93 protein-coding genes (1 of these 93 running past the window's edge) are annotated in these 115,343 nt (G+C 65.6%); 56 read left to right on the top strand and 37 right to left on the bottom strand.

The genetic code is table 11. From position 1 onward, the window contains the following. A protein-coding gene (locus CAL18_RS06830; RefSeq protein WP_026638526.1) for a TerC family protein crosses the window boundary here: on the bottom strand, positions 1-615 show its 5' portion. Its footprint begins 114 nt before the window's first position; only the first 615 of its 729 coding nucleotides appear in the window; its start codon is at positions 613-615; the stop codon falls past the left edge of the window. A 270-nt stretch (positions 616-885) separates the two neighbouring features. Here CAL18_RS06830 and CAL18_RS06825 point away from each other — a divergent pair, with 270 nt between their 5' ends. Genes CAL18_RS06825 through CAL18_RS06810 form a run of 4 tightly spaced genes read left to right on the top strand, consistent with a single transcriptional unit; the run spans position 886 to position 3,548 of the window. After that, entirely contained in the window at positions 886-2,028 is a 1,143-nt protein-coding gene (locus CAL18_RS06825; protein ID WP_094817573.1) for a DUF3182 family protein, read from the top strand. Next, complete coding sequence (locus tag CAL18_RS06820; RefSeq protein ID WP_026638524.1) at positions 2,015-2,776, top strand: alpha/beta hydrolase family protein; 762 nt, start codon at positions 2,015-2,017, stop codon at positions 2,774-2,776. Before CAL18_RS06825 ends, CAL18_RS06820 begins: the two co-directional genes overlap by 14 nt. A 53-nt stretch (positions 2,777-2,829) precedes the next feature. Further along, positions 2,830-3,366 (top strand): CinA family protein, encoded by a 537-nt coding sequence (locus CAL18_RS06815; RefSeq protein ID WP_051423642.1) that lies wholly within the window; start codon positions 2,830-2,832, stop codon positions 3,364-3,366. Then, entirely contained in the window at positions 3,363-3,548 is a 186-nt protein-coding gene (locus CAL18_RS06810; RefSeq protein WP_081745624.1) for a hypothetical protein, read from the top strand. Before CAL18_RS06815 ends, CAL18_RS06810 begins: the two co-directional genes overlap by 4 nt. A 20-nt stretch (positions 3,549-3,568) precedes the next feature. On the opposite strand, the gene CAL18_RS06805 is transcribed toward CAL18_RS06810, so the two are convergent. Beyond that, positions 3,569-4,114, bottom strand: a complete 546-nt coding sequence (locus CAL18_RS06805; protein ID WP_026638523.1) for a type 1 glutamine amidotransferase domain-containing protein — start codon at positions 4,112-4,114, stop codon at positions 3,569-3,571. A gap of 46 nt (positions 4,115-4,160) precedes the next feature. On the opposite strand from CAL18_RS06805, the gene CAL18_RS06800 reads away from it, so the two are divergent. Then, the gene (locus CAL18_RS06800; RefSeq protein WP_432759133.1) at positions 4,161-5,189 is read left to right on the top strand and encodes a DNA topoisomerase IB; all 1,029 of its coding nucleotides are present in this window, start codon (positions 4,161-4,163) and stop codon (positions 5,187-5,189) included. 21 nt (positions 5,190-5,210) lie between these two features. Here CAL18_RS06800 and CAL18_RS06795 read toward each other — a convergent pair whose 3' ends face one another. From CAL18_RS06795 to CAL18_RS06700, 20 genes are all read right to left on the bottom strand, one after another. Continuing rightward, complete coding sequence (locus CAL18_RS06795; protein ID WP_026638521.1) at positions 5,211-5,492, bottom strand: hypothetical protein; 282 nt, start codon at positions 5,490-5,492, stop codon at positions 5,211-5,213. Between the two features lie 16 nt (positions 5,493-5,508). After that, positions 5,509-6,117 carry a hypothetical protein gene (locus tag CAL18_RS06790; RefSeq protein WP_094817572.1) on the bottom strand — a complete coding sequence of 203 codons (609 nt, stop codon included), beginning with the start codon at positions 6,115-6,117 and terminating at the stop codon, positions 5,509-5,511. A gap of 12 nt (positions 6,118-6,129) precedes the next feature. Continuing rightward, positions 6,130-6,996, bottom strand: a complete 867-nt coding sequence (locus CAL18_RS06785) for a glycosyltransferase family 2 protein (RefSeq protein ID WP_026638520.1) — start codon at positions 6,994-6,996, stop codon at positions 6,130-6,132. Beyond that, positions 6,993-7,682: a PIG-L deacetylase family protein gene (locus CAL18_RS06780; RefSeq protein ID WP_231494526.1), complete on the bottom strand. Its 690-nt coding sequence runs from the start codon at positions 7,680-7,682 to the stop codon at positions 6,993-6,995. Before CAL18_RS06780 ends, CAL18_RS06785 begins: the two co-directional genes overlap by 4 nt. Before the next feature lie 19 nt (positions 7,683-7,701). Then, positions 7,702-8,697, bottom strand: coding sequence for a UDP-glucuronic acid decarboxylase family protein (locus tag CAL18_RS06775; protein WP_051423641.1), 996 nt, complete (start codon positions 8,695-8,697; stop codon positions 7,702-7,704). Then, a complete protein-coding gene (locus CAL18_RS06770) occupies positions 8,694-9,665 on the bottom strand; it encodes a glycosyltransferase (protein ID WP_026638518.1) in 972 nt (323 codons plus the stop codon). Before CAL18_RS06770 ends, CAL18_RS06775 begins: the two co-directional genes overlap by 4 nt. Continuing rightward, positions 9,652-10,722 carry a glycosyltransferase family 9 protein gene (locus CAL18_RS06765; protein WP_026638517.1) on the bottom strand — a complete coding sequence of 357 codons (1,071 nt, stop codon included), beginning with the start codon at positions 10,720-10,722 and terminating at the stop codon, positions 9,652-9,654. The genes CAL18_RS06770 and CAL18_RS06765 overlap by 14 nt, the downstream gene beginning before the upstream one ends. Continuing rightward, positions 10,719-11,681, bottom strand: coding sequence for a glycosyltransferase family 2 protein (locus CAL18_RS06760; RefSeq protein WP_231494525.1), 963 nt, complete (start codon positions 11,679-11,681; stop codon positions 10,719-10,721). The genes CAL18_RS06765 and CAL18_RS06760 overlap by 4 nt, the downstream gene beginning before the upstream one ends. A 23-nt stretch (positions 11,682-11,704) precedes the next feature. Beyond that, positions 11,705-13,441, bottom strand: a complete 1,737-nt coding sequence (locus CAL18_RS06755) for a carbamoyltransferase family protein (protein WP_094817571.1) — start codon at positions 13,439-13,441, stop codon at positions 11,705-11,707. A gap of 27 nt (positions 13,442-13,468) precedes the next feature. Further along, on the bottom strand, positions 13,469-14,572 hold the full coding sequence (locus CAL18_RS06750) for a glycosyltransferase family 9 protein (RefSeq protein WP_026638515.1): 1,104 nt from the start codon (positions 14,570-14,572) through the stop codon (positions 13,469-13,471). Further along, positions 14,569-15,156: a D-glycero-alpha-D-manno-heptose-1,7-bisphosphate 7-phosphatase gene (locus CAL18_RS06745; protein ID WP_038851994.1), complete on the bottom strand. Its 588-nt coding sequence runs from the start codon at positions 15,154-15,156 to the stop codon at positions 14,569-14,571. Before CAL18_RS06745 ends, CAL18_RS06750 begins: the two co-directional genes overlap by 4 nt. After that, on the bottom strand, positions 15,147-15,875 hold the full coding sequence (locus tag CAL18_RS06740; protein ID WP_094796529.1) for an SDR family oxidoreductase: 729 nt from the start codon (positions 15,873-15,875) through the stop codon (positions 15,147-15,149). The genes CAL18_RS06745 and CAL18_RS06740 overlap by 10 nt, the downstream gene beginning before the upstream one ends. A gap of 86 nt (positions 15,876-15,961) precedes the next feature. After that, on the bottom strand, positions 15,962-16,372 hold the full coding sequence (locus CAL18_RS06735; RefSeq protein WP_026638513.1) for a PRC-barrel domain-containing protein: 411 nt from the start codon (positions 16,370-16,372) through the stop codon (positions 15,962-15,964). Between the two features lie 30 nt (positions 16,373-16,402). Then, positions 16,403-17,131 carry a BON domain-containing protein gene (locus tag CAL18_RS06730; RefSeq protein ID WP_094817570.1) on the bottom strand — a complete coding sequence of 243 codons (729 nt, stop codon included), beginning with the start codon at positions 17,129-17,131 and terminating at the stop codon, positions 16,403-16,405. Positions 17,132-17,271: 140 nt separating this feature from the next. Continuing rightward, on the bottom strand, positions 17,272-19,974 hold the full coding sequence (locus CAL18_RS06725; protein ID WP_094817569.1) for an ATP-binding cassette domain-containing protein: 2,703 nt from the start codon (positions 19,972-19,974) through the stop codon (positions 17,272-17,274). A 74-nt stretch (positions 19,975-20,048) separates the two neighbouring features. Then, complete coding sequence (locus CAL18_RS06720) at positions 20,049-20,381, bottom strand: DUF883 family protein (RefSeq protein WP_026638511.1); 333 nt, start codon at positions 20,379-20,381, stop codon at positions 20,049-20,051. Between the two features lie 86 nt (positions 20,382-20,467). Further along, entirely contained in the window at positions 20,468-20,917 is a 450-nt protein-coding gene (locus CAL18_RS06715; RefSeq protein ID WP_432759132.1) for a hypothetical protein, read from the bottom strand. A 26-nt stretch (positions 20,918-20,943) separates the two neighbouring features. Continuing rightward, positions 20,944-21,192 (bottom strand): hypothetical protein, encoded by a 249-nt coding sequence (locus CAL18_RS19575; protein ID WP_038851991.1) that lies wholly within the window; start codon positions 21,190-21,192, stop codon positions 20,944-20,946. Positions 21,193-21,234: 42 nt separating this feature from the next. Then, positions 21,235-23,001 (bottom strand): thiamine pyrophosphate-requiring protein, encoded by a 1,767-nt coding sequence (locus tag CAL18_RS06705; protein ID WP_094817567.1) that lies wholly within the window; start codon positions 22,999-23,001, stop codon positions 21,235-21,237. Between the two features lie 68 nt (positions 23,002-23,069). Beyond that, a complete protein-coding gene (locus tag CAL18_RS06700) occupies positions 23,070-24,440 on the bottom strand; it encodes a sigma-54-dependent transcriptional regulator (RefSeq protein WP_038851989.1) in 1,371 nt (456 codons plus the stop codon). 309 nt (positions 24,441-24,749) lie between these two features. On the opposite strand from CAL18_RS06700, the gene CAL18_RS06695 reads away from it, so the two are divergent. The 10 genes from CAL18_RS06695 (at position 24,750) to treY (ending at position 46,027) form a co-directional block, all read left to right on the top strand. Continuing rightward, positions 24,750-25,673, top strand: coding sequence for a sigma-54 interaction domain-containing protein (locus tag CAL18_RS06695; RefSeq protein WP_094817578.1), 924 nt, complete (start codon positions 24,750-24,752; stop codon positions 25,671-25,673). A gap of 78 nt (positions 25,674-25,751) precedes the next feature. After that, positions 25,752-26,849, top strand: coding sequence for a mechanosensitive ion channel family protein (locus tag CAL18_RS06690; protein ID WP_026638507.1), 1,098 nt, complete (start codon positions 25,752-25,754; stop codon positions 26,847-26,849). A 174-nt stretch (positions 26,850-27,023) separates the two neighbouring features. After that, a complete protein-coding gene (gene glgA, locus CAL18_RS06685) occupies positions 27,024-28,589 on the top strand; it encodes a glycogen synthase GlgA (protein WP_094817566.1) in 1,566 nt (521 codons plus the stop codon). Between the two features lie 13 nt (positions 28,590-28,602). Then, positions 28,603-31,821: an alpha-1,4-glucan--maltose-1-phosphate maltosyltransferase gene (locus CAL18_RS06680; protein ID WP_249278383.1), complete on the top strand. Its 3,219-nt coding sequence runs from the start codon at positions 28,603-28,605 to the stop codon at positions 31,819-31,821. 12 nt (positions 31,822-31,833) lie between these two features. Further along, positions 31,834-35,169: a maltose alpha-D-glucosyltransferase gene (gene treS, locus CAL18_RS06675; RefSeq protein ID WP_094817564.1), complete on the top strand. Its 3,336-nt coding sequence runs from the start codon at positions 31,834-31,836 to the stop codon at positions 35,167-35,169. Then, positions 35,166-37,367, top strand: coding sequence for a 1,4-alpha-glucan branching protein GlgB (gene glgB, locus CAL18_RS06670; protein WP_094817563.1), 2,202 nt, complete (start codon positions 35,166-35,168; stop codon positions 37,365-37,367). The genes treS and glgB overlap by 4 nt, the downstream gene beginning before the upstream one ends. 2 nt (positions 37,368-37,369) lie before the next feature. Next, positions 37,370-39,484 (top strand): glycogen debranching protein GlgX, encoded by a 2,115-nt coding sequence (gene glgX / locus CAL18_RS06665; protein WP_094817576.1) that lies wholly within the window; start codon positions 37,370-37,372, stop codon positions 39,482-39,484. Beyond that, on the top strand, positions 39,481-41,325 hold the full coding sequence (gene treZ / locus CAL18_RS06660) for a malto-oligosyltrehalose trehalohydrolase (protein ID WP_094817562.1): 1,845 nt from the start codon (positions 39,481-39,483) through the stop codon (positions 41,323-41,325). The genes glgX and treZ overlap by 4 nt, the downstream gene beginning before the upstream one ends. Next, positions 41,322-43,418 (top strand): 4-alpha-glucanotransferase, encoded by a 2,097-nt coding sequence (gene malQ / locus CAL18_RS06655; RefSeq protein ID WP_094817561.1) that lies wholly within the window; start codon positions 41,322-41,324, stop codon positions 43,416-43,418. The genes treZ and malQ overlap by 4 nt, the downstream gene beginning before the upstream one ends. Next, positions 43,415-46,027, top strand: a complete 2,613-nt coding sequence (gene treY, locus CAL18_RS06650; RefSeq protein WP_026638499.1) for a malto-oligosyltrehalose synthase — start codon at positions 43,415-43,417, stop codon at positions 46,025-46,027. The genes malQ and treY overlap by 4 nt, the downstream gene beginning before the upstream one ends. On the opposite strand, the gene CAL18_RS06645 is transcribed toward treY, so the two are convergent. Continuing rightward, positions 45,986-49,036, bottom strand: coding sequence for a GAF domain-containing protein (locus CAL18_RS06645; protein WP_081745622.1), 3,051 nt, complete (start codon positions 49,034-49,036; stop codon positions 45,986-45,988). The genes treY and CAL18_RS06645 overlap by 42 nt on opposite strands. A gap of 219 nt (positions 49,037-49,255) precedes the next feature. Between CAL18_RS06645 and CAL18_RS06640 the strand changes: the two genes are divergently transcribed. The 9 genes from CAL18_RS06640 to CAL18_RS06600 all read left to right on the top strand — a co-directional run bounded on the left by CAL18_RS06640 (position 49,256) and on the right by CAL18_RS06600 (position 58,912). Then, positions 49,256-50,026, top strand: a complete 771-nt coding sequence (locus CAL18_RS06640; RefSeq protein ID WP_026638498.1) for an endonuclease/exonuclease/phosphatase family protein — start codon at positions 49,256-49,258, stop codon at positions 50,024-50,026. Then, positions 50,023-51,237 (top strand): cardiolipin synthase ClsB, encoded by a 1,215-nt coding sequence (gene clsB / locus CAL18_RS06635; protein ID WP_026638497.1) that lies wholly within the window; start codon positions 50,023-50,025, stop codon positions 51,235-51,237. The genes CAL18_RS06640 and clsB overlap by 4 nt, the downstream gene beginning before the upstream one ends. After that, on the top strand, positions 51,230-52,252 hold the full coding sequence (locus CAL18_RS06630) for a lysylphosphatidylglycerol synthase domain-containing protein (protein WP_051423640.1): 1,023 nt from the start codon (positions 51,230-51,232) through the stop codon (positions 52,250-52,252). Before clsB ends, CAL18_RS06630 begins: the two co-directional genes overlap by 8 nt. Positions 52,253-52,379: 127 nt before the next feature. Next, positions 52,380-53,957, top strand: a complete 1,578-nt coding sequence (gene ctaD / locus CAL18_RS06625) for a cytochrome c oxidase subunit I (RefSeq protein ID WP_094796513.1) — start codon at positions 52,380-52,382, stop codon at positions 53,955-53,957. Between the two features lie 9 nt (positions 53,958-53,966). Then, a complete protein-coding gene (locus CAL18_RS06620; protein ID WP_094796512.1) occupies positions 53,967-54,566 on the top strand; it encodes a DUF2244 domain-containing protein in 600 nt (199 codons plus the stop codon). Beyond that, entirely contained in the window at positions 54,538-55,560 is a 1,023-nt protein-coding gene (locus CAL18_RS06615) for an SDR family oxidoreductase (protein ID WP_094817560.1), read from the top strand. The genes CAL18_RS06620 and CAL18_RS06615 overlap by 29 nt, the downstream gene beginning before the upstream one ends. A 125-nt stretch (positions 55,561-55,685) precedes the next feature. Further along, complete coding sequence (locus CAL18_RS06610; protein ID WP_094817559.1) at positions 55,686-56,582, top strand: NAD(P)-dependent oxidoreductase; 897 nt, start codon at positions 55,686-55,688, stop codon at positions 56,580-56,582. A 93-nt stretch (positions 56,583-56,675) separates the two neighbouring features. Then, positions 56,676-58,127, top strand: a complete 1,452-nt coding sequence (locus CAL18_RS06605; protein ID WP_094817558.1) for an NfeD family protein — start codon at positions 56,676-56,678, stop codon at positions 58,125-58,127. Continuing rightward, on the top strand, positions 58,124-58,912 hold the full coding sequence (locus tag CAL18_RS06600; RefSeq protein ID WP_094796508.1) for a slipin family protein: 789 nt from the start codon (positions 58,124-58,126) through the stop codon (positions 58,910-58,912). Before CAL18_RS06605 ends, CAL18_RS06600 begins: the two co-directional genes overlap by 4 nt. A gap of 5 nt (positions 58,913-58,917) precedes the next feature. Here CAL18_RS06600 and CAL18_RS06595 read toward each other — a convergent pair whose 3' ends face one another. Then, entirely contained in the window at positions 58,918-59,490 is a 573-nt protein-coding gene (locus tag CAL18_RS06595; RefSeq protein ID WP_026641364.1) for a DUF4142 domain-containing protein, read from the bottom strand. Between the two features lie 133 nt (positions 59,491-59,623). Next, positions 59,624-59,842: a hypothetical protein gene (locus tag CAL18_RS19570; RefSeq protein WP_026641363.1), complete on the bottom strand. Its 219-nt coding sequence runs from the start codon at positions 59,840-59,842 to the stop codon at positions 59,624-59,626. Between the two features lie 130 nt (positions 59,843-59,972). Here CAL18_RS19570 and CAL18_RS06590 point away from each other — a divergent pair, with 130 nt between their 5' ends. Both CAL18_RS06590 and CAL18_RS06585 read left to right on the top strand, forming a co-directional pair. Continuing rightward, positions 59,973-60,257 carry a hypothetical protein gene (locus CAL18_RS06590; protein ID WP_038852704.1) on the top strand — a complete coding sequence of 95 codons (285 nt, stop codon included), beginning with the start codon at positions 59,973-59,975 and terminating at the stop codon, positions 60,255-60,257. A gap of 55 nt (positions 60,258-60,312) precedes the next feature. Next, complete coding sequence (locus CAL18_RS06585) at positions 60,313-60,807, top strand: DUF421 domain-containing protein (protein WP_094817557.1); 495 nt, start codon at positions 60,313-60,315, stop codon at positions 60,805-60,807. Between the two features lie 63 nt (positions 60,808-60,870). Here the strand turns inward: CAL18_RS06585 and CAL18_RS06580 are convergent, their stop codons facing one another. After that, the gene (locus tag CAL18_RS06580; protein WP_094817556.1) at positions 60,871-62,136 is read right to left on the bottom strand and encodes a glycosyltransferase; all 1,266 of its coding nucleotides are present in this window, start codon (positions 62,134-62,136) and stop codon (positions 60,871-60,873) included. Between the two features lie 256 nt (positions 62,137-62,392). Between CAL18_RS06580 and CAL18_RS06575 the strand changes: the two genes are divergently transcribed. Beyond that, the gene (locus tag CAL18_RS06575; protein WP_094817555.1) at positions 62,393-63,817 is read left to right on the top strand and encodes an RNA polymerase factor sigma-54; all 1,425 of its coding nucleotides are present in this window, start codon (positions 62,393-62,395) and stop codon (positions 63,815-63,817) included. A 154-nt stretch (positions 63,818-63,971) separates the two neighbouring features. On the opposite strand, the gene CAL18_RS06570 is transcribed toward CAL18_RS06575, so the two are convergent. Then, entirely contained in the window at positions 63,972-64,343 is a 372-nt protein-coding gene (locus tag CAL18_RS06570) for a hypothetical protein (RefSeq protein ID WP_094817554.1), read from the bottom strand. A 208-nt stretch (positions 64,344-64,551) separates the two neighbouring features. Between CAL18_RS06570 and CAL18_RS06565 the strand changes: the two genes are divergently transcribed. Beyond that, on the top strand, positions 64,552-64,869 hold the full coding sequence (locus CAL18_RS06565) for a BON domain-containing protein (RefSeq protein WP_026641359.1): 318 nt from the start codon (positions 64,552-64,554) through the stop codon (positions 64,867-64,869). A gap of 53 nt (positions 64,870-64,922) precedes the next feature. On the opposite strand, the gene CAL18_RS06560 is transcribed toward CAL18_RS06565, so the two are convergent. Continuing rightward, entirely contained in the window at positions 64,923-65,780 is an 858-nt protein-coding gene (locus CAL18_RS06560) for an SDR family oxidoreductase (RefSeq protein WP_026641358.1), read from the bottom strand. 172 nt (positions 65,781-65,952) lie between these two features. On the opposite strand from CAL18_RS06560, the gene CAL18_RS06555 reads away from it, so the two are divergent. From CAL18_RS06555 to asd, 10 genes are all read left to right on the top strand, one after another. Beyond that, on the top strand, positions 65,953-66,681 hold the full coding sequence (locus tag CAL18_RS06555; protein ID WP_026641357.1) for a FadR/GntR family transcriptional regulator: 729 nt from the start codon (positions 65,953-65,955) through the stop codon (positions 66,679-66,681). Between the two features lie 55 nt (positions 66,682-66,736). Then, the gene (locus CAL18_RS06550) at positions 66,737-67,717 is read left to right on the top strand and encodes a DctP family TRAP transporter solute-binding subunit (RefSeq protein WP_026641356.1); all 981 of its coding nucleotides are present in this window, start codon (positions 66,737-66,739) and stop codon (positions 67,715-67,717) included. Further along, positions 67,717-68,199 carry a TRAP transporter small permease gene (locus CAL18_RS06545; RefSeq protein ID WP_026641355.1) on the top strand — a complete coding sequence of 161 codons (483 nt, stop codon included), beginning with the start codon at positions 67,717-67,719 and terminating at the stop codon, positions 68,197-68,199. The genes CAL18_RS06550 and CAL18_RS06545 overlap by 1 nt, the downstream gene beginning before the upstream one ends. A 1-nt stretch (position 68,200) precedes the next feature. Then, a complete protein-coding gene (locus CAL18_RS06540; RefSeq protein WP_026641354.1) occupies positions 68,201-69,484 on the top strand; it encodes a TRAP transporter large permease in 1,284 nt (427 codons plus the stop codon). Then, positions 69,481-70,389 (top strand): HpcH/HpaI aldolase/citrate lyase family protein, encoded by a 909-nt coding sequence (locus CAL18_RS06535; RefSeq protein WP_026641353.1) that lies wholly within the window; start codon positions 69,481-69,483, stop codon positions 70,387-70,389. The genes CAL18_RS06540 and CAL18_RS06535 overlap by 4 nt, the downstream gene beginning before the upstream one ends. 10 nt (positions 70,390-70,399) lie before the next feature. Continuing rightward, positions 70,400-72,115: a thiamine pyrophosphate-binding protein gene (locus CAL18_RS06530; RefSeq protein WP_094817553.1), complete on the top strand. Its 1,716-nt coding sequence runs from the start codon at positions 70,400-70,402 to the stop codon at positions 72,113-72,115. 13 nt (positions 72,116-72,128) lie between these two features. Next, positions 72,129-73,373: a Zn-dependent hydrolase gene (locus tag CAL18_RS06525; protein ID WP_026641351.1), complete on the top strand. Its 1,245-nt coding sequence runs from the start codon at positions 72,129-72,131 to the stop codon at positions 73,371-73,373. 25 nt (positions 73,374-73,398) lie between these two features. After that, on the top strand, positions 73,399-74,898 hold the full coding sequence (locus tag CAL18_RS06520) for an aldehyde dehydrogenase (RefSeq protein ID WP_094817552.1): 1,500 nt from the start codon (positions 73,399-73,401) through the stop codon (positions 74,896-74,898). 449 nt (positions 74,899-75,347) lie between these two features. Then, positions 75,348-75,818: a hypothetical protein gene (locus CAL18_RS06515; RefSeq protein WP_094796500.1), complete on the top strand. Its 471-nt coding sequence runs from the start codon at positions 75,348-75,350 to the stop codon at positions 75,816-75,818. 79 nt (positions 75,819-75,897) lie between these two features. Then, the gene (asd, locus tag CAL18_RS06510) at positions 75,898-76,761 is read left to right on the top strand and encodes an archaetidylserine decarboxylase (protein WP_026641348.1); all 864 of its coding nucleotides are present in this window, start codon (positions 75,898-75,900) and stop codon (positions 76,759-76,761) included. A 27-nt stretch (positions 76,762-76,788) separates the two neighbouring features. Here the strand turns inward: asd and CAL18_RS06505 are convergent, their stop codons facing one another. Beyond that, the gene (locus CAL18_RS06505; RefSeq protein WP_094817551.1) at positions 76,789-77,598 is read right to left on the bottom strand and encodes a MetQ/NlpA family ABC transporter substrate-binding protein; all 810 of its coding nucleotides are present in this window, start codon (positions 77,596-77,598) and stop codon (positions 76,789-76,791) included. Between the two features lie 184 nt (positions 77,599-77,782). On the opposite strand from CAL18_RS06505, the gene rocF reads away from it, so the two are divergent. Beyond that, the gene (gene rocF, locus CAL18_RS06500; RefSeq protein WP_231494618.1) at positions 77,783-78,733 is read left to right on the top strand and encodes an arginase; all 951 of its coding nucleotides are present in this window, start codon (positions 77,783-77,785) and stop codon (positions 78,731-78,733) included. Positions 78,734-78,802: 69 nt separating this feature from the next. Continuing rightward, positions 78,803-79,177, top strand: a complete 375-nt coding sequence (locus CAL18_RS06495; protein ID WP_026641345.1) for a DUF423 domain-containing protein — start codon at positions 78,803-78,805, stop codon at positions 79,175-79,177. Between the two features lie 18 nt (positions 79,178-79,195). Here the strand turns inward: CAL18_RS06495 and CAL18_RS06490 are convergent, their stop codons facing one another. The 7 genes from CAL18_RS06490 to CAL18_RS06460 form a co-directional block, all read right to left on the bottom strand. Further along, on the bottom strand, positions 79,196-79,834 hold the full coding sequence (locus CAL18_RS06490; RefSeq protein ID WP_026641344.1) for a glutathione S-transferase family protein: 639 nt from the start codon (positions 79,832-79,834) through the stop codon (positions 79,196-79,198). Next, on the bottom strand, positions 79,831-81,015 hold the full coding sequence (locus tag CAL18_RS06485; RefSeq protein ID WP_081745784.1) for a PQQ-dependent sugar dehydrogenase: 1,185 nt from the start codon (positions 81,013-81,015) through the stop codon (positions 79,831-79,833). Before CAL18_RS06485 ends, CAL18_RS06490 begins: the two co-directional genes overlap by 4 nt. A 436-nt stretch (positions 81,016-81,451) precedes the next feature. Then, positions 81,452-82,153: an ABC transporter ATP-binding protein gene (locus tag CAL18_RS06480; RefSeq protein ID WP_026641342.1), complete on the bottom strand. Its 702-nt coding sequence runs from the start codon at positions 82,151-82,153 to the stop codon at positions 81,452-81,454. Continuing rightward, positions 82,153-82,920 carry a high-affinity branched-chain amino acid ABC transporter ATP-binding protein LivG gene (gene livG, locus CAL18_RS06475; protein ID WP_094817550.1) on the bottom strand — a complete coding sequence of 256 codons (768 nt, stop codon included), beginning with the start codon at positions 82,918-82,920 and terminating at the stop codon, positions 82,153-82,155. Before livG ends, CAL18_RS06480 begins: the two co-directional genes overlap by 1 nt. Further along, entirely contained in the window at positions 82,917-84,152 is a 1,236-nt protein-coding gene (locus CAL18_RS06470; RefSeq protein WP_026641340.1) for a high-affinity branched-chain amino acid ABC transporter permease LivM, read from the bottom strand. Before CAL18_RS06470 ends, livG begins: the two co-directional genes overlap by 4 nt. After that, positions 84,152-85,078 carry a high-affinity branched-chain amino acid ABC transporter permease LivH gene (gene livH, locus CAL18_RS06465; RefSeq protein WP_026641339.1) on the bottom strand — a complete coding sequence of 309 codons (927 nt, stop codon included), beginning with the start codon at positions 85,076-85,078 and terminating at the stop codon, positions 84,152-84,154. The genes CAL18_RS06470 and livH overlap by 1 nt, the downstream gene beginning before the upstream one ends. A 107-nt stretch (positions 85,079-85,185) precedes the next feature. Beyond that, entirely contained in the window at positions 85,186-86,301 is a 1,116-nt protein-coding gene (locus tag CAL18_RS06460; RefSeq protein WP_026641338.1) for a branched-chain amino acid ABC transporter substrate-binding protein, read from the bottom strand. 581 nt (positions 86,302-86,882) lie between these two features. Here CAL18_RS06460 and proC point away from each other — a divergent pair. From proC to CAL18_RS06425, 7 genes are all read left to right on the top strand, one after another. Then, positions 86,883-87,716, top strand: a complete 834-nt coding sequence (gene proC, locus CAL18_RS06455; protein ID WP_026641337.1) for a pyrroline-5-carboxylate reductase — start codon at positions 86,883-86,885, stop codon at positions 87,714-87,716. After that, positions 87,713-88,279 (top strand): queuosine precursor transporter, encoded by a 567-nt coding sequence (locus CAL18_RS06450; protein ID WP_026641336.1) that lies wholly within the window; start codon positions 87,713-87,715, stop codon positions 88,277-88,279. Before proC ends, CAL18_RS06450 begins: the two co-directional genes overlap by 4 nt. Before the next feature lie 192 nt (positions 88,280-88,471). After that, complete coding sequence (gene ugpB, locus CAL18_RS06445) at positions 88,472-89,785, top strand: sn-glycerol-3-phosphate ABC transporter substrate-binding protein UgpB (RefSeq protein WP_026641335.1); 1,314 nt, start codon at positions 88,472-88,474, stop codon at positions 89,783-89,785. A gap of 99 nt (positions 89,786-89,884) precedes the next feature. After that, the gene (gene ugpA, locus CAL18_RS06440) at positions 89,885-90,766 is read left to right on the top strand and encodes a sn-glycerol-3-phosphate ABC transporter permease UgpA (RefSeq protein WP_026641334.1); all 882 of its coding nucleotides are present in this window, start codon (positions 89,885-89,887) and stop codon (positions 90,764-90,766) included. Positions 90,767-90,783: 17 nt separating this feature from the next. After that, complete coding sequence (ugpE, locus tag CAL18_RS06435) at positions 90,784-91,611, top strand: sn-glycerol-3-phosphate ABC transporter permease UgpE (protein WP_026641333.1); 828 nt, start codon at positions 90,784-90,786, stop codon at positions 91,609-91,611. Positions 91,612-91,647: 36 nt separating this feature from the next. Continuing rightward, positions 91,648-92,736: a sn-glycerol-3-phosphate import ATP-binding protein UgpC gene (locus CAL18_RS06430; protein ID WP_026641332.1), complete on the top strand. Its 1,089-nt coding sequence runs from the start codon at positions 91,648-91,650 to the stop codon at positions 92,734-92,736. A 534-nt stretch (positions 92,737-93,270) separates the two neighbouring features. Next, a complete protein-coding gene (locus CAL18_RS06425) occupies positions 93,271-93,846 on the top strand; it encodes an REP-associated tyrosine transposase (RefSeq protein ID WP_094817549.1) in 576 nt (191 codons plus the stop codon). A gap of 394 nt (positions 93,847-94,240) precedes the next feature. Here the strand turns inward: CAL18_RS06425 and CAL18_RS06420 are convergent, their stop codons facing one another. Next, entirely contained in the window at positions 94,241-94,849 is a 609-nt protein-coding gene (locus tag CAL18_RS06420; RefSeq protein WP_026641331.1) for an RBBP9/YdeN family alpha/beta hydrolase, read from the bottom strand. 212 nt (positions 94,850-95,061) lie between these two features. On the opposite strand from CAL18_RS06420, the gene CAL18_RS06415 reads away from it, so the two are divergent. The 9 genes from CAL18_RS06415 to CAL18_RS19960 all read left to right on the top strand — a co-directional run. Next, entirely contained in the window at positions 95,062-96,189 is a 1,128-nt protein-coding gene (locus tag CAL18_RS06415; RefSeq protein WP_094817548.1) for a branched-chain amino acid ABC transporter substrate-binding protein, read from the top strand. Between the two features lie 563 nt (positions 96,190-96,752). Then, complete coding sequence (locus tag CAL18_RS06410; protein WP_094817547.1) at positions 96,753-104,399, top strand: type I polyketide synthase; 7,647 nt, start codon at positions 96,753-96,755, stop codon at positions 104,397-104,399. Positions 104,400-104,404: 5 nt separating this feature from the next. Further along, positions 104,405-105,751: an aminotransferase class I/II-fold pyridoxal phosphate-dependent enzyme gene (locus CAL18_RS06405; protein WP_026641328.1), complete on the top strand. Its 1,347-nt coding sequence runs from the start codon at positions 104,405-104,407 to the stop codon at positions 105,749-105,751. Positions 105,752-105,866: 115 nt separating this feature from the next. Then, complete coding sequence (locus CAL18_RS06400; protein WP_026641327.1) at positions 105,867-106,112, top strand: hypothetical protein; 246 nt, start codon at positions 105,867-105,869, stop codon at positions 106,110-106,112. A 338-nt stretch (positions 106,113-106,450) separates the two neighbouring features. After that, positions 106,451-107,590, top strand: a complete 1,140-nt coding sequence (wecB, locus tag CAL18_RS06395) for a non-hydrolyzing UDP-N-acetylglucosamine 2-epimerase (protein WP_026641326.1) — start codon at positions 106,451-106,453, stop codon at positions 107,588-107,590. 6 nt (positions 107,591-107,596) lie between these two features. Continuing rightward, positions 107,597-108,862, top strand: a complete 1,266-nt coding sequence (gene wecC, locus CAL18_RS06390) for a UDP-N-acetyl-D-mannosamine dehydrogenase (protein WP_026641325.1) — start codon at positions 107,597-107,599, stop codon at positions 108,860-108,862. A gap of 165 nt (positions 108,863-109,027) precedes the next feature. Then, on the top strand, positions 109,028-113,188 hold the full coding sequence (locus tag CAL18_RS06385; protein ID WP_094817546.1) for a glycosyltransferase: 4,161 nt from the start codon (positions 109,028-109,030) through the stop codon (positions 113,186-113,188). A gap of 51 nt (positions 113,189-113,239) precedes the next feature. Continuing rightward, positions 113,240-115,063 (top strand): alpha/beta hydrolase family protein, encoded by a 1,824-nt coding sequence (locus CAL18_RS06380; protein WP_141217751.1) that lies wholly within the window; start codon positions 113,240-113,242, stop codon positions 115,061-115,063. A gap of 190 nt (positions 115,064-115,253) precedes the next feature. Next, positions 115,254-115,343 (top strand): transposase (locus CAL18_RS19960; protein ID WP_349290273.1); only part of this gene is annotated, 90 nt, incomplete at its 3' end.

Genomic DNA, 115,343 nt, shown 5'->3' with positions numbered 1-115,343 from the left:
GGTGGCGCCCGAGATCTCGCCAAACTGCTCGACCACGACCACATCGGTAACCAGCATGCCGCCGGCAATCCAGCCCAGCAGGCCCGCGCCGAATGTCACGACCAGCGGGTAGCGGTCGATGAGCTTGAGCACCAGCGTGCTGCCCCAGATGATGATGGGCACGCTGACCACCAGGCCGAAGATCACCAGTCCGATCTGGTGCGAGGGGTCGGCCATCTGCGCCGCGCCCGCGATGGCGATCACGTTGTCCAGGCTCATGACGAAGTCCGCTACGATAATGGTCTTGACGGCTGCCCATACCGACGCGCCGCCCTGGATGTTGCCGTGCGCGTCCTCTTCGGGGATCAGCAGTTTGACGCCGACCCACAGCAGCAGCAAGGCGCCTACGATCTTCAGGTAGGGAATCGTCAACAGGGTGAGCGCGAAGGCAATCAGTACGACGCGCAAGCCAATGGCGCCGGCGGTGCCCCATAGAATGCCCTGCATGCGCTGCTTGGCCGGCAGATTGCGGCATGCCAGTGCAATGACTACAGCGTTGTCGCCGCCCAGCAGGATGTCGATAAGAATAATCTGGAACACGGCGGCCCAGCTGAGGGTTTGCAGGAACTCAAGCATGCAATCTCCGAGGTAAATAAGGTAGTAAAGACGCTGTTTCAGCCATTCTTACAACTAGCTGAATTCAAAGAGGCTGAATAATACCTTACAGCGGCCCCGCCGGAACGGCGTTGACGTGTTGTTACCAGTGACCCCGCACCCGGCCAACCACGGGGTAGCGTCCGAAATATTCCTTAAAATCAACGGATTAGCCAAGATTCTGCGGGATCTGCGCTAGCTTGGGCACGCGGCATGCGTACAGGGCGGACACCCGCCTACAGCGCCATTACTATGTCCAAGCTGAAACCCAACGGTTCCGCGGCTCCCCCTGCGCTGGTCGTGCCCTATCCGCGCCGCCTGGGCGCGAGCGCCCACGACATCGCCAGTCATCGCGCCCTGGCGGGCAAGCTGGCAACCGTGCTGGGATGCCCGTGCGTCCTGGACTACGAACCCGGCGGCGACGCGCGCCCCGGCCGCGAGCGAATCTACTATGTGCCCGCGATGACGCTTGGCGCGCCGGCGGCCGAGCGGCTGGGCATCGGGAACGAGGCCGACCTGTATGGCGGAGTGGTGCCTTATGAGTTCGTCGCCACCAAGGCCATCTCGCACCCTGTGCTGGAGCGCGCTCATGCCGCGCCGCCGCCCGGGTGGCAGGCCAGGCTCGGCGAGCGGCTGCGCGGCTGTGTGCTGCAGGGCTATACCGTTTTTTCTTGCCAGGACGCATTGCGTGCGGGCGCCCTGCTGCTGCGCGACGGCCCGGTGCGCATCAAGCCCGTGCATGCCACCGCGGGACGCGGGCAACTGACCGCGCACGACGAGGCTGACCTGCGCGCCGCGGTACGCAGCCTGGACGAAAGCGAATTCGCGCAGTGCGGGCTGGTGCTGGAAGAACACCTGGAAGACGTGGACACTTATAGCGTGGGCGTGGCAAGACTGCCCGGCCTGTGCGCAAGCTATGTCGGCACGCAACGGCTCACCCGCGACAACCAGGGCGCGGCGGTTTATGGCGGCTCGGACATGATATTCGTGCGCGGTGACCTGGACGTGCTGGCGGCTCGCCATTGGCCGGCCGCCCTGCGGCACGCTATCGGACTGGCCATGCAGTATGACCGCGCCATCGAGCTGAGCTACCCGGGCTTCTATGCTTCGCGCCGCAACTACGATGTGGCCGGCGGCCGCAATGCGCAGGGCCAGTATCGCTATGGCGTGCTGGAACAGTCGTGGCGGGCCGGCGGCGCCAGCATGGGCGAAGCCTGCGCGCTAGAGGCTTTCGCCGCCGACGCCGGCCTGACACGGGTGCGCGCCAGGACCACGGAAAGCTATGGGGAAGGCAACGGCGAGCCCGCCGACGCCCTGCTGATCTACGACGACGATGACCCCTTCGTAGGCCGTATCCGAAAGTCCGCGGGAGTGGTGCGCCATGGCCACGAGTAACCATTCCGTGACGATCAACGTCGATGGGCAGGATCTGTCGGGCACGTTCCTGGCGCCTGCCACGCGGATGCCGGGCGTGCTGTTCATCCACGGCTGGGGCGGCAGCCAGCAGTTCGACCTGGTGCGCGCCCGCAGCATTGCCGGCCTGGGATGTGTATGCCTGACCTTCGACTTGCGCGGCCATGCGGCCACCGAGACGCAGCGCGCGCGCGTATCGCGCGCCGACAGCCTGCGCGACGTGCTGGCCGCCTATGACCGATTGCTCAGCCACCCGTGGATCGACCGCACGGCCATCGCCGTGGTAGGCAGCAGCTACGGCGGCTATCTTGCCGCCCTGCTGTCGGCGCTGCGGCCCGTGCGCTGGCTGGCGTTGCACGTGCCCGCTCTGTATCGCGACGAGGAATGGGAGCGCCCCAAGGGCGCCCTGGAGCGTGAAAGCCTGGCTGCCTATCGCCGGGCCCGCGTGGCCCCCGGGGAAAACCGGGCCCTGGCCGCGTGTGAAGCTTTTACCGGCGATGTGCTCATTGTGGAAGCCGAGCACGACGCGTTTATTCCCCATTCGACCATCATGAACTACCGGTCGGCGTTCGTGCGCGCGCACTCGATGACGCATCGCATCGTGGACGGCGCCGACCATGCGCTGACCGATAAAGCCGCCCAACGGGCGTACACCACCATATTGCTGGGCTGGGCGACCGAAATGATTGTCGGCGCCCGCGTGGGCGGCGAGCCTCTGCCGCCGCGCTAGCCCGGCCGGGCACGCCTCTTGCAAAGCCGCTGTCGATCTACGGAGTGTGTGGCATGAATGAAATAGAACGCGTGGCCCGCTACATGCGCGAGCAGTCCCTGGCGCTGGTGACGGCAGAGTCCTGTACCGCAGGCCTGATTGCCGCCACGCTTGCGGATGTGCCGGGCGCCGGCAGTTTGCTCGATTGTGCGTTCGTGACTTATGCGCCGCAGGCCAAGATGCGCTGCCTCGGGCTGGATCAGGGGCTGCTGCAGCGCTGCAACCTGACCAGCGAACCGGTCGCCCGCGCCATGGCGCTGGGCGCCAGCCGGCTGAGCCCGGCGCCCGTGGCAATCGCCAACACCGGCGTGTCGGACGCTACGGACGACGACATCGAGCCAGGCACCCAGTGTTATGCGTGGCTGTTCAGAAGCGGCGCGGCCGATGGGCGGCCGGTGATCTACACCGAAACCCGCGTGTTCTCCGGCGGGCGCAATGCGATCCGCCAGGCCAGCGCCCGTTATGCGCTGTCGCGCCTGCCTCATTACCACCGGGCATGGCAGGCCGGCGAATCCCCTACCCCTGCCATATCGGCAAAGGAGCCAACATGAAACCCACTGATCGACCCGATTCGAAACCGGATCCCACCGAAGACGATACGCCAAGGGAATCGCAGCAAAGCCACGGCGACAATCAGAACCGCAGCAAAAAGGATGGCCATGCGACCCAGGTCGGTACTGGCCAGGATCAGCAAAGCCGGCGGCAGCGTGGCGGCGGAGCCCGCCGCTCATAGGTTCGGCCGCGAACCTGCAGTTAACGATGCGCCCCGATCACCCGCAGCATTTCGCGGTTGAAGGCCGGAATATCGTCGGGCTTGCGACTGCTGACGAGATTGCCGTCTACCACCACCTCCTGGTCAACCCAGTGCGCGCCGGCGTTGCGCAGGTCGTCCTGTACCGAGGGCCAGCTTGTCAGCGTCCGGCCGCGCAGCAGATCGGCAGACGCCAGCAGCCACGGCCCGTGGCATATGACGGCGATGACCTTGCCCTGCTCCTGCATGGCCCGCACGAAATCGCGGGCGGCGGGGTGCATGCGGATCTCGTCGGCATTGACGACCCCGCCCGGCAACAGCACGGCATCGAAATCCGCAGCGCGGGCCTCGCTGAAGATCAGGTCCACGTCGAACCGGTCTCCTTTGTCGATGTGATGCATGCCCAGGATGGGCTCGCGCGCGGCCGATACGAGCGCGGTGCGCGCGCCCTGCTGCGCCAGCGCCTCGCGAGGCCGCGTCAGTTCCACTTGCTCAAAGCCATCCACCGCGAGGATAGCAACGTTGACATCTTTCAAGGAACCTTCCATAGATACCTCCGTTGTACATGAAGTCCGCAACGGGGGGCAGCAACCCGTGTTCCCGCTGCCCGCCGAAAGCGGCCTGGTGTATGTGGACGACCGGCGGCCCGGTTTTACCCGCGCGCGCACCCGCGCAGGCAAGTTCCGCTACCTGGACACGCAGGGCAAGGTCATCAGGGACCCGGCCGTGGTGAGGCGCATCGATGCGTTGGCCATCCCGCCCGCATATACCGAGGTCTGGATCTGCCCCCAGGCCAATGGCCATCTGCAGGCTACCGGTCGCGATGCACGCGGGCGCAAGCAGTATCGCTATCATCCCGACTGGACGGCCGTGCGCGATGCCAGCAAGTATGGGCAGCTGCTGGAATTCGCCGCGGGGCTGCCGCGCATACGGCGCCGGGTCGAGCGCGACATGCGGTTACGGGCGCTGTCGCAGGACAAGGTGCTGGCCGTCGTGGTGCGCTTGCTGGAAATCACGCTTATCCGCATCGGCACACGCGAATATGCCCGCGCCAACAAGTCGTATGGCCTGACGACGCTGAAGCGTCGCCATACTGCCGTGGCGGGCGATCGCCTGCGCCTGCGGTTCATCGGCAAGAGCGGCGTGCCCCACGATGTGACGGTCAGTGACGCGCGGGTGGCGCGCACCGTCAAGCGCTGCATGGATCTGCCGGGGCAGCAACTGTTTCACTACCGCGACGCCGACGGACAGGCGCGGCCGGTGAGCTCGGAAATGGTCAATGCATACTTGAAAGAGGCCGGCGGAGGCGGTTTCACGGCCAAACACTACCGCACTTGGGCAGGCTCGGTGATGGCGTTCGCCCTGCTGCAGCGCCTGCCGGCGGCCAGCGAAAGCGAGGCCAAGCGCAACATCGTCCAGGTCGTCAAGCAGGTAGCCGGCCGCCTGAGCAACACCCCGGCGGTATGTCGCAGTTGTTATATACATCCCGCGATTCTGCAAGCATACGTGCGCGGCGAATTGCCCCCACGCGGCGCGGCCCCCGACTCGCCGCGCGGCCTGAATGCCGACGAGCGACGCCTGTGGCATTTCCTGCGGACATACTCGTACCCGGCGACCGCCTGAGGCGGCAGCGCCGGGCAACCGTCAGAACAAGTGCGTACGCACGTGCTTGGCGTTGGGCCTCGGCTTGGAGCCATCGGCCCAGCTCGAATCATCCCGGGTGTCGCGGGGAGGGTCGCTGGCCTGCGCGGCCTCGTCTGGCGTGTGTTTGCCGGGTTTGGAAGGCTGGGTGGGCACTTGTACCGGCCCCTTCGGGGGCAGGACTTTGCCCGCCACCGCATCGGCGCCTTTGCCCTGCTGTGCTTGGGTATCCGGTGTATCCGGCTGTGCGCGCTTGCCTGCTCGCTTGCGACTGGCATGGGTCATGGTGTCGGGCCTCCGTTTATACCTGCGGCGTGCCCGAGGGCGCCTGGGGCCGTCCAACACTGACAGGCTCGCGTTGAGGCGGCTCCAGCGGGTTGAAGTCCTGCCATTTGCCGTTCATCCACCGTCCGTTGGCCCGCTCCACGTCGGCGCCTCCGGCTTCGCGCAGCAACGCCGCCGCGCGGGCTTCCTGGTCCGGCTGCACGTGAAGGGCCAGCAGTACACCCGCCTGGCGCACTTCGGGATGCTGCCTGGGGGCGGCCGGATGGCGGCGTCGCCCTTGGCCGGACACCCACAAGGCTCCACCCAGCGCGCCGATATAGGCGCCCACCCCGCCGGCCGCCGCCACCGCGATGGCGGACGGCTGGAACTGCCACGCCACCGCCGCGCATACCAACGCAAACAGAATGCCCAGCCCGGCCGCGCCCAGCATGGCGCCCACGGACGCACCGCGGGCGTCGGGGTCCGCCCGACGGTCTCCACCTACGGGATAAATGCCGTGCTCGCCCGCGATCCCTACGTAGAACGTGTGCATGTCCTCATCGCGATAGCCGGCCTCGAACAGCCGTTGCGCGGCCACCTCGGCCTGGTCAAAGGTCTGGAACCGCGCTGCAACGATCAATGCCATCATGGTCTCCTGCTAATGGTTGTGGCGCTGCGTACAGGCAAGCAATTCCTGTACCCGGCCCGACACCACGCGCCGCCGCGCGAGTACAGACCTCAGCCCCCTGCCTATATCCCGCGCGAGCCGCCAGCGCTGGCGTGCGGTCGGTTGCAGGCGGAACTCGCGCAAGGTGGCGCGCCAGGCCATCGCCGCAGGCAGGCGCAGCCAGGCAGTCCATATCGCGTTGCGCGCCAGCAGCCGGCGGCGCAACGTCGCGTCGCGCGCGGACGATGGCCAATGCCGCGTACATACTGCAGGGGCGTAGACAATGCGCCAGCCGCGCTCGAGCGCATCCAGCGCCAGCAGGGATTCCTCGCCGCCAATCAGCAGTGGCGGCCAGTACCCCCCCACAGCGCGGAACACCTCGGTGCGCATGACGCAGGCGCCGGCCATGAAGCCCATCAGGCAGGGACCGACGCCCGGCTGTTCCGGCAAGGGGCTTTCCTGCATGGCGCTGCAGGCCGGGTCGGGCTTGGCGGCGTCGCCCACCAGGACGCGGGCATTCAGTATGCCGATCTCGGGCGTGGCATCGAGTATGCGGATGGCGGCCTCCAGGGCGCCCGGTTCCCAGCAGGTGTCGTCGTCGCAGAACGCAACGTAGTCAGTCTGGACTTGGCGAACGCCCAGGTTGCGACCGGCGGCGCCCAGGTTGTCCGGGGCCTGCACCAGCGTGATGTCGGGGAAGCGGCGTCGCACCGCGGCGGCCGTGCCGTCGGCGCTGGCATTGTCCACCACCACCACCGGGTACTGTGCGGGCAGGCTCCCGAGCCGGTCCAGGGTGCGCAACAATTCGCTGCGTCGGTTATACGTCAGCACCACAATGGACAGGCGCGGCTGCATCATTTCCCTGCTTGCTCCGCCGACAGTTCCCAATAGCGCTCCGGCGCCGCGTCATCTCCCTGCCCCGGCACCAGCCCCAACGGTTCCAGTTGGCTTGCATAGGCGGCCACGGCGCGGGTCTTGCGCTCGCCGCGGTACGCGGGGCCCGGCACGGGTGTGGCCACGATGTGCTGTGCGCGCAGCGCCGCCAGCCTGGATTGCACTAGCCCGGGCTTGCGGCGGTACAGGGCTTCCTCGTAGGCAAGCCAGCGTCCTCCCAGCGGCCGTTCAAACAGCCGCCATATGGTCAGCGCCGCCTCCGACACCCGCAGATGATCGCGATGAAACAGCCCCAGCGGCAACAGCAACACGGCAGGCTGCAGTGTCGTGAGCGCAGTGGCCAGCATGCCGGTCAGCCGCCCGGGCCCGGCCTGCTGGCGGGTGTACTGCTCATCCAGCAGCCCCAGGTCAAGATTGCGGGCGCCGAGCACCGCCATGGCGGCGCGGTTTTCTTCGTGGCGTGCCAGCATCGCCTGGTCGGCGCTCTGGAAGCCGCAACGCCGATCCCAGTCGGTCAGCGGCGTGGAGCTCGGCGGCACCCCCGAGTACACCGTCAGCACTGTGCTTCCCGGGCATGCCGCGAGCCAATTGCCGCAACTCAGTACGGCGTCGTCGAAGTGGGGGGAAATCACGACGACGCTGCCCGACATGTCCATAGCCTACCTCGTCTTACTGCGCCTCGGCGGCAGCGGCGCGCGTGGGGCGATCTGCCGTCCGCCGGCGAAAATATTCGATCGTGCGCGCCAGCCCCGTCGCCAGCGATGTGGTGGGGTTCCAGTCCAGCCGCTCGCGCGCCAGGGTGATATCGGGGCAACGCTGCATCGGGTCGTCTTGCGGCAGTTCATGGAACTGCAGGGGCGAACTGCTTTTCGTCAGCTCCAGCACCAGCCGCGCCATGTGCAGCACAGTGATTTCAGCCGGGTTGCCCAGATTGACAGGCTGGCAGAGTTCAGGCGGGCTCTCCATCAGGCGCACCAGGCCTTCGACCAGATCGTCTACATAACAGAACGAGCGCGTCTGGACGCCATCGCCGTAGATGCTGAGCGGCCGGCCCGCCAGCGCCTGCACGATGAAATTCGATACCACGCGGCCGTCGTCGGCAGCCATGCCGGGCCCATAGGTATTGAAGATGCGCGCGATCTTCACGGTGACGCCACGGCGGCCGTACTCGGTGAACAGGGTTTCCGCGCATCGCTTGCCTTCGTCATAGCAAGAGCGCGGGCCCACCGGATTGACGTGGCCCCAGTACGCCTCGCGCTGCGGACTCTCGAGCGGGTCCCCGTAGACTTCGCTGGTCGACGCCTGCAGGATGCGCGCGCCGGTGCGGGCCGCCATCTCGAGCAGCTGCGTGGCGCCCTGCACGCAGGTGCGCAAGGTTGCAACCGGATCGGCCTGGTAGTGAACCGGCGAGGCGGGGCAAGCCAGGTTATAGATCCGGTCTGCCCGTATATCGGCGGGCAGCGGCACGGCCACATCGTGCCTGAGCACGGTCAGCCCCGGATGCGCGGCCAGGCCGGCCAGGTTCTCTGCCCGCCCGGTCTGGAAGTTGTCCACGCAGACCACGTCCCACCCATCGGACAGCAGGCGGCGGCACAAGTGCGATCCCAGGAAACCCGCGCCGCCGGCTACCAGCGCCCGCGGAGCGCTTATCGTGCTGTCTTTCATGATGACTCCGTCAACGTGGCGAAGACCTGGTTCCAGTCCTCGACAAACCGCTCGATGGAAAATCGCCGCAAGGCGGTCGCTCGCGCTGCCTGGCCCCAGGCGCGCGCCAGCTCCGCGTCGTCGATCAATTGCCGGGTCACATCGAGCAGGCGTTCGGGCCGGCTATCGACGTAACCGTCCTGGCCGTTGGTGATGACGCATGGCAATTCGGTGGCGGCAAAACCCACGACCGGCAACCCGCAAAGCATGGCTTCTACCAGTGACAGGCCCAGGCTGGCATAGCGCACCGGACTGAAAAAGCAGCGGTACCGCGCCATGAAAGCCGCGACTTCCATGTTGGGCACTTCGCCCAGGCCGCCCGCGGCTTCGGCGTCCATGCCGATCAGGTCCAGCGGGACCCGGGCGGCCGCCTGCGTATAGAGGTCGGCGCCCACCCGGCGTCCGCGCCGCATCAAGTGGTTCACCACCACGATGCCCCGGGGCAGATCGCCCCGGTACAGGTAGCCGGGATCGGGCAGCCCATGTTCCACGACGCGCTGGGCGATGCCGTGGTTGTCCCACATGACGGCGTTATGGGGCGTTACGTGCACCAGCAGGCCGCGCTCATGCCGGAACGGATGCATCGACTCCGCGGGCAGAGGCGCGGGCGGGTTATGTTCGATGTACGCGCACGGCAGGCGCCGTTGAGCGGCCGTCAGCAATAGCGGCGCGTCAGCCAGGTTCTGGGCCGACTGGTAAATGACCAGGTCGAACTCCAGGTTCCTGACCTGCCAGGCCGGCACTCCATGCACGTTCTCACCCCAGGGGATCTTGCGGCCCAGGGCCCCGTAGCCGGGACGATCGTCTTCGGTTTGCGGCACGTAGAAGTCGTGCGGCGCCTGCGCCAGCGCGTACAGATAATTGCCATGTACGTGCCAGACCAGGATGCGCAGCCGCCGCCGGCCGCGGGGCGATTCAAGAGGCGACATGATGGGGCTCTTCAAGATGTCGACACGCGCGCGCCAGCACGTCGTCGGCCGATATGGCCAGCGCGCAAGGGTGGCCTATCGGGCAGGTGTCGTAGCTGCACGGACGGCAAGGCATGTTGGCCGACAGCACGCTGTGGCGCCGGCCGTCCAACGGCGCCCAGCGGCGCACGTCGCTGCCCGATGCAACGACGACGCTGGGCACGCGCATCGCCGCGGCCACGTGCGACATGCCGGTGTCGTTGCAGATAACCAGACGGCACTGTTCCACCAGGGCGGCCAGTTCGCCCAGCGTGGTGCGGCCGCACAGGTTCGCAGCCCGCGTGCCGCACTCGCGCCACATGGCGCCCACCAGCGCGGCTTCATCGGGCGTGCCCGTCAGGGCAATCTGCCAACCTCGGGCCGCGATGGCGCCGGCCACCTGCGCGAACCGCGCGGTCGGCCAGCGCCGCGACGGCAGCCGCGCGCCCACATGCATCACGACCGTGCGACGCGGCTCCAGGCCTTCCTGCCGCAACAACGCCGCGGCGGCCGACGCCTCGCGGGCGCTGACAGGCAGCTCCAGCGTGGAATCCCACGCGGCCAGGCCCAGCCAGCGCAGCAATGCCAGGTAACGCAAAGGCTCGGGCATGCGGTCCGGCCATGGCATTCGGCATCCCGGAACGGCCTCGGCCTGCGTGGGCACGAACCCCGCCCAGTGGCGCGCGCCCAGGCAGCGCACGATGTCATTGGAATGTTTGCCGCTGCCATGCATCTGCAGCGCCACGTCAAATTGCATGGCATGCGCGCGCTGGTAGAACTGCGGCAAGGCCTGTTCGCGGGCCGCCTGTTCGGGAAAGTTCGCCGTTCCCGGAAACTCCAGCAGGTCATCGATGTACCGGTCGAAACGCTGGACGAAGTCGCGCGCGTTGGGAAGTCCCACCAGGGTGATATGCGCCTGTGGAAAAGCCTGGCGCAGGGCGCGCAATGCGGGCACGGCGCACAGCATATCGCCCAATTGCAGCGCGCGGAAAACCGCGATGCGCGGCGTGGCGCCGCCAGTAGTGCAGGATATGTTCATGGAAAGCGCAGTCCGTAACGGCTTATCCCGATCAGCCGCCAGGTGATGGACAGCAGCGGGATAAAGGCGGAAGTCAGGGCCAGCTCGGCCACGTGCGCCGGAGCGCGCGACGCGCCACGCAAACGGCGCACGAAAAATACAAGCGTCAGCGCCAGCCAGAGCGCGCCGAATATCGCCGCCGCCCCGGCATGGCCTGCCAGCATCGCCACGATCGCGGCTGCCAGCGACAGGGCGTGCGCCAGGTAGAACCAGGGCGGGCCGCGTCGCACCCGGGCACGGTACAGGCGCGGATATTTGCGATACAGCAGTACGTCGAACATGACTTTCTTCTGCATGCGCAAGCCCACGGCGAAGGGAGCCGGGCGCACGGGGTGCAGCACCCGCGCGTGGGGCGTGCGCACCACTGTCATGCCGTGCTCCAGCAACGCGAAGTACAGGTCCGAATCTTCGCGCCATGCCATGGTGTAGCGCGTATCGAAGCCGCCCACGGCCTGCAGCGCGTCGCGCCGCACGAAACAGTTTGCCGTGACAAACTCCGCGCGCGTCAGGCCGGCCGCATCGCGCTCATAATCGGTGGGCGGCTGCGCAATCGGCATGTCGATGGCGCCCGCGACGGCATGCACGCCCGGCTCCATTGCCAGCATCCCCTGCCATAGCCAGTCTGCGGCGGGGATGGTGTCATCGTCGGTGAAGGCAATGATGTCCGCCATGGCGCCACGCCAGCCCAGGTTGCGCGCAGCGGCAGGGCCCTGCGTGTCGCTGGCCGCCAGGTAGCGGACCCGCGGGGCGGCGCCGTCGGCGGCGTCAAAGCCCTGCACCAGGCTGCGCGTGCCGGGGTCTGCGCCGTCGTCGCAGACGATGACCTCATAGGCGCGTCCGGGAAAATCCTGGGTCGCCAGCGCCCGCAGGCAGCGCCGCAACAGTTCGGGACGCCCGCGGGTGGGTACCACAACCGACATGAGCAGCTTTTTCCCGCCGGGACTCATCGCGGCTTCTCCAGCAGGTACGAGCCGATGACCAGCGCATCCAGGGGCGAAGTCCAGAAGCACTCCACGGCATCGCGCGGCGAGCACACCACCGGCTCGCCGCGTGTGTTGAACGAAGTGTTCACCAGCACCGGCACGCCTGTACGCTTTTCGAAGGCCGCGAGCAGGTCGTAGTAGCGCTCGTTCTGGTCGCGCCGGATGGTCTGAACGCGTGCCGTGCCGTCGATGTGCCGCACCGCCGGAATCCGGGCGGCGCGGTGCGGCAGCACGTCGTAGACAAACAGCATGAAGGGCGCGCATAACGGGCTCTCGCCTCGCGCGTCGAACCACTGCGCTGCCCGCTCCTGCAGAACCACCGGAGCCACGGGCCGGAAATCCTCGCGGTCTTTAAGGCCGTTCAGGCGAGCCTGCATGCCGCTGTCCAGCGGAGAGGCCAGTATCGAACGCGCGCCCAGCGCCCGCGGCCCGAACTCCATGCGTCCCTGGAACCACCCCAGGATCTTTTCCTGCGCCAGCAGCTCGGCAGCCTCTTCGGCTACGTTGTCCAGCTTGCGGAACGCCAGGCGCGACCGGTACAGGAAACGTTCGATTTCATCGTCGTCGTACGCAGGGCCCAGATAGGCGTGCTCCATGGCCCAGCGGCGCGGCCCGCCGCGCCTTTGCTGGTCGACATAGAGCGCGGCGCCCAGCGACGTGCCGGAGTCACCCGCCGCCGGCTGCACCCATACACGCTCGAATGGGCCATCGCGGCTGAGCCGGGCGTTCATTACGCAATTGAGCGCCACGCCGCCCGCCATCGCCAGGTGCCGCGCGCCGGTCTGGCCATGCAGCCAGCGGGCCATGTGCAGAGTGGTTTCTTCCAGTACGTACTGCAGCGAACTGGCGAGGTTCTTGTGGTGTGTATCAAAGGGCGCGCCGCGCTGCCGGGGCGGGCCGAAGCGCTCGTGCAGGCGCGCGGGTTCTATCCGGTAGCCGCCCTCGTCTTCCAGGCGCACGATTTCGCGCATCTGCGACAGGTATTCGGGCTGCCCGAAGGAAGCCAGGGCCATCACCTTGTATTCGTCCGATGAATGCAGAAAGCCCAGATATCGGGTGACGTCTTCGTACAGCAGTCCCAGCGAGTGCGGAAGCTCGACCTGCTTCAACCGGGTATAGCGGCCATCTCGATACACCCCATAACTGGTGCTGGCGCGCTCCCCTCGGCCATCCAGTGTCAGCACAGCAGTTTCTTCGCATGGCGCGGCCAGAAAGGCACTGGCTTCGTGCGACAGGTGGTGGTCCAGGAAGATCCATCGCGACTGGATATGATCGAGCGTAAGGCCATCGAAGCGCGCCTTCAGGTGGTGCGGCGCGCCGTCCAGCAATTGCCGGGGGGCATTCAGCACATACGACGTGAACAGGGGATCCCACGGCGAACCTTCGTGCGCGCGCGCGGTCGAGCGCGACGGCTCCAGCGGCAGCAGGATATGCCCGTTTTCCTGCGGCGGCTGCGGCAGCAGCGCCGCGTCGAAGGCATACACGATATGGTCCACATCGCGCAGCACGATTCCCGCCTCGGCCAGGCAGTAGTCGATGGCGTGGTATGGCAGCTGCCACGTAGAAAACGGAACCGGACGCTTGCCATGCTTGATGCGCGTAAAGCGCTCTTCCTCGGCTGCGGCAAGCACGACCCCGTCGCGCACCAGTGTGGCAGAGCAATCATGAAAGGCAGCATTGATTCCGAGTGTGTACATCGCGGTTCCTTCTGGTGTCGGCGTAGATCAGGGCGCCATGCTTACCGACGGCGCGCCGCTTCCTGCAAGCAATTCCCGCGCCGCTGCCGCCACGCTGGCCGGCGCCACTTTTGCCAGGCACGCGTGGTGCCCCTGCGGGCAGACACTGCGGTAGCAGTACTTGCATGGCACGTCGTGAAACAACACCCGATGGGGCACTTGCCAGGGCGTATGCTGCGGATTGGTCAACGCGTATAGATCGACCACCGGCACGCCCAGCGCCGCGGCGATATGCGCAGGCCCGCTGTTGTTGCATACCAGCACGGCGGCGGCCTCGATGGCTGCTGCGAGTTCCCCCAGGTTCAGTTCGCCGCTCAAGTCCACCAGCCCCGGAGCCAGGCGGCGCTGCCCGGCAAGTGCGCCATGCAGGCCCCGGTCTGCCGCCGTGCCCAACAGCACAATGCGCCGTCCCTCGTTGCGCATGGCCGCGATGGCTTGCGCGAACAGCGCGGGGGGATATCGGCGCGACGAAGCGCTCGCGCCGGGATGCACGGCAATCCACCCGCCCTGCTCCGCCACGCCCGCGGCATCCAGGCGCGCGCGCAGCCCGACACGGTCAGCCGGCCGCACCCGCCAGGCCATGGTCGTGGTAGCGCTGCGCGCGCCCACCGCCGCGACCAGATCGAGCTGGCGCTGCACTTCGTGGCGGATGCCGCTTTCGGGCTCGCATTCCCGGGCCCAGTCTGTCACCAGTCGGTACGGATTCTCGCGGCTGTGCGCCAATACCCGCGGGATGCCCGCCAGATGGCACAGCAAGGCGGCCGGCAGCGCACTCTGGCTGTACACCGTAAAAATCACGGCTGCGTCATAGCGTCCGGCGGCAAGCCGCCTGATCATGTCCACGTCCTGACCGTTGCCCTGCGCGTCGTTCTTTACCCAGGCGGCGTCATAGCGCAGCACATCGTCCACGTCGGGCAGGAAATCCGCCGCCGCTGCGCCCGCCGTGCTGGCCAGCAGCGTCAGGTGCGGACGTCCCGGCAGATTCTTCAGCGCGCGCATCGCCGGCGTGGTCATCAGCACATCGCCAAGGTTGTCCAGCCGTACGCAAAGAATGCGGCGCGCGGCACGCCACGCGGGATTCGTCGCCGTCATGCCACCTCCGCTGCCGGCCGTTGCAGGCGTTGCACAACCATGCGTGCGGCATGCGCCAGAGTGGGAACGCGCGCCGTCGGAGTGCGCCAGGGGCCGCGCACCCATTCGGTTTCATTTCCCACGTCCAGCAGTATCGTCCGGCAGCCGGCGCGATTGCCTGCCTCGACATCGTCGAGAATGTCGCCGATCAGCCAGGAACGAGCCAGGTCGATCCGATACTCGCGGGCAGCCCGCAGCAGCAGCCCGGGCTGGGGCTTGCGGCACGCGCACACGCCGGAATACGGCGCCACGCTGCCCCGGGGATGGTGAGGGCACCAGTAAAAGCCCGCCAGCGATGCGCCGGCGGCGGCAAACATCTCGTGCAGCCGCATGCGCACCGCCGCCAGCGCGTGCGGCTCGAAGCGGCCCAGCGCCACGCCGGGCTGGTTGCTGACCACGATCAGCGGAATCTGCAGCGGCGCCAGCAGGCCCAGGCCCTCGAGCGCGCCATCGGCAAAGCGCATCCGCTCCGGGGCTACGTTGTAAGGCACGTCGGCCAGGATCGTGCCGTCCTTATCGAGGAATATGGCGGGCGTCAGGGCCACGAGGTTTCCTTCATGGGCAGGACCATGACCTCCGGCACTACCGTTTCGTCCGGCTGCGTCAAGACAAAACGCACCGCGCGCGCGACATTCTGCGGATCCTGCAGGCAGCTGGTATCAATATCGGGAAAGCGGTCTAGCAGGAATGGCGTGCGCATCCCGCCGGCGATCACGGCGCTGACCTTCAGGCCCATGGCGCGCAGCTCGGCGTGCAAGGCATGGGACAGGCCCAGCAGCCCCCATTTCGACGCGTGGTAGGCGCTGGCGTTGGGCCAGGCGCGGCGCGCTGCCGTGGAAGCAATATTGACGATATGCCCATGGGGCGCCAGGCGATTCTTCGCCAGCTTGGCCATCAGGAACGGGCCGGTCAGGTTGGTGCGCAGCACTCTTTCCCAGGCCGCCACGTCCAGCTCGTCGATCGGCGCGGTGACGTCGACGCCGGCGTTATTGATCACGGCGTCCAGCTTTCCGTAGCGTTCGATTGCCAGGTCCAGCGCCGCGGATACCTGGGCCTCGTCACCGACGTCCATAGTGACTGCGCATGCCCGGGCGCCATCCTGCGTCAGGCGGGCCGCCTCTTCGTGCGCCCGCGCTTCGTCGATGTCCGCCACAACCACATGCGCGCCCTCGGCAGCCAGCATGCCGCATATCGCCGCGCCCAATCCGCTGCCGCCGCCGGTGACCAGCACCACGCGCCCCGCCAGGCTTTCGTTTTCCCTCATTGCATTCTCCGTATTGCCGCCGCGCTGCGCGTACGCGGGCGCGGCGGCGTCAAAGGAAGTGTCCGGCTACGCTTTGCCCTTGCCACTTACCAATACGGAGGCTGGTCGTAGTATTCGTAGAGATCCTGCGCCCATTGCCTGTCGCCCATGGCCGGCCAGTGGTCTTTGTCGAAACCCTGGGCGTTCTGCAGTCGTTCTTTCGAAACGTCCAGTACGAAGCACTTGCGATCGGTGTCCAGCACCAGCGCGCTCCAGGGCACCGCGTAAAGCTTGTCGCCCACTCCGAGCAGGCCGCCGTGTGACAGCACCGCGTATGCGATGCGTCCTTGCGGCACATCCAGCATGATGTCCTGGATGGTGCCCAGCTTCTCGTTTGCCGGGTTGTAGACGTCGTTGCCCGTGAGCGTGTCGGCCGCCATGATTTCCGGCCCCGGCCCGTCGGCCGTCGCCTTGCCTTTGCCGATGATGCGCGTCTGGCTCGTGGTGTCAGTGGTCATGATGAATCTCCTTAGCGGCAGCGGCCGCCGTTATTGCATGCGGGTGTCGTTGGGATGGCTGGTGCCTCCCACGCGTATATGGTTCTGGATGTCGTTGACGCCCAGGCAGTCGTCCACGCAGTCTTCGACGGCATGCTTGGTATGGCGCGACGGCACGCTGCCCTCCAGCGTGACTACGCCATCGCTGACCTGCACGGATACATCGCTGACATCCAGGCCGCTGTGACTGAGGCGCTCGCAGACGTCTTCGCGCACGCGCTCGTCCGACCTGACGTAGCCCTTGGGCGTAATGCGCTGAGACCGCTGCAACGCCGGGTCCCGCGAGCCGTAGCGGCGCTCGTCCGCCCACTGCCGCCGGGCGTCGCTATCGTGTCCGTACCTGTCCTCATCATCGCCATAACGCAGCTGCTGACGCTGCAGGCCGGGGTCTTCGCCTCGGAACCCGCCATAGCTGCTCTGGCCCGGATCCGCGCTGCGGCTGCGCACGCGTTCGTAGGGGCCGGTTTCGCGGGTGCCGGGATACTGGCCGCCCTGTTCATACGGCGCGCCGCGCGGGTTGGGCCGCCCGCCGCCCACCGGCTCCCGGGGCCGATCGGCGTAGTCGCGGCCATAGGAAGGCTCCTCGGCGCCCCACCGGCCGCTCTGCCTCGTGTAATGCTCGCGGCGATAGCGATGTGCGTCGTCCTGATCGTGCCCATAGTCCGGGCGACGATCGTCCCCGCCGTAATACTGCGGGTCCGGTCTTTTTGAATGTTTCATGGCTCGCCTCCTGCTCGAATCGCCGGCGGATCGGAGAAGCCGTTCCGCCCGACATGCATAGGCAAGCAATCGGTGTGCCGCCCGCGCATGGCGGCCGCACACGCCGGCGGGCGGGAAAACTTACACCCCGCAGTAAGAAATCAGGGGCTGAGGGAGCCGTTCGCACGCTGCCGTCCCAGCAGCGCAGATATCGTGGCCAGCAACTCGCGCGGGTCGACGGGCTTGGATACGTGGATCTGGAAGCCGGCAAGCAAGGCGCGCAGCCGATATTCCGCTCCGGTATGGCCCGACAGCGCCAGCGCGGGCATGCGGGCGCCCAGCGGCACGCCCCGCTCGGCTTCGAGCGTACGGATGCGCCCGATGACCTCATAGCCTTCCATATCCCCAAGCGAGATATCGCACACGAGCAGGTCGGGCCAGTCATCGCCGGAGGGCGACAGCGCCGTCAGCACCTGCGCGCCGCTGGCGCACGTGCGCACCGCCGCGCCCCGGTCGGCGAGCAACTCGGCCACGAGATCGCGGGCGTCTTCCTGGTCGTCGGCCACCATGATGGTGACGCCGGCCAGATCGATGCCGGCCGGTTCGGACGCCGCTGCGGGCATTTCGTCTACCGCGCGCAGAGGAAACTCCAGGGTATAGACCATGCCCGCGCCGGGCTGGGCCACGGCTCGCAGGCTGCCGCCCAGGCGTTCCGCTTCGGCCTGCGCCTGGGCCGGGTTCAAAGCCACCATGCTGCGCAGCACCTCGGGCTCGTTTTCGTCCGCCGGCTGGGCCGCCGCCTCTTCCGGAGCCAGACGTTCATCCGCGATACTGAGCCGCGTCACCGGGCCGTCTCTGCCCAGCCTCAGCTCGATGCGGCCGCCCGGCGGCGTCACCGCCACGGCGTGCGCGTACAGATTCCAGACCAGCTGTTGCAGCGCGCTGGGGTCGCCCGTAATGCGCGCGGCTTCGGCTGCGATCTGCGTATAAAGATTTACGCCCTTGGCGGCCAACAGCGGGCGTGCCGCGTCCAGCACCCCCGCCACCAGCGCCACCAGGTTCACGGGCTGCATCGTCAGCCGGGTCGCGGCGGCCTCGAGCGCATGCTGCTGGCGCTGCAGGTTCCACATCTGGGCATAGACGCCCTGGCGCGCGAGCAACTGCTCGTGCGTGCCCTGTTCCACCACATGGCCGTGCTCCATCACGAGAATCAGGTCGGCGTCCACGATTGTGGACAAGCGGTGTGCGATGACCAGCGTGCTGCGCCCCTGCGATATGCGTGTGAGCTCGGCCTGGATGGCGCGTTCGGTGCGAGTATCCAGCGCGGAAGTCGCTTCGTCGAAGACCATGACGCGGGGGCTCTTCAGCAGCGCCCGCGCGATGGCAATGCGCTGGCGCTCTCCGCCCGATAGCTTGACGCCGCGCTCGCCCACGCGGGTGTCGTAGCCGGCCGGCAGGCTGGAAATAAAGTCGTCGACACGCGCGCCGCGTGCGGCTTCGACAATGGCCTCACGGGTGGCCTCGGGGTCGCTGTACGCAATGTTGTAAGCGATCGTCTCGTCAAACAGCAGCGTATCCTGCGGCACGATGCCCACCGCGCGGCGCAGGCTTTGCGGGTCGACGTACCGCAGGTCCTGGCCATCGACGACGATTCTGCCCTCGTCCGGGTCGTAAAAGCGGAACAGCAGCCGCGCCAGTGTCGATTTTCCCGAACCACTGCCCCCCACCACTGCCACGGTTGCGCCGGGCGGAATGCTGAAACTCACGTTCCACAATATCTGTCGCCCGGGCTCGTAGCCGAAGCTGACATTGTCGAACTGCACCGCCCCTTCGCGCACTTGCAAGGGGGGAAGCCCGTGGTCGTCGGCTACCTCGGGCTGCACCTGCAGCAATGCGCCCACGCGCTCTGCATTGATGAAGGCTTCCTTCGCCTGGCGGAAGACCAGGCCCAGGGTGTTCAGCGGCAGGCAAATCTGAATAATGTAGGCATTGACCAGCACCAGGTCGCCCACTGTCATGCGCATGTTCACCACTTGCTGTCCGGCCAGCAGCATGACCGACCCCACGCCGAACGCGATAATGGCGCTCTGCGAGATGTGCAGCGCCGAAAGCGACCGCTGATTGACGATGCCCACGTCCACCCAGCGCCGCAGTATGTCGGCGAGCCGCCGCGATTCGAGCGGTTCGTTGGCATAGAGCTTTACCGCTTCATAGTTCAGCAGGCTGTCGACCATGCGCCCGCTGGCCTGCGAGTCGAGCTCATTGATCTGGCGCTGAAACGGCGCGCGCCTTTCGGTCAGTATGGCGGTAACCACCGCATAGGCAGAGAAAGTGGCCAGCACGATCACCGCAAACCACAAACTGTATCCGGCTACCAGGATCACGAGTACCGACACGATCTCTACCAGCGTGGGCAACAGCGTGAACAGCGCGGTGCCCAGCAAAAAGCCCACTCCCGCTGTGCCGCGCTCAACATCGCGCGACAGTACCCCGGTTTGCCGGCCGCCGTGGAACCGCGCTCCCAGGCGGTGCAGATGCTCAAACATGCGAACCCGGAAGTCCGCCACGGCCATCTGCGTCACGCGCACGAACACCAGGTCGCGCAGTTCGGTGAAAAGGCTGCCCGCGAACCGCAACAGGGCGTAGCCCAGCAGCAAGAAAACCGGCAGCGTCAGCAGCACGCCCGGCTCGCTCAATGCGTCGACGATGCGCTTGAGCACTGCTGGCACGGCCACCATCAGCAGCTTGGCCGTCACCAGCAACAGCACCGCCAGCGCGGTACGCCGGCGGTGCGTCCATAGCGCCTGCAGAATGCTGCGGCTGACCTCCTGGCGCGCGCGGGCGGCGCTGCGGTCTTCTGTCATGTGGGAAGTCGGATACGGCGGGCGCGCGCGAGCGCCCTCGCCTGCCTCAGGCAGGCGCTACGCGGCGCACCCGGTCAGCGGCGCCAGTGGTCGGACGCCAGGCACGCGCCGATGGCTATGCCTACCAGGATGGCCAGCCCCGCCGTCTTCCAGGCGTGGTCATGCACGTAACCGTCGGCGGCCGACGACACCTGGCGGTAGCGGCCCACCGCCGAGCGCTCCCAGTCCTGGGCCTGTTCGCGCGCCACTTCCAGCTGGCGCTTGAGCCGGTCGCGCGTCGCCTCGACTTCGGCGCCGCTGTATGACGCAGTAGCCCGCAGCAGGTCCTCTACGCCGGCGACCATATCGCGCAACCCGCTCTTGATGCGATGGCTCGAGTCGTGGTCGCGATGATTGAACATACTCATAAACGCCTCCTTGTTGATGTGCCGGGCGCCCCGGCTCGACCGCCCGGGCTGCAAGCCGCATGCCCGCCCACATCCGTCGGCCCGAATCAGTCGGCCTGACGGGTCCGCCCCTGCACAACGGCCTTGAACAAATGCGCGACGGCGCCGGCAAAGGCCTCGTCATACCAGGGATTGGCGCCACTGACGCCCACCACAATGCCGTCTACGCACGCGCTGCCCCACACCGTACCATCCGACGGACGCAGCATGTGTGGGCGCGTCTCGCATATCACCTGGCTGGGCATGCCCGTGCGCCACGATATGGCCGCCTTGGCACGCGCATAGGCGGCGTAATCGGCATCCCAGGCAGCGCGGTCGCCCACGCTGTGCTCATAAAGTACGGCTTCCTCGAACGAGGCGGTCCGATCGGCGGCGGGGTCCAGCACCACAATATGCAGGAAGCCGCTTTCCCCTACGCGGCGGTCGGCCATGGCAGCCTCTATCATGGGCATGGCCATCGCCACGGCCCGGGCAGCGGCCTCGCGGTCGGCAAACATCGCCCTGCTTTCTGCCCGACCCGCCATCAGAGTTCCCGGGTGGCGCGTCGCCAGGTGGCTTCGAATGCCTCGTCCTGGTAATGGTCGATGCCGGGCGTCTGTTGCGGGTCTACGCCGGGCATGGGGTTGGGAATGCTGTCCGGCGGGTCGGGCCTGCGGTCGGGCGGCGGCGGCACTTCGTCCGGATTTCTTGGCGGATCCTGCACAGGGTCGGTGGGCATCGGCGTATGCATGCGCAGGTCTGCCGCCGGCATGGGGTGTGGGATGTAGATCATCGTCTGCTCCTCGAGTGAGTGCGGTAAAAAAGGCCGGCCGGCTCAGCCGGCCCACCATTGCTTGATGGTGGCGCGCAACGCGGCGCCGCCCGAAGCGTCTTCCTGGCGCAGCGCCTTCAAATAGCTTTGAACCTGCTTGATCGGCACATGGGGCGGGATGGGCGGCACTTCGGGGTCGGTAACCATCTCCAGCAGCACCGGCCGCCGCGCGGCCAGCGCGCGGTCCCAGGCAGGGCCCGCTTCATCGGGGTCGTCCACGCGGATGCCTTCCAGGCCCAGCAGACGCGCAAACTCGGCGTACGGAAAAGCCGGCAGGCACTGCGAGTCTTTGAAGCGCGGATCGCCGGCCATGCGCTGCTCCCAGGTCACCATATTCAGGTCGCCGTTGTTGAGCACCATGACAATCAGGGTGGGATCGGCCCAGTCCTTCCAGCGATGGGCGATGGTGATCAGCTCGTTCAGCCCGTTCATCTGCATGGCGCCGTCGCCCGCCAGGGCAAAGGCGGGCCGGTCGGGATGCGCGAGCTTGGCGGCGACCGCATACGGCACGGCGCTGCCCATACTGGCCAGCCCGCCGGACAGCGATGCGTCCATGCCTTTGCGCACGCGCAAGTGCTGCGCGTACCACACGGCGGCAGACCCGGAATCGCAGGTGATGATGCTGCGGTCGGGCAGGCGCGACGACAGCTCCCAGAACGGCCGCTGCGGATTCATGGGCCGGGCAGCCAGCATGGCGCGGGTCTCGACGGTCTGCCACCATCGCGCCACGTCCTTCTCTATTTTTTCCCGCCAGTGGCGCGATTCCTTGCGGCGCAGCAAGGGCAGCAGCGCCTGCAGTGTCGCCTTGCTGTCGCCCACCAGGCCCTGTTCCACGGGATATCGCAGGCTGATCATGCGGCCGTCGCGATCGATCTGAACGGCGCGCGCCTGGCCCTCGGCCGGCAGGAACTCGCTGTAAGGAAACGCAGTGCCCACCATCAGCAGCGTGTCGCACTCATTCATCATCCGCCAGCTGGGCTGGGTGCCCAGCATGCCGATGGAACCGGTCACGCCGGCCGCGTCATCGGGCAGCACCGTCTTGCCTAGCAAGGCTTTTGCGATGCCGGCGCCCAGCAGATCGGCCACCTGCAGCAATTCATCGCCCGCCGCCGCCGCGCCCGCGCCTGCCAGGATGGCCACGCGTTCGCCCTTGTTCAGAATGTCGGCCGCGTTCTGCAACGCGGTTTGCGCCGGCGCGCCCGCGTGCGATGTGACGCCGATGCCGCTGTGGACCGTGCCATGCTCGCGAGGCGGCGCGGGCACGGCCGGCAGATCCTGCACATCGTTTGGCACGATCAGGCAGGTCACGGCGCGGCGCTCCAGCGCGATGCGGATGGCGCGGTCCACCAGATGGCGCGCCTGCACAGGGCTCGCGGCCACCTGTACGAAATCGTGCGCGACGTCCTTGAACAGGCTCGCGAGGTCTACTTCCTGCTGATAATCGCCGCCCAGTGCACTGCGGGCCTGCTGGCCCACGATGGCCACGACCGGCTGATGGTCGAGCTTCGCGTCATACAGCCCGTTCAGCAGATGGATCGCACCCGGCCCGGACGTGGCCATGCATACGCCCACCTGGCCGGTGAACTTGGCATGGGCGCACGCCATGAAAGCCGCCGTCTCTTCGTGGCGCGCCTGGATGAACTCCAGTTCGTCGGTGCGGCCAAACGCGCCGATCAGGCCATTGATGCCGTCGCCCGGATATCCGTACACGCGACGGATGCCCCATTGCGCCAGCCGCGTGAGTATGAAATCGGATACGGTACCCTGCATGACTGCTCCCGGACAGATGTCTATCGAGAGCAGTCACAGCAAGCGCCATGCCTGTAGCGCCGGCCTCGTCAGGGGCCGGGCGGCGGCTTGTCGTCGGTGAGTACGATATGCCCGGCGCGGGCATATTCTTCAAGGCGGTTGTATAGCGTCTTGGCGCTGATGCCCAATACCGCGGCAGTTTGTTTCTTGACGCCGCCGCAACGTTCCAGCGTGGCGAGGATCAGCCTGCGGTCGGCCTCGGCCAACGTGATGCCCAGCGGCACCGTGACGCGCGCGGCCTGACTGCCGCCGTCGGGGGAAATCTGCGGCTGCAGGGCGTCGGCCGACAATACGCCCTCTTCGGCCAGGATGTAGGCCCTGCGCACGAAGTTCTTGAGCTCGCGCACATTGCCCGGCCACGCGTATTCGAAAATGGCCTGGCGCGCCTGCTCGGAAAACTGCTTGTCTTCGCCGTATTTCTCGTTCAGGGCCGCCAGAAAGCGGTCGGCCAGGAACAGAATGTCGGTGCCGCGCTCGCGCAGCGGCGGCAGTTCGACGGGAAAGACGCTCAGACGGTAATACAGGTCTTCGCGCAGCTTGCCGTCTTGTATGGCCTGTTCGGGGTTGCGGTTGGTGGCCGCCACCACGCGGATGTCGCACGCGATTTCGCGGTGGGTACCCACCCGCATGAACCGGCCGGTTTCCAGCACCCGCAACAGCTTGACCTGCAGGTCAAGCGGCATTTCGGTGACCTCGTCCAGGAACAAGGTGCCCGAGTCGGCGCGTTCGAAGTACCCCTTGTGCTGCCGGTCGGCGCCGGTAAAGCTGCCGCGCTCGTGGCCGAACAATTCGCTTTCGATCAGGTGCGGCGAAATGGCGCCGCAATTGACGGCAATGAACGGCTTGTTGCGGCGGCTGCTGAGTTCGTGGATGGCGTGCGCGGCCAGTTCCTTGCCCGTGCCGCTTTCGCCTATGAGCAGGGTCGTAACGTCGGTGGCGGCCACGCGCGACAACTGCGTGTACAGCTTTTCCATGCACTCGGACTGACCGAGCAGCTTGCCGAAACGGCCGGGTTCCTGGAAAGGCCCGGTGTCGGGCGCGGAGCCGCAGTTGGCCGCGACGCGCGTCATGATTTCGGACAGGCGGTCCATGCATACCGGCTTGACCAGGTAGTCCGTGGCCCCCAGCCGCAACGCCTCGACGGCGTTATCCATACTGCCGTGCCCTGTGATCACCACGATCTCGGCATCGGAATTGGGCATGCGGCTGAAGATGTCCATGCCGCTGGCCCCCGGCAGCCGCACATCGGTAAGCACCAGGTCGGGAGATTGACGCTGCAGCTGGATTACCGCGTCTTTCATTGTGGCGGCCTGCGCCACCGTAAAACCGTGTTCGCGGCCAATTTCGGCCAGCACTTCGCGGACTGCCTCATCGTCGTCCAGCACAAGCAAATGTGGCATTGTTGCTCCGTACAGGTGTAGCGCCGACCCCTGCGGCCGGTCATCCATGCTTGGTGAGCATACCGCGCGGCGGCGGCTTTGGGCGCACGTCAGGCCCCCGGTTCCACCAACGATTGCCAATGTTTGCACATGGTTGCAAATTTGACCATAGGCGCTACCGTATCATCCGAAATGGATCACGGCGGCCCCTCGGGCCCGATAATTGCGCGGAGAAACAGGTTTATGCAGGCACTCTCGTCCGCGCCGTCACGTACGCCGGCGGGCTCGGCGCACTTGTTCAACGACATGTTCGACGGCATGTGCGCCCAAATGCGCGAATTCGGCACGCAGGTACAACGTGCCGCGCGCAGCGACGCCACTGTTTTCATCATTGGCGAAAGCGGCACCGGCAAGGAAGTCGTGGCGCGCGCCATCCATGAAGGCAGCGATCGCGCCGCCCAACCCTTTGTCGCCGTCAATTGCGGCGCGATCAGCAGTTCGCTGGTGCATGCGCAATTGTTTGGCCACGAGAAAGGCAGCTTTACTGGCGCGCTGGCCCAGTCCGCCGGTTATTTCGAATCGGCCAGCGGCGGCACGCTTTTCCTGGATGAAGTCACCGAAATGTCTGACGCGCTGCAGGTGCAGTTTCTGCGCGTGCTCGAGACCGGCACGTACCAGCGCGTAGGCGGCACCGAGCTGCTGCATACGGACGTGCGCATTGTCTGCGCCAGCAACCGCGACCCCATGGCGGCGGTAGAACGCGGCGAGTTGCGCCAGGACTTCCTGCACCGCCTGCTGGTGGTGCCTCTGCGCGTACCGCCCTTGCGCGAGCGCGAAGGCGACGTGCGCGTGCTGGCGCAACGGTTCCTGGATGCCCTGAACCGCACGCACCAGACCCGCAAGCGCTTCTCGCCGCGCATGCTGGATTCGCTTTCCAGTTATGACTGGCCCGGCAATGTGCGGGAGTTGCGCAATGTGGTGCAACGGGCATTCATCATGTCGGACCACGTGGTCGAAGCGGACTTTCATCGCCGGGCCCCGCGCAATGCGGGCCAGGACGCGCGCGACGGCAAGCTCAGCTTCCCGGTCGGCACATCGCTTGACGAGGCCCAGCGCGACCTCATCCTGGCAACGCTGGCACACCATGACGGCGACAAACAGCGCGCCGCCGATACGCTCGGCATCAGCCTGAAGACGCTGTACAACCGCCTGGGCGCCTACGCCGACAGCGCTTCGACCGGCAAGCCCGGCTAAGGCGCCCGCGCCGCCGGCCCCGGCGACAGGAACACCGCTTGCTTGCTGGCCGCCTGTTTTGCCTGGCGGAGAAAGCGTGTGTTCATAAACGATCTTGTCCAATACAGTCTGCTCGGCAGCCCGCTCTGGGCCTGGGCCCTGACGGCCGTTCTGGCGACGGTTTTTCTGCTTGCCATGCGCGCGGCGCTGAGCCTGGTGCGCACCCGCCTGCAACGGCGCCTGGAAGCGGGGCCGCGCCCCGGAATTTCTCTTGCGCTGGAAATACTCGGGCGCACCAGCTGGCTCATTCTGTTCCTGATCGCCATTCTGCTCGCGGCGCGCGTCAGCGGCGTGATTGCGGCCTGGTCGGTGGCGGCGTCGCACCTGTGGTTCGTGCTGGCGGTTCTGCAGATCGCCTTGTGGATAGATCGCGCCATTGGCGCCGGCCTGGTGCGCACGCTGGTAGGCCGCGTAGGGGGGCGGGCCGTCACCGCCATGCTGATGGCACTGCTGCTGCGCATTGTGCTCTGGACCATAGTCGTGCTGGCCATGCTGGACAACCTTGGCGTGAACATCACGGCTCTGGTGGCCAGCCTTGGCATCGGCGGCGTGGCCGTCGCGCTGGCCGTGCAGACCATACTGAGCGACCTGTTCGCCTCGATTTCCATCGGGCTGGACAAGCCGTTCGAAGTGGGCGACTTCATTGTGTTCGGCTCGGTCGCGGGCAGCATCGAGCACATTGGCTTGAAGACCACACGCATCCGCAGCCTGGGCGGCGAACAGATCGTCTGCTCGAACACCGAGCTGCTCAAGCAGACCATCCAAAATTACAAGCGCATGCAACAACGGCGCATTGTGTTCGGGTTTACCTTGTCGTACCGCACTTCCCCCGAGGACGCGGCCGCCGTCCCCGACATTGTGCGCCGCCAGATCGAGGCGTCGTCCGACACGCGCTTCGACCGCGCGCATTTCGCGAGTTTCGGGGAAAGCGGGCTGGTGTTCGAGGCCGTGTACTACGTCATGAGCGCCGATTACAACCGCTACATGGATATCCAGCAGCAGATCAATCTGGGCTTGCTGCGCGAACTGCGCGACGCCGACATCGCCATCGCGGTGCCCGAACGCCGCGTGCGGATATCGCGCGATCTTGCGGCACAGCCGGCGCCTGAGCCGCTTGCCGTGCCGAGCCAGCCCTGATCCAAAGCGACCGCTGCGGCCAGCGCGCCCACCCTCGCTTGGACCCCGGCGACAAGGCGCGCGCTGCATCGCAGCACCGGCGGCAACATCGGGCACGCTGTTTGCGTAAAGGGCGCCGGGCCCGGATGGGGCCCGGTTTCCCTTGAACAGAATGACACTCGCATGGGAGCAGTCATGGCGCGAATAAGAAGCTTGATGGTGACATCCGAAGCCTACCCTTTGGCCAAGAGCGGCGGATTGGGCGACGCGGTAACCGGATTGGCGCGCGCGTTGAGCCGGGCGGGCACCGATGTCAGCGTGCTGCTGCCCGCATACCGTGGTGTGCTCGAACGGGTGGCGGGCGTGCGCCATATCGCCCACCTTGCGGGCATGCCCGGCGGCGAAGCCACGTTGGTGGCCGCGCTATGCCCCGAAACCGGGCTGCCCCTGTACCTGTTGTGCAACGATGCCCTGTACGACCGGCCGGGCCTGTACCTGGACGAGGAAGGCCAGCCCTATGCCGACAATGCCCTGCGGTTCGCCGCGCTGTCCCACGCTGCGGTAAGGCTGGCCGGCGGACTGCCCGGCGCCCGGTCGCCCGATATCCTGCATGCCCAGGACTGGCATGCAGGCCTGGTTCCGCTGCTGGTGCGCGCCGCCGGCCTGCGTTACGTGAAAACGGTCATCACGGTGCACAACCTGGCGTTCCAGGGCGTTTTCCCGCTGGCCTGCGCCCGCGAGCTGGGAATCCCGCAAGCTTATTGCACCGACGACGGGGCGCGCTTCTACGACCAGCTCAGCTTCCTGAAAGCCGGCCTGCGCTACGCCGACCGCATCACGACGGTCAGCCGCAACTATGCGCGCGAGATACTTACGCCGAAGTTCGGCTGCGGGCTGGACCCGCTGCTGCGCGCCCGCGAGTCCGACCTCCTGGCCACTCCGAACGGCATCGACGACCGCCTCTGGAACCCTGCCACGGACCCCTACCTGGGCAGGCATTGCTACAGCGCCCGCAATCCGGCCAAGAAAGCCCGGGCGAAGGCGGCGCTGCAGAAGGCTTTTGGCCTGGCGGTGGACGCGTCCAGCCCGCTGCTTGCGATGGGCAGCCGCCTGACCGAACAGAAAATGGCGGACGTGGCCATCCAGGCCCTTCCGCAAGCCTTGCAGCGCCATGCCGGCTTGCAGGTCGCGGTCATTGGCCGTGGCGAAGCTCGCTACGAACACGCACTGACGGAAATCGCCGCCCGCTATCCCGGGCGTTGCGCAGTGCGCATCGGCTATGACGAAGCTACCGCCCACCGCCTGCACGCCGGCGCCGACATGCTGCTGCACGGCAGCCGGTTTGAACCGTTCGGCCTGACGCCGCTGTACGCAATGCGGTACGGCACCGTGCCGATAGGGTCCCGCGTGGGCGGCATGGCCGACACCATCGTCGACCCCGGCGCGCCCGGGGCCGACCTGGCCATGCTGGCCGCGACCGGCATCCTCTTCGATGGCGACGGCGCGGACGACATGGGCGCGGCCATCGACCGCGCGCTGCGCCTGTATGCGCAACCTGCCGTGTGGCAAAGCATGCAGCGCAACGGCATGGCGTGCGACTTCAGCTGGAACTCTGCCGTCGAACCCTACGTAGCGCTGTTCGAGAGCCTGGCAGGCAAGGTGCCGCGCGGCCAGGTTCCGGCTCCGGCCCTGCGCCCCACGCCCGTGCCGGCCTATGCGGGCCGTTCGCTGGACGGCATCGCCGTGCCGGCAGCGTACTGACGCCGAGATGCGCATGGAAAGCAGCACGCGTCCACCGATCTTTACGTCCGCCGAGCCCGCCGGCGTGCGCGAGCCCTTGCGCCTGTATCTTGCGCAGGGGCCGCAGGCCCAAGCCGGCGTCGCCGCATGGGGCGCCCTTTGCGCACACGTGCGCGATGCGGGATTCAACGGCGTGGTGGTCGAGCCGCTATGGGAGCGCGCCGTGGCGACCGCCGCATGGCCGGCGCCCCGCGACCCGGACCGTCCGCATCCGGCCATGGGGTCGGAAACGGCCATGCCCGCTCTGCTGGCGCGCCTTGCCGGCGAGGCGGCGCGCCACGACCTGCAGTTGTACATGGATCTGGTCATGGACCGGACTTCGGCAGAGTCCCCTTCGTGCCGCCAGCATCCCGATTGGTACGAGAGCCCGGCTGATGATCCCGCGCGCGATCCCCGCAGCGAACCCGAGCTGCGCGGCATCCGCCGCCTGCGCCCCGGCCCGCTGCCCGCCGAGCTCCTGGACGACTGGCGTCAACGCTTGGCGTTGTGGCTGGACGCAGGCCTGGCGGGCTTTCGTATCGACGCGCCCCACCGCATCGGGTCCGAAGACTGGCACACGCTGCTCGGCCCGTTGCGCGCCGCGTATCCCGACAGCAGCTTCCTGGCCTGGACGCCCGGCATGGATCCGGGCCAACTGAAAAGCCTGCGCAGCGCCGGGTTCGATGCCGTGTTCTCGTCGCTGCCCTGGTGGGATCGCCGGTCGGCCTGGCTGGCCGACGAGCATGAGCGCCTGCGCGCCGTGGCGCCGGTCATCGCCATGGCCGCCCCGCTGCCCGAGGCCGCACCGCCAGTGCAGGTTGCGCGCGGGGTCTGGTCGGCGGCGGTCAGCGGCGACGGCATACTGGTGGCGGGTGGGATCGAGACGCACGCGCCGCTGTACCGGCAGGTCAACGAGTGGCTGAGCGCGTTGCCCGCCGCGGGCGCGTTGCGCGTGGCGCCCGGCGTTGGCAACCATTGCACCGTGCTCGTGCATCACGACGCGTGGGCCGGCGACCCATTGCCCGGCGCCCGTGTCCTGCTTGTGAATCCATCCGACCGTGTGGCCGCGCGCGTAGATTGGCAGCATATCGGCCCCATGCTGCCGGCAGGCGCGCTGCGGCACGACGGCATTCCTGCCGAACTGCGCCTGCACGGGGATGAACTGCCGCCGGGCGGCGCGGCTGCCTTCACCGTCCGTCCCGGCGCGCCGGTGCAGGTTCCGGATACCGGGCGCCGACCTGGCGCGCGCGGGCAGCGCGGCACCCGCATCGTGGTGGAAAACGTCGCTCCCGCGGTGGATGGCGGCCTGTATCCGGCCAAATGCGTGGCGCAAGACACCGTACTCGTACAGGCGGATATCTTTACCGACGGCCACGAGAAGCTGAGCGCGCAGGTGCTCTGGCGCGCCGTCGACGAGCCCGACTGGAACGAAGCCCCCATGCGCGAGCTGTCCAACGACCGTTGGGAGGCCGCCATACGCCCGCAACGCATAGGGCGGCATGAGTTTGTCATCAGCGCGTGGCGCGACACCTGGAAGACTTTCCGCGCCGACCTCGTGAAAAAGCGAGACGCCGGGCAGGACCTCGGGGCCGACCTGCTCGACGGCGCCGCGCTGTTGCGCGATGCCCTGGCACGTGGACGGGCACAGTCCGCCAATGAAGCCTCACTTGCCCCGCTGGCGCACGCCCTGCGCGCGCTCGAAGAAGGCAACGATGGCGCCTCTGCCCTGTTCGCCGAACCGCTGTCGCAGGCCATGCAACGCTGGTCCGACAAACCCTTCCATTATCTGAGCCCGGCTCCGTGGCCGCTGTGGGTGGACAGGCGCGCCGCCACCTATGCAAGCTGGTACGAATTGTTCCCCCGCTCGCAGGCCGCCGAGCCGGGGCGACACGGCACCTTCGACGATGTCGTGGCGCGGCTGCCGCACATACGCGACATGGGCTTTGACGTGCTGTACTTTCCGCCCATACACCCCATCGGACGTACGCACCGCAAGGGCCCGAACAACAGCCTGCACAGCGAGGCAGGCGACGTGGGCAGCCCCTATGCGATTGGTGCCGCCGAAGGCGGCCACGACGCCATCCATCCGGAACTCGGGACACTGGCCGACTTCTTGCGCCTGGTGGAACATGCGCGCCGGCACGGCCTGGAAATCGCCCTGGATTTCGCCATCCAGTGCTCTCCGGACCACCCTTGGCTGGCGCGGCATCCGGAATGGTTCGAGCGGCGCGCCGACGGGACTATACGCTACGCCGAAAACCCGCCCAAGAAGTACGAGGACATTGTCAACGTATCGTTCTACGGCGGCAGCGGCCGGCGCGCGCGCAAGTCGGCGCTGTGGGGCGCCCTGCGCGATATCGTGCTCTTCTGGGTGAGCCACGGCGTGCGCATCTTCCGCGTCGACAACCCGCATACCAAGCCGTTGCCGTTCTGGGAGTGGCTGATCGCCGAAGTTCAGGGGCGCTATCCGGACGTGATTTTCCTGTCGGAGGCGTTTACGCGTCCCAAGATGATGTACCGGCTGGCCAAGCTCGGCTTCACGCAGTCGTATACGTACTTCACGTGGCGCAATACGCGCGCCGAGCTGGCCGATTACCTTCGCGAGGTATCGCGTCCGCCGGTGACCGATTTTTTCCGTCCGCATTTCTTCGTGAACACGCCGGACATCAACCCGTATTTTCTGCAGACATCCGGCCGGGCGGGGTTCTTGATCAGGGCCGCGCTGGCGGCGACGACATCCGGACTATGGGGCGTATACAGCGGGTTCGAACTGTGCGAGTACCAGCCGGTGCCTGGCAAAGAGGAATACCTGGACTCGGAAAAGTACCAACTGCGGCAGCGCGACTGGCACGCGCCGGGCAACATCATCGCGCACATCGCCAAGCTGAACGCGGTGCGCCGCGGCAGCCCCGCGCTGCAGACCCACCGCGGATTCACAGCCATCGACACGGGCAATGACCAGGTGCTGTGTTTCTTCAAGGCCACGCCGTGCCGCAGCGATGTGGTGCTGGCCGCCATCAGCCTGGACCCGCACCGGCCCCAGGGCCTGCAGATGGAAGCGCCATTCTGGCTGTTCGGCCTGGCCGACGACGGCCTGTTGCATGCCTACGACCTGCTGCACGACCACCAGGAGTCCTGGCGGGGCAAATGGCGGGACTTCACGTTGACGCCAGAGCAGCCCTACCGGCTGTGGCGGCTGTCGATTGCCGATTGATAACGAGTCATTATGCCAACCGCAACTACCGCACTGCCCTCGCCCGGCGACAACCCGCTCTGGTACAAGGACGCGGTCATCTACCAGCTGCACATCCGTTCGTTCTTCGACGCAAACAACGACGGCATAGGCGACTTCGAAGGCCTGATCTCCAAGCTGGATTACATTGCCAGCCTGGGCGTGGACACTATCTGGCTCCTGCCCTTTTATCCTTCGCCGCGCCGCGACGATGGCTACGACATCGCCGACTACCGGGGCGTACATCCGGACTACGGCACCATCGCGGATGCACGCCGGTTCATCCGCGCGGCACATGCCCGCGGACTGCGGGTGATCACCGAACTGGTCGTGAACCATACGTCCGACCAGCACCCGTGGTTCCAGCGCGCCCGCCGTGCCCGTCCCGGCAGCGCCGCGCGCAACTATTACGTATGGTCCGACGACGACCAGGCCCACGCCGGCACGCGCATCATTTTCTGCGACACCGAAAAATCGAACTGGACGCGCGATCCCGTGGCGGGCGCCTATTACTGGCATCGCTTTTATTCGCACCAACCGGACCTGAACTACGACAACCCGCAAGTCTTGAAAGAGATACTGGCCGTGCTGCGCTATTGGCTGGACATGGGCGTGGACGGGCTACGGCTGGACGCGGTGCCCTACCTGGTGGAACGGGAGGGAACGAACAATGAAAACCTGCCCGAGACGCACGCGATATTGCGCCGCATACGCGCCGTGATCGATGCGGAGTATCCGGGCCGCATGCTGCTCGCCGAGGCCAACCAGTGGCCCGAAGATGCGCAGGAATATTTCGGCAACGGCGACGAATGCCACATGTCGTTCCATTTTCCGCTGATGCCGCGCATGTACATGGCCATCGCCCAGGAGGACCGCTTTCCCATCACCGACATCATCCGCCAGACACCGGAGATTCCCGAGACCTGCCAGTGGGCGATCTTTCTGCGCAACCACGACGAGCTGACGCTGGAAATGGTAACCAGCGAAGAGCGCGATTACCTGTGGAACGTGTACGCTGCGGACCAGCGCGCCCGCATCAACCTGGGCATCCGCCGGCGCCTTGCGCCGCTGCTGGAGCGCGATCGCCGGCGCATCGAACTGATGAACAGCCTGTTGCTGTCGATGCCGGGCACGCCGGTGCTGTATTACGGCGATGAACTCGGCATGGGCGACAACATCCACCTGGGGGACCGGGACGGGGTGCGCACCCCCATGCAGTGGTCGCCCGATCGCAATGGCGGTTTCTCGCGCGCAGACCCCGAGCGCCTGCCGCTGCCGGTGCTGATGGGGCCGCTGTACGGGTACGAAGCCGTCAACGTCGAGGCACAGCAGCGGGACCCGCATTCGCTGCTGAACTGGACCCGGCGCATGGTGGCCAAGCGCCGCCAGTCGCGCGTGTTCGGCCGCGGCACGCTGCGCTTTCTGTACCCCGGCAATCGCAAGATCCTGGCCTATCTGCGCCAGGACGCCGACTGCACCATCCTGTGCGTGGCCAACCTGTCCAACGCCGCCCAGCCGGTCGAACTCGATCTTGCGGAGTTCGCGGGCAAAGTGCCGGTGGAAATGTTGGGCGACAGCCCCTTCCCCGATATCGGCACCCTGCCGTATCTCCTGACCCTGCCGCCCTATGGCTTTTATTGGTTCGACCTGAGCGCCGAGCATGCGCCGCCGGCGTGGCATGCGCAGCAGCCCGAACAGATGTCGGACCTGCACACGCTGGTGCTGCGGGGCCGCAGCAGCTTTGCGCTGACGGACTCGTCGCGTCGCGCCCTAGAGCACGACGTGCTGCCCGCCTACCTGGCCCGACAGCGCTGGTTTCCGTCGGAACACCGCGCCGGCACCGCGAAACTCGTGGCCATCGCCCACCTGGACGGCGGCGACGCCGAATACCTGATATGCGAGGTGGAGACCGGCACGGGCTCCGAGCGCCCGCGCCTGCATGTGCCGCTTTCGCTCAGCTGGCGTGCGGCGGACCCGCACGATTACGTTCTGGCGCGCACAAGGCGCGGGGCGGACCTGGGTACGCTGGCGGACGCCTCGCGCCAGGAGGGATACGTGCGCGCGCTGCTGGCCGGGCTACGGGCTGGCGCGGAGCCATCGGCACCAGACACCGGCGAGGCGGAGCTGTGTTTCCTGCCCGAGCCCGGCCTGCGCAGCCTGGACCTGCCTCCCGACGTGCCGCTGCGCTGGCACGGAGGCGAACAGAGCAACACATCGATCACCGTCGGCGACCACGCCGTGCTCAAGATCGTGCGCCGCATCGAACCCGGTATCTCGCCCGAGGTCGAGATGTCGCGGCGGTTGACGCAGGCGGGCTATGCCAACACGCCCGCCCTGCTCGGAGAAGTCGCTCGGCGCGATGCCGACGGAACCATGCGCACCCTTGCGGTAATGCATGCCTACCTGGTGCACGAAGGCGACGCATGGACCTGGACGAACGACTATCTCAAACGCGCGCTCGACGATGCGCTGCCGCGCAACGCCAGCGTCGACGAATTCGACGAAATGCTGGCCGGCTACAGCACCGTCGCCGGAACAATAGGGCGGCGCCTTGCCGAACTGCACAATGTACTGGCGGAACCCGTCGACGATCCGGCCTTCGACCCGCGCCCGGCCACTGCCGAGGACGCCGCCTTGCATGCGCAGGCTATCGCAGCCATGCTGGATCAGGCGCTCGAGCTGCTGGGGCAGATCGAATCGCAACTGGATCCCACCACACATGCTTGCGTCATCTGGCTGCGCGAGCATCGCGACCGGCTCGCCGGTCATCTGGCCGCCTTGGCGCAGGCCCAGATCGGCGCGCCGCAGCTGCGCATCCACGGTGATTTTCACCTGGGGCAAGTGCTCCTGGCACAGACCGACGCCTATCTGATCGACTTCGAAGGCGAGCCGGCACGCGCGCTGTCCGAACGCCGCGCCCGGACCTGCCCGTTGAAAGACGTGGCGGGCATGTTGAGATCCTTTGACTATGCCGCGGCGACGGCCAGCCGCGCGGAGTTGCCCGGAACCGTGGCCGGCGACGGCGGCGCGGGCGCGCCCGGCGAGACCGAACAGGACCGCCGAGGCCAGCTGCTGGCCAGGTTCCGTTCTCGAGCCGCGCAGGCGTTCCTGCAGAGCTACCGCGCGGCGTGTGCGCCCGCGCTGCAATTGCCCGCCGACCGCGAGCACGCGCTGCTGCAGGCGACGCTGATAGAAAAGGCCGCCTACGAAGTGTGCTACGAGGCGCGCTACCGGCCCGACTGGGTCGCCATCCCTTTATGCAGCCTGGCCGAGCTGGCCCGGGCCGAACTGATGGCCCACGCCATCGACAACGAGGAGCATCGTTCATGATCGAGACGGCGCAGACCGCCCTACCCCGCCTGGCTCCCAGCGTACAGGAAGCCTTGCTGGCAGGCGAATATCCGGATGCGTTCGGCGTCCTGGGACCGCACGACATCGATGGCCGGACGGTGCTGCGGGCCTTGCTACCCGGCTCGCTGAGCGTGGAGGCGGTATTCGACGACGGCTCCGCATTGGCCTTGCCCGCCGCCGGCGACGGGCTTTACATCGCAGATATCACGCGGCATTGCCGGGACGGCGTGCGGCCGCACTACAAGCTGCGCGTGCAATGGCCGGGCGGCGTCGAAGAACTGGAAGATCCCTACGCGTTCGGCCCATTGCTGGACGACGAGCATCTGGGCATGCTCGCCCAGGGCTCATGGCTGTACGCAGGCCAGTGCCTGGGCCCAAGGCACTGCGAAGTCGACGGCGTGCGCGGGGTACGCTTCGCCGTATGGGCGCCCAACGCCCGGCGAGTCGCGCTGGTCGGCGACTTCAACGGCTGGAACGGGCTGCGCCACGGAATGCGGCTGCGTCATACCGCCGGCGTCTGGGAGATTTTTGTGCCGGCCGTGGCGCCGCAAAGCCGCTACAAGTTCCAGATCTGGGGCGCCGACGGCGTCACCACGCTGCGGGCCGACCCCATGGCGCGCCAGGCCGAGGCGCCGCCGGCCACGGCGTCGCTGGTACCGGACGAGACGGGCTACCACTGGAACGATTCCGCATGGATGGACAGCCGCGCAGCCCGGCAGCGGCCGGACGCGCCCCTGTCGGTCTACGAACTGCATGTGGGTTCGTGGCTGGCAGACACCGGGCCCGGGCCGCTATGGGACCGCCTGGCCGACCGGTTGCCCGCCTATGCGCGTGCGCTAGGCTTTACCCATATCGAGCTGATGCCGGTCATGGAGCATCCGTTCGGCGGCTCGTGGGGATACCAGCCGCTGGGCATGTTCGCGCCCAGCGCGCGCTATGGCACGCCCGCCGATTTCGCACGTTTTGTCGACCAGTGCCACGCCGCGGGGCTGGGCGTGATCCTGGACTGGGTGCCCGCGCACTTTCCCAATGACCTGCACGGATTGGCGCACTTCGACGGCACCGCGCTATATGAGTACGCCGACCCCCGGGAAGGATTCCATCCCGATTGGAACACGATGGTCTACAACCTTGGGCGCAACGAAGTAAAGGCTTTCATGATCGCAAGCGCGCTGCACTGGCTGCGCGAGTTCCATATCGACGGACTGCGCGTCGACGCGGTGGCGTCCATGCTGTATCGCGACTACAGCCGCGGGCCCGGCGAGTGGATTCCCAACCGCTATGGCGGCCGGGAAAACCTGGAGTCGGTGGACTTTCTGCGCGAGCTGAACACGGTGGTGGCTTGCGAATGCCCGGGCGCCATCACCATTGCCGAAGAATCCACGGCCTGGCCCGGCGTCACCGCGCCCGTGGCCGATGGCGGCCTGGGGTTCGACTACAAATGGAACATGGGCTGGATGCACGACACCCTGCGGTATATGCGCCATGACCCCGTGCACCGGCGCTTTCACCACCACGACGTCACGTTCGGCATGATGTATGCCTATTCCGAGCGCTACATCCTGCCCCTGTCGCACGATGAAGTGGTGCACGGCAAGGGCTCGCTGCTGGGCAAGATGCCGGGCGGGCACGCCGACAGGTTGGCCAACCTGCGCATGTATTACGGCTATATGTGGGCGCACCCCGGCAAAAAACTGCTGTTCATGGGCGGCGAGATCGCCCAGGAAGCGGAATGGAACCATGATGCGCCCATCGACTGGGGCCTGCTCGATGACCCCGCGCGCCGCGGCATACAGCGGCTGGTGGCGGACCTGAACCGGCTGTACAGCGAATTGCCCGAACTGCACAAGCGCGATGCCGACCCCGCGGGCTTTGCCTGGATGGTGGGCGATGACGAAACCAATAGCGTATTGGCTTTTGTGCGCACGGACGGCCAGCATCACGTACTGGCCGTGTGCAACTTCACGCCGGTGGCCAGGCACGAATACCGCATCGGCGTACCCAGGCCCGGCCGCTGGCGCGCGCGCCTGAATACCGACGACGCGGCCTATGGCGGCACCGGCCTGGACGGCCCGATGCTGGTCGATACGCAGGAAGCGCCCGCGCACGGCCAGGAGCAGTCCATCACGCTGACCCTGCCGCCGCTGTCGACACTGCTGCTCAGACATGAAGGATGATCATGGCCAACAATACCCCGTACCGGCTGAGCGCGGGCTCTCCCTACCCGCTGGGCGCAACCAGCGACGGGCTGGGCATCAACTTCGCGGTTTTCTCGGCCAACGCCACGCGCATCGAACTCTGCATCTTTGATGAACACGGCCGCAAGGAATTGTGCCGCCTGCCCCTGCCCGAATGTACCGACGAAGTCTGGCATGGCTATCTGCCCGACGCCCAGCCGGGCCTGGTGTACGGGTATCGCGCGCACGGGCCCTACGACCCGCAGAACGGCCACCGTTTCAATCCGAACAAACTGCTGCTGGACCCGTACGCGCGGCGCCTGGTCGGTCCATTGCGCTGGTCGGATGCGCTGTTCGGCTATCGCATGCAGCACGCCAAGGCCGACCTGAGCATCGACAGGCGCGACAGCGCCGCCGCCATGCCGAAGGCAGTGGTAACCGACGACTATTTCGACTGGGGACGCAGCGCCCCGCCGGGCACGTCGTGGAACGACACCGTACTGTATGAAGTGCACCTGCGCGGCGCGTCCATGCAACGCGATGACCTGCGCGCGCCGCTGCGCGGCACGGCCACAGCATTGGCCGATCCGCGCTTCGTGGAACACCTGCACAAACTGGGCGTGACCGCCGTAGAGCTGCTGCCCATACATGCGTTCCTGCAGGACCGCTTCCTGGTCGAGCGCGGCCTGCGCAACTACTGGGGCTACAGCACCCTGTCGTTTTTCGCGCCCGAACCGTCGTATGTGCCGCAAGGCGGCCCCAATGAGCTCAAGCAGGCCATACGCCGGCTGCATGCCGCCGGCATAGAAGTGATACTGGATGTGGTCTATAACCACACGTGCGAAGGCAGCGAACTGGGGCCCACCCTGTCGTGGCGCGGGCTGGACAACGCCAGCTACTATCGGTTGATACCGGGCCAGGAGCGCTACTACGTCAACGACACAGGCTGCGGCAATACGCTGAACATATCGCATCCGCGGGTGCTGCAGATGGTGATGGACTCGCTGCGTTACTGGGCCTCGGCATACCAGGTCGACGGCTTCCGGTTCGACCTGGGCGTCACGCTCGGACGCGAAGGCACCGGCTTTGATCCCGGCTCCGGCTTCTTTGACGCGATCCTGCAAGACCCGCAGCTGTCACGCCTGAAGCTGATATCCGAGCCTTGGGACATCGGCCCGGATGGCTACCAGCTGGGCCAGCATCCCCCCGGTTTCTCGGAATGGAACGACCGATTCCGCGATAGCGTGCGACGATACTGGCGCGGCGACGATGGCATGGTCGGCGAACTGGCCGCGCGCCTGGCCGGGTCCCGGGACCTGTTCGACCGGCGGCACCGGCGTCCCTGGGCCAGCATCAACTACATCGCGTCGCACGATGGCTTCACACTGCGCGATATCGTCAGCTACGAGTCCAGCCATAACGAAGCCAACGGCGAAAACGGCAACGACGGGCATTCCGAGAACTTCAGCGCCAACTGGGGTCACGAAGGCCCCACCGACGACCGGGCGATCCTGCAAGTGCGCGCCCGTCTGCAGCGGGCGATGCTGGCCACCGTGATGCTGGCCGACGGCACACCCATGCTGCTGGCCGGAGACGAGTTCGGCAATAGCCAGGACGGCAACAACAACGCCTATTGCCAGGACACGGCGATCAGCTGGCTCGACTGGAACGATCTCGCGCAGGAGCCCGGAGCCGAACTCGCGGCCTACACTGCGCGCCTGACGGCATTGCGGCGCGCTCGCAGCAGCCTGCGCACCTCGCGCTACGGCGACGCCAGCCAGGAAGCCGCGCCCGGCCTGCCACAGTTGTCCTGGTTTACAGAAGGCGGACAACCCATGGATGCCCCGGCATGGGAAGACGCCGCGCGCCGCACCCTCGCGATGCGGCGCGCGGCGGCGGATGGCGATGCCGCGGCCGATGTCACCCTGCTGATGGTCAATGCCGGCAGCGAGCCGGTCCGCTTCCAATTACCGCCACCTGCGCTGCGATGGACGCTGGAACTGGACAGCGCCCGTGCACAACAACATCCCGCCAAGCCACTTCAGGGCGACACGGTGGAAGTCGCCGCGCGCAGCGTGGTCGTGCTGGGCGCGAAAGCGCCGCGAGAATCCGCATGACCGGCGCCCTGATCCCCGATCCGGCCGGCGCGCCGCCCGGCAGCCCCAAGCCCGATGCCGATGGGGCCCACCCTCAGTTCGGCGCACACGTGCAGGCCGACGGCACGACGCGCTTTCGCCTGTGGGCGCCTTCTGCGCCCGCCACGCTGGCGCTGGAAGTCGAAGGTTCAGCGCCCATCGCCCTGCGGCCCGATGCCGAGGGGTGGGTGCAGGCCGACGTCGCGTGCGCGCCGGGCGCGCGCTACCGGTATCGCCTTGACGCGGACCGCACCGTGCCCGACCCCGCATCGCGCCAGCAGGCCGGCGATGTGCATGACCACAGCATCGTCAGCGAGTCCGGGGGATACGCGTGGGCGCATCCAGACTGGGCCGGCCGCCCCTGGGAACAGGCGGTGATCTATGAAGCGCATCCCGGGCTGGCCGGAGGATTCGCCGGCCTGCAGCAGCGCCTGCCGCGCCTGGCCGCTCTGGGCGTCACGGTGCTGGAACTGATGCCCATCGCTGATTTTGCCGGCCGGCGCAACTGGGGATACGACGGCGTGCTGCCCTTCGCGCCCGATGGCAGCTACGGCACGCCCACCGATCTCAAGCGCCTCATCGATGCCGCGCATGGGCTGGGCATGTGCGTCATGCTCGACGTCGTCTACAACCACTTCGGCCCCGACGGCAACTATCTTGCGCAGTATGCACGCGAGTTCTTCCGCGACGATATACAGACGCCATGGGGTCCCGCGATCGATTTCAGGCGGCCGCAGGTGTGCCGCTATTTCGAAGAAAACGCCTTGTACTGGCTGACGGAATACCGTTTCGACGGACTGCGCCTGGACGCGGTGCATGCCATCGCCAACCCGGAATGGCTGCCCCGCCTGGCCCGTTACGTGCGCAGCCATATCCCGACCAACCGCCATATCCACCTGGTGCTGGAAAACGACGACAACCGCGCGACGCTGTTGCGCCAGGGGTTCGATGCCCAATGGAACGACGACGCGCACCATGTGCTGCACCATTTGCTGACGGGGGAAACCCACGGGTATTACGCAGACTATGCACGCGATACCGCAGCCATGCTGGCGCGCTGCCTGGCCGAGGGCTTTGCCTACCAGGGCGAAGCCACGGCGCGCGACGCGCAACGCAGGCGCGGCGAGCCCAGCGGCGACCTGCCGCCCACCGCATTCGTGCTGTTCCTGCAGAACCATGACCAGACCGGCAACCGCGCGTTCGGCGAGCGCCTGCGCACCCTGGTCGGCGAGCGGCCCGACGCGCTGCGTGCCGCCGTGGCCCTGCAACTGCTCGCGCCGCATATTCCTCTGCTGTTCATGGGGGAAGAGTGCGGCTCGTCGGCCCCCTTCCTGTATTTCACGGATTACAGCGACGCGGATCTGGCCCGGGCCGTGCGCGAGGGTCGCCAGCGCGAATTCGACCTGGCGGCCCAGGCGGGGCAGGATGCGCCGCAGCCGCTGCCCGACCCCAACGACGCCGGCACCTACGCGGCGAGCTACCCTTGGACGGACGAGCCGGATGCACAGCACTGGTACGACTACTATCAGGCTTTGCTGGCGGTGCGCCAGCGCATGATCGTCCCTCGCCTGGCGGGAGCCCGCAGTGAAGGCGCCCGGCCTCTCGGGCCACACGCCGTCGCGGCGCACTGGCGCATGGGCGACGGCGCCAGGCTGTGTCTCTACGCGAACCTGGGCCAGGCCGACGCAGTCGCGCCAGAACTGGATCCGCCTGACGGCAACGCGGTGCTGCTCTTTCAGAGCTGCCCGGGCGCTTGCGATGCCCTGATGCAGGGTCGCATTCCCGCGGCGTGCGCCCTGTGGCTGCTCGAGGAGCCGGCATGAGCAGCGCCTGGACCCCGCAGGACCCGCTCGAGGCGCTGGCCGGCGCGGCCGGTATCGCCGTGGAGTGGGTGAATGCTCGCGGCGAGCCCCGGAAAGTATCGCCAGACACCTTGCGAGCCGTGCTTGGCGCCATGGATCTGGACGCCGCCACGCCGGCGCAGGCGCGCGAGAGTATGGACGCCCTGGGTCGCACCGACGACGCGCCGCCCGCGCTCACCGTCGCGATGGCGGGCGAGACCCTGGATCTGCCCCCCGCCCGCTCGCACCGTTATGTCATGCACTTCGAAAACGGCACGCGGGCCGAAGGCGTGGCGCAAGACCGCGAGGGGCGGCTGCAGGTGCCTGTGCCCGACCATCCCGGCTATCACACCCTGGAGATCGACGGGCGCCAGTATCGGCTGGCGGTCGCGCCCGCGCGCTGCCCCACGCCGGCCGAACTGCTGCAGCAAGAGGCGCCGCGCGCCTGGGGCATGGCCGCGCAGATATATAGTTTGCGTCGCGCAGACTCCACGCATCCATGCGCGGCCGGGTATGGCGATTTCGGAGCGCTCGCCGAAATGGTGGTGCAAGCCGCCCGACTCGGCGCCGACGCCATGGCGATCAGCCCCGTGCATGCGATGTTCGGCGCCGAACCCGACGCCTGCAGCCCGTACTCGCCTTCCAGCCGCTTGTTCCTGAACGTGCTGTACGCGGACCCATGCGCGGTATTCGATGTGGAGCAGGTGCGGGCCGCCGCGGCGGCCGTCGACGCAAGCGGCAGCGCGGCGGCGCTGGAACGCCTGCCCCTGGTGGACTGGGAAACGGCAGGCAGCCTGCGTCTGGCGCTGCTGCGTCGGCTCTACGACGGTTTCGAACATGCCTCTCCTGCCCTGCGGGCCGACTATGCGCGCTTTCGGCAGGCCGGCGGCGACGCCTTGCAGAGCCATGCAATATTCGAGGTGCTGCACGCGCGGCACGGCGCCGACTGGCGGCAATGGCCCGCCGAGCTGCGCAATTCCCGGTCCACGCGCACCCACGGCTTTGGCGCCGCCCACGAGCGTGAGGTCGGCTTCCATGTGTTCGCACAGTGGTTGGCGCGCGCCAGTCTGGCACATGCGCAGACCGCGGCGCGCGGCGCCGGCATGCGCCTTGGGCTGATCGCCGACCTTGCCGTCGGCACCGACCCGCGCGGCAGCCACGCATGGAGCCGGCAGGCCGACATTATCGAGGGCCTGTCGATAGGCGCCCCGCCCGACCTGTTCAACCCATCGGGCCAGGAATGGGGGCTCGCAGCCTTCTCTCCGCGCGCGCTGCAGACGCACGGTTACGGCGCCTTCATTGAATTGCTGCGCGCGGTGCTGGCGGACACGGGGGGCATGCGCGTGGACCACATCCTGGGCCTTGCGCGACTGTGGGTCGTGCCCGCGGGCGCGCCGCCCGCGGCGGGCGCCTACCTGCGCTACCCCCTGCAAGACCTGCTGCGCCTGATCGCGTTGGAAGCCTGGCGCCACCAGGCCCTGATCGTGGGCGAGAATCTGGGCACGGTCCCCGAGGGGTTCAACGAACGGTTGGCGCAGCATGGCGTGCTGGGCACCACCGTGCTGTGGTTCCAGACCGAGCCGCTGCCGCCGGACGCGCCGGCGCATGCGCAGCCCGCTTTCATGCCGCCGTCCCGCTGGCCGGACGATGCGCTGGCCATGCCCGCCACCCATGATCTGCCCACCGTAAGGGGATGGTGGGAAGGCCGTGATCTCGATTGGCGGCGCCGCCTGTTCCGCGACCCTTCCGACACTGCCGCGCGGGCCATCATCCGCGGCCGCCGCGCGTCGCTGTGGGCCGGTTTGCGGCAAGCCGGGCTGGCGCCCGCCGGGCCGCCGCCCGACGAAGCGCCGATTGCGGCCGCGCTGAGCCTGGTGGCCGCGACGCCCGCTGCGCTGATGCTGGCTCCGCTGGAAGACCTGGCGGGCCTGGCCGACCAGCCCAACCTGCCCGGCACCGTCAGCCAGCACCCCAACTGGCGGCAGCGCCTGCCCGACGTCAAGAACGGCCTGCTGGACGATCCCCGGTTGCGGGCCCGCATCGATTCCATCAAGAAAGTACGGAGCCGTCCATGACGCCCCGCGCCACCGTCCGCCTGCAATTGCACGCCGACTTTACCCTGGACGACGCACGCGCCCAGGTGCCCTATTACTCCCGCCTGGGCGTGAGCCACTATTACGTCTCCCCCATCACCACGGCGTGCCCAGGGTCCACGCATGGCTACGACGTGGCCGACCATCGCCGCGTCAATCCCGACATCGGCGGCATGGAGGCGCTGCGCAGCCTGGTCCGCGAACTGCGCGCCCACCAGATGGGCCTGATCGTCGACATCGTGCCCAATCACATGGCGGCCCATGTCGCCAATCCGTGGTGGCGCGATGTCCTGGCTCACGGGCCCGACAGTGACTATGCCGACTGGTTCGACATCGACTGGCAGCCGGCCGATCCGGCGCTGCATGGCAAGCTGCTGCTTCCGCAACTGGCCCGGCCGTACGGCGCCAGTCTGCGCGCAGGAGACATCCGCCTGGTATACGACGACGCGCGGCAAGCCTGCCTGATCGAGGCCGGGGGCACACGGCTGCCGCTGGCGCCGGGCACCGAACCTGCGCAGGACCGCCCCGGCGTGCCGCGCGATAGCCATGACCCCGCCAGCGCCGACGGCCGGGCGCGGCTGCACAAGTTGCTGGAACGCCAGCACTATCGGCTGGCGTGGTGGCGTACGGCGGCCGACCAGATCAATTGGCGGCGCTTTTTCGAGGTTTCCAGCCTGGTCGGCGTGCGAGTCGAGCTGCCCGAGGTCTTCGACGCTGTCCACGAGCTGACCTTGCAGCTGTATGCCGAAGGGCTGATCGACGGCGTGCGCGTCGATCATGTAGACGGCGTGGCCGACCCCATCGGCTACTGCGCCCGGCTGCGCGCCGCCCTTCTGGCGCATGGCCAGGCGCGCATGGCCGCCGGCCTGCCTAGCGATCCCTACCTGGTCGTCGAGAAAATCCTGGGTGCAGGCGAAACGCTGGACCAGCGTTGGGAAATTGACGGAACCACGGGCTACGACTTCATGGATCAGGCCGGCGCGCTGCTGCACGACCCGGCCGCAGCTTCGGTACTGATCCAGGCCTGGCAGGTGCTGGCCGGCGACCCTCGGCCCGTGGGGCAGCAGCTCGAAGCGGCGCGCCTGCGCATGCTGTCGCGCCACTTCGCCGCAGAACGCCGCGCCCTGGTGCGCGCGCTGCAGCAGTTGGCCCGACAGGACCTGGACACGCGCGATTGGAGCGAAGATGCGATCGATCGGGTATTGACACGCCTGCTGGCCGCATTTCCCGTGTACCGCAGCTATGCCGGCCCCGAGGGCCGCAGCGCGGCCGACCAGGCCTATTGCCAGGCTGCGGCCACACGGGCCCGGCACGTGGCCGGCACCGCGCTCTCGCGCGCCGACACAGACCTGCTCGAGCAGATCGTCCACTGGCTCTGCGGCGAAGCAGCCACGAGCGCGGCTGCGCACGCGGTGCGGCGGTTTCAGCAGCTGACCCCCCCGCTGGCGGCCAAAGCGCTGGAAGACACGCTCTTCTATCGTTACGGCCCCCTGCTTTCCCGCAACGAAGTAGGCGCGTCGCCGGACAAGTTCTCGCTGTCCGCCGAAGAGTTCCACCGTGCCTGCGCGGCCCGCGCGCGGCGCTTTCCCGCGGCGATGCTGGCCACCGCCACGCATGACCACAAGCGGGGCGAGGACGTGCGCGCGCGCCTTGCCGTGTTGACCGAAATGCCGCTGGAATGGCTGCGCCGCGCACAGCAATGGCTGGGCCCGGCCGATGGCGCGCCGGTAGCCGCCGACCGCTATATGCTGCTTCAGACCCTGGTGGGCGCCTGGCCGCCCGGCCTGACGCCGGACGACGAGCCTGCCGTGCAGGCGTTTTTCGAGCGGGTGCGCGAGTGGCAAGTCAAAGCCGTGCGGGAAGCCAAGCGCCATTCGAGCTGGACCGAACCCGACGAGGCCTACGAACAGGCATGTTCACAGTATCTTGACCAACTGCGTCGGCCGGCGGACAACGGCGCCGCGCCGCTGGAACAGATTGCGGCATTTGCCGGCAGCATCGCCCTGCCCGGGATGCTCAACAGCCTGGCGCAGGCCACGCTGCGCATGACGGTTCCCGGCATGCCCGACCTGTACCAGGGCACCGAATTCTGGGATTTCAGCCTGGTCGACCCCGACAACCGGCGTCCGGTGGACTATGAGGCGCGAGCCGAAGCCCTGGGAAACCAGCCGGTAGCCATGGATATCTCGCAAGCATCAGCCCCGGCCTGGCAGTCCGGACAGGTCAAGCAGGGCCTGATCCACTCCCTGTTGCGGCTGCGCGCGGCGCACAGGTTGCTGTTCGACCATGGCGCCTACTTGCCCTTGTCCCTGCATGGCACACAGGCCGTGCACCTGCTGGCGTTCGCCCGCAGCCACGGCGACCAGCACGTGTTAGTGGTCGTGCCCCGGCTGTGCGCCTTGAAACTTGCCAACCCGGCGCAAGCGGCCGGCTTCTGGAGCGATACGCGCGTGCGCCTGCCCGCGGGCCTGGCGCGCATGGCCTGGCGTGATATCTGGTCTGACGACGTCCTGCGTCCGGACGCCCACGGTTGCCTCGACGTCCGGGCGCTATTGCAGAACCGGCCCGTCGGCGTCAGGCTGGCTGCATAGGGAGGCCGCCGGCCCGGGCGCCGGCGCGTGTTGCCGCGCCAACATGCGCCTGACGCGTCGCAGCATGTCCCCCAGCGAGAAAGGCTTCAATATCACTTCCAGCCCTTCGCCCTGGAATTCGCTGCCATCGACCACGTTCTCGGCGTAGCCTGTCATGAACAGTACATTCAGGCCCGGATGCGATTCGCGTGCAATGTCGGCCAGCTGCCTGCCGTTCAGCCCGGGCAGGCCCACGTCGGTCAACAGCAAGTCTACGCGCGGCGTCTGCGCAAGCAGCCGCGCGCCCGCTTCGCCGTCATGGGCGGCCAGGACCTGTACCCGCAGGCTGGACAGGCTTTCGCGCACCATTTCGCGCACATTGTGGTCATCTTCGACCAGCACGACCACCGCGTCGGCAGGCACGGCCAGGTCATCGGCAGGGTCGTGAGGCACCGGTCCGGCCTGCCCCACGGGCTCTCCCCGGTAGCGCGGCAGGTACAGGCGCACCGATGTGCCCTGCCCCTCGGCGCTTTCCATGATGACGAGGCCGCCGGCCTGGCGGGCGAAGCCGTAGATCATCGACAGGCCCAGGCCCGTGCCTTCGCCCAGCGGCTTCGTGGTGAAAAATGGCTCGAATGCCCGCGCCAGCACCTCGGGCGACATGCCGCAGCCCTGGTCCTGCACCAGCACCTCGATGAAGTCCCCTGGCGCCACATCGGGGTGCTGCCGCAGGAAACCTGCGTCCAGCTGCGTATTGCGCGCCTGCACCCGCAATGTGCCGCCGTCCGGCATGGCGTCGCAAGCGTTGATCACCAGGTTCAGCAAAGCGCTCTCGAGCTGGTTGGCGTCGCATTTCACGGTATGCAGGCCGGCGTCGGCGCGACAGGCCAGCGTGACGCCCTCGCCGGTATAGCGGCGAAACAGGTCCTCCATGGACACGAGCGTCGCGCCCAGATCCAGCGCCTTGGGATCCAGGGGCTGGCGCCGCGAGAAACTCAGCAGCCGCTGGGTCAGCCGCGCCGCGCGTGCGGTGGAATCCGTCGCCGTGGTGATGAAGCGGCTGGCTTCCTCGTACTTGCCGGCCTCGAACTTGCGCTGGATAAGATACAGCGCGCCGCTGATGCCCTGCAGCATGTTGTTGAAATCATGCGCAATGCCGCCGGTCAGGCGGCCCACGGCCTCCATCTTCTGCGACTGCATGAGCGCGGCCTGCGCCTGCCTGAGCTGTTCGGCCTGCAGCTTGAAATCGGTGTCATCGCGCCCGACAAGATAAAAGTTGTCCTGCGCCCAGGAGCCCGTCCAGGCAATCCAGTTGTATGTCCCGCGCTTGTTCAACAGGCGGCATTCGATATGGCGCGCTTTCTGCACCGAGCCCGGGTCGGCGGGCGGCAGCAGATTCATCCGCAGGCCTGCCAGGTCTTCGCTGTGCACCAGTTCTTCAAGCGGCATGGCCAGGAATTGCTCCGGGGTCCAGCCAAGTATGACGCGCACGGCGGGGTTCACGCTTACGAACCGGCCGCGCGAATTGGCCACCGCCAGCAATTCCGGAGACAGGCGCCAGATGCGATCGCGCTCTGCAATGGCCGACTCCACACGCTGTTCCAGCACGCGCGCATATTGCGATCGTTCTATCGCATCGCACAGACGCTCGGCGACCTCTTCCAGGAAGGCGATATCGGGGCCTTTAAGGGCGTGGTCGCGATGCGGCCGCACATACAGCATGCCCGACGGCCATCCCCAGCGCCGCAACGGAATCGCAATGGCCACGGGGCTGGCGTCACCGGCCTGGTTGGTAAGCAGCGGCGACAGGTACGTGGTGCGGCCGCTATCGTGGGCCTGCGCGCATTCGCCTCCGATGCGCCCGGCGTCAAACAATTCACCGTCCTGACGCGCCTGGTCAGACATCCAGTGCATGGCAGTACGCGCGAGCTCGCCGCCAGGCCCGAATTCCAGTATCGCGGCCACGCTCAGGTTCAAATGCCGGCCCAGGGCTTCGCAGGCCACATGCTCGATGTCGGATTGCTGGTGGATTTCGCGCATCTGGTCCACCAGCGACAACAAGAAATTCTTGCGATGCTGCCCCGCCCACAGTTCTCGCTCGGCGGCTTTGCGCGCGGTGATGTCCAACACCAGAACCGTAATGCGTTCGGGGCCTTCTTTGTGCACGTGCGCCTCGTACCAGGCGTCGCGGCCCTGATGAGGCGCTTCCAGTTCGAATTGGGCCGAAACTCCGGTGTCCACCACATTGGCGAAGGTTTCCATGATCATGTCGGGCACGCCGGGGATCATTTCGCGCAGTGAATGCCCCAGCGTATCGCCCGCCTGCAGGCCGCTCTGCATCTCGAACGCGGGATTCACCTCCAGGAACCGGAAGTCCGTCACCTGCCCGTTGTGGGTGCGCATGGCTTCGCAAAGAAAAAACCCTTCCTGCATCCGCTGGAACATGCCGCGCCAGCGCTCGTTGCTCTCGCGCAGCGCCTGTTCGGTGCGAAAGCGCTCGATCGCCAGCGCCGCCGTGCGCGCCACGACGGCCATCGCATCGACGTCTTGCGGGGCGGGCATGTGCTCCGCCCGGTAATAGTTAGAAAAAACGCCCAGCAGCTTGCCATCGGTGCCCTTGATGGGGGTGGCCCAGCACGCCTTCAGGCCATGCCGCCTTGCCGGTTCGCGCCAGCGCTCCCAATTGGGATGCTGCTGTATGTCGCCGACATAAACCGGCGTGCCCAGGTAGGCCGCCGCGCCCCATGATGCAATGTCGGGCCCGATGGGAACGTCGTCGATGGATGTCATGAACTCGTCAGGCAGGCTGGGCGCCACCAGGTGGCGCAGTCGCCCCTGCTCTTCATCGAGCAGCATGACGGAGGTGCACAGCGCGACGCCGGACTGCTGCTCCACCGCGCGCAACAGGTAGGCCATGACATCGGCCAACGGCCTGCCGTCGGCGATACGTTGCAGCAGGACGCGCTCATCCTCCAGCCTTGCGCGAGTGTCGGCCCAGGGATTGCGCACGGTATCTTGTTTGGTGAACATCTGATCCTCATACAGGCGGGCAAGCCCGCGGGTACGGCCAATGCTCCGCACAGGCGGGCGGGTGCGTCAGCACGTAGCGTGCCCGGGTCGGCCCGCCCCAGGGGAAAACGCGCCTTTTTTTTCGCGCGGTGTAAAAACTTCGCGCCCGCCTGCCGTTGCGCTCATGGCGATGCCGGGCACGCTACTTGCATAGCGCTGCCCATGCTAACGGAGAATCCTATGCCCGGCCGGGAAGCGCCGCCCCAACAAAGGCCTGTCGTCAAGGTACTGACGGTCAATGTCCATAAAGGTTTCACGTTGTTCAACCGGCGCTTCATCTTGCATGAGTTGCGCGCCGCGTTGCGCGACGCCGAGCCCGACATCGTGTTCCTGCAGGAAGTCATAGGCACGCATCATCGGCATGCGCGCCGGCTCGCTTCCTGGCCCGCGACTTCGCAATACGAATTCCTGGCCGACAGCCTGTGGAGCGACTTTGCCTACGGGCGCAACGCCGTCTATCCCGACGGTGACCACGGCAATGCAGTCTTGTCTCGCTGGCCCATCGTCGAGCACCAGAACCACGACGTATCGATAGGCACCCAGGAAAGCCGCGGAATGCTGCACTGCAAGGTACGCCACCCGCAGCTTGCCGATGCCATGCACGTGGTGTGCGTGCACCTGGGGCTGCGCGAGGCGCATCGTCAGACCCAGCTCGGGCGCCTGTGCGCGCTGGTGCGCCAGATCGATGACAGTGCGCCCGTGCTGGTTGCCGGCGACTTCAACGACTGGCGCCGCCGCGCGGGCCAGCTGCTGGCGGGCTGCGCCATGCACGACGTCTACCGCGGCACGCTGGGACGCGAGCCGCGCACATTCCCTGCCCGCTGGCCCTTGCTGGCGCTGGACCGCATCTATGTGCGCAATGTGACGGCGGCCAGGCCGGTGGCCCTGGCCTCTCGCGTATGGCGGCATTTGTCGGACCATGCGCCCCTGGCTGCCGAGGTGCGGCTATGACCGGCGTCTGGCGACACGACAATACCGTCGAACTCCTGGAAAATGGCGAGGCTTTCTTTCCGCGCGTGTTCCAGGCGATACGGGGCGCGCAGCACGAGGTCCTGCTGGAGACCTTCATCCTGTTCGACGACGAGGTGGGCCGCGAGCTGCGCCAGGCGTTGATCGAGGCGGCGCAGCGCGGCGCGCAGGTCGACGTCACTGTCGACGGGTATGGGTCCGATTGCCTGGACGAGGCGTTCATCGGCGGACTGACTGAAGCCGGCGTGCGCTTCCACATCTTCGACCCGTATCCGCGCCTCTTCGGTTTTCGCGTCAATGCGTTGCGGCGGCTGCATCGCAAGCTCGTCGTGGTGGATGGCGAAGTGGCGTTTGTCGGCGGCATCAACTATTCGGCCGATCATCTTGCCTCTTTCGGGCCCGAGGCCAAGCAGGACTACGCCGCCGAACTGCGCGGCCCCATTGTGGACGATATCCGCGCATTCGCGCGCGACGTCGTGCAGCGCGGGCGCCGCCGTCGCTGGCCGCGGCCGCGACGCCGGGGCGCCGCCAGCGGGCCGGCCGGCCAGGGCGCGGTGCTGTTCGTCACCCGCGACAACCACCGCCACAGTACCGATATCGAGCGCTACTACCGGGCCGGCTTCCGTACCGCGCAACACGACATTATCGTGGCCAACGCGTATTTCTTTCCGGGCTACAGGCTGCTGCGCGACCTGCGCAATGCCGCCCGTCGGGGGGTGCGCGTGCGCCTCATCCTGCAGGGCGAGCCCGACATGCCCATTGCCAAGCTGGCCGCGCGTACGCTGTACGACTATCTGATGTCGGCAGGGGTGCACATCTACGAATACTGCGAGCGCCCGCTGCACGGCAAGGTGGCTTGCATCGACGATGAATGGGCCACGATCGGCTCCAGCAATCTGGATCCGCTGAGCCTGGCACTGAACCTGGAAGCCAATGTCGTGGTACGCGACCGTGCGTTCACCGCCGACCTGCGCACCTCGCTCGAGCGCCTGATGCAACGCCATTGCCGGCGCATTGTCCCGCAACAGGGCGTCAGGCGCGTGCTGCGCCGCCTGTGGTTTGGCGTGGCCATCTACCACGTGCTGCGGCACTTTCCCACCTGGGCATCGTTGCTTCCGTCGCGCCCGCCGCGGCTGGAACGCATCGACCCCCCCTCCCCCGCGGCGCATGCCGATGAGAGCAATCATGAATAAACTGCGCCGGCTGTTCCATCACTCTTCCTGGCGCGCCATGCGCCGCTTCTGGAAGCGCACGCGCAGGATCTGGACGGCTGTGCTCATGATGGCGGTTGTCGTGCTGCTGGTGCAGCTGGCCCGCGACGTCGAATGGCGCGAGGTCTGGAGCACATTGCGCAAGATGCCGGTGGCCGTCCTGGTGGAAAGCGCCTGCCTGGTGCCCATCGCTTACCTGGCCTACAGCTCGTACGATCTGCTGGGACGCGCCTATACCGGGCACAAGCTGCGCAAGCTCACCACGATGATGGTTGCATTCGTCAGCTATTCCGCCAACGTCAATCTGGGCGCCCTGGTGGGCGGCGTGGGCCTGCGCTTTCGCCTGTACAGCAAGCTGGGTTTGCGGGTGTCGGTCATTTCGAAGGTGCTGGCCATGAGCATCTTCACCAATTGGCTGGGGTATGTGTTTCTGTTCGGCGTGCTGTTCACGTTGCATGAGGCGCCTGCAGAATGGCGGCTGAGCCCCTGGGCGCTGCGCGCAGCAGGCCTGGTCATGCTGGCCCTGACCGCCGGCTACCTTGCCCTTTGCGCTTTTGCGCGCCGCCGGCACCTGCACATCGCCGGGCGACACATTCCCTTGCCCACGCTGCGCATCGCGGCATTGCAGCTGGTGTTGTCGGTCATTTGCTGGGGCGCGCTCGGCGGGATCCTCTATTTGCTGTTCGGTCGGGAAGTGTCGTACACCTTGGTGCTGGCGGCATTGCTGCTCAGCAGCATAGCCGGCGCAATCGTGCACATGCCGGGCGGCGTAGGCGTGCTGGAAGCTGTATTCGTAGCCATGCTGGCGCACGAAGTGCCGAAATCCCAGGTGCTGGGAACATTACTTGCCTATCGTGCGCTTTATTACCTGGGGCCGCTGGTGATCGCCATGCTGATGTACGCCACGCTGGAAGCGCGGTTGCGCCGCCAGGGCGGGGCCACGGCACGCGCAGCGCCTGCCGGTGCCGCAGGAAAATCGTCCGGCGCCACAGGCTAATACCGTACACGCCATCATGGAATTCAGGTGATTGTCAGCGCCCGGGGCGCTCAATAAATAGCGGTTTCGCCTCCGCGACGTTCGACGCGATGTCCGCCGCGGGTCCTCCGCCTATTCTGGATACGCCATGGAAACACTGACCCATCACGCGCCCCACGGACACGAGGCTCCGCACGGTTGGCGCCGTTGGCTGTTTGCCACCAACCACAAAGATATCGGGACGATGTATCTCATCTTCTCGTTCGTCATGCTTCTTGTAGGCGGCTTGCTGGCGTTGCTGCTGCGCACCGAGCTCTTCGAGCCGGGCCTGCAGTTCTTCCAGCCCGAACTGTTCAACCAGTTCACCACCATGCACGGCCTTATCATGATCTTCGGCGCGATCATGCCGTCGTTCGTGGGCTTCGCCAACTGGATGATTCCGATGCAGATCGGCGCGTCCGACATGGCCTTTGCGCGCATGAACAATTTCAGCTTCTGGCTGCTGCCCGTGGCCGCCTCCATGCTGACGATGTCCTTCTTCGTATCCGGGGGCGCCACTGCGGCGGGCTGGACGCTGTACGCCCCGCTGTCCACACAGATGGGCCCGGGCATGGATCTGGCCATTTTTGCCGTGCACCTGATGGGCGCCTCGTCCATCATGGGCGCGATCAACGTCATCGTCACCATCCTGAACATGCGCGCTCCCGGCATGACGCTGATGAAGATGCCGATGTTCTGCTGGACCTGGCTGATCACCGCCTTCCTGTTGATCGCCGTGATGCCCGTGCTGGCCGCCGCCATCACCATGCTGCTGACCGACCGCCACTTCGGCACCGGCTTCTTCAATGCGGCCGCCGGCGGCGACCCGGTGATGTACCAGCACGTGTTCTGGTTCTTCGGGCACCCCGAGGTCTACATCATGATCCTGCCGGCCTTCGGCATCGTGTCCATGGTGGTGCCTGCGTTCTCGCGAAAAAAATTGTTCGGCTACGCGTCCATGGTGTATGCCACCTCGGCCATCGCGGTGCTGTCGTTCATCGTGTGGGCGCACCACATGTTCACCACCGGCATGCCCGTTGCCGGCCAGCTGTACTTCATGTACGCCACCATGCTGATCTCCATACCCACGGGGGTGAAGGTGTTCAACTGGGTCGCCACCATGTGGCGGGGTTCGCTCACCCTGGAGACGCCCATGCTGTTCGCCATCGGCTTCATTTTCGTGTTCACCATGGGTGGCTTCACGGGACTGATCCTGGCCGTGGCGCCCATCGACATCCAGGTTCACGACACCTACTACGTGGTGGCGCACTTCCACTACGTGCTGGTGGCCGGCTCGCTGTTCGCGCTGTTCGCGGGCGCGTACTACTGGGTGCCCAAGTGGACGGGCCGCATGTACAACGAGAAGCTGGGCAAAGTGCACTTCTGGTTCACCCTGATCTCGTTCAACATCACGTTCTTCCCCATGCACTTCCTGGGGCTGGCCGGCATGCCGCGCCGCTACGCCGACTACGCCGCGCAGTTCACCACCTTCCACCAGATGGCCACCATCGGCGCGTTCTGGTTCGGGCTGTCGCAGCTGCTGTTCCTGTATGTCATGGTGCAGTGCTACCGCGGCAAGGGCGCGACCGCGGCAGCCAAGCCCTGGGAAGGCGCCGAAGGCCTGGAATGGACCGTGCCGTCGCCCGCGCCGCATCATACATTTGCCCTGCCGCCCGAGGTGCATTGAGTCGCTGCCATGTTTTCCGCCCCAACCTGCACGGGCGCGATGCCAGCCCGTCGCTCTACTGAAGAAACCGCCGCGATTGCGGCCGCCGACATCGAACGACGCTGGACGCTCAAGCGCAACTGCTGCGTCATGCCACGGGAATTCCTGCAGGGGATGGCCGTCACGGCCGGCCTGGTGCTGGTGGTCAGCCTGGCGTTCAGCTGGCGCGGGCTGTGGCTGGTGGCGCTGTTCGGGGCGATGGAGATCGCCCTGATCGCGGGCGCCACCGTGTGTTTCGCCCGGCATGTGCGCGACGGCGAGACAGTCACGCTGCTTACCGACGGCCGCATGATCGTCGACATCTGCACGGCCGGCAACACCACGCGCCATGTGTTCAACCGCAACTGGGCACGCCTCGTGCGTCCGTCCGACTCGCCGGACGCGCTCTGGCTGCATTACGGCTCGGTGCGCGTGCGGCTGGCTCGCCACGTGCCGCCGGAGCGGCGCCGCGACCTTGAAACCGACCTGCGACGTTCGCTGCCCTGGCGCGGCCCACCCGGCACGTGCCGGGCGGCGGCCGCACCCCACACGGGAGATCAGCATGACCGTCCGATTGAAAAAACTGCATGACCAGGTCATGGTCATTACCGGCGCCAGCAGCGGCATAGGCCTTGCCACCGCCCGCATGGCCGCACGCCAGGGCGCCAAAGTGGTGCTGGCCTGCCGCAACCAGCAGGCGCTGGACGAAATCGTAGAAAACATCAGGGCCGAAGGCGGCGATGCGCTCGCCGTGCAGGCCGGCGTGGGCGTTGCCGCCGACCACGACCGCATACTGGGCGCCGCCACCGAAAAATACGGGCTGGTCGACACCTGGGTAAACAATGCCGGCGTGTCCATCTTCGGGCGGCTGGAAGACGTACCGGTCGAGGACCAGCGCAAGCTCTTCGACACCAATTACTGGGGCGTTGTCTACGGATCCATCACGGCCGTGGCGCATCTCAAGAAGCACGGCGGCGCGCTCATCAACATCGGCAGCGAAGTTTCCGAGCGCGCCGTGCCGCTTCAGGGGGCTTATTCCGCGTCGAAGCATGCCGTCAAGGGCTACACCGACGCCCTGCGGATGGAGCTGGAGGCGGAAGGCGCGCCCGTATCGGTCACCCTGATCAAGCCGGCCTCTGTCGCAACCGGCTATGCCCGCCACGCCCGGAACTACATGGACGTGGAACCCAGCCTGCCGCCACCCATATATGCCGCGGACACCGTGGCCCGCGCGATCCTGTACGCGGCCCAGCATCCGCGCCGCGACATCTACGTGGGCAGCGCCTCTAAAGTCATGTCCTCCATGGGCTGGCGCATGCCGGGCGTGGCCGACCAGCTGGCGGGCTGGCTGATCCGCAAGCAGCGCAGCGAAACTGCCGCCGCCGATCGCGCCGATGCACTCTATGAAGCCGGCGCGCCTGTGCAGGACGATACGGCGCGCGACGGCGCGCACGCGCCCCATGTGCGGCGGCACAGCATGTATACGCAGCTTTCCACCAGCGGGCGCGGGCTGGTGTGGGCGGGCGCGGCAGCGCTGATCTGCGGCACCGTCCTGACTGCCGCGCGCGGCCGCCGCTGGCACTGAGCGGCATTGGCCGATGCCGGGCTCCTTGCGGGGCCCGGCATTCTCTAGCCTGCACCGCGCGCCCGCGGCTTGTATGATCACTCCTGTCCCGCCGCGGCCGCGGCATCCGAACGCGCTACATACTAATGAACACCGGTAAAGACACCATCGGCATGATAGGCGTTGGCCTCATGGGCCACGGCATCGCCACCAATATCGTCAAGCATGGCCATCGCCTGGTCCTGCTCGATCACCCCGGCAACCAGCCCGTGGACAAGCTGCTGGCCGCCGGCGCGGCCAAGGTCGCCAGCCCCGCGCAGGTGGCGCGCCAGGCCAACATCATCATCCTGTGCGTAACGGGCACGCCGCAGGTAGAAGACGTGCTGTTCAGCCCAGACGGCCTGCTGCAGGGCCTGCGGCCGGGCACCGTCGTCATCGATTGCTCTACCGCGATTCCCTCCTCCACGGTGCGCATTGCGCAGACACTGGCCGAAGCCGGCGCGCAGTTCCTCGACGCCCCCATGACCCGCACGCCCAAAGAGGCCGCCGAAGGCCGCCTGAACCTGCTGGTTGGCGGCGATCGCGCGCTGTATGACCGCTGCCTGCCGCTGCTGCGCTGCTACGCCGAAAATATTTCGTATGCAGGCCCGGTGGGATCCGGCCATCGCATGAAGCTCATCCACAACTATGTGTCGCTGGGGTGCGCGGCCGTCATTGCCGAAGCCGCCGCGTGCGCGCAGCGGGCGGGCATCGAACCGGACGTGCTGGTGGACATCCTGGCCAAGGGCGGCGGCGGCGGCGTCGCACTGGATCGCATGCGCCCTTTCCTGCAGTCCGGCGACGACTCGGGGCTGCGCTTCTCGCTGTCCAACGCGCGCAAAGACTTGAATTACTACACCACCATGGCTGAAGAAGCGGGCGCCGTGCATGGCGCAGCCAGCGCCATCGAACGGTTGTTCGAACTCGGCGCACAGGCGTGCCCGCCGCAGGCCACGGTGCCGCACCTGGTGGACGTACTGGCCCGCGGCCCGCGCGATACCTGACCCCGGGCGCGCCAGGCGCGCCTTGTAGAGCGTGGCGCTGCGCACTACCATGGGACCAGGGCTTGCGTTGCAAGCCCTTCCAGGAGGGCCGCCATGCCGCCACGAGTACCCCACCTGACTGCCTGCGCCTGCGAAAGACGCCTGTTGCAAGGCCTGGTCTGGCTGTTCCTGGCGGCGGCGCTCGTGTTCGCGGGGGCACACGCCCGTGAACCGGCCGCGTTGCCGGCGCAGCCCGCTCCGGTAGTCGTCCTGCAGTTGCAGGGCGCAGTCGGCCCGGCCACTACCGAATACCTGCGGCGCGGGCTGGCCGAGGCAGACCGGCGGCGCGCCGCGGCAGTAGTGCTGCGCATCGACACCCCCGGCGGCCTGGCCTCATACATGCGCGAGATTGTGCGCGATATTGTAGGCTCGCCTGTGCCCGTCATCGGCTACGTTGCGCCCGGCGGCGCGCGGGCCGCCAGCGCCGGCACCTACATACTTTATGCCTGTCATGTCGCCGCCATGGCGCCTGCCACCAATCTGGGCGCGGCAACACCCGTGCAGATGGGCGGGCCCGGCGCGCCGGCCGACCGCCCCGCATCCCCCGAAAAGCGCGACGGCGAGCCGGACAAGAAACCCGACAGCGCTGGCGCCGGCGGCGGCGATGCGCTCGAGCGCAAGGCCATCAATGATGCGGCGGCATTCATCCGGGGCCTGGCCGAACTGCGCGGGCGCAATGCACAATGGGCCGAAGACGCCGTGCGGGGCGCCGCCAGCCTGAATGCATCCGAAGCGCAGGCGCAGAACGTCGTAGACCTGCTGGCCAACGACATGCAGGACCTGCTCGCCAAGGCCGACGGGCGCGAGGTGCGCGTGAACGCGTCCGCCATCCCGCTCGCCACGCGCAACGCCCCGCTGGTGGAACTGCAGCCCGACTGGCGGACCCGCGTGCTGTCGGTGATCACCGACCCCAACATAGCCTACATACTGCTCTTGCTGGGCATATACGGCATCCTTTTCGAGATGATGAATCCCGGAGCCATCCTGCCCGGCGCGCTCGGAACCATCGCCCTGGTGACTGCGTTGTTCGCCCTGAATATGCTGCCCGTCAGCTACGCGGGGCTTGGCCTGGTGGTGCTGGGCATCGCGCTGATGGCGGCCGAAGCGTTTACGCCCACGCTCGGATTGCTGGGTGTGGCCGGCCTGGCGTTGTTCGCGTTCGGCTCGCTGTTTCTGTACGACACCCCGGCCGCCGACTTTTCCCTGTCGGTGCCCGTGGTGGCCATCGCGGCCGCCGCCAGCGCCCTGGTGCTGTTCATGATCTTCTTTGTTGCTTTGCGGGCCCAGCGCAAGCGCGTGGTCGCCGCAGGCAGCGCCCAGCCCGGCCAGCGTGTCGAGGTGCTGTCGTGGCATGGGCATTGCGGGTTGGTGCGGGCCGGCGGCGAAACCTGGCAGGCGCGGTCCGATACGCCCCTGCGGCCGGGCGAGCAGGCCATCGTCCAGGGTCGCCAGGGCCTGGTTCTGCAATTGCAGCCCTCTGACACCCATCACAAGGAACAGCAATGACGCTTATCGTATCCGTGGTTCTGGCAGCGCTGCTGGTGCTGCTGGCCGTATCGATGATCCGTGTCCTGCGCGAGTACGAGCGCGGCGTAGTCTTCACCCTGGGACGGTTCACCGGCGTAAAGGGGCCGGGGCTGATCATCCTGATTCCCGTGGTGCAGCAGATGGTGCGTGTCGATATGCGGACTGTCGTGCTCGACGTGCCCACGCAGGACATTATTTCGCGCGACAACGTGTCCGTGAAGGTCAACGCGGTGCTCTACTTCCGCGTCGTCGATGCCGACCGCGCAGTCATCCAGGTCGAACAATACATGGACGCCACGAGCCAGCTCGCGCAGACCACGCTGCGCTCCGTGTTAGGCAAGCATGAGCTCGACGAGATGCTATCCGAACGAGACAAACTCAATGCCGACCTGCAGGAAATCCTCGACCGCCAGACCGAAGACTGGGGCATCAAGGTCGCCAACGTCGAAATAAAACATGTCGATATCGACGAAAGCATGGTGCGCGCCATCGCGCGCCAGGCCGAAGCCGAACGCAACCGGCGCGCGCGCATCATCAACGCCGAAGGCGAACAGCAGGCGGCCGAAAAGCTCGTGCAAGCGGCCCGCGTACTGGCCAGCACGCCCGAAGCCATGCAGTTGCGCTTCCTGTCCAGCCTGTACGACATCGCTGGCGACAAATCATCCACCATTGTGTTCCCGGTGCCGATAGACCTGCTGCGCGGCGTATTCGACAAGGCCGCGGCGCGGCCGCATGCCGGCGCCGCGGATGCCCCTGCAAGATAGGCGCATCACAGCTGGCCGCTTTCCACGGCGGCCAGCATCGGCGAGTCGGCCTGCCAATACTGCATGGCCTGCAGTTCCCGGGCCTTCTCCAGGTGGCTCTGCAGCATGGGCACCACGCTTGCCGCGTACGCCTGGATTTGCGGATCTTTGCTGTTGCGCACGGTGCGCTTGTACAGTCGCAGCACGGCCGCCTGCCCTTCCAGGGCGACTTTGGTCAGATAAAGTTCATCGAACTCGCCGGGCGCGGCCTTCTGCAATTCTCCCAGCACGGCATGCTGCTCGGCCCCCACGGCAGTGGGCACCGAGCGCGATTTGTCGGCCGCCAGCGCGAGCAGGCTGGCCCGCGCATGCGCGTGATCGGCTCTGACGGCCCGCGCGTACTCCCGGACCTCGCTGCGCGTGGCGCGCTGCAGCGCCAGCTCGCCGGAGCGCAACTCGAACAGCCCCGCCCGCGTGGCGGCTTCCATGAACAGGCGATCTTGCTGGTCCAGCGCGGCAGAGGACGCGTATGCCTGTATACCCACAATAACGGCCGCCGCAGCCACGGCGGCGATGCCGGCCATCTTCCACGGATCCATGTCAGTCTCCCCCAATGTGGCCCGCCAGCGCGGGCGACTCAGGGATAGCAACCCGCGTGCCTGCGGGGGGCGATGCAGCTGCCCCCTTCCCGCGGCCCGCAGGCGGGGCGATGGGCGGCGGGTGTCCGGACAGCTACGAGCGATTGTCCACCGGCGGCGCGCCCGGCGTCTGGTTGCCCGGGTCCCACAAGTCATCCGGCTCCACCCCGGGTGGAATCCGCACCTTGGCGCCGGCGCGGTTCGGGTCGGCCGGACGATCGTTGAGCGTGCGCTCGGCGTCGCGCCGGGGCTCGCGATCCGCTTGTTTGTCGGACTCATCGGGCTGGGTAGGTTTCTGGCCAGTGGCATTCATAACGGCTCCTCATTGACGTCGACAGCAATGCGTCTTCCGCAAGCGGCATACCCGCGCCCGCGCCGGGCACGGCGTTTGCGATAAGCCCGGCGGGCGCCGCGGGCGCGCCCCTACGCCAAGGAGCTGAACCATGTCACAAGCAATGCTTCCGGTCTCGCCGTTTCCCTTTCGCGCAGTGCCTCGTCCGCCAGGCCTGGGCCCCAGCGATTCGTCGGATTCGGGCAGCGACCTGCCCGGCCCGGGCGGCGACCACGACACCGACTCCCAGGGCACGGGCGAGCGCGAAAGCGTGGAGCCCACCCTGGATGAGGACAGCGGCGCCGACATCGAGACGGACCGCATCGTGGACGAAGAAGAAGCCGGACTCGCGCGCACGCGCCCCGATCCGGCCCGCAACGGCGGCCAGCCGGACTGAAGCCAGGCCGCCGGTCAGGCGGCCCCACTGCACTGGTAACTAATGGAGCTGGGCCATGGATGTGAATTGGCCGGAACTGTTTCGTCTGACGGTGCCGCCGCTGGAGCTCTTCGTGCGCGGATCGGCAATGTACTGGTTCATACTGATCCTCCTGCGCATCGCGGGGCGGCGCGATATCGGATCGATGGGCGTGGCCGACATGCTGGTGCTGGTGCTGATTGCCGACGCCGCGCAGAACGGCATGGCGGGGCAGTACCAGTCCATCACCGATGGCGCGATCCTGGTGGCGGTAATCGTCGGATGGGTGGCTCTGATCGACCGGCTGACCTATTTTCTGCCCTGGCTGGACAGGATGCTGGAACCCAAGCAGATATGCCTGGTACGCGATGGCCGGATGCTGCGTCGCAATATGCGGCGCGAATACATCACACCCGACGAGTTGTTGAGCGAATTGAGGCTACAGGGCTGCCACGGTCTGGCCGACGTCAGGCGCGCCTATATCGAGCCCGACGGCAATATCAGCGTGCTGAAGCGGCCGGGTGCGCCCTGACCTGCGGCTCGCCAGTGCGGCGCGGCCGCTCGCCGCGGCCCGCACCTCCCCCTACCCCCTGCGTCAGGCCGCCAGCTCCTGCGGCCGCGTATAACGCCGGGCCGGCGCTCGCGTGCGCACGGCCAGCTCGTCATACACAGCCAGCAAGTCCTTGCCCACCTGCTGCCACGTGAACAGGCGGCGCGCGCGCCGTGCCCCCGCCCATCCCATCTTCTGGCGCAATGTCGCGTCGCTTGCCAGTTGGGCCAGTCGCGCCGCAAGCGCCTGCGGATCGCGGGCGGGCACCAGAAAGCCAGTCTTGCCGTCCTTGATCGTGCTGCGTATGCCGCCCGTGTCCGACCCCACCACCGGCCGCCCGCAAGCCATGGCCTCCACGGGCGTGATCCCGAATGGCTCGTACCACGGCGTGGTCACGAAGACATCGCTCGCGCTGTAATACCACTTCAGCTCATCGCGGTCTTTGCGGCCGACGAAATCCACGCACGCCGTGACGCCGGCCTGCTCTGCCACCCGGCGCAACCGCGCCAGCTCGGGGCCATCGCGTTCATCGCCGCCCACCACGCAAAGACGCGCTTCCCTACCGTAACGGTCGCGCAGCACTCCCAGGGCTTCGATCACGTTGTCCACGCCTTTGCGCTGCACCATCCGGCCCAGCTGCAGCACGCGGAAGTCCCCTTCCTGCCAGCCCAGGTGCCGGCGCGCCACGTTCGCATCGACGGGCGCCATTTCGCCCGGGTCATAGCCGCAGGGTACGACGCGGATGCGGCCGGGATCCGCGTCGTAGAGATCCAGCAGGTCGCGCCTGTCCTGCGGGCATTCGGCGATGATGAGGTCCGCCTCGCGCACCACCGTGCTTTCGATATCGAAGCGGCTGTCGGGAAAACGGTCGGCTTCGCGCTGATGCAGTCGCCGCACGCGACCCAGCGCATGAAACGTCACCACCAGCGGCGTGCCGAAGCGCCGCGCCACCTCCAGGCTGGCATACGCCGACATGAAGAAGTTTGCGTGAATCACATCGTACGGACGTGACTGCTGGGCGACGTGCCGCGACAGAAAAGCTGCGAAGTCGTCCATATACGGCAGCAAGTCTTCTTTGGGCACATACCGCGCGGGGCCCGCCGGCACGTGTATCACACGGATGCGCGGCTGCCAGGCCACCACTTGGGCCAGCATGGGGTCATCTCGGCGCGTGAAAATATCTACCTCATGTCCCGCCGCCGCGAACTGCCTGGCCGTCTGGGCGACATAAATGTTCTGCCCACCGCTGTCGACACTGCCGGCTCGCGCCAGGGGCGAGGCATGTTCGCTGCCAATCGCGATCTTCTTCATAAAGGATTCTCCATACGGGACTGGACGCCGTCACTGCCAGGCGCTGCCCGCCAGAGTCGCAAGCACTATGCCGTCTCTGCGGTCCGGGCAGACGTACGGCGGCGCACGCCGGCTCCGGCACTTCTTACACGGCGCCGTAAGAAACGGACGCGCCGGGCATCCCTCTTGCGGGCGCCCCGCTGGGGCCGACGAACTGGCATGGATCTTGCATGCTTACGGGTGTTCTGTTGGATATCGCCGTAAAAAGGAGACAACGTTGATTCACGCTACAGAGTTGCGCTTGCGCCAACAAACCGCACTGACGCCCCGCCTGCAACAGTCGGTCAAGCTGCTGCAGATGTCAGCCCTGGAGTTCAATCAGGAAGTGCGGCAAGCGCTGGTCGAAAACCCGTTCCTGGAAGAAGACGAAGAAAACCTTCCCGCATATATGCCGGGCGATGAAGCCGACGGCACGAACACGCCGGTGGAACCGGCCCAGGCTATCGCGCCATCAATCATTGCCAGCGAGAACGGCCCCGTCGAGTACTCGGGCGACTACCCCGCATCGCGCCATACCCACGACGGCGCGCCCATGGACATGGGCCAGTGGGTGGGCGCGTCCATCTCGTTGCAGGAGCGCCTGGATCAGGAACTGCGCACCTACCGCCTTTCGCCGCGTGACCGCCTGTTGGCGCAGTACATCGTGCAGGCGCTGGACGAAGACGGCTATCTGCGCCAGCCGCTGGATGAGCTGGCCGACAATTCCATCTTTGGCACGCCGCCCGATGAAAGCGAGTGGCGCGCCGCGTTGCGCCTGGTGCAGCAACTGGATGTGCCGGGGCTCGGCGCGCGCGACCTGAAAGAATGCCTGACCCTGCAACTGCAGGCCATGGACGAGCAGCGCGCGGGCGTTGCCCTGGCGCGCCGTATTGTCGATGAACACCTGAACGTGCTGGCCCGTCACGACTATGAAGCGCTGCAGCGCGCGGTCGGTTGTAGCGAGTCGGAACTGAGGCAGGCCTGCGACATCATACGTTCGCTCGATCCGCGCCCGGGCCGACGCTATGACCAGGCGCCGCCCGCCTACATTGTTCCGGACGTCATCGTCCGCAAGGAAAATGGCCAGTGGAAGGTGCATTGCAACCGCGGCGCTGTTCCGCAGCCTCGGCTGCATCGCGCGTATGCCGACCTGTTTCGGACCACGCGCTATCGCGATCGCGGGCCCATGGCGCAGGAACTGCAGGAAGCACGCTGGCTGGTGCGCAACGTCGAACAACGCTACAGCACGATACAGCGTGTGGCCGAAGCCATTGTCCGCTTGCAGCACATGTTCTTCGAATACGGGCCGGTGGCGCTGCGCCCACTGATGCTGCGCGAAGTGTCGGCCGAACTCGATATCCATGAATCCACGGTGTCGCGGGCGACGGCCAACAAGTACATGGCGACCCCGATGGGCATTCTGGAATTTAAGTATTTTTTCTCGCGCGAGCTGGCTACCGACACGGGCGGCTCTTGCTCGGCGGGCGCGGTGCGCGCGCTGATTGCCGATCTGATCGACAACGAAGATCCTCGCATGCCGCTGTCGGACGTGGCGCTGGCCAGCAGGCTGGCAGCCGACGGCATTGTCGTGGCGCGCCGCACCGTATCCAAGTACCGCGCCCAGTTGAAGCGACCGCCGGCTGAAATGCGTCGGCAGTACTGACGCACTTGGCCAGCCGCGCGCCTCGCCGGCCGCGCCTGGCCGGCCGCGCATCAATACAGACGGCGCCGCCTGGGGTTGCAGGCAGCGCCGCTTTTGTTTGCGCGCGGTGGTTGCGGCGTGATCCCGGGGCGCTGCCGCCCCGGGATCCGCGTTATCACTTCCCGCCCGTGTTGGGCATCTTCGGATCCGTCGTGCCCGGCTCATTGCGGTTGGGCACCTGGTCCTGCGTGGTGGGCATACCCGTCGCGCTGCCCGGCGCTCCTTGATGACCCGGAGCCGTCGACGTGCTGCCATGCGTGCTCATCGAGCCCTGGTCACGGTGCGCCGGATTGGTTTCTCCAGCGGGGGGAACCTGTCCGGGAGGCACAGGCGTATTGGGCGGCACGGCCGTACCGTCGTTGGGCGTGGTCGAGGGCGAAGTGCTCGACGGCGTGCCCGTATCCGGGGTCGACTGCGCATAAGCGCCTGATGCCATCGCACCCATCATCGCCACAGCCGCGGTCAGGGAAAGTAGTTCACGCTTCATGTGAGTCTCCTAAACAGTGGTCAGAGTCTTCCTTATCGCAACCTCCATGCCCGCGCGTGGCCGGCGCAGCGCCGGGGCCGGCCCGTACCGGTCCAGCCGGTAGCCCGCCAGCGTTACATGGACAGGTAAATCCCGCACACGCCAGCGGGCACGCGATTTGCGGCCACCGGCGCGGGCGCTTGTGCCCGTAAACCAATAAGGAGTAGTCATGAAGAACACCCGCCTTCTCAAAGCCCTGGGCGCGGCTGCGCTGGCCGCCACGCTGGCCGCCTGCGCCGCGCACGACGGACATCGCAGCGCGGGCCAATACACCGACGACACGGCGACGACGGCGCGCGTCAAGGCAGCCCTCGTCCAGACCGAGGGCGTGTCCGCCGCAGACGTGCAAGTGGAAACCTATAACGGCGTCGTGCAGTTGAGCGGCTTTGTGCCTAGCAAAGACGCCGCATCGCAGGCGGTACAGGCGGCGCGCGGCGTGGATGGCGTCAAGGAAGTGCGCAACGACATCCAGATCCGCGGCAAGTAAGTCGCATGCGAACGATGGCGCGCGCCTGCGCGTCGCACGCCATCGTTCGCGGGTCACCCGTTGACAATCTGCCCGCCGTTCGGATGCAGCACCTGCCCCGACATATAGCTGGCGTCATCGCTGGCCAGAAACACAAAGCACGGCGCGACCTCATCGGGCTGGCCCGGCCGGCCCATGGGTGTGTTCTTGCCGAACGATTCCAGGCTGTCCTCGGGGAAAGTCGAAGGAATCAACGGCGTCCAGATAGGGCCCGGCGCGACCGCGTTCACCCGTATTCCCCGCTCGGCCAGCGCGGTGGACAGTGAACGCGTAAAGGCCACGATCGCGCCCTTGGTCGCCGAATAGTCGATCAGCTTCGGATTGCCATGGTACGCGGTCACCGACGTCGTGTTCACGATCGCGCCGCCTTGCTGCATCAAGGGCAATATTTCCTGCGTCAGGCGGAACAGGGCAAAGAAGTTGGTGCGGAAGGTGCGCTCCAGCTGTTCGCGGCTGATGTTCTCGAACGTCTCCATGACGTGTTGCTCTGCGGCGTTGTTGACCAGCACGTCCACCCTGCCGAACGCTTCACGGGCCATGGCCACCACCTTCGCCAGATGCGCCTCGTCGCCCAGGTCGCCTGCCGCCAACAGGCAACGGGCGCCCGCTTGCGTCACGAGCCTCTCGGTTTCGCGCGCATCGTCATGCTCTTGCAGATACGTAACAAGCACATCGGCGCCCTCTTTGGCGTACGCGATCGCCACCGCCCGCCCGATGCCGCTGTCGCCGCCCGTTATCACCGCGCAGCGGCCTCGCAGCTTGCCCGCGGGCAGATAATCGCGTTCTTCGCCATCCGGGCGGGGGGACATGCGGTCCTGCCGCCCCGGCTGAGACTGCTGGCGGGGCTTGCCATCGTCGCTTGCCTGGGGAATTTGATTCGCTGACATACACAGATCTCCGGATGCGGTTGGCGCCGCGCGGACGCGCGGCACCGTGGCCGGCGCAAGACGCATGCCGGGGGCTATGGTTTTCCCCAGTGGGAAAGACGGCAGCGCTTGTGTAAAGTCAGTGGCCTGACCACTAGGCCACCAGGCATCCAGGCCCATGAGCACGTTCCACGCCGTCGCGGTGACGCGGCTCTATCGCATGATCGCCGACCAGATCGCCAGCCGCATACGCGCCGGCGATTTCCCCGCCGGCTCGCGCCTGCCGGCCGAACGGGATCTGGCCGAGCAGCTGCAGGTCAGCCGCTCTTCCATCCGCGAAGCCCTCATTGCCCTGGAAATCGAGGGATATGTCGAAGTGCGCGTAGGCACCGGCGTGTTCGTCCTTGCGCCGCGCGAAGACGGCAAGTATGGCCCGGCGACGGCTGCCGGGCCCGTGGCGACCGAGCCCAGCGATATCGGGCCCTTCGACCTGCTTGAAACCCGGCTCCTGCTAGAGCCCGAATGCGTGTCGCTCGCCGCCCAGCGCGGTTCTGCCGAGCAGATCGCGGCGATCCAGGCGGCTCATCGCGCCATGTCGCTGGCCGACTCCCCCGGCACGCACGATCGCGCTTTCCATGGCGCGATTGCCGAGGCCTGCGGCAATGCCGCGCTGGCTTCCGCCATTTCGCACATCTGGCAGCTGAGCACCGCCAGCCCGGTATTCAGCCGCCTGGAAGAACACTTCGTCACCACCCAGGTCTGGCAGGCGGCGCACCAGGAACACGAACGCATCCTGTCCGCCATTGTCGATCGCGACCCCATACGGGCGCGCCACGCCATGCACGATCACCTGGTCGGCATCCTGGCACGCCTGCGAGAAGATTTCGGCAGCGGCGGCCTGCGCTAGCTGTCGCCATCCCGCCCGAAAGGCCCCTAGACAACAACATCCCAAGGTGAAAACCATGCAGCTGACCCGTACTCTCACCACCCTGCTGGCTACCGCCGGCATCGCCCTCGCCGCTCCCGCCCAGGCTCTGGACATCAAGCTGGGCCACGTGCTGGCGCCCAGCCATAGCTGGCACAAAGCGGCCGAAGGGTTCGCCGCCGACGTCAAGGAAAAGACCGACGGCCGCGTCAACTTCGTGCTCTACCCCAGCGGCCAGCTGGGCAACGAAAAGACCATGATCGAAGGCCTGCAGATCGGCAGCCAGGGCGCGGCCATCATCGGCTCGGGTTCGCTGCAGCCGGTGGAGCCGAAGTTCGGCATCGTCGAGCTGCCCTACACCTGGAAGGACGCCCGGCAAGCCTACGCGGCCTATGACGGCGAGCTGGGAGAGGCGCTGGCCAAACTGGCAGCGGCCAAGAACCTGGTGATCCTGTCCTGGTGGGAAAACGGCTTTCGCCACCTGACCAACAATCGCGGCCCGATCAACACGCCGGCCGACCTCGACGGCCTGAAGACGCGCGTCACGCCCGACAAGATGCGCCTGGATACCTTCACCGCCCTGGGCGCCAATCCCGCGCCGCTGGCCTTCGGCGAGTTGTATTCCGCCCTGCAGCAGAAGGTGTTCGACGCGCAGGAAAACCCCTTGTCGATCATCTACACCTCGTCATTCTTCGAAGTGCAGAAGTACTTGTCGCTGACCGGCCACGTATGGGGTCCGGCCAGCCTGATCGTGGCCAAGCACACCTGGAACCGCATTTCGCCCGAAGACCAGAAGGTCGTGCAGGCGGCCGCCGACAAGTGGCGCGACGAACAACGCAAGATGATCACCGAAAGCGATGCCGAGTATGTGGCGCGCCTGAAAGAAAAGGGAATGCAGGTCAACGAGGTCGACAAGGCGCCGTTCATCGCCGCCGTGGCGCCGGTCTGGAAAACCTATGAACCCATCTACGGCGCCGACCTGATGTCGGTGCTGCAGAAGTACCGCGAAGGTCAATAATGCTGCTGCGCCTTGCCGACCTGCTGTCGTGGGTCAGCAAGGCCATCGCCGCTGTGGCGGTGGCCGTGCTGGCCGCGCTTATCACGTATGTCGTATTCCAGCGTTTCGTCACGCACGAAACGCCGCACTGGGCCGAAGAGCTGCCTCGCCTGGTGCTGGTGTGGGCCGCGTTTATCGGCGGAGTCACCTGCAGCCATGAACGAACCCACCTGCTGGCCGGATTGCTGCCCTTCTTTGTACGCAACCGCCGCACGCTCGATTTCGTCGAGCGCCTGAACCAGCTGCTGATCATCATCGGCCTGGGCGTGCTCGGCTATGCCGGCTGGCAGCTCGCCCAGCTCACCATAGACCAGACCCTGCCCGCGCTGAACGTGTCGGCCGGCATGGTCTATATGGCCTTGCCCGTGGCGTGCGCGGCCGCGGTGCTGGTGCACGTGTCCCAATTACTCGCGGCCCGCGACGCCGCCTCGAAGGACCAATAAGATGTCAATGGGTGCCCTCTTTCTCATGGGCGTATTCACCGTCACGGTGCTGATCGACATGCCCATCGCCTTCGGGCTGGTGTTGTCGTGCCTGGCCTATCTTGCCGTGTACGACACCGCCCCGATGATGCTGGCTGCGCAGCAATATGTGGCGGGGCTCGACAGCTTCACGCTGCTGGCGATCCCTCTTTTCATCCTGGCCGCGCAGCTGATGAACGGCGCCGGCCTGACGCAACGCATCGTGCGCCTGTGCGCGGCGATCGTCGGCGATATCCGCGGCGGCCTGGCCGTGGTGGCGGTGCTGGCGTGCATGATGTTCGGCGCCTTGTCGGGCTCGGGCGTGGCAGACGTCATCGCCATTGGCAGCCTGCTGCTGCCCGCCATGGCTCGAAGCGGCTACGACAAGGGTTTCAGTTGCGCGCTGGTCGGCAGCGCGGGCGCCGCCTCGACCATCATTCCGCCCAGTATCGTGCTCATTGTGTACGGCACCATTACCGACACATCGGTAGGCAAACTGTTCCTGGCGGGCATTATTCCTGGCATTTTGCTGGGGATATCCCTGATCGTGGTGGCCATCTGGCAGGCCCGCAAATACAACTGGGCCGGCGGCGATCCGTTCAGCTGGGCCGAACTGCGCTCGGCGCTGGCCGGCGCCCTGCCTGCACTGATGGTTCCGGTGCTGATCGTCGGCGGCATCCGCATGGGTGTCTTCACAGCCACCGAAGCCGCTTCCAGCGCCATTGTGTACGCCTTGCTCGTGGGCTTCTTCTGGTACCGCAGCCTTACCCTGCGCACGGTCTGGGAAAGCCTGAAGTCCACCGGCGAAGGCAGCGCGGCCATCCTTCTGCTCATCGGCGCATCCGGGCTGTTCGCCTGGATCCTGGTGGCCGAACAGGTGCCCCAGGCGCTGTCGCAGATGCTGGTCCACTTCACCGACAGCAAGACCGCCGTGCTGCTGATCCTGACGGTGGTGCTGTTGCTGCTGGGCACATTCATGGAAGCCATTCCGGTCATCATCATCGTGGCCCCCGTGGTCATGCCGGTGCTCGCCCACTACAACATCGACCCGGTTCACTTCGGCATTCTGCTGTCCATCAACATGGCCATCGGCGCCAACACGCCGCCCGTGGGCGTCGACCTGATGGCTGCATGCAAGATCGGCGGCATCAACATGATGCAGACCCTGCGGCCGCTTACCTGGATGATGCTGGCCATGACCGCCGTGATGCTGCTGCTTACGTTTGTTCCCGAACTTGTCCTGTACTTGCCCAGGCACGTCCAATGAAACCTGAACTTCTCCCCTTGCGCCCTGCCCGGCTGCGCCGCAGCTGGATGTTCGTGCCCGGCCTGGACGAGGCTGCCCAGCGGCGCGGGCTGGAAAGCGGCGCCGACGTGCTGGTGGCCGACCTGGAAGAGTTCACCGCGCCTGCCGACCGGCCCGCCGCGCGCCAGCGCATCGTGGCGCTGTTCAAACTGTGCCGCGCGCGCGGCACGGTGGCCGCGGTGCGTATCAACACCCTGGCCGGCGACGGGCTGGCCGACCTGCGCGGCATCATGCCTGGCGCGCCCGACGCCATATTGCTGCCGCATGCCGAAAATGCCGAGCAGATCCGCGCGCTGGACGAGGCCATTGCGGCCTGCGAAGCCGAGTTCGGCCTGGCCGCCGGCCGCACCGAAATCGTGCCCACGCTGGAATCGGCCCGGGGCGTCAGCCGTGCGATCGAGATCCTGGGCGCCAGCGACCGCGTGTCGGCTTGCCTGTTGGCCGCCGAAGATCTCACCGCCGATCTCGGCGCCGAACGCGGCCCGGATGGCATCGAGCTGCACGCGCTGCGCAGCCGCTTCCTGGTCGACTGCGCGGCCGCCGGTTGCGTGCCCATCGATTGCCCTTTCAACTACCGCGACCCCCGGGCCCTGGCAGACGATCTGCGCTGGGCCCGCCGCATCGGGCTGAAGTCCAAGTGCGCGGTGTTTGCCGAGCAAGTGCCGGCCATACATGCCGCCTTCACGCCCAATGCCGCGGAAGTCCGGTCGGCCCGGGCCCTTGTGCTGGCGTACGAGGCGCAGAAGCGCGGCGAGCCGGATGCCGGCGCACCCATCGATCCGCCCGACTACAACACGGCGCGCCGCCTGCTGGCGCGCCATGCCGAATTCGAAGAATGGCATGCCGTGACGCATCCGGCGTCCTAGGAGACTTTGTATGACCCCCGCAATCCAGCCTTCGCGCAATGGCGGCCAGATTCTCATGCAGCAGTTGCGCGCGCATGGCGTGCATCGCGTATTCATGGTGGCTGGCGAAAGCTACTTGCCGTGCATTGACGCCCTGAACGAGCATGCCGGCGCGATCCAGCCTGTGGTATGCCGGCAAGAAAGCGGCGCGGCCTATATGGCCGAAGCCCATGGCAAGCTCACCGGCGAGCCCGGCATCTGCTTCGTGACGCGCGGACCTGGCGCCACCAACGCCAGCATCGGGGTGCACACGGCGTTTCAGGATTCGACGCCGATGATCCTGTTTGTTGGCCAGGTGGGCAACGACTTCTACGAACGCGAAGCTTTCCAGGAAATCGACTACCGCCGCATGTTCGGGCAGATGGCCAAGTGGGTCGCGCAGATCGACCGCACCGACCGCATTCCCGAATATGTATCGCGCGCCTTCAGGGTGGCCACCAGCGGCCGGCCCGGCCCGGTGGTGCTGGCGCTGCCCGAAGATGTCCTGTGGGGTCAGGCCTGCGTGCCCGACCTGCCGCGCTACGCACGTACCCCGCTCCACCCGGGCGCCGACGACCTGGAGCGCATGGTTGAACTGCTGGACCAGGCGCAGCGCCCGTTTCTCCTGGTGGGCGGCAGCGGCTGGACGGGTGACGCCATCGCACAGGTGGCCGCGTTCGCCGAACGCTTCGAACTGCCGGTGGGCACGGCCTGGCGTCGCCTGGAATGCTATGACCAGCGCCATGCCAATGCGGCCGGCCAGGTGGGCTGGGCCATGACGCCGGAGCTGCGCAAGCGTGTCCTGGACGCCGACCTGCTGCTGGCCGTGGGCACGCGCCTGGGCGAGGCCACTACCGAAGGCTACACGCTCATCGAAAGCCCGCTGCCGCGCCAGAAACTGGTGCATGTGTACCCCGATCCCGGCGAACTGGGCCGGGTATTCGCGCCGACACTGGGCATCGCCAGCAGCATGACGGCCTTCGCCGCCGCGCTCGACGGCCTGAACCCCGGCCATGCCGCCAGCCGCGCCGATGCCGTGCGCGGCGCGCACGCCGAGTACCTTGCCAGCCTCGCGCCGCTGCCCGCGCCGGGCGAGCTCAGCCTGGACGAGGCCGCCGCCCACGTCAACGCGCAGCTTCCCGCCGATGCCTGCATCACCGTCGGGGCGGGCAACTATGCGCTGTACCCGCATCGATACCGTCAGTTCACGGGCCTTGGCACCAGCCTGGCGCCCACGGTCGGGGCCATGGGGTACGGCCTGCCCGCTGCAATCGCCGCCAAGCTGGAAAACCCGGCGCAGACGGTAGTGTGCTATGCGGGCGACGGCTGCTTCCAGATGAATATGCAGGAACTGGGAGTAGCCATGCAATACCGGCTGGGCATCATCGTTCTGGTGTTCAATAACGGCATGTGGGGCACGATCCGCGCCCACCAGGAACGCGATTTTCCCGGCCGTGACATCGCGCTGGGCTTCGACAACCCGGACTTCACGCAAATTATCAAGGGCTATGGCGGCTACGGCGAAGCCGTAGAGCGCACTGCCGATTTCGGGCCCGCGTTTGCCCGCGCCCGCGCGTTTGCCGAACGGGAGAACCTGCCCGCCCTGCTCGAACTCCGCTACGACCCCGACGGCATCGCCCCGGGCCAATCTCTGGCCGCCATCCGGGCCGACGCGCTGGCATCTCGGGCTACGCCCGCCTTTTCCTGAAAGGACCTTCACGATGACGACTCCGACCATATCCATTGACGGCAAGCGGCTCTGGCAGTCGCTGATGGACCTTGCAAAAATCGGCGCCACGCCCAAGGGCGGCAATTGCCGGTTGGCACTGACCGCGCTCGACGGCCAGGGGCGCGACCTGGTGGTCGGCTGGATGAAAGATGCCGGCCTGACCGTCCGCGTGGATCAAGTGGGCAATATCTTCGCGCGCCGCGCCGGCCGCAATGACGCCCTGCCTGCGGTGATGACTGGCAGCCATATCGACACCCAGCCCACGGGCGGAAAATTCGACGGCTGTTACGGTGTGCTGGCCGGCCTTGAGGTCATGCGTACGCTCAACGATGCCGGCGTGCAGACCGAGGCGCCACTGGAACTTGCCATCTGGACCAACGAGGAAGGGTCTCGATTCGTGCCGGTGATGATGGGCTCCGGCGTGTTCGCGGGTAAGTTTCCGCTCGAGACCGCGCTGAACGCGCGCGATGCGGACGGCAAATCTGTGCGCGACGAGCTGCAGGCCATCGGCTATGCGGGCGCCGATCCCGTGGGCGGCCGCCCCGTGGATGCCTACTTCGAGGCGCACATCGAACAAGGCCCCATTCTTGAACACGAAGACAAGGTGATCGGCGTGGTCACCGGATCGCTGGGCCTGCGCTGGTACGACGTCGTGGTCACGGGCATGGAAATGCACGCAGGCCCGACGCCCATGGCCATACGCAAAGATGCGCTGCTGGCAGCCAGCTACCTGGTGCAGGCAGTGATCGACATCGCCAACGCCAACCAGCCGCATGGCCGTGGCACGGTGGGCGAGATCCACGCACACCCCGGCTCGCGCAACGTGATTCCCGGTCAGGTGCGCATGACGGTAGACCTGCGTCACGAAGACGAAGCCACGCTCACCCGCATGCACGAAACGTGGAAGCAGGCCGCCCAGGATATCGCCACCCGCCACGGCGTTACCGTCGAAGTGAAAGATGTGCAGTACTTCCCGCCCACGCCCTTCGACCCGGATCTGGTGGGCAAAATCCGCGACGGCGCGGCCGCCCGCAACCTGCCCCGCATGGACATCGTCACGGGTGCGGGCCACGATGCGGTGTACATGGCGGCCGTGGCCCCCACGGCAATGATCTTCGTGCCGTGCAAAGATGGCATCAGCCACAACGAAATCGAAGACGCGCGCCCCGACCACCTGGAAGCCGGTTGCAACGTGCTGCTCGACGCCATGCTCAAGCGCGCCGGCATCGCAAGCTGAAGCGCGACCCGACAGGAGACTTCCCATGACTTTGCACGATCTTGAATACTGGCGCGCCAAGGCCGCCACCCTGACCCTGCGCGGCCAGGCCTATATCGACGGCGCTTACGTCGATGCGCTGGACGGCGCCACCTTCGCCGCGCACAGTCCCATCGATGGCCGCAAGCTGGCCGACGTGGCCGCTTGTGGAGAGGCCGATGTCGACCGCGCCGTACGAGCGGCGCGGCACGCCTTCGAGTCGGGCGTGTGGCGCGACCTGCCCCCGCGCGAACGCAAGACCCGGCTGCAGCGCCTGGCCGCGCTCATTACCGAACACACCGAAACGCTGGCGCTGGTCGAGACGCTGGATATGGGCAAGCCGATACGCGACGCGCTCGCCTTCGATCTGCCGGAAACGGCGCACTGCTACGCCTGGTTCGGTGAAGCCGTCGACAAGATATACGACGAAATCGCCCCCACCGGCGGCGAGTCGCTGGCCACCGTCACGCGTGAGCCATTGGGCGTCGTGGCGGCGGTCGTTCCCTGGAACTACCCGCTGCTGATGGCGGCCTGGAAGGTCGCGCCGGCCCTGGCGGCCGGCAACAGCGTGATCCTGAAGCCTGCCGAGCAGTCGTCGCTCAGCGCGATCATGCTGGCGGACCTGGCCGCGCAGGCCGGCATCCCGCCGGGCGTGTTCAACGTAGTGCCCGGCTTCGGCGCGCAGGCCGGCCAGGCGCTGGGCCTGCATCCCGACGTCGATTGCGTGGCCTTTACAGGGTCCACGGCTACCGGCAAGCGCTTCATGCAATATGCCGGCCAATCCAACCTGAAGCGCGTCTGGCTGGAATGCGGCGGCAAATCGCCCCACATCGTGTTCGACGACTGCCCCGACCTGGACCGGGCGGCGCTGGCCGCGGCGGCGGGCATTTTTGTGAACCAGGGCGAAGTCTGCATCGCCGGCTCGCGCCTGTATGTGCAGGCGGGCATATACGATGAATTCCTGGAACGTGTCACGGCGCATGCCCGCGCCATGCGGCCGGGCGACCCTCTGGACCCAGCCAGCGTCATCGGAGCCATGGTCGACGAGCGCCAGATGCAGTCGGTGCTGGCGCGCATCGACGCCGGACAGCGTGAAGGCGGAGTTTCACTGCGCGTGGGCGGCAACCGGGTGCTGGGCGACAGCGGCGGCTACTACATCGAACCCACCATCTTTGACTGCACCAGCCCCGACAACTCGCTGATGCGCGAAGAAATTTTCGGTCCGGTGCTCGCCGCCCAGCGCTTTACCACCGAAGACGAAGCCATCGCATTGGCCAACGACTCGATCTACGGTCTGGGCGCCGGCCTCTGGACGGCCAACCTCAGCCGCGCCCATCGTCTGTCGCGCCGCCTGCGCGCGGGCCTGGTCTGGGTCAACTGCTATGCCGAGGGCGACATCACCGTGCCGTTCGGCGGCGTCAAGCAGTCGGGCTTCGGCCGCGACAAATCCCTGCACGCCCTGGACAAATACAGCGACCTGAAAACCACCTGGATCAGCCTGGCCTGACACCGCGGCGCCGGATCGCCAGGTGTCTGACACCCAAGGGTGTCAGACACCTCCCAATGAACGCAACCGCAGCCCCATACCACCGCGTCCCCGCGCCAGGTGTCTGACACCCAACGGTGTCAGACACCCCCAATGAACGCAACCGCAGCCCATACCACCGCACACCCGCGCCAGGTGTCTGACACCCAAAGGTGTCAGACACCCCCCAATGAACGCAACCGCAGCCCATACCACCGCACACCCGCGCCAGGTGTCTGACACCCAAAGGTGTCAGACACCCCCCAACTGAACGCAACCGCAGCCCATACCACCGCACACCCGCGCCAGGTGTCTGACACCCAAGGGTGTCAGACACCCCCCGAATGAACGAATCCATTCCCTCCCACCAACCGTAACAAAAGTTTGCATGTAGGCTAGAATCTCGGATTAGCGTCCCTGCCTTGCCCGCCATGTCCGAATCTGCTGCCGAAGTCCCACCCACTATCCTGGTCTACACCGAAGAACAGCGCGGCAGTTTCCTGGTCGAGTCGCCGCTGCTCGGCATGATTTCGGACGTGTCGGGCTCCGAAAAGCTCGTCGCCGTCTGCGATCCTTATAACCAGATCACCTTCCTGTATCGCGTCGACCACGGCACGAACAACCTTGACGCCGCGGCCATCATCGACCAGCCGGCGTCGCATTTCGACGGCAAGCACACCATCGTCATCAACGGCACCAGCTTCCGCCTGGGCCCCCCCGAAGCCGCCATGCGGCTGCTGCAAGGCAAGACGCGATGGATCCAGGACAAGGGCTCCGTGCTGTCGGTGCTGCTTCGCAACGCCGCAAGCCGCCATACCGGCTTTGCCTCGCGCCAGATACAGCGGGAACGCGTGCTGCACATCCCCGACGGCATCGCGATAGCGCCTCTGCCGCGCGCCTGAAGCTGTCCAACTGGCGCCAGGTGGCTATACCAAGTAACATTCCTAGCCCCCTCCTTGGCAGTACTTTCAAACGGATTCCATGCTTTTCAAAGACCAGCTTTTTCTTGCCAGCCAATATCTGGCGCCCCATCACCTGGTGTCGCGCCTGATGGGCCATGCCGCAGATTGCCGCACGCCCGCCGTCAAGAACTGGATGATCTCGCGCTTCGTGCGCCGATACGGCGTAGACATGAGCGAAGCCCAGCTGCAGGATCCGTTGGCCTACGAAACTTTCAACCAGTTCTTCACCCGCAAGCTCAGGCCCGGCGCCCGCCCCTTGGATGCCGAACCGGGCGGCGTAATCTGCCCGGTCGACGGCGCCATCAGCCAGCTCGGCCCCATTGAGCACGGCCGCATTTTCCAGGCCAAGGGGCACTCGTACAGTCTGACCAACCTGCTGGGCGGCGAGCCCGAGCGCGCGACGCCGTTCATCGGCGGCGATTTCGCCACCATCTATCTTTCGCCGCGCGACTATCACCGGGTGCACATGCCTTGCGCCGGCACCCTGCGCGAAATGGTGCACGTGCCCGGCCGCCTGTTCTCGGTCAATCCGCTGACGGCGTCCCATGTGCCCGAACTCTTCGCCCGCAACGAGCGGGTCGCCTGCCTGTTCGACACCGAATACGGCCCCATGGCCATGGTGCTGGTGGGCGCCATGATCGTGGCGTCCATCGAAACGGTATGGGGCGGGCTGATCACGCCGTACAAGCGGCGCATCCGCCACTGGCGCTACGACGCCGCGTCCCGGGCGCCCATCCACCTGGAAAAAGGCGCGGAAATGGGGTTGTTCAAGCTGGGCTCCACCGTCATCGTGCTGTTCGGCCCCAACCGCGTCCGCTGGACCGACACGCCGTCGGTGCGCGGGCCCGTGCGCATGGGCGAACTCATGGCCATGCCGGCCTGAGCGCTGGGCCGGGCCACGGCCTGGCCGCTACCACGGAAAATCAATCAGGTCGCCGTACAGCTGGCGCAGCTTTGCCTTGACCTCCGGCGACTGCTGATAGATGCGGATGAACTCAAGCAGACGCGGATCCTGCGCCTGTTCGGGCCGCGTCACCCACCGGATGGCGTAGCGCCGCACGTTTTCCGGGTCAGTGTTGTCAAACGCCAGGCCGTCCTTTTCGTCGATACCCGCATGCTTGGCAAAGGTCGTGTAGGTCACCGACGCGGTCACGTCATCGAACGTACGCGCCGATTGCGAACCTTCCACCTGGATCAGCGCCAGTTGCTTCGGATTGGCGACGATGTCCTGCATCGTGGCCTGATGGTCGGCGCCGGTGCGCAGCACCAGCAAGCCCATCGACTGCAACAGCAGCAGTGCTCGCCCCGCGTTGACCGGGTCGTTGGGGATTGCAATGCGCGCGCCCTGCGGCACGGGGTCGCCCCGTTTCAGCCGCTTGGAAAACAAACCTATGGTGGTGGAATAGCCGTAAGCAATGGGCGTGAGATTGGTGCCCCGGCTGCGGTTGAACAGTTGCAAGAACGGCTCGTGCTGGAAGAAATTCGCGTCGATCGAACCCTCGGCAGCGGCAATATTGGGCATGACCCAGTCGCTGAACTCCACCAGCTCTACTTTCAGCCCCTGCTTGCCGGCCTGGGCAATGGCGATTTCCGTTGCCTCGTTTGCGACACTGGGAATGACGCCTATGCGCAGCGGCCGCTCTGATGCGGCGCCGGCCGCGCCACCCATCGACAGCAGGAACAACAATGCGGCAAGGCCGGCCGTGAGTTTCTGGAACATGATGCAGGTACGCCCCCGGGGCGATAAAGCAGAAACCGTCATTGTGCCGCAGCGCCGCCCCAACCCGCCCGATGCCCCTGCGCATGACCTGGGCTCCCCCGTCGCGGCTTGCGCTGCGCATCCACATCGATAAGATACCGGTAGCCCAGCCGCCTTTCCCCGCGGCGAACCGGAGTCTGCCATCGTGTCCAGCATCCACCCGACTGCCCCTGCCGCGTCGCGCGCCATTACGCTTCTGGGCGCGCCCACCGACGTAGGCGCCGGCTCGCGCGGCGCGTCGATGGGGCCGGAAGCCTTGCGCGTCGCAGGGCTGGCCCAGGCGCTGCGCGCGCTGGGGCACCACGTCGAAGACGCCGGCAACCTGCCCGGCCCGGCCAACCCCGAGCTCCCCCCCGCCGACGGCCATCGCCACCTGCCCGAAGTGATCGCCTGGAACAGACAGGTACATGACGCCGTGCATACCGAACTGCGACGCGGCCGCCTGCCGGTGCTGATGGGGGGCGACCACTGCCTGGCCATCGGATCGATCAGCGCCGTGGCGCGGCATTGCCAAAGCGCGGGCAAACCGTTGCGCGTGCTGTGGTTCGATGCGCATGCCGATTTCAACACTCACGCGCACACGCCGTCCGGCAATATGCATGGCATGCCGGTCGCCTGTCTGTGCGGCCACGGGCCGGCGGCCCTGACTGCGCTGGCGGGCCATGCCCCCGCGCTGCAACCGGACTGGATACGCCAGATCGGTATCCGCAGCGTCGACGAAGGCGAAAAGCAACTGATCGACGCCGCCGGCATCCAGGTATACGACATGCGCACCATCGATGAGCTCGGAATGCGCGCCGTCATCGAGGCCGCCCTTGGCGACCTGGCCCCCGGCACGCATCTGCACGTGAGCTTCGACGTCGACTTTCTCGACCCGGAAATCGCACCCGCCGTTGCAACCAGCATTCCGGGCGGCCCCACATATCGCGAAGCCCAGCTGTGCATGGAAATGATCGCCGACACCGGCCTGCTGGGTTCACTGGATATCGTCGAACTCAATCCCGCGCTGGACGTGCGCAACAAAACCGCCGTTCTGGCCACCGAACTCGCGCAAAGCCTCTTCGGCAAGTCCACCCTGATCCGGCGCAATCGATAATCCCGCGGGCGCGGGCACGCTGTACGGCATGCCGCCCCGCCCCTGTACCGCACATACCAAGGAAATCACATGACCGATCGACAACTCACCATCCTCGCCGCGCTGAACATGATCGCCGCCGTGGGCGCGGGCGCGTTCGGGGCGCATGGACTCAAGCGGGTACTGTCTCCCGATTTGCTGGCTGTCTGGCAGACGGGCGTGCTGTATCACCTGGTCCACGCACTGGGCTTGTTCGTCGTGGCTCTGCTGGGTGCGCGTTTCGGCTCGGCGCTGCTGTCCACCGCCGGGGTGGTCATGTTTGCCGGCATCGTGCTTTTCAGCGGCAGCCTTTACCTGCTGGCAAGCACCGGCACGCGGTGGCTGGGCGCCATCACGCCGCTGGGCGGCGTGGCATTTCTGCTGGCCTGGGGCATGGTCGCCTGGGCGGCGTGGCGTTCCGCCTGACGCCTGGGCGAGGCCTTGCTACTCCAGGGGCGGGTCGAAATGGCGCGCCAGCACCTTGCCCACGTCCGGCTGGGCGGCCGCCTGCTCGGCAATCGCATACAGCGCGGGGCAGTTTTCCTTGAACCAGGCCGGCCCCGGACGCCAACGTATCATCACCGATATATACAGATCCAGCGCGCTGAACCGGCGCCCCAGCGCATGGGGCGCCCCCGCCAGGCGGTCTATTTCTTGCCATAGCTCGGCGCGCCGGGTATGCACGCGCGTGCGCAGCAGTTCCGCGGGGTCGCCCGGAGTCGTCCATTTGGCTGGCTCGTCCGCATACGTGAACGTGGGATATACCGCGCCCACGATGCGCATCAGCAAATGCCAGAACCGCTGCCGGTCGGTGCTGTCCGAAGGCGGCACCAGGCCCGCTCCAGGCGCGACATCGCTGATGTGCAGTACCATCGCCGCGCTTTCCGTCATTACTTCTCCACCGGGCAATACCAGGGTGGGAACCTGCCCCGTCGCGTTCAGGCGCAGCAACCGGTCCCGGCCGGGCCCGGGCTTCAGGTACGGCAAGTCGGTCACTGTGTACGGGATAGCGGCCAGGTCCAGCGCCATTTCTATGATCGCCGAACCACAGCCGCGCGATCCGATAAGCTCGTAGGTGCTCATTGCCTGCCTTCCTGTGTGGCGGGGGCCACGCGCAACAGCGCGCCGTCACCCGCGTCGGTCAAGACGTACACTTCGCCATCCGGCCCCTGGCGCACATCGCGTATGCGCGCGTTCAGGTCGTGCAGCAAGCGTTCCTCTGCGATGATTTCCTTGCCGCCCCGCAGTTGCAGGCGGATCAGTTCCTGGCCGCCCAGGGCGCCGATGAACAGCGATTCCCGCCATTCGGGATAGCGGTCGGCGTCGTAAAAAGCCATGCCGCTGATGGCCGGGGATTTCTTCCACCAGTACAGCGGGCCCTGCATGCCGGGCTGGCTCGTTCCCTTGGCTTCCGGGATGGCAAAGCCGGAATAATTGATGCCGTGCGTGGCCAGCGGCCAGCCGTAGTTAAGGCCCGGCTGCACGATATTGATTTCATCGCCGCCGCGCGGCCCGTGCTCGTGTTCCCATAGTTCGCCCGTCCAGGGGTTCAGCGCCATGCCTTGCGGATTGCGCATGCCGTACGTCCAGATCTCGGCGCGCGCGCCGGCCCGGCCCGCGAACGGGTTGTCGCGCGGCACCTGGCCGTCGGGGTGGATGCGCACAATCTTGCCCTGCAACTTGTCCAGGTCTTGCGCGGTCGGCCGGCGGTTGTTCTCGCCCAGCGCGATGTACAGCAGGCCATCCTTGCCGAACAGCATCCTGCCGCCATAGTGCTGGCCGCTGGATAACTTGGGTTCCTGGCGGAAAACCACCGTGAAGTCTTCCAGGCCGCGCGCATCGGCAGACAAGCGGCCGCGGCCCACCGCCGTGCCGCTGCGGTCGCCATCGGACTCGGCGTACGACAGATACACCAGGCGGTCCTGCTCGAAGTCGGGCGACAGCACCACATCCAGAAGGCCACCCTGCCCGCTTGCATGAACCTCGGGCAGGCCCGACAACGGCTGAGACAGGCCGGCCTGGGCATCCCAATGCCGCAAGCGTCCGGCACGCTCGGTGATCAGCATGCCGCCGCCCGGCAGAAACGCCAGCGACCACGGATGTTCCAGGCCTTTGGCCAAGGTGGTTACCCGGGCTTGGGCCCGCACAGGTTCGGGCGCCTGCGTCTGGGCCCCGACGGGCGCACCGCCCGCCAGCAACACGGCCAATCCGGCGGCGGACGCCACGAACCGGGGCCAGGCCCGGCAAGATGAAAATCTCGACATGAAGCACCTCGCAGCGTGCATGGGGCCCTGAAACTGTACTACATGCCCCCCGCCACATCGCGCGACAAAACGTGTCAGAGACCCCAGGCCCCTCGCGCCCAGGTGTCTGACACCCTTCGGGAGTCAGACACCAACACGGCATCCCCCCTCGCCCAGGTGTCTGACTCCCGAAGGGTGTCAGACACCAACACGGCATCACCCCCCTCGCCCAGGTGTCTGACTCCCAAAGGGTGTCAGACACCAACACGGCCTCACCACCTTCGCCCAGGTGTCTGACTCCCGAAGGGTGTCAGACACCAACACGGCCTCACCACCCCTCGCCCCAGGTGTCTGACTCCCGAAGGGTGTCAGACACCAACACGGCATCACCACCCTCGCCCCAGGAGTCTGACTCCCAAAGGGTGTCAGACACCAAAGGAACCAGCGGCCGACGCCGTCAGCCGCCCAGGTATGCCTTGCGTACCGCGTCGTTGGCCAGCAGGTTGGCGCCGGAGTCCTGCAGCACCACCCGGCCGTTTTCCAGCACATAGCCACGGTCGGCAACCTGCAGCGCCTTGTGGGCGTTCTGTTCCACCAGGAACACGGTGACGCCCTGCTCGCGGATGGTGCGGATGATGTCGAAGATCTGCGCGATGATCAAAGGCGCAAGCCCCAGCGTAGGCTCATCCAGCAGCAGCAGCTTGGGTTGCGTCATCAGCGCGCGTCCGATGGCCAGCATCTGCTGTTCGCCACCCGACATCAGGCCTGCGCGCTGGTTGGCCCGCTCTTTCAGGCGCGGGAACAGGCCGTACACGTGCTCCAGGCCCGCCTGGATAGCATCGCGGCTCGCGAAAAACCCGCCCATCATCAGGTTCTCGGACACCGTCAGATCCTTGAACACGCGCCGGCCCTCTGGCGATATGGCAATACCCGAACGCATGATGTGGTGCGTTTCCTTGCGGGTAATGTCTTCGCCCTCGAAGGTGATCGTGCCTTCACGCGCGCGCGGGTTGCCGCACACCGTCATCAGCAGCGTGGTCTTGCCGGCCCCGTTGGCGCCGATCAGCGTCACGATCTCGCCCTTGTTGACTTCTACCGACACGCCGTTCAAGGCCTGGATGGCGCCGTAATACGTATGGATGTTGTCCAGCTTCAGCATCATTCTTCCCCCAGGTACGCCTTGATGACGCGCTCGTCACTGCGCACCTGCTCGGGCGTGCCCGTGGTGATCGGCTTGCCATGTTCCATGACCAGGATCCGGTCGGATATACCCATGATCAGGCTCATATCGTGCTCGATCAGCAAAACCGCCACGCCGAATTCGCGGCGCAGCTGGTCTATCAGCTGTTGCAGATCGCGTTTTTCCTGCGGGTTCAGGCCGGCCGCGGGCTCGTCCAGCATCAACAGGCGCGGCTTGGTGATCATGCACCGCGCGATCTCCAGCCGCCGCTGGTGGCCATAGGCCAGATAGCCTGCCTCGCGGTTGGCGTATTCGCGCAGGCCCATGAAATCGAGCCAGTGCGCAGCCCGCGCCAACGCCGCGTCTTCTGACTCGCGGTACGACTTCAGCTTGAGCAGGCCGGGCAGCAGGCGCGACTCCACCTGCGTGTGCTGCGCCACCAGCAGGTTTTCCAGCACCGTCAGCTGCTTGAAGAGGCGCACGTTCTGGAAGGTGCGAACCAATCCGTGGCGGGCCACTTTGTGGCTGGGCAAGCCGGTGATCGGCTTATCGTCCATGACGATCTCGCCGGCGGTGGGCTTGTAAAAGCCGCCCACGCAGTTGAACACCGTCGTCTTGCCCGCGCCGTTGGGGCCGATAATGGCAAAGACTTCATCGCGGCGGACCTCGAAACCCACGCGGTCGACGGCCAGCAGGCCGCCGAACCGCATGCTCAGCCCGGCTACTTTCAACAATACTTCGCTCATTTGGCCAGCTCCACATGGGGACGCTTCATGGGCAACAGCCCTTGTGGACGCCACATCATCATCAGCACCATCACCAGGCCGAAAATCAGCATCCGATACTCGGCGAACTCGCGCGCCACTTCCGGCAACACGGTCAGCAGAATCGCGGCCAGAATCACGCCCACCTGGGAGCCCATGCCGCCCAGCACCACTATGGCCAGAATCAGCGCCGACTCGATGAAGGTGAACGATTCGGGGTTGACCATGCCCTGCCGCGCCGCGAAGAACGCGCCACCAAAGCCCGCGAACATCGCGCCCAGCGTAAACGCCGACAGCTTGATGCGCGTGGGGTTCAGGCCCAGCGAGCGGCATGCGATCTCGTCTTCACGCAAAGCTTCCCATGCGCGCCCGACCGGCATGCGGATCAGCCGCGTGGATACGAACAGCGTCAGCAAGGCCAGCGCCAGCGCCATCAGGTACAGATAGTTCACCATGTGCTGGTTGTCGAACGTCCATCCCATGATGTCGTGGAAGGTACGCCCGCCCTCTTCGCTGGCGCGGCGCGACATTTCCATGCCGAACACGGTGGGCTTGGGAATGCCCGAGATGCCATCCGGGCCGCCCGTGATGAAGTTCAGGTTGATGAGCAGCAGGCGGATGATCTCGCCAAAGCCCAGCGTCACGATGGCAAGGTAGTCGCCGCGCAGGCGCAATACTGGGAAGCCCAGCAGGAACCCGAACAGTGCCGCCATGGCGCCTGCCAGCGGCAAGGCTTGCCAGAACCCCCAGTCAGCCCAGTGATACAGCAGCGCATACGTATAGGCGCCCACCGCGTAAAAGCCGACAAAACCAAGATCCAGCAGGCCGGCAAAGCCCACCACGATATTCAGGCCCAGCCCCAGCATGACGTAGATCAGCACCAGGGTGGCGATGTCGACCGAGCTGCGGCCGCTGAAAAACGGCCAGACCACGGCCGCCAGGATCAGCAGCGCGATGATCCACTTATTGCCCTTGGCAGGCGCTGCCGGCAACACGGGAATGCTGGTCTTGAGCCGCTGGAAGGGCTTGGCCAGCCAAGGGCGCACCAGTTGAAAAACAAACACCACAGCGGCAGCCAGGGCCACCATTTCCCAGTGGGCTTCCAGATGGGTGCGAGCGCCCTGGCGAACCAGCTGCAGCCCGAACACCGGCATGACGATGATGGCCGTCAGCACGGCCGCCATCGTCGCGTTCTTTAGGGTGTGGTTGGCCATCAGACTTTTTCCACCTCAGGTTTGCCGAGCAGTCCGGAAGGACGGAACAGCAGGATCAGCACCAGCAGCGAAAACGCCACAATGTCTTTGTATTGGGACGAGATATATGCTGCGGCCAGCGTCTCGGCCAGCCCCAGCAGCACTCCGCCCAGCATCGCGCCGGGAATGCTGCCGATACCGCCCAGCACTGCGGCGGTAAACGCCTTGATGCCGGCCAGGAAGCCGATGAACGGGTTGAGCTTGCCGATCGTGATGGCGATGAGCACGCCCCCCACGGCCGCCAGCATGGCGCCCAATATGAAGGTGAAAGAAATCACCCGGTTGGTGTCGATGCCCAGCAGGTTCGCCATGTGCATGTCCTGCGAGCAGGCGCGCGACGCCCGGCCCATGCGCGAATGCTTGATGAATAACCACAGCGCCACCATCAGCAGCACGGTGACCACGATGATCATCATGCGTGAATACGGCAGCGTCACGTCGAACTCCGAGCCCATCTGGAACTGCAGCGAGCCGGAAATCAGCGAAGGCACGGCCATGTCTCGCGCGCCTTGGCCCAGGGCCACCCAGTTCTGCAGGAAAATCGACATGCCGATGGCGGAAATCAATGCCACCAGACGCTGGCTGCCGCGCACGGGGCGGTAGGCCACGCGCTCGACGCTGAACCCATACACGCCCGTGACGGCTATCGCAACGAGCAGCATCGCCGCGATCAGGAATGGCAGGGGCAACCCGCTATTGGTGCCGATGGCGGTCAGGGTTACCAGGCCCACGTAGGCGCCGATCATGTAGATCTCGCCGTGGGCAAAGTTGATCATACCGATGATGCCGTAGACCATCGTGTAGCCGATGGCGATCAGCGCGTAGATCGCGCCCAGCGAAAGGCCATTGAAGACCTGCTGGGTAAGTTGAGGGATAAGGTCTGACATGGATGGAATACCTATGCTCCAAATGGTTCCGGCTCCGGTAGAACGACCCGGAGCCGGAAACCTGGGCGTGCGAACAAGTCCCGGCGGATGGCCGGGACGGCGCGAGTTTACAGCTGGGTCTTCTTGCCGTCTTTGTCCCACTTGAAGACGGCGAATTCAAAGTCCTTCAGGTCGCCCTTGGCGTCGTACTCGACTTTGCCGATGGCGGTGTCGAAGGCGGTCTTGTGCATGTAGTCTGCGACCTTGGCGGGGTCTTCGCCCACGGCGTCGATGCTCTTGGCCAGGATCTGCACGGCGGCATAGGCGGGCATCTGGAACGCGCCATCGGGATCGCGCTTGGCGTCACGGAAGGCTTTGACGATGCCTTCGTTGCCGGGCAGCTTGGTGAAGTCGGACGGCAGCGTCACCAGCAGGCCGTCGATGGCCGGGCCGGCGATGGCAACCAGGTCCTGGTTGGCGGTGCCTTCAGGGCCCATGAACTGCACATCCAGGCCCTGTTCACGCGACTGGCGCAGCAGCAGGCCCAGTTCCGGGTGGTAGCCGCCGAAATACACCAGGTCCACACCCGCGCTCTTGAGCTTGGTGATCACGGCCGAATAATCGCTGTCGCCAACGTTGATGCCTTCGAACATCACGACGTTGACCTTGTTCTTTTCCAGCGAATCCTTCACCTGGGTGGCCACGCCCGAGCCGTACGTCTGCTTGTCATGCAGCACCGCGACTTTCTGCGGCTTGAGCGTATTGGCGATATAACGCGCGGCAAACGGGCCTTGCTGGTCGTCGCGGCCAATGGTGCGGAAGAAGAAGTGCGGCTTGGTGGTGTCGGTAACCAGCGGCGAGGTGGCGCCCGGGGTAATGGCCACGATGCCTTCTTGTTCGTAGACGTTCACCGCCGGCACGGTCACGCCCGAGCAGGCGTGCGCCACGGCGAACTTGGCTCCCGAATTGACCACGCGGTTGGCCGCGGGCACGGCCTGCTTGGGTTCGCAGCCATCGTCAATAAGAATGGGTTCGAGCTTCTTGCCTTTGACGCCCCCTTGGGCGTTGATGGTTTCGATAGCAGTCAGCGCGCCGGCCTGGATCTGCGTCCCGTATTGGGTGTTGGGCCCGGTCATGGGCTGCGGGATGCCGATCTTGATCGTATCGGCCGCCTGGGCCGCGCCGGCCAGGAGCAGCGCCCCAAAAGCCATGGCGACTGGGGTAACGCGTTGCAGAAGCTTCATTCGGATTCTCCAGCGATAGGGATGGACAGCTTTGGCCGGTAGCGGAGGCGCTGGGGGGTGCCTGGCGGCCCGATGCGACCATTGCCGGCTTCTTGGGCAAAAGTACAGCGTGGGCGGTATTCTGAAAGCACGACCTTGCGGTGTCACTGCGTGTATTCCCCAATATTTCGGGATCCATCAATAAATAGGGACGCTGTCGACGCAAAAATTGCAAAAACCGCCCGGCGCAGCGCTCCATGTACACAGCCCCGTACACACGATTTCCCCCGTAACGAGCGCCGCAAACCGTCCCCGTCCCTGCCCCGAAGTTGGGTGTCTGACACCCAAGGTGTCAGACACCGCCCGACCCAGCGCCGCCCTCCCCACCAGGGTGTCTGACACCCAAGGTGTCAGACACCGCCCGCACCAGCACCGCCCTCCCCACAAGGGTGTCTGACACCCCAAGGTGTCAGACACCGCCCGACCCAGCACCGCCCTCCCCACCAGGGTGTCTGACACCCCAAGGTGTCAGACACCGAACCGGCGACACGCTGCTCGGGCCACCCACGCCGCGCGGCTGCCGGCGGCTACAATTGCGTCCCATGGACTCTCAGATCTCTATCGCCTTTATTGGCGGCGGCAATATGGCTACGGCGCTGGCGGCCGGCCTGGCCGGCAGGACCTGCCCGGCGGGCAACCTGCACGCCCTCGACCCCAGCCCCGACGTGCAGGAAAGCTGGCGCGCCCGTGGGGCCACAGCCTCGGCAACGCCGGACGCAACACTGCAGCGCTGCAACGTATGGATATACGCGGTCAAACCCCAGCAACTGCGCGACGCGGTGGCCGCAACCCGCCCCTGGCTGCAACCCGGCACCCTGGTCATCAGCGTGGCCGCCGGCATACGCGCGGACACGCTCGCAGGCTGGCTGGGCACGCCTGACGACCCCTGGCGCAATCTGGTGCGCTGCATGCCCAACACACCCGCCCTGGTGGGCGCCGGTGTCACCGGCCTGGCCGCCCTGCCGGGCGTGGACAGCGCCGGCCGCAAGCTGGCCGAAGAACTGCTGGGCTCCGTAGGCCAGGTCGTATGGGTTCAGGATGACGCCGCGCTGGACGCCGTCACCGCCCTGTCGGGCAGCGGCCCTGCCTACGTATTCCTGTTCCTGGAAGCCCTGATCGCGGGCGGCGTCTCCGTGGGCCTGACCCCCGACCAGGCGCGCCAGCTCGCCCTGGGCACCCTGGCGGGCGCCACCCGGCTGGCCGCACAATCCGACGATCCGCCCTCCCTGCTGCGCGAAAGGGTTACCTCCAAGGGGGGGACCACCGCAGCGGCGCTGCAAGTCCTCCAGCAGGCCGATCTGCCGGCCGTGGTAGAACGCGCCTTGCAGGCGGCCGCGCAACGCTCGCGCGAGCTGGCCAGCGAATTCGGCAAATGACCCGATCCCACGACTTCCAGCCCATGACCGCGCGGCAGTATGCCGTGGCGGTGTTCTGCATGGGGCTGATCGTGGTCGGCTCCAATATCCTGGTCCAGGTGCCGCTGAACGACTGGCTCACCTGGGGCGGGCTTTCGTATCCCGTGGCCTTCCTTGTCACCGACGTGCTCAACCGCCGGTTCGGGCCTGCGGCGGCGCGGCGCGTCGCCTGGGTAGGTTTCGGCGCCGCGCTGGTGGTGTCGGTATGGGTGGCCTCGCCGCGCATCGCGATGGCATCGGGCCTGGCCTATATTTGCGCCCAACTGGCCGACATCCAGGTTTTCGACCGCCTTCGCGAGCGGCGCTGGTGGCAGGCCCCCTTGCTGTCGGGAACTGTGGGTGCCGTGCTCGATACGGCCGTATTCTTCAGCGTGGCCTTCGCCGCCACCGGCACGCCGTGGGTCACCTGGATGCTGGGCGACCTGGCCATCAAGCTGGCCGTCAACCTCGGCATGCTGGCGCCGTTCCGGGCGCTGATGTGGAACCTGGCGCGCCCGGCCACCCTGCAACACCCCGCCCGCTGAGCCGGCCCCGTCACTGCCCGATCCCGATACTTTCCAACACGCCTGAATCCGCAGGCTTGACGTACGCTGTCAGTATTTGACAGCGCTAGCCTGTGATGTAAAAGTCACGACTTTGTCATATACCGTACATAAGGTGTCGTGTTTTCCATGGCAGATACGCTGCCCGTGGCAACGCAAACTGGAGGACCTTCCATGCGATCGCACCGCTTAGCCTTGACCGTAGCAGCCCTGTGCGCGGCTTTTGCCGCCACATCCGCCCAGGCCGTCACCGAGATCCAGTTCTGGCACTCCATGGAAGGCGCGCTGGGCGAGCGCGTCAACGAGCTCGTCCAGGAGTTCAACCAGAAAAACTCCGACTACAAGATCAACGCCGTATATAAAGGCAATTACGGCGAATCCATGAACGCCGGCATCGCCGCGTTCCGCGCCGGCAACGCCCCCGACATCCTGCAGGTGTTCGAAGTGGGCACCGCCACGATGATGTACGCCCGGGGCGCCATCAAGCCGGTGCAACAGATGTCCGAAGAAGCCGGCGAACCGCTCGATCCCAAGGCCTTCATCGGCGCAGTGGCCGGATACTACTCGTCGCGCGACGGCAAGCTGATCTCGATGCCGTTCAACAGCTCGACGGTCGTCTTCTACTACAACAAAGACGCCTTCAAGAAAGCCGGCCTCGACCCCGAAAAGCCGCCCAAGACCTGGGAAGAACTGGCCGCAGCCGGGCAGAAACTCAAGGCCGCCGGACAGGAATGCGGCTACACCACGTCGTGGCCGTCGTGGGTGCAACTCGAAACCTTTTCGGCCTGGCACAACGTGCCCTACGCCACCGAAGACAACGGCTTCGGCGGACTCAACGCGCGCCTGGCCTTCGATACGCCCCTGCACGTACGGCACCTGGACAACCTGGCCAAGCTCGCCAAAGAAGGCATCTTCATGTACGGCGGGCGCGGCGACCAGCCCAACTCGCTGTTCATCGGCGGCAAGTGCGCCATGATCACCGGCTCGAGCGGCTTGCGCGCCAATATCTCGAAGAACGCCAAGTTCGAATTCGGCACGTCCACGCTGCCCTACTACGCAGACGTGTCCGGCGCCCCGCAGAACACCATCATCGGCGGCGCGTCTCTGTGGGTGTTCGCCAACAAGAAGCCCGAAGTCTACAAGGGCGTGACCAAGTTCTTCCATTTCCTGGCCAGCCCGGAAATCGCCGCCCGCTGGCACCAGCAGACCGGCTACGTGCCCGTCACCAAGGCGGCCTACGAACTTACCAAGAAGCAAGGTTTCTACGACAAGAACCCCGGCACGGAAGTGGGCGTACAGCAGCTCAACGTCGAAACCACCGCGCAATCGCGCGGCTTGCGCCTGGGCTTCTTGCCGCAGATCCGCGAAATCGAAGACCAGGAGATCGAACGCATCATGTCCGGCAAGGCCAGCGCCCAGGACAGCGTCAAGACCATGGTGTCGCGCGGTAACGAACTGCTCGAGAAGTTCGAAAAGAGCATCAAGTAAGCCTAGGTGCGCCGCCGGCCCCGTCCGGGGCGGCGGCTGCGCCCGGCATGCAGCAAGGCGGCGCGGCGCGCCGCCGCTGTTTCACACCGGCGAACATCCATGGAAAAACGCGTTGTCTTCCGGCACAAGACCCTGCCCTATTTGCTGCTTGCGCCACAGATTGCCGTGACGCTGGTGTTTTTCTTCTGGCCCGCCGGCCAGGCCATGTGGCAGTCCATGCAACTGCAGGACGCCTTCGGCCTGTCGTCTGAATTCGTCGGCCTGGCCAACTTCATCGATTTGTTCCGGCAACCCGATTACCTGGACTCGTTCCGCGTGACGGCCGTCTTCTCGGTGCTGGTGGCCTTCGTGGGCCTGGCCGTATCGCTGCTGCTGGCGGTCATGGCCGACCGCGTCATGCGTGGCGCCGGGCTCTATAAAACGCTGCTGATATGGCCATACGCCGTCGCACCGGCCGTGGTGGGCGTGCTGTGGCTTTTCCTGTTCTCGCCGTCCGTGGGCATCCTGGCGGTTGCGCTGCACCAGGTGGGGGTGGGCTGGAATCCCCGGCTGGATGGCGGCCAGGCCCTGACCCTGGTGGTCATCGCGGCCATCTGGAAGCAGATCTCGTACAACTTCCTGTTCTTCCTGGCCGGTCTGCAATCCATTCCACGGTCACTGATCGAAGCCGCCGCCATCGACGGCGCCTCGCCGGCGCGGCGCTTCTGGACCATCGTGTTTCCATTGCTGTCGCCCACCACGTTCTTCCTGCTGGTGGTCAACATCATCTATGCGTTCTTCGATACGTTCGCCATCGTCGACACCACTACGCAGGGCGGGCCCGGCACGGCCACCTCCATCCTGGTCTACAAGGTGTATAGCGATGCCTTCCACGGGCTGGATCTGGGGTCGTCGGCCGCGCAGTCGGTGGTGCTGATGGCCATCGTCGTCACCCTTACCGTGGCGCAGTTCCGCTACATCGACCGCAAAGTGCAGTACTGATACAAAGGCTCCCGACCATGGTTGAACGCCGTCCCTGGCTCGATATTCTGGCTCACGCGATCCTGTTGTGCGGCGTGGCGCTGGTGGCGTTTCCGCTGTACGTCACCTTCGTCGCGTCGACACAAACCGCGCAGGAAGTCGCGGCCGCCCCGATGTCGCTGCTGCCGGGGCCGCACTTCGCCGACAACTATGCGCGCGCCCTCGCCAACGCCGGCGTGGGGCGCATGCTGTATGTCAGCCTGATCATGGCCCTGGTGATTTCCATCGGCAAGATCGCCATTTCGTTGCTGTCGGCCTTTGCCGTGGTGTATTTTCGCTTCCCCGGGCGCATGTTCTTTTTCTGGATGATCTTCGTCACCCTGATGCTGCCGGTAGAAGTGCGTATCGCCCCTACCTACAAAGTGGTGGCGGACCTGGGCATGCTGAACAGCTACGCGGGCCTTACGCTGCCGCTCATCGCTTCGGCCACCGCCACGTTCCTGTTCCGCCAGTTCTTCCTGACCGTTCCGGACGAACTGGTAGAGGCCGCCCGCATCGATGGCGCCGGCCCCTTGCGCTTCTTCCGCGACGTGCTGCTGCCCCTGTCGCGCACCAGTATCGCCGCGCTGTTCGTCATCCAGTTCATCTATGGCTGGAATCAGTATCTCTGGCCGCTGCTGATCACCACCCAGGAGAACATGTACCCCGTGGTCATTGGCATCAAGCGCATGATCAGCGGAGGCGACAGCGTCACCGAGTGGAACATCACCATGGCCACGGCCATGCTGGCCATGGTTCCGCCCGCGCTGGTCGTCATCCTGATGCAGAAATGGTTCGTCAAGGGCCTGGTCGACACTGAAAAGTAGCGCCCTCGCCGCCTCGCCCACGCAAAAGATCAATCCATGGCTACTCTCAGCTTTCGCAACGTCAAGAAAACCTATGCCGGCAACGTAGCCGTCATCCACGGCATCGACGCCGACGTCCGCGACGGCGAATTTATCGTGATCGTGGGCCCGTCGGGCTGCGGCAAATCCACGCTGATGCGCATGGTGGCCGGCCTGGAAACCGTCACCAGCGGCGAAATCCTGATCGACGACAAGGTCGTGAACGATCTCGAGCCCGCCGAGCGCGACATCGCCATGGTGTTCCAGAATTACGCCCTGTACCCGCACATGAGCGTGTTCGACAACATGGCGTACGGGCTCAAGATCCGCAAGTTTTCCAAAGAAGACATCCGCAAGCGCGTGCAGGCCGCGGCGCAGATTCTTGAACTGGACCAGTTGCTGGAGCGCCGCCCGCGCCAATTGTCGGGCGGCCAGCGCCAGCGCGTCGCCATGGGCCGCGCCATCGTGCGCGAACCCAAGGTCTTCCTGTTCGACGAGCCGCTGTCGAACCTGGACGCGAAGCTGCGTGTCGCCATGCGGCTGGAGATTCTCAAGCTCCATCGCCGCCTGGGCACCACCAGCCTGTACGTGACGCACGACCAGGTCGAAGCCATGACGCTGGCGCACCGCATGATCGTCATGCACCAGGGCGTGCCCGAGCAGATCGGCACGCCCATGGAAGTGTTCGAAAGGCCTGCCTCCACATTTGTGGCGGGCTTCATCGGTTCGCCACCCATGAACCTGCTGCCCGTCAACGTAGGCGGCGACGGCACCCTGCAGACGTCCGACGGCGCCGCGCTGGATATTTCCCCCTTGCAAGTGCCCGCCCAGGTGCGGGGCCGCCCGGCCATCCTGGGCATGCGGCCCGAGCACATGCTGCTCAACGCGCAGGGCCTGAAGGCCGAAGTCGAAATGGTCGAGACACTGGGCTCCGAGCAGTTGGTGCACTGCCGTTGCGGCCAGAGCGCCGTCGTCGTGCGCTGCTCTACCCGCCAACTGGCCGAAATGCCCGCCAGGCCCGGCGACCAGATCAGCATAGGCCCCGACGGCCGCCATCCGCTGCATTGGTTCGAACCCGACACCGGCCGCCGCGTCCAGGACACCTGACCCCCGACCGGCTCCCGGCCGACCCACCTATGGCGACCCGCCGGCCTCGGCTACAACAGGCACCCGCGCCACGCGCGGCAACGACGCGGTAACGCGCCACAGGTGTCTGACACCCTTCGGGAGTCAGACACCGCCCTCGCCTCCCGTCACCACACCTCACGCACGGCTCCTATTCCTCGGTGCCTGATTCCCAAAGGGTGTCAGACACCACCGCCGCCCGCACCACACCAGAACACGTCCCCTTCCCTCGGTGTCTGACTCCCAAAGGGTGTCAGACACCACCGCCGCCCGCACCACCCCCAAACACGCCCCCTTTCCCTCGGTGTCTGACTCCCGAAGGGTGTCAGACACCCCCCCGCCCGCACCACCCCCCAAACACGCCCCCTTTCCCTCGGTATCTGACTCCCGAAGGGTGTCAGACACCCCCCATGCACCCACGCGCCTCAATTGCACTCTGGCAAAAGCGCCATCCCTCGTCTTGCTATAGCCACTGGCATAGGTATCGTCGGTCTTCGTCCACGCCGTTGCCATCCCATGCCGAGACCTCCCCGCCTGCTCATCGCAAATCTTCCTTATCACATCGTTCAGCGCGGCCACAGGCGCCAGATCGTATTCGAGTCGGCGGGCGATCACCGCGCCTACTTGAATAACCTACGCCTGTTCAGTCGCAACTTCGGCATCGCCGTACACGCGTGGTGCCTGATGCCAAATCATGTACACCTGCTGCTGAGCCCTACCCAAGATCCGCGCGCATTGTCTGCGTTGATGCAGCGGCTTGCCAGAGCGGCTACCTGCCGGTGGAACGCACGAAAACACACCACCGGCTCGATCTGGGAAGCCCGATTCAAGGCACGGGAGGTACACGAGGAAAAATACCTGCTGGAATGCTGCCGCCATATCGAGCTCAACCCTGTACGCGCAGGCCTGGTCAAAGCGCCGGCGAGCTACCCGTGGTCGAGCTATCGGGAAAGACTGGGTGTAACCCCGCAGCACATGCTGGACCACCATGCGCTATACCTGGCCATGGGCCGGGACGATACCGACAGGCGCGCCGCTTATCGTCACTTCGTCGAAAGCGGGCTGCCGTCGAGCCCCGGCGGTTACCTTTAGGTCCCATCGAAAAGCGTCGCGAAACATCGTCCCGCGACACGGTGTCAGACACCCTTCGGGAGTCAGACACCACAAGACATTGCCCGTGCACGCCGCCCGAGAATATGCGCCAGGTGTCAGACACCCTTCGGGAGTCAGACACCGCAAGACATTTGCCCATGCACGCCGCCCGAGAATATGCGCCAGGTGTCAGACACCCTTCGGGAGTCAGACACCGCAAGACCTTGCCCGTGCACACCGCCGTAAGATATACGTCAGGTGTCAGACACCCTTCGGGAGTCAGACACCGCAAGACCTTGCCCGTGCACACCGCCGTAGGATATACGTCAGGTGTCTGACTCCCGAAGGGTGTCTGACACCAACACCTCGCAAAGCGTTCGCCCGGCCGACCCGCCTATCGCGGCCAGCTGGCCTCGGCTACGGCAGGCACCGGCGGCACGCGCGGCAAGGGCGGGGTAACGCGCCAGACCGCGCGGCGACGCAGCGCCGCCAGCAGTTTCAAGCCCTGCGGCCAGTCGCCGAATCCGCTTTCCGCATTGATGTGGCCGCCTTCCGGCACCAATTCAAAGCGACTGCCCCATGCAGCTGCAAATTCCCGCGCCCGCTCCAGACTGCAGTACGGGTCGTTGTCGGACGCCACCACCACAGACTGAAAACGCAACGAATGCCCCGGAACAGGGGCAAACACCCGCAGGCATTCAGGCATATCGGCCTGTTCCACATCGGCAGGCGCGACCAGCAACGCGCCCGCCACTTTCGCATGCAGCGGCACGGGCAGGTTGACCACGGCCAGGCAGCCCAGGCTGTGCGCAATCAGAAGGACAGGACACTCTGCTGAGTCCACATACGAAGCCACCGCGGCATTCCATACTGCCGGATCGGGCGCTTCCCAATCGGGCTGCCGCACGCGTCGCGCGTGCGGCAGGCAGTGTTCCCAGCGGCTTTGCCAGTGGCCAGGGCCGGAGTCCTTCCAGCCCGGAACGAGGATCGGTTGGAATCTCATGCAGCCAATCATGCCCCGCCGGCTAAAGATCGCAAACGAATAAATCGGCTTTTGCATATATGCCTGGGGGAATAAAGCCAATTGCGTGCCGGCGCCCATTCTGCCCCGATATCCCCCGCAAAACGGCCCGGCTTTCAGGTATGCTTGCCGGCACAAGCCACGCACCGCGCGATCCGCGGACGGCTTATATAACGACGCAAAGGAGATTCCCCATGACACAATCGTTTCGCCTTACTCCGATGCTGGCCGCACTAGGCCTGGCCGTCGGCCTGGGCATTTCGGCCGGTGCGCAGGCGCAAAGCATCAAGATCGGCGTGGTCGGCCCCACCACCGGGCCCGTTACCCAGTACGGCGCAATGGTCCGCGAAGGCGTCGACACCGCCGTCGAACGTATCAATGCCGCTGGCGGCATCGATGGCAAGAAACTCGAAACCGTGGTGATCGACGACGGCTGCGAACCCAAGCAGGGGCCGGTAGCCGCCAACCGCGTGGTCAACGACGAAATCGGCTTTGTGGTAGGCCACGTGTGCTCGGGCGCCACCATCGCAGCCGCCGACATCTACAACAACGAAGGCGTGGTCATGATCACCCCTTCGGCCACGTCGCCCGCCCTTACCGACGGCAAGAACTACGAGTTCATCTTCCGCACCATAGGCCGTGACGACCAGCAAGGCCCGGCCGCCGCCCAGTTCATCCTCGACAAAATCAAGCCCAAGGCGGTCGCCGTACTGCACGACAAGCAATCCTACGGCCAGGGCATTGCCACCGCCGTGAAGGACAACCTCGAGAAAGGCGGCGTCAAGGTCGTCGTGTTCGAAGGCATCAATGCCGGCGACAGCGACTATTCGGCCGTCATTACCAAGCTCAAGTCCAACAATGTGGATTTTGTGTACTACGGCGGCTACCACCCCGAGATGGGCCTGCTGCTGCGCCAGGCCAACGAACAGGGCGTCAAGGCCAAGTTCATGGGCCCCGAAGGCGTGGGCAACCCGGACATCAACGCCATTGCGGGCGACGCCGCCGAAGGCATGCTGCTGACCCTGCCGGCCGACTTCACCCAGAACCCGGCCAACGCCGACATCGTCAAGGCGTTCGAAAGCAAGAAGCGCAACGCCAGCGGCGCCTTCCAGCTTACCGCCTACGCGGCCACGCAAGTCATCGCCGACGCCATCAAGGGGTCCGGCAGCACCGACCCCACCAAGGTCGCGCAATACCTGCACGCCAATACTTTCGACACCCCCATCGGCAAGACTTCCTGGAACAAACAGGGCGACCTGAATGAATTCGAGTTCCAGGTATTCACGTGGCACAAAGACGGAAGCAAGACGGCGTTCAAATAATGATCAGCTGAACCGCCGATCTGTCTTATTGCAAATAAGGCCCCGCGAAGCGGGGCCTTATTTTTGGCAGCAACAGAATTAATTTTTGAATCGTCGCAGAAACTCAAGTGCTGTAACGTCATTCACGGCACGTAGTTTTCTGTAACTCGTGCTTTCACCTGTTGCGCCCTAATTAGCCTAACAATTCGATTATTAAGGCTAATTTGCAACGATTAGAGACGCGGACACTCTCGCTGTTTTGTATCTGATTTTTGCGACGCAGCAGAGTTGCCTGAGTCAACCCCAATAAACTGTAAAATCTTGCCATCTGGTTTGACCCATGAAATGGTGATAATAGGCGCCTCGCTTCGCTTTCGAAGCAAGTCGCCTTTATTTTTTCCGGCGAGGCCAGCATTTCTTACGCCAGCACTTCCCTGCTCGCCATTTATCTTTTTTTATTGGTCTGTTCAACAATTGCCTGTATATCCCGCACGCCCTACGTAATAGCCGGCTGATTTGCCGCCCGCCCGGTAAAAAATAACACCAAGAAATTTCGACAGCTGTTTGTTCGAAGGAAGAAATACATGGCAAAGCGCGTTGCCGTCGTGGGGTTTTCGTTCCGTTTTCCGCAAACCGATACTGAACGGTATTGGCCAGACCTGCTCAACGGTCGTGATCTCGTCACGCAGGTAGAAGCAGATCGCTGGGCGCAAGACCCTTATCTGCACCCGGCCAAAGACCACCCTGGCACCGCATATACCTTTGCTGCGGGGTCTATCGGCGACGTGTCGGGCTTCGACGCGCACTTCTTCGGCATTTCGCCGCGCGAAGCGGCGCTGATGGACCCTCAGCAACGCCTGTTGCTCGAGCTGTGCTGGGAAACCATCGACCACGCAGGCATGCGCCCCTCGGCGCTGCGCGGCAGCGATTGCGGTGTCTATATCGGCATTGCCAGCGCCGACTACGCCTATCGCATGGCCGACGATGTGAGCGCCGTCGACGCCTCGATGGCAACTGGAAATACGTCCAGCATCGCCGCCAACCGCCTGTCGTATGTATTCGACCTGCACGGCCCCAGCATGGCCGTCGACACCGCCTGCTCGTCATCACTGGTTGCCGTGCATCAGGCCTGCCGGGCCATTGTCACCGGCGAGACCAGCATGGCCATCGCCGGCGGCGTCAGCCTGCACCTGCACCCCTACGGCTTCATCACCTTTTCCAAGGCTTCCATGCTGTCGCCGGGCGGCCGTTGCAAGGTGTTCGACGCATCTGGAGACGGCTATGTGCGGTCCGAGGGCGGCGGCCTGTTCCTGCTGAAAGATTACGACCAGGCCTTGGCCGACGGCGACAACATCCTGGCGGTGATCGCCGGCAGCGCCGTCAACACTGACGGACGCAAGTCGGGGCTCACCGTGCCCAACGCCGACGCCCAGATCGCGCTGATGCGCCAGGTGTACGAGCAAGCGGGCATTCCCGTGACCGAGATCGACTACCTGGAGGCCCACGGCACCGGCACCGCCGTCGGCGATCCCATTGAAACCCGCGCGATCGGCGCAGCGCTTGGCCAGCCTCGTGGCCCCGGCAACCCCTTGCCCATCGGGTCGGTCAAGAGCAATCTGGGGCATCTGGAAGCCGCCTCCGGCGTGGCGGGGCTCGTCAAGGCCATCTACTGCCTGCAGCATCGCACCGTGCCGGCCACCATAGGCATCCGCACGCTCAATCCCGCCATCGATTTCCAGGACTGGAACATCGAGATCACGCAACAGAATTACCCGCTGCGCCGCACGGGCACGCTCACCATCGGCGTGAATTCTTTCGGATTCGGCGGCGCAAACGCCCATGTCATCTTGCAAAGCCCTCCTGCGCGCAATGACCAGCAGGCCGATAAGCTGGCAAGCACCGCAGCAGTGCCGGTGGTGGTGTCGGGCAAGACGCCGGAGGCCTTGAAGGCTGCTGCGCACAGCTTGGCCGGCGTGCTGCGCGGCCAACCGGCGCGCACGCTGTACGACGTGGCCTATCACTCCGCCATGCGCCGCGAATGGCACGCGGAACGCGCCGTCGTCTATGGCAACGACAGCGAAACCGTCGCCCAGGCGCTGAGCCAATTCGCCGACGGCGACGCCGCGCAATACAGCGTGGCCACGGGCAGCGCCATACCCGGCGCCCAAGGCCCGGTCTTTGTGTATTCCGGCAATGGCTCGCAATGGGCGGGCATGGGGCGCCAGTTGCTGGCAGAGCCGGTTTTTGCCGAAGCCGTGCACGAAATCGATAACTGCTTTGAACCGCTGGCCGGCTATCGGCTGGCCGACGAACTGGCGCGCACCGACATTGCCAATCAGTACGAACGCACCGAAATTGCGCAGCCGGCCTTGTTTGCCATCCAGGTTGGCATTACCCGGATGCTCGCGCAACGTGGCGTCCAGCCCACCGCCGTGGTGGGCCACAGCGTGGGTGAAGTCGCCGCGGGTTGGGCCTGCGGCGCCCTTGCGCTGACCGACGCGGTACAGGTCATTTTCCATCGCAGCCGCCTGCAAGGCACCACCAAAGGCCAGGGTTGCATGACGGCAGTCGGGGTCGACGGCGCGACCGCCCAGGCGCTGCTTGCCGAACTGCAATTGACCCAGGCGGTGTGCGTGGCTGGCTACAACAGCAGTCGAGGCGCAACGCTGGCCGGCGACCCTGCGGCCATGGCCTCGATCGAGGCCGTGCTGGCCGAACGCCAGATTTTCTACAAACGGCTCGGCCTCGACTACGCCTTCCATAGCGCCGCGATGGACCCCATCAGGTCCGGTTTGCGCAAGGCGCTGGCAAACCTGGCGCCGCAAAGCGGTTACGTACCGTTCTATTCCACCGTTACCGGTCAGCCCATCGACGGCACGGGCCTGGATGCGGAATACTGGTGGCGCAACGTGCGCCAGCCCGTGCAGTTCCAGCAGGCAATCGACGCCCTGGTGCAAGGCGACCAGAACATTTACGTAGAAATCGGCCCGCACCCGGTATTGCGCTCGTATATCAATGACGCCCTGGCTGGCGCCGACCGCAAGGGCCGTGTGCTGCTTACCGCAAGCCGCGGCAATGACGAGCCGGCAAAGATCCGTGACGCAGCCGGGCAGATCCTGTGCAGCGGCGCGCAGATCAGCTGGCAAGATCTCTTTCCCTGGGAAGGCCGCCACATCACGCTTCCCGCCTATCCGTGGCAGCGCGAGCGCCACTGGCATCCCGTCACACCCGAAGGGCTGGGCCAGTTGCAGCGCGCCAAAGTGCACTCTTTGCTGGGCTATCCGGTACGCCAGCACGATGGCGTCTGGGACAACCAGCTCGACACGGCGCTGTACCCGTGGCTGGCCGACCACGTCGTGGGCGACGCTACGGTGTTTCCCGGCACGGGCTTTGCCGAGATTGCCCTGGCAGCCGCCGCGCAGTGGCAACCGGCCGAGTACCTGGAACTCGAAGAACTCGAAATACGCGCACCGCTGCTGCTGGCGGCCAGTCCGTCGAAACGCCTGCGCACCACGCTCGATGCTGCGGATGGCAGCCTGCGCATCATGGCCAAGGATGTCGGCAGCACCGAGCCCTGGACGCTGCACGCGACGGCTCGCATTCTGCGCGAGGCCGGGCCCGCGCTGCTGGCCGAGCCGGCGATCGAATGCCCCGAGCGCGCGCCCGACTTCACTGCCAGCAGTCATGTGTTGCTGACGCAGGCCGTGGGCCTGGAATACGGGCCAGCCTTCCAGGCCATCAAGCAAGGCTGGACGCTGTCGCACGATACCGTCGTGGCCGCGCTCCAAACCGACAACATGCCGCAGCGCGAACTGGAACGCAGCCACCTGCACCCTGCGTTGCTCGACAATGCATTCCAGCTGATTATCCAGTTGTTGCGCGATGATCCTGCCATGAGTCGTGGCGTGGCCTTCGTGCCGGCCAAGATCGGCCGCGTTTCGCTGCGCACCGACGCTGGCGCGCCCGCCTATGCGCGCGCCCGGCTGCTGCGGCGCGCCCCTCATTCGCTGACTGCCGAGTTTGCCCTGTACGACGCTGCCGGCATACAGATCGCGGCTGTGCACGACGTGCGTTTCCGCGGCATACGCCTGGCCAAGTCTTACGGCGAAACGCTCGACTTCCTGGACGAACTGGGCGTGCCCAGCCCGCATCCGCACGACCCTCGCAGCGCCCTCAGCACGCTCGACTCCGCCGCCGCGTCAGACCTGCTTGCCAGCGCCGTTGCCCTGGCCGCGCAACAGGGCACGCACGCATGCTATGCGCAAGAAATCGAGCCGCTGCTCGACAGCCTGTGCGACCGCTACGCCGTACGCGCCTTGCGCGGGCTGGCGCAGAATGCCCCGCACCTGTATGACGAAGCCGTAGAGCGTTGCCGCCAGACTGCTCCGGACGCATCCGCCCTGCTGGATCATCTGCTGGAACGCGCCGCCCAGGCAGGCCTGCTGGAACGCGCGCCCACCGGTTGGACATTCACAGAAGAAGGGCCTGCAACGCCAGATGTCGTCGATATCTGGAACAGCCTGGTGCGCGAATACCCCGATTACGCGCACGTAGTACATGCGGTCGGTCGCGTGGGCTTGCAGCTGGAAAACCTGCTGCAAGGCCGCGCCGACATGAACGCCGTCTGCCCTCCCACGGCCTCTCCGGGTGCTCTGTTGCGGCATCTTCTGGGGGCGCAGGCGCGTGAACAGCTTGGCGGCGCGCTGCGCACGCTGCTCGCCCGCGCACAAACGGCCCTGCCGCCCGGCGTGCGCCTGGGAGTCCTGGAAATCAGCGCCCATGCCCCGGCATTCGCCGAAGACTGCTGCGGGGCGCTGGACTTCGGCATAGCCGATTACCACTATGCCGCGCCCAGTGCCGAAGCATACGAGCGCGCCCAGCGCCTGCTCGAACGCTACCCGGATGCGAGCTGCAGCCAGCTTGAACCGCGGCCGTGCACCCCGGACCAACTTGCCATGCGCGGGCACGACCTGGTCATCCTGCACGCCGACGCCGCATGCGCCGACGATGCCCGGAAAATGCTCGAATATGCGTGCGGCCTTCTGAAATCCGGCGCAACGCTGGTGCTGGTCGGCGCACACCCGGTAAGCTGGCTCGACGTGGTGGCTGGCGCGCGGCCCGATTGGTGGACTGCCGTCACCAGCGACGGCGGAAAAGCCTCGTCCCAGTACACGGCCCACTTCTGGCAAGAGGCCCTGGCGCAACACGGGTGCCCGGTCACTGTGCTGGCCGAGTTCAGCCCCGACACGCTCAGTGGCCCCTACCTGCTTGTGGGCGTCGCACAGACCACAGCCGGCAGCACTTCAACCGCCGACGCCTCGCCCACGACATCCTCCGGATTGCTGCTGCTGGCCAGCGCCGACGAATCCGAAACCGCGCTGGCTCACGCCCTGTCAGAGCGGTTGGCGGCCCAGGGCCATCGTACCCACATTCAACGCGATACAGACCCCGCGGCATTTGCTTCGGCCTACCGCCAGGCCAAGACCCGATTGGGCCAGGTCGACGCCATTGTGCACCTGGATGGCCTGGCACACGCACAGGATGTCTCCGACCCCCAGGCCTTGCTGGCTGTGCAGGTACGCCGTTGCGCGCTGGCTGCCGGCGCCGCGCAGGCGCTGGAACGTGACGGCGGTACGGCGACGTTGTGGCTCGTCACCGCGGGCGCTGCCCAGCACCTGGCTCCCGGAGGCGCCACCGCCACGCCCGGCGACGCGGCGCTGCGCGGATATGGCCGCACCATGATCAATGAGGCAGCCCAGTTCGCCGTGCGCCTGCTGGACCTGCCGGACGCGAGGCCCACGGCCGCCGTGCTGGATGCGTTGGAACGCGAGCTCAGGTGGCCCGATGCCGAGCAAGAAGCCGCTCTCACGCCCCAAGGACACCGTTACGCACCGCGCCTGCGCACGGTCCGCCGCCCTGCAACAGAAAAAGACGCGCCCGGCAGTGTGGGCCGCATGCGCCTGGGTTTCGAGTTCCCGGGGCAGTTGCGCAACCTGCGCTGGGAGACCTGCGAGCCGGCCGAACTAGCCCCCCATGAAATCGAGATCGCCGTCCACGCCACCGGGCTGAATTTCCGCGACGTGATGTACGCCCTGGGCCTGCTGTCCGATGAAGCCATCGAAAGCGGCTTTGCGGGCCCGACGCTGGGGCTCGAGTTCGCCGGCACAGTCTTGCGTGCAGGCCCGGACGCCGGCGGTGACTACCAGCCGGGCGACGCGGTAGTGGGGTTCGGTCCCGCCAGCTTTGCCAACCGCGTGCACACCACAGCAAACGCCATAGCGCGCATTCCGCAGGGCATCTCGTTCGAGGCGGCAGCCACCATACCCAGCACTTTCTTCACGGTTTACTATGCCTTGCATCACCTTGCCCAACTCGAAGAAGGCGAAAAGGTACTGATACACGGCGCCGCAGGCGGCGTGGGCATTGCCGCCATCCAGTACGCGCAATGGCGTGGCGCAGAAATCTATGCCACTGCCGGCACCGCCGAAAAGCGCGATTTCCTGCGGCTGCTGGGCGTGCAGCACATTTATGACTCGCGATCGCTCGCCTATGCCGACGCCATACTGGCCGACACCGGCGGCAAAGGGGTGGACGTCGTGCTCAACTCTTTGGCAGGCGAGGCCATCAATCGCAACCTGCGTGTGCTCAAGCCTTTCGGACGCTTCCTCGAACTGGGCAAACGCGACTTCTACGAGAACACGCGCATAGGCCTGCGTCCGTTCCGCAACAACATCAGCTATTTCGGCATTGACGCCGACCAGCTGATGCACGAACGCCCTGCCCTGACGCGGCGCCTGTTTGGCGAAGTCATGGCCCTGTTCGCCGAAGGCGCGTTGCATCCGCTTCCCTACCAGGAATTCGACGCCAATGACATCGTGGACGCGTTCCGCTACATGCAGCAGTCGCGCCAGATAGGCAAGATAGTCGTCACGTATCGCAATGGCATCCAGTGCGCACACGATGCAGCCCTGCCTGCCGACAACCCGGCGGAGCTGGCCCTGTCGGCCGAGGCCTCCTACCTGGTCACCGGCGGGCTCAGCGGTTTCGGCCTGCGCACCGCCCAATGGTTGGCCGACCGCGGCGCGCGCCACCTGGCGCTGGTCAGCCGCAGCGGCCCTGCGTCCGAAGCCGCGCAGCAAGCCCTGGCCGCGTTGCAGGCTCGCGGCGTGGCTGTCCACGCCGCGGCGTGCGATGTCACCGACGCCCAGGCGCTGGCCAACCTGATGCAGCAACTCGCCGCCGACATGCCGCCCCTGAAGGGCGTCGTACACGCCGCCATGGTGATCGACGATGGCCTGGTACGTGGCGCGACTGCCGAACAAATCGAACGCGTCCTGGCGCCCAAGGTCGTCGGAGCCATGCGGCTGGATGCGGCCACGCGCCACCTGCCGCTGGATTTCTTCATCACCTTCTCGTCCGCCACCACACTGTTCGGCAATCCCGGCCAGGCCAACTACGTTGCGGCCAACGCCTTCCTCGAGGCGCTGTGCCGGCAACGGCGCGCGCAGGGCCTGCCCGCCACTTGCGTGCGCTGGGGCGCCATCGACGACGTCGGCTACCTGGCCCGCAACAAGAAGGTCAAGGATGCCCTGCAAAGCCGCATGGGAGGCGCCGCCCTGGCGTCGGAGTCCGCACTACAGGCGCTGGAAGCGATGTTGCAGGCCGACGCCAGTGACCTGGCCGTGCTCGAGCTGGACTGGCGCGCCCTGCGCCGCTTCCTGCCCAGCGCAGGCACGCCCAAGTTCAGCCTGCTGGCCCGCCGCGCCAGCGACACCGGCGAAGATGACGGCAGCGCGCACGACATTGCCCAGTTGCTCGCCACGCTGGACGACGATGCCCTGCACCCCCTGTTCGTCGACATGCTCAAGGCCGAAGTGGGTGAAATCCTGCGGGTACCGGCCGACAAGATCGACGCCGACGTCTCGGTCTACGACATGGGCCTGGATTCTCTGATGGGTGTAGAGCTGGTCGTGGCGCTGGAAGGCCGCTTCGGGATCCGCCTGCCCGTCATGGCCCTTAACGAGAGTCCGACGCTGACCAAGCTGGCGGCGCGACTGGTCCAGCTGCTGCGTAACGAAGGTGACGCCCCGTCGGGTCAGGACAACTTACTGGCCCAGGTCGAGCAAGTTGCCGCGCGGCACACCGATGAGGTGCCTGCGGAGGCCCTGGCCAAATTCGCCGATGAACTCAAATCGGGCGCGGTTGACGTCCAGCAACGCATGATCCACTAAACATCGTGAGCCAAGCCAAAAAAGGTCTACCCGGTTTATCCGCAAGCCTCAAGGACAAACTTATCCAGCAGGCGCTACAGCGCAAACTGCGCCAGGCGGGCCAGGAACAGGGCTCCCGTTCCGTACCGCTGGCACCCGCACGCAAGGGAAATATCTCCGAAGAGTTCTATCGGTTCGATATGCACCCCGGCTACCGCCAACTGCGCATCATGAACGAGGGCGCCGCCCGCATGGGCGTGCGCAGCCCCTTTTTCAAACTGCACGAAGGTACCGCCGGCGCCGACACCCGCATCGGCGGCAAGAGCTACGTCAATTACGCCAGCTACAACTATCTGGGCATGTCGGGCGACCCTGTCGTACAGGCCGCCGCCCGCGAGGCTATGGAGCGTTATGGCACTTCGGTGTCCGCCAGCCGCCTGGTATCCGGCGAAAGGCCCATACACCGGGAGCTCGAGCAGGCGCTTGCCGAGTTATACGACGTCGACGACGCGGTCGCTTTTGTCAGCGGCCACGCCACCAATGTGTCGGTCATCGGCTACCTGTTCGGGCCTCGCGACCTGATCCTACACGACGAATTCATTCACAACAGCGTATTACAAGGCGCTCAATTATCCGGGGCACGCCGCCTGCCCTTCGCCCACAACGACTGGGCCGCCCTGGACGCGATACTCGACGAGCAGCGCCATCAGTTCGAGCGCGTGCTGATCGTGCTGGAGGGTCTCTACAGCATGGACGGCGACTTTCCCGATTTGCCACGTTTTGTCGAGATCAAGCGCCGCCACAAGGCGTTCCTGATGGTGGACGAAGCCCATTCACTGGGCGTCATGGGCAAGCGGGGGTACGGCATACGCGAGCACTTTGGGCTGGCCGGCAAGGACGTAGACATCTGGATGGGCACGCTCAGCAAGACATTGGCGGGCTGCGGGGGCTACATCGCCGGCGAAGCCGCCCTGGTCGAGCACCTGAAATTCCTGGCGCCCGGATTCCTGTACAGCGTAGGGATGCCGCCAGCCGTCGCCGCCGCATCGCTGGCGGCGCTGCGCAGGATGCAGGAAGTCCCGGAGCGGGTGGCCGCCCTGCAGGCGCGCGGCAGGTTCTTCCTGCAGCACGCCAGAGCAGCGGGCATCGATACGGGAAGCAGCGCCGGGCTTGCAGTCGTGCCGGCGATTACGGCCAGCTCGCTGAAAGCCGCGCGCCTGTCGGCCGCGTTATTCGAACACCAGATAAATGTGCAGCCGATTCTGTACCCTGCCGTGCCGGAACAGACAGCGCGGCTGCGATTCTTTATCAGTTGCCTGCATTCTGAATCCCAGCTGACACGCACGCTGGAAATATTATCCAAAATAATATAACCAACTGTAGTTTGCATAATGGCGCCGTAACACCGCCACACATATCAAACGAAGCGTAAATCCTCTCCAAGCCGAATTGCTTTAATCTACACCCCAATCATTTTGAGGAGAAGCAATGATCGCTCGGAACAAGCAAACCATCCCTTCGTCCCGATCCAACAAGGATATCGCCCTGGAGCTGGTAAAGGCCATGCTCGAAGGTGGCGCACTCGACGCCACCAGGGAGGGGGACGAGTGGAAAGACAAGTCACTGCAGAGCAAGGCACGCCTGGATGCCTCTTACGTTGCAAATCTGTATTTTTTTACGTTGCAGCGCCTGGAAAAGGCCGATGAACCAAAATCGGGAATTACGGCCGCATAACGCCACTCTTTGGTGCATTTTCCCAAGTCGCGCGGCACCCCTTAATGTATTTTTGTATTTCTATTGTAGCGCTGTTTTATTGGGAAAATTTGCAAATCGTATCGTTACCCCGCGCAACGCAGTAACAAGTACGCCCCAGAGGACGCTTTTAGCTACATATAGTGCTTAGTTTTTACATATTTTACGTAACAGAATGGGCACATTATGCCCTTTTCTTTTTTCGCCAGTCACGCTGCTGAAACGCAGTTGGCCAATTATGGCGGTCGAAGCTTTTTATTATCTGCGCGCGCTACGACGTTCTGCGGGTAATTAAAAATAAACCCCTACAGTGAGAAAGCATGACGAAGGTGTTAACGGTATTCGGCACGCGGCCCGAGGCAATCAAAATGGCGCCGGTCGTAAACGCATTGGTGGCAGAAAAGGCCATTCAGTCCCGGGTTTGCGTCACGGGTCAGCATCGGCAAATGCTTGACCAGGTACTGGACCTGTTTTCCATCAAGGCCGACTACGATTTAAACGTCATGCGCCCGGGACAAGACCTGTACGGTATCACCAGCACCGTCCTCGAAGGCATGCGCGACGTCCTGCAGAATTTCCAGCCGGACTACGTCCTTGTTCACGGCGACACCACCACCACCCTCGCGGCCTCGCTTGCCGCTTTTTATGCGCGTATTCCGGTCGGCCACGTCGAGGCGGGTCTGCGCACTCGCAATATTTACTCGCCCTGGCCCGAAGAGGCCAACCGGCAACTGACCGGCCGGCTCGCCAGCGTGCACTTTGCGCCAACGGAACAGGCGCGGCGCAATCTGCTCGACGAGGGCGTGGACGACTCCACGATCAGGGTTACCGGCAATACAGTCATCGATGCCCTGCTCGCCACGCAGGAAAAGGCCAGCCAGGATCGTGCATTGCAGGAACAACTGCACGCGCAATACCCTTTTCTTGCGAAGAACAGCCGCATCGTGCTGATTACCGGGCATCGTCGCGAAAACTTCGGCGATGGTTTCCAGAATATCTGCGAAGCCATACGCGCGTTGAGCGAAAAATACCCGGATATGGATTTTGTCTACCCGGTCCACCTGAATCCCAACGTTCGCGAACCGGTGCATCGCCTGCTCAACCGGCTGGGCAATGTGCACCTGATCGAGCCGATGGAATATCTGCCATTCGTGTACCTGATGCAGCGGAGCTATCTCATCCTTACCGATTCGGGCGGCATACAGGAAGAAGCTCCTTCGCTGGGAAAACCGGTGCTGGTCATGCGAGACAACACCGAACGCCCAGAAGCCGTCGAAGCGGGCACGGTTCGGATGGTTGGCACCTCCGTGGAACGAATCATCGCCGGCGTCAGCGAGCTGGCCGATCACCCAGAAAGTTACAAACGCATGGCGCTGGCGCATAACCCCTATGGGGACGGCCGCGCTGCGATACGCATCGTTGAAGCGATCCTCGCCTCCTCCCCTGGTAAACAAGGTTGAACACAAATGAATGACAACTCCACCCAAACGGTGTCCGTCATCGGACTCGGGTACATTGGCCTGCCAACAGCCGCGATGATCGCGTCCCGCAAGGTAAAGGTCATCGGCGTCGACATCAATCAGCACGCCGTTGACACCATCAACCGTGGACGTATCCACATTATCGAACCCGGTCTGGAACGCATTGTTCAATCGGTCGTATCAGAAGGTTATCTGCGCGCGACCACCAAGCCGGAGCCAGCCGACGCTTTTCTTATCGCCGTCCCTACTCCATTCAAGGATGATCACGAGCCCGACGTTTCGTATATCCGGGCCGCGGTCGAAGCGATTGCGCCGGTGCTGAACACGGGCAACATCATTATTCTGGAATCGACATCTCCGGTCGGCACGACGGAACAAATGGTCCAGTGGTTGTCCGAGCTGCGGCCCGACTTGAAGTTGCCATTGCAGGGCAGCGTCGAAAGCGACGTCTACGTCGCCTACTGCCCAGAGCGCGTGCTGCCTGGCCAAGTGGTCCGGGAACTGGTCGAGAACGACCGCATCGTCGGCGGCATCAACCATATTTCGGCTCAGAAAGCCAAAAGCGTCTACCAGATTTTCGTGCAGGGCCAGTTGCTCGAAACGAACGCGCGCACGGCTGAGATGTCGAAGCTGACGGAAAACGCATTCCGCGACGTGAACATCGCGTTCGCAAATGAGCTTTCGCTCATTTGCGACAAGCTTGACATTAATGTCTGGGAATTGATCCAGCTAGCGAACCACCATCCAAGAGTCAATATCCTGCAGCCGGGCGCAGGCGTTGGCGGTCACTGCATCGCCGTAGACCCCTGGTTCATTGTCAGCAAAACTCCCGAGCAGGCGCGAATAACTCGCACCGCCCGTGAAGTAAACGATGGCAAGCCCGACTGGGTAGCCGCGCAGATCCTCGCGGCGATTCACAGCAAAGTCGTGGCTGGCCAAGATGAAGAGGATGTCACCGTCGCCCTGCTCGGACTCGCATTCAAGCCGGATATCGACGACCTGCGCGAAAGCCCGGCCATGCATATCGCCGAGAGGCTGCATGCCAAGACCCGAGCCAGGATCCTGCTGTGCGAACCCTATATCGAGGAAAAACCTGCCAACCTGGCTGGCGAGCTGGTGTCACCTGAAGCGGCTGTAGAGCGCGCCGATGTCGTGGCATTGCTGGTCAAGCACTCGCCGTTCAAGGAAGTGGATTTTTCCCGCTACGAAGACAAGGTCGTCATCGACGCCGTAGGGCTGCTGCACAAGTAAGCCGCATTTGTTGTTTTCATTACATTCGCGAGCCGCCTTCAGCTGCATCAGCTCAGTCGGCTCGCTTTAGCGTTTTTGCCTTTAGTGCCCAACCGGCCGCGCTGCGCAGTTTCACCGGTTGTTGACATACACGGAGTCGAAGTGAGCGGAACTACCTCGCATGATATGCCGATTGAAAATCCAGGCCTGCTGGATATAAGCAGATCGGACTGCCACGCGCTGTTAGCACTGTCCCACATCGGCGCGTTGGCCGAGTTCGACCGCAGTGTGGCAACCGCACTGGATGGCTCCCGCGTTCTGTTCGTCGGGACGAAGTCGCATCCGCTGGCCAAGGCCTTCAGCCGAACCTCTGCAACCCTCAAGTTCACCACTACCAAAAGCCTGGACCAGTCGGACAAGCCTCTGCACGAGTTTGACGCCGTCGTGATCACGCGCAGCGACCCCAACAGCGAGGTCGCCGCGCAACAGGTAATGCGGGTGGCAGAACGCGTGCGAAAGAACGCGTTCCTGCTCCTCAGGTTGCCTGCGATTTCACCCTATCCTGTCTGCGCGTCCCTGGCTGCGCTGCAGGCTCTGCACTTCCTCGACTATAAAGAAGGCGAGTTGCTGTGCATCGGCGGCGGCGTCGAGGGCAAGCTCGGTGAAATCGATTGGCATCGTGTCGCGGCGGTTTCCGCCGCCGCCTTCGACGAACGCCAGCAAAAGATCACCGTGGCCCTGCGCAGCTGGCAACGGGCAAAATCGCAGGTCTCCGCTACATCGGAAGTGCAGCTGGTCGAGGCAGCCGCCTCGCGCGCCGTCTCACAGGAAAGCAAACTGCAAAAGGCACTGGATGCGGCGCTGGACCGCAATTGGCGTCTCGAGACCACGCTGAACTCGGTGTACCAGACAGACTCCTACCGCATCGGCGCCGCATTTGTGCAGGCCAGCCAGTCATGGCAAGGCTTTCTCAAGCTGCCGCTCGCGCTTTATGCGGTCCTGCGCGACGGTCGCCGCCGGCGTGCCTCGAAGAAGCTGGGCATCCGCAAGCACTGGGAAGACGGCCTGGCCAGCCTGGCCACGATCGATCCCATCAAGCTCAAACCCGATTGGCTGGCCAAGGTGCAGGCCGCGCTGGCCAACCACGACAACGCCCAGGTACACCACTTAATTGGCAAGCTGTCCCGCTCGCGCGGCATGCAGCAGGCAGTGAACTATCTGCTGGTCGGCAAGGTGTTCCGGGCGCAGGGCCTGCACGAAGAAGAGTTCCAGCTAAGTCGGCTGGCCCGCGAAATCTCGGAAGACGAGCCAGTGTTGCGAGGGTGTTTCTGGGCCGCCATATTTTCCAATAAGGTCTCCGCCGCGTACCGCGTGGCGCAGGACCTGTATGCACGCTACGAAGGCGACGCGGCGGTACGCCGCACGCCGTTCTATCGCAATATCCAGCGTCATCCGGTCAATGTGCTGGGTCTGTTCAACGATGTACCCGTGGTAGAGCAAAGCCTGGCATCCGTCTCGCCGGTGCCGAACCGCGTAGTCTACTTTGCCCATAACGCGCTTCCTCTGTCTACGGGCGGCTATGCCGTGCGCACCCACGAGATTGCCCGCGCGCTGACGCGCGAAGGCTTCGACGTGCACGTTGTGACGCGTCCGGGTTACCCCAGGGACATGGTGTCGCACGGCAACATCCCTGCGCCGGACAAGGCCGTGCAGATCGACGGAGTGCACTATCACCAGATTCCCAAGCCGCTGCGCAAGAGCGCCAAGTACAGGGCCGGGCTGCAGACGGCCGAATACCTGCAGCGCGCCACGGATGCCATTATCGACAAGCTGCTCGAGCTGGCGCCATCCACCGTGGTTGCCGCGTCCAATTATGTCACCGCCCTGCCCGCCTATCGTGCGGCCAAAGCGCTCGGCCTGACCTACTTCTACGATATCCGCGGTTTCTGGGAGATCACCAAGGCCTCCAAGGACCCCGCCCATGCGCAAACCTTCGATTACGCGCTGGACCGGGAAATCGAATCCACGCTCGCGAAATCGGCCGACCGCGTCTACGCGCTGTCCGAGCGCCTGAAGCATGAACTGGTGAACCGCGGCGTGGCCGAAGAGAATGTCGGCCTGCTGCTCAGCGCCGGCAACCCCGAGACCTTCGCTTCCGGCGGTGTGGACCCGTCGATGAAACTGCGCCTGGGCATCCCCGTCGATCGGCTGGTCATCGGCTATGTGGGCACCTTTGCCTCCTACGAAGGACTGGAAGATCTCGTCGTGGCCTGCGCGCGGCTGAAATCCCTGGGCCATGAGTTCCGGCTGCTGCTCGTAGGGGGCAGCAACACAATGGCCAGCGATGCGGACCCCGCCATCGCCGAACTGCGCCGAAGCGCCGAAGCCCATGGCATCGCCGATTGGCTCGTCACGCCGGGCCGGCTTCCGTATGTTGACGTGCCCAGGATCTATACAGCCATCGACGTCTGCGCCTTCCCCCGCCGTTCCCAGCCCGTAACCGAACTGATTTCGCCCATCAAGCCGATCGAAGCCATGCTTGCGGGCAAGCCCCTGATTGCCGCCGACGTGGGCGGACTGACAGATCTCGTGCAGCCCGACGTCAACGGTGTGCTGTTCGAGAGCGGAAACGTGGACGACCTGGCTGGCAAACTGGCAGGGTACCTGACCGATGAGCAGGCGCGCCGTACCCTCGGAGAAAACGCCCGCCGCTGGGTGCTGGACAATCGCACCTGGAACACCACCGTCAAGGAATTCGCTGCCGACATCGGCCAGATACGGCGCCAGACGATGCGCGCCAAGCTGGCCTCGGACGGCTCCTTCCTGCAGGCGCTCAATCCGTCCGCCCTGCGCGCGCGCCACCGTCCGCTGTCGACTGAACTCGCGATATTCCGCGAACTCTTCGACGCTGCGCGCCACCAGGGCAAGCAGAACCCGATCCTGCCGACATCGAAACGACGCTCCGTGTACTTTCTGCACAGCAGTCTGCCGCACCTGTCCGGCGGCTATGCGACGCGGGCACATGGGCTCATCACCGGGATCACGCAAAGCGATTGGGACATCCGGCCGTATACGCGCCCCGGGTTTCCCAAGGACATAAAATCGGCGAACCGCCTGCTTACGTTTCCGGCCGTCGATGTTATCCAGGGCGTGAATTACCGACGAATTTTCAATGGTGAAGACCGCATGCGGGCCAGCGAACTGGCATACATGCTGTCAATGGCGGACGAGTTCTACCAGGTGCTCGTGCAGGAGCGCCCCACCCTCGTCCATGGCCGATCCACCTACTTGACGGCGCTGCCCGCCATGCTGGCCGCCACGCGGGCCGGCCTGCCTTTCGTCTACGAGGTATCGGGGCTTTGGGAACTGGTACACCAGTCGCGCGACACCTCCGGCGAAAAGACCGACCTGATCGAGCGCATCCGGGAACTGGAGAACTTCACTTTCTCCAAGGCGCAGGCGTTGATCACCCTGACCGACGACATGATGACCGAGCTGACGGGACGCGGAGTGCCCGACGGCCATATCACCCTGATTCCGAACTGCGTAGACCCCGAGAAGTTCGTGCCGCGCGAACGCGACCAGGCCCTGGCATCGGCCATCGGCATTTCACCTGGTACGCCGGTCATCGGATACATCGGTTCATTTGTCGACTACGAAGGCCTCGACGATCTGCTTTCCGCGTCCCGGATCCTGCTGCAGCAAGGGCTCGACTTCAAGGTCTTGCTGGTTGGCGATGGCAATGGCAATCATGAGGAACTTGCCAAGGAACTCGGCGACAGCGTCATCCTGACCGGCCGGGTGCCTCATGAAGACATCGCCCGCTATTACTCGATCCTGGACGTCATCGTCTACGCGCGCAAACCCTGGGAAGTGTGCGAAACAGTGTCACCCATGAAGCCTTTCGAGGCGCTCGCGCAAGAAAAGGCCGTCATCGCCTCTAGCGTGCGCGCGCTTGCCAATATCATTCACGACGGCTCCACCGGCCTGATTTTCCAGAAGGGCAGCATCGAAGATCTGGCGGAAAAAATACGTACCTATGTCAACAACCCAGACCTGCGGCAGGAGCATGGACGAAAGGGTCGCCAATGGGTGATCGACAACCGCAGTTGGCGCAGTGCCGGCGCGGACGCTGTGCGCGTATACGGCCAGGCTCTGGAGCGCCACGAGGCCCCCGCCGCTGCCGACGCCCAGGCCCTCCGGGCCAACGGCCACACCGGCAAGCCGGCCGGCGCGCACGAGCTGGTCGGCATCGAATTAGATGGACAGGCTGCCCCTGCCGCACGCAGCCAAGTCCGTCATGCGCACGAGGCCAACGTGTCTCCTGTACCCCAGCTGGAAGGCTAGGACCCCGCAAAGCGCCAATCCTGGCCCGATACCTACATTGAGACAAATCGGATGATTACTACTACGACTCGCCCCATCAAGCCTGGCTATGCTCCGCAAATGTTCGACGCCACTGCGAGGCATGAGCCTGATGACCTGGGCGGCCTCGAGGAAGGCAGCTACCAGGCGCGCATCGGCGAATTGCAGATCGACTTCACTCTGTCCCAGACTGACCACGCGGCAAAACGTCTATTCGTGATTCTGGCGGGGCAACAGCGGGCTGACGCGGAATGGCCGCTGGAGCAACTGCCACGGAAATTCACCAATCTTCCCGGCACGACAGTCCTCGTCAATGACCCCACACTGGCGTTGACGGCCAGGCACGCTATCGGATGGTTCTTCGGCAGCCGCGAGCAGTCAGGGATCGTATCCCTGTCGCTGCTGGTCGACAGCCTGCGGCAGCGACTGGGAGTCGACAGGCATCGCATTTATATCGTCGGAGAGGCCTCGAGTGGGCTGGCCGCCATTCAACTGGGCTGCAGAATAGGAGATTGCTCGGTCATTTCGATCAACCCGCATACTGATATCCGGCTCTACAACCGCGCCTACGTCGCCGACTTTTTCGCCCACCTGGCCGTGAGCGACCCTTCTGTGCAATCGGCCGACCTGGAGTTCAATACGCGCCTGTCCGCCGTCGACGCCTTGCGTGATTCTCAGGAAACGCGCGTGATGTATTACGAAGGCCAACACAATGCAGACAAGCCCAACCGGCATTTCCAGCACTTTTGCCGCGAATTCGGCATTGACGAAGACGAACAGCTGAGCGATCTCGGCACGCTTCAAGTCATTCGCTCGAACGACGCCGCGGAGGCACCGGTCGGGTTCCGGCAACTGATGTCCCGGGCCATCAAACTGGCGGAACGCACCGCGGCCAAACCGGTACGAAGCACGGCGGTCGAAGAAGTCGCACCCGCCGCCCGGCGATCGGGCCCCAACCCGTTCCTCACCAAACTTGCGCCGCCGGATACGCTCGTGGCTCACCCGTGGGGAGTCTGCGGATCGCTCAAAGAACTGGATTCGACCAGTATCCAGAATGGCCGCTTCGTCGTACGCCACCGCGGCGGCGAGTTTCAATGTCTGCTGAACATCAAGCCGGATTCGAACAAGCTGTTCGTGATGCTATGCGGTGCGACGAACCGCCGCTTCGCCCACCCGGATTTCCACCGCGTCAGCTGGGCGCCCGAAATTCCCGGCTCTACGCTTTATGTCGCCGACCCCACACTGGGTGTGACCCGCAAACTCTCGCTGGCCTGGTACGTGGGCACACGCGATAACGACTGGGGCACGGGGCTGGCAGAAATGGTGCGCGCCGTGGCGGGCAAGCTGGGCCTGGGCACCGACTCCGTGATCACGTATGGGTCGTCGGGCGGCGGATTCGCGGCCCTGATGACGGCCGCCCGCCTGGGCGACGCCACGGCGGTCGCGATCAATCCACAGACACACGTGCTCCAGTACCACCCCAAGAACGTGCGCACCATGTTGCTTTCGAACTTCGGCACCTCCGAATACGAAGAACTGCCGCCGTCACTGGTCAGCCAGCGGTTTGACGCCATCCGGGCGTTCCGGGATGCGCCCAAGGCCAAGCTGCTTTATCTGCAGAACGTGAATGACATCCATCACTATGAGGAACACTACCTGCCGTTCTGCGAAAAACTGGGTCTGCCGATATACGGCGGGGTGAAAGATGGCCACCTGGAAACCTGGCCGTACAAAGATGCGCATGGGCACCGGGGCGAGCCCCCTGCCCTGGTGCCGGATATCCTTGCCAAGTCGATTGCGCTGAGCGACATCAGGGTCGTCGTCAGTACGCGCCAGCGTACGGATGCCATCTTCTGAGCCGGCCAGCCCGCATCAATATGCAAAGTGTGCTCACCTGGCTGGGCCAGCGGCTTGCCAAGGGGCCCGATCCGCAGGCCCGGTACGCCAGCGTTCGTGTCGGGCTGGTCAGCGATGACCTCGTAGGGTCCCCCTCAGAGTAGACGTCAGCCGGTAGAATTTCGGAGCCTCCTTTCCATCGGAGACTCCCTTGAAGAAAAGCAGATTTACCGAAAGCCAGATCGTTGCGGTGCTCAAAGAAGGCGAAGCCGGCATCCCGGTCGTCGAGTTGTGCCGCAAG

The organism is Bordetella genomosp. 7, from assembly GCF_002261415.1.
Taxonomy (GTDB): domain Bacteria; phylum Pseudomonadota; class Gammaproteobacteria; order Burkholderiales; family Burkholderiaceae_B; genus Bordetella_A.
The sequence above is the reverse complement of the archived record's forward strand: the minus strand, read 5'-3'. Positions and strand labels throughout refer to the sequence as shown.

Bases quoted from the DNA above. Each gene is read 5' to 3' on its own strand.
- CAL18_RS06570 (WP_094817554.1), bottom strand. From the start codon at position 64,343: ATGAAGCGTGAACTACTTTCCCTGACCGCGGCTGTGGCGATGATGGGT.
- wecC (WP_026641325.1), top strand. From the start codon at position 107,597: ATGAATGACAACTCCACCCAAACGGTGTCCGTCATCGGACTCGGGTAC.
- CAL18_RS06580 (WP_094817556.1), bottom strand. From the start codon at position 62,136: ATGAAGAAGATCGCGATTGGCAGCGAACATGCCTCGCCCCTGGCGCGA.
- glgA (WP_094817566.1), top strand. From the start codon at position 27,024: ATGGCGCGAATAAGAAGCTTGATGGTGACATCCGAAGCCTACCCTTTG.
- CAL18_RS06740 (WP_094796529.1), bottom strand. From the start codon at position 15,875: ATGAGGGAAAACGAAAGCCTGGCGGGGCGCGTGGTGCTGGTCACCGGC.
- malQ (WP_094817561.1), top strand. From the start codon at position 41,322: ATGAGCAGCGCCTGGACCCCGCAGGACCCGCTCGAGGCGCTGGCCGGC.
- proC (WP_026641337.1), top strand. From the start codon at position 86,883: ATGGACTCTCAGATCTCTATCGCCTTTATTGGCGGCGGCAATATGGCT.
- CAL18_RS06480 (WP_026641342.1), bottom strand. From the start codon at position 82,153: ATGCTGAAGCTGGACAACATCCATACGTATTACGGCGCCATCCAGGCC.
- CAL18_RS06620 (WP_094796512.1), top strand. From the start codon at position 53,967: ATGTTTTCCGCCCCAACCTGCACGGGCGCGATGCCAGCCCGTCGCTCT.
- ugpA (WP_026641334.1), top strand. From the start codon at position 89,885: ATGGAAAAACGCGTTGTCTTCCGGCACAAGACCCTGCCCTATTTGCTG.
- CAL18_RS06645 (WP_081745622.1), bottom strand. From the start codon at position 49,036: ATGTTCACCAAACAAGATACCGTGCGCAATCCCTGGGCCGACACTCGC.
- CAL18_RS19575 (WP_038851991.1), bottom strand. From the start codon at position 21,192: ATGATCTACATCCCACACCCCATGCCGGCGGCAGACCTGCGCATGCAT.
- CAL18_RS06735 (WP_026638513.1), bottom strand. From the start codon at position 16,372: ATGACCACTGACACCACGAGCCAGACGCGCATCATCGGCAAAGGCAAG.
- CAL18_RS06765 (WP_026638517.1), bottom strand. From the start codon at position 10,722: ATGAACATATCCTGCACTACTGGCGGCGCCACGCCGCGCATCGCGGTT.
- CAL18_RS06470 (WP_026641340.1), bottom strand. From the start codon at position 84,152: ATGGCCAACCACACCCTAAAGAACGCGACGATGGCGGCCGTGCTGACG.
- CAL18_RS19570 (WP_026641363.1), bottom strand. From the start codon at position 59,842: ATGAATGCCACTGGCCAGAAACCTACCCAGCCCGATGAGTCCGACAAA.
- CAL18_RS06730 (WP_094817570.1), bottom strand. From the start codon at position 17,131: ATGAAACATTCAAAAAGACCGGACCCGCAGTATTACGGCGGGGACGAT.
- CAL18_RS06485 (WP_081745784.1), bottom strand. From the start codon at position 81,015: ATGTCGAGATTTTCATCTTGCCGGGCCTGGCCCCGGTTCGTGGCGTCC.
- CAL18_RS06780 (WP_231494526.1), bottom strand. From the start codon at position 7,682: ATGTCGGGCAGCGTCGTCGTGATTTCCCCCCACTTCGACGACGCCGTA.
- CAL18_RS06615 (WP_094817560.1), top strand. From the start codon at position 54,538: ATGACCGTCCGATTGAAAAAACTGCATGACCAGGTCATGGTCATTACC.
- CAL18_RS06520 (WP_094817552.1), top strand. From the start codon at position 73,399: ATGACTTTGCACGATCTTGAATACTGGCGCGCCAAGGCCGCCACCCTG.
- CAL18_RS06760 (WP_231494525.1), bottom strand. From the start codon at position 11,681: ATGTCGGTTGTGGTACCCACCCGCGGGCGTCCCGAACTGTTGCGGCGC.
- CAL18_RS06565 (WP_026641359.1), top strand. From the start codon at position 64,552: ATGAAGAACACCCGCCTTCTCAAAGCCCTGGGCGCGGCTGCGCTGGCC.
- CAL18_RS06715 (WP_432759132.1), bottom strand. From the start codon at position 20,917: ATGTTTGCCGACCGCGAGGCCGCTGCCCGGGCCGTGGCGATGGCCATG.
- glgB (WP_094817563.1), top strand. From the start codon at position 35,166: ATGATCGAGACGGCGCAGACCGCCCTACCCCGCCTGGCTCCCAGCGTA.
- CAL18_RS06505 (WP_094817551.1), bottom strand. From the start codon at position 77,598: ATGTTCCAGAAACTCACGGCCGGCCTTGCCGCATTGTTGTTCCTGCTG.
- CAL18_RS06535 (WP_026641353.1), top strand. From the start codon at position 69,481: ATGAAACCTGAACTTCTCCCCTTGCGCCCTGCCCGGCTGCGCCGCAGC.
- asd (WP_026641348.1), top strand. From the start codon at position 75,898: ATGCTTTTCAAAGACCAGCTTTTTCTTGCCAGCCAATATCTGGCGCCC.
- clsB (WP_026638497.1), top strand. From the start codon at position 50,023: ATGACCGGCGTCTGGCGACACGACAATACCGTCGAACTCCTGGAAAAT.
- livG (WP_094817550.1), bottom strand. From the start codon at position 82,920: ATGAGCGAAGTATTGTTGAAAGTAGCCGGGCTGAGCATGCGGTTCGGC.
- wecB (WP_026641326.1), top strand. From the start codon at position 106,451: ATGACGAAGGTGTTAACGGTATTCGGCACGCGGCCCGAGGCAATCAAA.
- CAL18_RS06795 (WP_026638521.1), bottom strand. From the start codon at position 5,492: ATGACCCATGCCAGTCGCAAGCGAGCAGGCAAGCGCGCACAGCCGGAT.
- CAL18_RS06770 (WP_026638518.1), bottom strand. From the start codon at position 9,665: ATGTCGCCTCTTGAATCGCCCCGCGGCCGGCGGCGGCTGCGCATCCTG.
- CAL18_RS06425 (WP_094817549.1), top strand. From the start codon at position 93,271: ATGCCGAGACCTCCCCGCCTGCTCATCGCAAATCTTCCTTATCACATC.
- CAL18_RS06725 (WP_094817569.1), bottom strand. From the start codon at position 19,974: ATGACAGAAGACCGCAGCGCCGCCCGCGCGCGCCAGGAGGTCAGCCGC.
- CAL18_RS06430 (WP_026641332.1), top strand. From the start codon at position 91,648: ATGGCTACTCTCAGCTTTCGCAACGTCAAGAAAACCTATGCCGGCAAC.
- CAL18_RS06585 (WP_094817557.1), top strand. From the start codon at position 60,313: ATGGATGTGAATTGGCCGGAACTGTTTCGTCTGACGGTGCCGCCGCTG.
- ugpB (WP_026641335.1), top strand. From the start codon at position 88,472: ATGCGATCGCACCGCTTAGCCTTGACCGTAGCAGCCCTGTGCGCGGCT.
- CAL18_RS06785 (WP_026638520.1), bottom strand. From the start codon at position 6,996: ATGATGCAGCCGCGCCTGTCCATTGTGGTGCTGACGTATAACCGACGC.
- CAL18_RS06385 (WP_094817546.1), top strand. From the start codon at position 109,028: ATGCCGATTGAAAATCCAGGCCTGCTGGATATAAGCAGATCGGACTGC.
- CAL18_RS06380 (WP_141217751.1), top strand. From the start codon at position 113,240: ATGATTACTACTACGACTCGCCCCATCAAGCCTGGCTATGCTCCGCAA.
- CAL18_RS06545 (WP_026641355.1), top strand. From the start codon at position 67,717: ATGCTGCTGCGCCTTGCCGACCTGCTGTCGTGGGTCAGCAAGGCCATC.
- CAL18_RS06720 (WP_026638511.1), bottom strand. From the start codon at position 20,381: ATGAGTATGTTCAATCATCGCGACCACGACTCGAGCCATCGCATCAAG.
- CAL18_RS06530 (WP_094817553.1), top strand. From the start codon at position 70,400: ATGACCCCCGCAATCCAGCCTTCGCGCAATGGCGGCCAGATTCTCATG.
- CAL18_RS06705 (WP_094817567.1), bottom strand. From the start codon at position 23,001: ATGCAGGGTACCGTATCCGATTTCATACTCACGCGGCTGGCGCAATGG.
- treY (WP_026638499.1), top strand. From the start codon at position 43,415: ATGACGCCCCGCGCCACCGTCCGCCTGCAATTGCACGCCGACTTTACC.
- CAL18_RS06550 (WP_026641356.1), top strand. From the start codon at position 66,737: ATGCAGCTGACCCGTACTCTCACCACCCTGCTGGCTACCGCCGGCATC.
- CAL18_RS06815 (WP_051423642.1), top strand. From the start codon at position 2,830: ATGAATGAAATAGAACGCGTGGCCCGCTACATGCGCGAGCAGTCCCTG.
- CAL18_RS06820 (WP_026638524.1), top strand. From the start codon at position 2,015: ATGGCCACGAGTAACCATTCCGTGACGATCAACGTCGATGGGCAGGAT.
- CAL18_RS06525 (WP_026641351.1), top strand. From the start codon at position 72,129: ATGACGACTCCGACCATATCCATTGACGGCAAGCGGCTCTGGCAGTCG.
- CAL18_RS06640 (WP_026638498.1), top strand. From the start codon at position 49,256: ATGCCCGGCCGGGAAGCGCCGCCCCAACAAAGGCCTGTCGTCAAGGTA.
- CAL18_RS06515 (WP_094796500.1), top strand. From the start codon at position 75,348: ATGTCCGAATCTGCTGCCGAAGTCCCACCCACTATCCTGGTCTACACC.
- CAL18_RS06600 (WP_094796508.1), top strand. From the start codon at position 58,124: ATGACGCTTATCGTATCCGTGGTTCTGGCAGCGCTGCTGGTGCTGCTG.
- CAL18_RS06805 (WP_026638523.1), bottom strand. From the start codon at position 4,114: ATGGAAGGTTCCTTGAAAGATGTCAACGTTGCTATCCTCGCGGTGGAT.
- CAL18_RS06610 (WP_094817559.1), top strand. From the start codon at position 55,686: ATGAACACCGGTAAAGACACCATCGGCATGATAGGCGTTGGCCTCATG.
- glgX (WP_094817576.1), top strand. From the start codon at position 37,370: ATGGCCAACAATACCCCGTACCGGCTGAGCGCGGGCTCTCCCTACCCG.
- CAL18_RS06540 (WP_026641354.1), top strand. From the start codon at position 68,201: ATGTCAATGGGTGCCCTCTTTCTCATGGGCGTATTCACCGTCACGGTG.
- CAL18_RS06605 (WP_094817558.1), top strand. From the start codon at position 56,676: ATGCCGCCACGAGTACCCCACCTGACTGCCTGCGCCTGCGAAAGACGC.
- ugpE (WP_026641333.1), top strand. From the start codon at position 90,784: ATGGTTGAACGCCGTCCCTGGCTCGATATTCTGGCTCACGCGATCCTG.
- CAL18_RS06460 (WP_026641338.1), bottom strand. From the start codon at position 86,301: ATGAAGCTTCTGCAACGCGTTACCCCAGTCGCCATGGCTTTTGGGGCG.
- ctaD (WP_094796513.1), top strand. From the start codon at position 52,380: ATGGAAACACTGACCCATCACGCGCCCCACGGACACGAGGCTCCGCAC.
- CAL18_RS06700 (WP_038851989.1), bottom strand. From the start codon at position 24,440: ATGCCACATTTGCTTGTGCTGGACGACGATGAGGCAGTCCGCGAAGTG.
- CAL18_RS06450 (WP_026641336.1), top strand. From the start codon at position 87,713: ATGACCCGATCCCACGACTTCCAGCCCATGACCGCGCGGCAGTATGCC.
- CAL18_RS06775 (WP_051423641.1), bottom strand. From the start codon at position 8,697: ATGAAAGACAGCACGATAAGCGCTCCGCGGGCGCTGGTAGCCGGCGGC.
- CAL18_RS06420 (WP_026641331.1), bottom strand. From the start codon at position 94,849: ATGAGATTCCAACCGATCCTCGTTCCGGGCTGGAAGGACTCCGGCCCT.
- treS (WP_094817564.1), top strand. From the start codon at position 31,834: ATGCCAACCGCAACTACCGCACTGCCCTCGCCCGGCGACAACCCGCTC.
- CAL18_RS06590 (WP_038852704.1), top strand. From the start codon at position 59,973: ATGTCACAAGCAATGCTTCCGGTCTCGCCGTTTCCCTTTCGCGCAGTG.
- livH (WP_026641339.1), bottom strand. From the start codon at position 85,078: ATGTCAGACCTTATCCCTCAACTTACCCAGCAGGTCTTCAATGGCCTT.
- CAL18_RS06410 (WP_094817547.1), top strand. From the start codon at position 96,753: ATGGCAAAGCGCGTTGCCGTCGTGGGGTTTTCGTTCCGTTTTCCGCAA.
- CAL18_RS06630 (WP_051423640.1), top strand. From the start codon at position 51,230: ATGAATAAACTGCGCCGGCTGTTCCATCACTCTTCCTGGCGCGCCATG.
- CAL18_RS06490 (WP_026641344.1), bottom strand. From the start codon at position 79,834: ATGAGCACCTACGAGCTTATCGGATCGCGCGGCTGTGGTTCGGCGATC.
- CAL18_RS06680 (WP_249278383.1), top strand. From the start codon at position 28,603: ATGGAAAGCAGCACGCGTCCACCGATCTTTACGTCCGCCGAGCCCGCC.
- CAL18_RS06750 (WP_026638515.1), bottom strand. From the start codon at position 14,572: ATGACGGCGACGAATCCCGCGTGGCGTGCCGCGCGCCGCATTCTTTGC.
- treZ (WP_094817562.1), top strand. From the start codon at position 39,481: ATGACCGGCGCCCTGATCCCCGATCCGGCCGGCGCGCCGCCCGGCAGC.
- CAL18_RS06825 (WP_094817573.1), top strand. From the start codon at position 886: ATGTCCAAGCTGAAACCCAACGGTTCCGCGGCTCCCCCTGCGCTGGTC.
- CAL18_RS06810 (WP_081745624.1), top strand. From the start codon at position 3,363: ATGAAACCCACTGATCGACCCGATTCGAAACCGGATCCCACCGAAGAC.
- CAL18_RS06790 (WP_094817572.1), bottom strand. From the start codon at position 6,117: ATGGCATTGATCGTTGCAGCGCGGTTCCAGACCTTTGACCAGGCCGAG.
- CAL18_RS06400 (WP_026641327.1), top strand. From the start codon at position 105,867: ATGATCGCTCGGAACAAGCAAACCATCCCTTCGTCCCGATCCAACAAG.
- CAL18_RS06755 (WP_094817571.1), bottom strand. From the start codon at position 13,441: ATGTACACACTCGGAATCAATGCTGCCTTTCATGATTGCTCTGCCACA.
- CAL18_RS06595 (WP_026641364.1), bottom strand. From the start codon at position 59,490: ATGGATCCGTGGAAGATGGCCGGCATCGCCGCCGTGGCTGCGGCGGCC.
- CAL18_RS06695 (WP_094817578.1), top strand. From the start codon at position 24,750: ATGCGCGAATTCGGCACGCAGGTACAACGTGCCGCGCGCAGCGACGCC.
- CAL18_RS06555 (WP_026641357.1), top strand. From the start codon at position 65,953: ATGAGCACGTTCCACGCCGTCGCGGTGACGCGGCTCTATCGCATGATC.
- CAL18_RS06415 (WP_094817548.1), top strand. From the start codon at position 95,062: ATGACACAATCGTTTCGCCTTACTCCGATGCTGGCCGCACTAGGCCTG.
- CAL18_RS06495 (WP_026641345.1), top strand. From the start codon at position 78,803: ATGACCGATCGACAACTCACCATCCTCGCCGCGCTGAACATGATCGCC.